The 115,343-nt window shown below is 72.8% G+C and carries 98 protein-coding genes, 1 pseudogene and 1 riboswitch (1 of these 100 running past the window's edge); of the genes and pseudogenes, 70 read left to right on the top strand and 29 right to left on the bottom strand.

What is annotated here, in order from left to right:
- Positions 1-18 precede the first annotated feature (18 nt).
- The 10 genes from O7542_RS18935 to O7542_RS18890 all read left to right on the top strand — a co-directional run bounded on the left by O7542_RS18935 (position 19) and on the right by O7542_RS18890 (position 20,532).
- Positions 19-3,546, top strand: a complete 3,528-nt coding sequence (locus O7542_RS18935; protein WP_166455529.1) for a LamG domain-containing protein — start codon at positions 19-21, stop codon at positions 3,544-3,546.
- A 161-nt stretch (positions 3,547-3,707) separates the two neighbouring features.
- Positions 3,708-10,631, top strand: a complete 6,924-nt coding sequence (locus O7542_RS18930; RefSeq protein WP_166455528.1) for an RHS repeat-associated core domain-containing protein — start codon at positions 3,708-3,710, stop codon at positions 10,629-10,631.
- A 1,079-nt stretch (positions 10,632-11,710) separates the two neighbouring features.
- Positions 11,711-12,766 (top strand): hypothetical protein, encoded by a 1,056-nt coding sequence (locus O7542_RS18925; RefSeq protein ID WP_247659786.1) that lies wholly within the window; start codon positions 11,711-11,713, stop codon positions 12,764-12,766.
- A gap of 330 nt (positions 12,767-13,096) precedes the next feature.
- Entirely contained in the window at positions 13,097-13,948 is an 852-nt protein-coding gene (gene rpsB, locus O7542_RS18920; RefSeq protein WP_043325892.1) for a 30S ribosomal protein S2, read from the top strand.
- A gap of 130 nt (positions 13,949-14,078) precedes the next feature.
- Positions 14,079-14,906, top strand: coding sequence for a translation elongation factor Ts (tsf, locus tag O7542_RS18915; protein ID WP_064447054.1), 828 nt, complete (start codon positions 14,079-14,081; stop codon positions 14,904-14,906).
- A gap of 158 nt (positions 14,907-15,064) precedes the next feature.
- On the top strand, positions 15,065-15,832 hold the full coding sequence (pyrH, locus tag O7542_RS18910) for a UMP kinase (RefSeq protein WP_043325891.1): 768 nt from the start codon (positions 15,065-15,067) through the stop codon (positions 15,830-15,832).
- A gap of 87 nt (positions 15,833-15,919) precedes the next feature.
- Positions 15,920-16,477, top strand: coding sequence for a ribosome recycling factor (gene frr / locus O7542_RS18905; protein ID WP_043325889.1), 558 nt, complete (start codon positions 15,920-15,922; stop codon positions 16,475-16,477).
- A gap of 251 nt (positions 16,478-16,728) precedes the next feature.
- A complete protein-coding gene (locus tag O7542_RS18900) occupies positions 16,729-18,069 on the top strand; it encodes a phosphatidate cytidylyltransferase (RefSeq protein WP_281604972.1) in 1,341 nt (446 codons plus the stop codon).
- A gap of 104 nt (positions 18,070-18,173) precedes the next feature.
- Positions 18,174-19,319: a 23S rRNA (adenine(2503)-C(2))-methyltransferase RlmN gene (rlmN, locus tag O7542_RS18895; RefSeq protein WP_104113933.1), complete on the top strand. Its 1,146-nt coding sequence runs from the start codon at positions 18,174-18,176 to the stop codon at positions 19,317-19,319.
- A gap of 22 nt (positions 19,320-19,341) precedes the next feature.
- Positions 19,342-20,532, top strand: coding sequence for a DivIVA domain-containing protein (locus O7542_RS18890; RefSeq protein ID WP_281604971.1), 1,191 nt, complete (start codon positions 19,342-19,344; stop codon positions 20,530-20,532).
- 69 nt (positions 20,533-20,601) lie between these two features.
- Here the strand turns inward: O7542_RS18890 and O7542_RS18885 are convergent, their stop codons facing one another.
- Positions 20,602-20,826, bottom strand: a complete 225-nt coding sequence (locus tag O7542_RS18885; RefSeq protein WP_082931019.1) for a hypothetical protein — start codon at positions 20,824-20,826, stop codon at positions 20,602-20,604.
- 247 nt (positions 20,827-21,073) lie between these two features.
- Here O7542_RS18885 and O7542_RS18880 point away from each other — a divergent pair, with 247 nt between their 5' ends.
- Positions 21,074-22,642, top strand: coding sequence for a Rieske 2Fe-2S domain-containing protein (locus O7542_RS18880; protein ID WP_281604970.1), 1,569 nt, complete (start codon positions 21,074-21,076; stop codon positions 22,640-22,642).
- A 107-nt stretch (positions 22,643-22,749) separates the two neighbouring features.
- Positions 22,750-23,388 (top strand): TMEM175 family protein, encoded by a 639-nt coding sequence (locus O7542_RS18875; protein ID WP_051611534.1) that lies wholly within the window; start codon positions 22,750-22,752, stop codon positions 23,386-23,388.
- Positions 23,389-23,444: 56 nt separating this feature from the next.
- Here O7542_RS18875 and O7542_RS18870 read toward each other — a convergent pair whose 3' ends face one another.
- The gene (locus tag O7542_RS18870; RefSeq protein WP_281604969.1) at positions 23,445-25,055 is read right to left on the bottom strand and encodes an NAD(P)/FAD-dependent oxidoreductase; all 1,611 of its coding nucleotides are present in this window, start codon (positions 25,053-25,055) and stop codon (positions 23,445-23,447) included.
- Between the two features lie 66 nt (positions 25,056-25,121).
- Here O7542_RS18870 and O7542_RS18865 point away from each other — a divergent pair, with 66 nt between their 5' ends.
- A complete protein-coding gene (locus O7542_RS18865) occupies positions 25,122-25,541 on the top strand; it encodes a 50S ribosomal protein L7/L12 (RefSeq protein WP_043325875.1) in 420 nt (139 codons plus the stop codon).
- A gap of 104 nt (positions 25,542-25,645) precedes the next feature.
- Positions 25,646-26,815 (top strand): alkaline phosphatase PhoX, encoded by a 1,170-nt coding sequence (locus O7542_RS18860; protein WP_274477598.1) that lies wholly within the window; start codon positions 25,646-25,648, stop codon positions 26,813-26,815.
- Positions 26,816-26,825: 10 nt separating this feature from the next.
- Here the strand turns inward: O7542_RS18860 and O7542_RS18855 are convergent, their stop codons facing one another.
- On the bottom strand, positions 26,826-27,668 hold the full coding sequence (locus O7542_RS18855; protein ID WP_274477599.1) for a YhjD/YihY/BrkB family envelope integrity protein: 843 nt from the start codon (positions 27,666-27,668) through the stop codon (positions 26,826-26,828).
- Positions 27,669-27,719: 51 nt separating this feature from the next.
- Here O7542_RS18855 and O7542_RS18850 point away from each other — a divergent pair, with 51 nt between their 5' ends.
- The 5 genes from O7542_RS18850 to ispG all read left to right on the top strand — a co-directional run bounded on the left by O7542_RS18850 (position 27,720) and on the right by ispG (position 33,355).
- On the top strand, positions 27,720-28,265 hold the full coding sequence (locus tag O7542_RS18850) for a GNAT family N-acetyltransferase (protein WP_043325869.1): 546 nt from the start codon (positions 27,720-27,722) through the stop codon (positions 28,263-28,265).
- 62 nt (positions 28,266-28,327) lie between these two features.
- Positions 28,328-29,557 carry a PP2C family protein-serine/threonine phosphatase gene (locus O7542_RS18845; RefSeq protein WP_281604968.1) on the top strand — a complete coding sequence of 410 codons (1,230 nt, stop codon included), beginning with the start codon at positions 28,328-28,330 and terminating at the stop codon, positions 29,555-29,557.
- Between the two features lie 154 nt (positions 29,558-29,711).
- Complete coding sequence (gene dxr / locus O7542_RS18840; RefSeq protein ID WP_210883387.1) at positions 29,712-30,926, top strand: 1-deoxy-D-xylulose-5-phosphate reductoisomerase; 1,215 nt, start codon at positions 29,712-29,714, stop codon at positions 30,924-30,926.
- Positions 30,923-32,170 carry a site-2 protease family protein gene (locus O7542_RS18835; RefSeq protein WP_030504229.1) on the top strand — a complete coding sequence of 416 codons (1,248 nt, stop codon included), beginning with the start codon at positions 30,923-30,925 and terminating at the stop codon, positions 32,168-32,170. Before dxr ends, O7542_RS18835 begins: the two co-directional genes overlap by 4 nt.
- Before the next feature lie 9 nt (positions 32,171-32,179).
- Complete coding sequence (gene ispG / locus O7542_RS18830) at positions 32,180-33,355, top strand: flavodoxin-dependent (E)-4-hydroxy-3-methylbut-2-enyl-diphosphate synthase (protein ID WP_030504228.1); 1,176 nt, start codon at positions 32,180-32,182, stop codon at positions 33,353-33,355.
- Between the two features lie 57 nt (positions 33,356-33,412).
- Here ispG and O7542_RS18825 read toward each other — a convergent pair whose 3' ends face one another.
- Positions 33,413-34,087, bottom strand: a complete 675-nt coding sequence (locus tag O7542_RS18825) for a helix-turn-helix domain-containing protein (RefSeq protein ID WP_043325864.1) — start codon at positions 34,085-34,087, stop codon at positions 33,413-33,415.
- Positions 34,088-34,216: 129 nt separating this feature from the next.
- Between O7542_RS18825 and O7542_RS18820 the strand changes: the two genes are divergently transcribed.
- A complete protein-coding gene (locus O7542_RS18820) occupies positions 34,217-35,035 on the top strand; it encodes a class I SAM-dependent methyltransferase (RefSeq protein ID WP_209960388.1) in 819 nt (272 codons plus the stop codon).
- Between the two features lie 48 nt (positions 35,036-35,083).
- On the opposite strand, the gene O7542_RS18815 is transcribed toward O7542_RS18820, so the two are convergent.
- Entirely contained in the window at positions 35,084-35,671 is a 588-nt protein-coding gene (locus O7542_RS18815; RefSeq protein WP_030504225.1) for a helix-turn-helix transcriptional regulator, read from the bottom strand.
- Between the two features lie 121 nt (positions 35,672-35,792).
- Between O7542_RS18815 and O7542_RS18810 the strand changes: the two genes are divergently transcribed.
- From O7542_RS18810 to O7542_RS18785, 6 genes are all read left to right on the top strand, one after another.
- Positions 35,793-37,019 (top strand): MFS transporter, encoded by a 1,227-nt coding sequence (locus O7542_RS18810; protein WP_064447064.1) that lies wholly within the window; start codon positions 35,793-35,795, stop codon positions 37,017-37,019.
- A 76-nt stretch (positions 37,020-37,095) separates the two neighbouring features.
- Complete coding sequence (locus tag O7542_RS18805; RefSeq protein WP_043325861.1) at positions 37,096-37,935, top strand: DUF4081 domain-containing GNAT family N-acetyltransferase; 840 nt, start codon at positions 37,096-37,098, stop codon at positions 37,933-37,935.
- A 93-nt stretch (positions 37,936-38,028) separates the two neighbouring features.
- Entirely contained in the window at positions 38,029-38,745 is a 717-nt protein-coding gene (locus O7542_RS18800; protein ID WP_281604967.1) for an ATP-binding cassette domain-containing protein, read from the top strand.
- Complete coding sequence (locus O7542_RS18795; RefSeq protein WP_281604966.1) at positions 38,742-40,892, top strand: YhgE/Pip domain-containing protein; 2,151 nt, start codon at positions 38,742-38,744, stop codon at positions 40,890-40,892. Before O7542_RS18800 ends, O7542_RS18795 begins: the two co-directional genes overlap by 4 nt.
- Positions 40,893-40,902: 10 nt before the next feature.
- Complete coding sequence (locus O7542_RS18790; RefSeq protein ID WP_030504220.1) at positions 40,903-41,496, top strand: TetR/AcrR family transcriptional regulator; 594 nt, start codon at positions 40,903-40,905, stop codon at positions 41,494-41,496.
- Between the two features lie 90 nt (positions 41,497-41,586).
- Entirely contained in the window at positions 41,587-45,072 is a 3,486-nt protein-coding gene (locus tag O7542_RS18785; protein WP_281604965.1) for an ABC transporter ATP-binding protein, read from the top strand.
- Positions 45,073-45,154: 82 nt separating this feature from the next.
- On the opposite strand, the gene O7542_RS18780 is transcribed toward O7542_RS18785, so the two are convergent.
- From O7542_RS18780 to O7542_RS18765, 4 genes are all read right to left on the bottom strand, one after another.
- Positions 45,155-46,222, bottom strand: a complete 1,068-nt coding sequence (locus tag O7542_RS18780; protein ID WP_187693657.1) for an NADH:flavin oxidoreductase/NADH oxidase — start codon at positions 46,220-46,222, stop codon at positions 45,155-45,157.
- A 72-nt stretch (positions 46,223-46,294) separates the two neighbouring features.
- A complete protein-coding gene (locus O7542_RS18775; RefSeq protein WP_181373726.1) occupies positions 46,295-47,575 on the bottom strand; it encodes a dicarboxylate/amino acid:cation symporter in 1,281 nt (426 codons plus the stop codon).
- Positions 47,576-47,711: 136 nt separating this feature from the next.
- Complete coding sequence (locus O7542_RS18770) at positions 47,712-48,380, bottom strand: DUF998 domain-containing protein (protein WP_043325855.1); 669 nt, start codon at positions 48,378-48,380, stop codon at positions 47,712-47,714.
- Positions 48,373-49,338 carry a glutathione S-transferase C-terminal domain-containing protein gene (locus O7542_RS18765; RefSeq protein WP_043325853.1) on the bottom strand — a complete coding sequence of 322 codons (966 nt, stop codon included), beginning with the start codon at positions 49,336-49,338 and terminating at the stop codon, positions 48,373-48,375. The genes O7542_RS18770 and O7542_RS18765 overlap by 8 nt, the downstream gene beginning before the upstream one ends.
- A gap of 87 nt (positions 49,339-49,425) precedes the next feature.
- Between O7542_RS18765 and pcaF the strand changes: the two genes are divergently transcribed.
- From pcaF to O7542_RS18735, 6 genes are all read left to right on the top strand, one after another.
- The gene (gene pcaF, locus O7542_RS18760; RefSeq protein WP_166455515.1) at positions 49,426-50,631 is read left to right on the top strand and encodes a 3-oxoadipyl-CoA thiolase; all 1,206 of its coding nucleotides are present in this window, start codon (positions 49,426-49,428) and stop codon (positions 50,629-50,631) included.
- Positions 50,632-50,746: 115 nt separating this feature from the next.
- On the top strand, positions 50,747-51,565 hold the full coding sequence (locus tag O7542_RS18755) for an SAM-dependent methyltransferase (protein WP_064447258.1): 819 nt from the start codon (positions 50,747-50,749) through the stop codon (positions 51,563-51,565).
- Positions 51,566-51,569: 4 nt separating this feature from the next.
- Positions 51,570-53,720 (top strand): EAL domain-containing protein, encoded by a 2,151-nt coding sequence (locus O7542_RS18750; protein WP_043325850.1) that lies wholly within the window; start codon positions 51,570-51,572, stop codon positions 53,718-53,720.
- A 90-nt stretch (positions 53,721-53,810) separates the two neighbouring features.
- On the top strand, positions 53,811-54,311 hold the full coding sequence (locus O7542_RS18745; protein WP_043325848.1) for a DUF456 domain-containing protein: 501 nt from the start codon (positions 53,811-53,813) through the stop codon (positions 54,309-54,311).
- 262 nt (positions 54,312-54,573) lie between these two features.
- Complete coding sequence (locus O7542_RS18740; protein ID WP_043325847.1) at positions 54,574-56,148, top strand: amino acid permease; 1,575 nt, start codon at positions 54,574-54,576, stop codon at positions 56,146-56,148.
- A gap of 30 nt (positions 56,149-56,178) precedes the next feature.
- Positions 56,179-56,556 (top strand): nuclear transport factor 2 family protein, encoded by a 378-nt coding sequence (locus tag O7542_RS18735; protein WP_043325845.1) that lies wholly within the window; start codon positions 56,179-56,181, stop codon positions 56,554-56,556.
- A gap of 13 nt (positions 56,557-56,569) precedes the next feature.
- Here O7542_RS18735 and O7542_RS18730 read toward each other — a convergent pair whose 3' ends face one another.
- On the bottom strand, positions 56,570-56,770 hold the full coding sequence (locus O7542_RS18730) for a DUF397 domain-containing protein (protein ID WP_043325844.1): 201 nt from the start codon (positions 56,768-56,770) through the stop codon (positions 56,570-56,572).
- Positions 56,757-57,506, bottom strand: a complete 750-nt coding sequence (locus tag O7542_RS18725; RefSeq protein WP_281606485.1) for a helix-turn-helix transcriptional regulator — start codon at positions 57,504-57,506, stop codon at positions 56,757-56,759. The genes O7542_RS18730 and O7542_RS18725 overlap by 14 nt, the downstream gene beginning before the upstream one ends.
- 452 nt (positions 57,507-57,958) lie before the next feature.
- Here O7542_RS18725 and O7542_RS18720 point away from each other — a divergent pair, with 452 nt between their 5' ends.
- Positions 57,959-58,252: a hypothetical protein gene (locus tag O7542_RS18720; protein ID WP_223201207.1), complete on the top strand. Its 294-nt coding sequence runs from the start codon at positions 57,959-57,961 to the stop codon at positions 58,250-58,252.
- The gene (locus O7542_RS18715; RefSeq protein ID WP_043325839.1) at positions 58,252-58,500 is read left to right on the top strand and encodes a hypothetical protein; all 249 of its coding nucleotides are present in this window, start codon (positions 58,252-58,254) and stop codon (positions 58,498-58,500) included. Before O7542_RS18720 ends, O7542_RS18715 begins: the two co-directional genes overlap by 1 nt.
- Positions 58,501-58,531: 31 nt before the next feature.
- On the opposite strand, the gene O7542_RS18710 is transcribed toward O7542_RS18715, so the two are convergent.
- Positions 58,532-59,704: a PQQ-dependent sugar dehydrogenase gene (locus tag O7542_RS18710; protein WP_281604964.1), complete on the bottom strand. Its 1,173-nt coding sequence runs from the start codon at positions 59,702-59,704 to the stop codon at positions 58,532-58,534.
- A gap of 86 nt (positions 59,705-59,790) precedes the next feature.
- Here O7542_RS18710 and O7542_RS18705 point away from each other — a divergent pair, with 86 nt between their 5' ends.
- The 6 genes from O7542_RS18705 to O7542_RS18680 all read left to right on the top strand — a co-directional run bounded on the left by O7542_RS18705 (position 59,791) and on the right by O7542_RS18680 (position 69,312).
- Positions 59,791-61,155: a glutamine synthetase family protein gene (locus tag O7542_RS18705; RefSeq protein ID WP_166455512.1), complete on the top strand. Its 1,365-nt coding sequence runs from the start codon at positions 59,791-59,793 to the stop codon at positions 61,153-61,155.
- A 146-nt stretch (positions 61,156-61,301) separates the two neighbouring features.
- Positions 61,302-62,657, top strand: coding sequence for an aldehyde dehydrogenase family protein (locus tag O7542_RS18700; protein WP_281604963.1), 1,356 nt, complete (start codon positions 61,302-61,304; stop codon positions 62,655-62,657).
- 5 nt (positions 62,658-62,662) lie between these two features.
- Positions 62,663-63,430: a 3-oxoacyl-ACP reductase gene (locus tag O7542_RS18695; RefSeq protein ID WP_281604962.1), complete on the top strand. Its 768-nt coding sequence runs from the start codon at positions 62,663-62,665 to the stop codon at positions 63,428-63,430.
- Positions 63,427-64,137, top strand: a complete 711-nt coding sequence (locus tag O7542_RS18690) for a gamma-glutamyl-gamma-aminobutyrate hydrolase family protein (RefSeq protein WP_043325834.1) — start codon at positions 63,427-63,429, stop codon at positions 64,135-64,137. Before O7542_RS18695 ends, O7542_RS18690 begins: the two co-directional genes overlap by 4 nt.
- Positions 64,138-64,341: 204 nt before the next feature.
- On the top strand, positions 64,342-68,010 hold the full coding sequence (locus O7542_RS18685) for a SpoIIE family protein phosphatase (protein ID WP_281604961.1): 3,669 nt from the start codon (positions 64,342-64,344) through the stop codon (positions 68,008-68,010).
- A gap of 54 nt (positions 68,011-68,064) precedes the next feature.
- Positions 68,065-69,312 (top strand): FUSC family protein, encoded by a 1,248-nt coding sequence (locus O7542_RS18680; protein WP_281604960.1) that lies wholly within the window; start codon positions 68,065-68,067, stop codon positions 69,310-69,312.
- A gap of 22 nt (positions 69,313-69,334) precedes the next feature.
- Here O7542_RS18680 and O7542_RS18675 read toward each other — a convergent pair whose 3' ends face one another.
- Positions 69,335-69,649 (bottom strand): STAS domain-containing protein, encoded by a 315-nt coding sequence (locus tag O7542_RS18675; RefSeq protein ID WP_281604959.1) that lies wholly within the window; start codon positions 69,647-69,649, stop codon positions 69,335-69,337.
- Positions 69,650-69,743: 94 nt separating this feature from the next.
- On the opposite strand from O7542_RS18675, the gene map reads away from it, so the two are divergent.
- Positions 69,744-70,601: a type I methionyl aminopeptidase gene (gene map, locus O7542_RS18670; protein ID WP_043325831.1), complete on the top strand. Its 858-nt coding sequence runs from the start codon at positions 69,744-69,746 to the stop codon at positions 70,599-70,601.
- Positions 70,598-71,314: a VIT1/CCC1 transporter family protein gene (locus tag O7542_RS18665; RefSeq protein WP_030503432.1), complete on the top strand. Its 717-nt coding sequence runs from the start codon at positions 70,598-70,600 to the stop codon at positions 71,312-71,314. Before map ends, O7542_RS18665 begins: the two co-directional genes overlap by 4 nt.
- A 13-nt stretch (positions 71,315-71,327) precedes the next feature.
- Here O7542_RS18665 and O7542_RS18660 read toward each other — a convergent pair whose 3' ends face one another.
- The 7 genes from O7542_RS18660 to O7542_RS18630 all read right to left on the bottom strand — a co-directional run bounded on the left by O7542_RS18660 (position 71,328) and on the right by O7542_RS18630 (position 77,748).
- Positions 71,328-72,056 (bottom strand): nucleotidyltransferase domain-containing protein, encoded by a 729-nt coding sequence (locus O7542_RS18660; RefSeq protein WP_281604958.1) that lies wholly within the window; start codon positions 72,054-72,056, stop codon positions 71,328-71,330.
- 105 nt (positions 72,057-72,161) lie between these two features.
- Entirely contained in the window at positions 72,162-72,629 is a 468-nt protein-coding gene (locus O7542_RS18655) for a nitroreductase family deazaflavin-dependent oxidoreductase (protein WP_043325828.1), read from the bottom strand.
- Between the two features lie 152 nt (positions 72,630-72,781).
- Positions 72,782-75,460 (bottom strand): ABC transporter permease, encoded by a 2,679-nt coding sequence (locus O7542_RS18650; protein WP_281604957.1) that lies wholly within the window; start codon positions 75,458-75,460, stop codon positions 72,782-72,784.
- Complete coding sequence (locus tag O7542_RS18645) at positions 75,457-76,188, bottom strand: ABC transporter ATP-binding protein (protein ID WP_069089326.1); 732 nt, start codon at positions 76,186-76,188, stop codon at positions 75,457-75,459. Before O7542_RS18645 ends, O7542_RS18650 begins: the two co-directional genes overlap by 4 nt.
- A gap of 19 nt (positions 76,189-76,207) precedes the next feature.
- Positions 76,208-76,789 (bottom strand): PadR family transcriptional regulator, encoded by a 582-nt coding sequence (locus O7542_RS18640; RefSeq protein WP_030503427.1) that lies wholly within the window; start codon positions 76,787-76,789, stop codon positions 76,208-76,210.
- Positions 76,790-76,858: 69 nt separating this feature from the next.
- The gene (locus O7542_RS18635; RefSeq protein ID WP_281604956.1) at positions 76,859-77,302 is read right to left on the bottom strand and encodes a ferritin-like domain-containing protein; all 444 of its coding nucleotides are present in this window, start codon (positions 77,300-77,302) and stop codon (positions 76,859-76,861) included.
- A complete protein-coding gene (locus O7542_RS18630) occupies positions 77,299-77,748 on the bottom strand; it encodes a hypothetical protein (protein ID WP_187693834.1) in 450 nt (149 codons plus the stop codon). The genes O7542_RS18635 and O7542_RS18630 overlap by 4 nt, the downstream gene beginning before the upstream one ends.
- Before the next feature lie 263 nt (positions 77,749-78,011).
- Here O7542_RS18630 and rimP point away from each other — a divergent pair, with 263 nt between their 5' ends.
- The 12 genes and pseudogenes from rimP (at position 78,012) to O7542_RS18570 (ending at position 89,435) form a co-directional block, all read left to right on the top strand.
- On the top strand, positions 78,012-78,668 hold the full coding sequence (gene rimP, locus O7542_RS18625) for a ribosome maturation factor RimP (protein WP_069089328.1): 657 nt from the start codon (positions 78,012-78,014) through the stop codon (positions 78,666-78,668).
- Positions 78,665-79,708: a transcription termination factor NusA gene (gene nusA / locus O7542_RS18620; protein ID WP_030503423.1), complete on the top strand. Its 1,044-nt coding sequence runs from the start codon at positions 78,665-78,667 to the stop codon at positions 79,706-79,708. The genes rimP and nusA overlap by 4 nt, the downstream gene beginning before the upstream one ends.
- A 15-nt stretch (positions 79,709-79,723) precedes the next feature.
- Positions 79,724-80,060: pseudogene (locus O7542_RS18615) on the top strand (YlxR family protein).
- A 93-nt stretch (positions 80,061-80,153) separates the two neighbouring features.
- On the top strand, positions 80,154-83,159 hold the full coding sequence (gene infB / locus O7542_RS18610) for a translation initiation factor IF-2 (RefSeq protein WP_069089329.1): 3,006 nt from the start codon (positions 80,154-80,156) through the stop codon (positions 83,157-83,159).
- 82 nt (positions 83,160-83,241) lie between these two features.
- Positions 83,242-84,285: a DNA modification methylase gene (locus tag O7542_RS18605; RefSeq protein WP_064447082.1), complete on the top strand. Its 1,044-nt coding sequence runs from the start codon at positions 83,242-83,244 to the stop codon at positions 84,283-84,285.
- A 41-nt stretch (positions 84,286-84,326) separates the two neighbouring features.
- Positions 84,327-84,620, top strand: a complete 294-nt coding sequence (locus O7542_RS18600) for a DUF503 domain-containing protein (RefSeq protein ID WP_043325814.1) — start codon at positions 84,327-84,329, stop codon at positions 84,618-84,620.
- A gap of 181 nt (positions 84,621-84,801) precedes the next feature.
- Positions 84,802-85,284 carry a 30S ribosome-binding factor RbfA gene (rbfA, locus tag O7542_RS18595; RefSeq protein ID WP_043330546.1) on the top strand — a complete coding sequence of 161 codons (483 nt, stop codon included), beginning with the start codon at positions 84,802-84,804 and terminating at the stop codon, positions 85,282-85,284.
- Positions 85,281-86,327 carry a bifunctional oligoribonuclease/PAP phosphatase NrnA gene (locus tag O7542_RS18590; RefSeq protein WP_064447083.1) on the top strand — a complete coding sequence of 349 codons (1,047 nt, stop codon included), beginning with the start codon at positions 85,281-85,283 and terminating at the stop codon, positions 86,325-86,327. Before rbfA ends, O7542_RS18590 begins: the two co-directional genes overlap by 4 nt.
- Before the next feature lie 136 nt (positions 86,328-86,463).
- The gene (locus tag O7542_RS18585) at positions 86,464-86,871 is read left to right on the top strand and encodes a hypothetical protein (protein ID WP_043325811.1); all 408 of its coding nucleotides are present in this window, start codon (positions 86,464-86,466) and stop codon (positions 86,869-86,871) included.
- Entirely contained in the window at positions 86,871-87,080 is a 210-nt protein-coding gene (locus O7542_RS18580; protein WP_176722875.1) for a DUF6186 family protein, read from the top strand. The genes O7542_RS18585 and O7542_RS18580 overlap by 1 nt, the downstream gene beginning before the upstream one ends.
- Before the next feature lie 475 nt (positions 87,081-87,555).
- On the top strand, positions 87,556-88,065 hold the full coding sequence (locus O7542_RS18575; protein WP_064447084.1) for an adenylate kinase: 510 nt from the start codon (positions 87,556-87,558) through the stop codon (positions 88,063-88,065).
- Between the two features lie 47 nt (positions 88,066-88,112).
- A complete protein-coding gene (locus tag O7542_RS18570; RefSeq protein ID WP_069089330.1) occupies positions 88,113-89,435 on the top strand; it encodes an MATE family efflux transporter in 1,323 nt (440 codons plus the stop codon).
- 6 nt (positions 89,436-89,441) lie between these two features.
- Here the strand turns inward: O7542_RS18570 and O7542_RS18565 are convergent, their stop codons facing one another.
- The 3 genes from O7542_RS18565 to O7542_RS18555 all read right to left on the bottom strand — a co-directional run bounded on the left by O7542_RS18565 (position 89,442) and on the right by O7542_RS18555 (position 91,798).
- Positions 89,442-90,383 carry a hypothetical protein gene (locus O7542_RS18565; RefSeq protein WP_281604955.1) on the bottom strand — a complete coding sequence of 314 codons (942 nt, stop codon included), beginning with the start codon at positions 90,381-90,383 and terminating at the stop codon, positions 89,442-89,444.
- Between the two features lie 84 nt (positions 90,384-90,467).
- Positions 90,468-90,761, bottom strand: coding sequence for a hypothetical protein (locus O7542_RS18560; RefSeq protein ID WP_274477627.1), 294 nt, complete (start codon positions 90,759-90,761; stop codon positions 90,468-90,470).
- Between the two features lie 41 nt (positions 90,762-90,802).
- Entirely contained in the window at positions 90,803-91,798 is a 996-nt protein-coding gene (locus tag O7542_RS18555) for a hypothetical protein (protein WP_043325802.1), read from the bottom strand.
- A 108-nt stretch (positions 91,799-91,906) separates the two neighbouring features.
- On the opposite strand from O7542_RS18555, the gene truB reads away from it, so the two are divergent.
- The 7 genes from truB (at position 91,907) to O7542_RS18520 (ending at position 99,631) form a co-directional block, all read left to right on the top strand.
- The gene (gene truB, locus O7542_RS18550; protein ID WP_274477628.1) at positions 91,907-92,791 is read left to right on the top strand and encodes a tRNA pseudouridine(55) synthase TruB; all 885 of its coding nucleotides are present in this window, start codon (positions 91,907-91,909) and stop codon (positions 92,789-92,791) included.
- 29 nt (positions 92,792-92,820) lie between these two features.
- Positions 92,821-93,747, top strand: coding sequence for a bifunctional riboflavin kinase/FAD synthetase (locus O7542_RS18545; protein ID WP_030503409.1), 927 nt, complete (start codon positions 92,821-92,823; stop codon positions 93,745-93,747).
- Between the two features lie 181 nt (positions 93,748-93,928).
- Positions 93,929-94,198, top strand: a complete 270-nt coding sequence (gene rpsO, locus O7542_RS18540; RefSeq protein WP_013284678.1) for a 30S ribosomal protein S15 — start codon at positions 93,929-93,931, stop codon at positions 94,196-94,198.
- Between the two features lie 220 nt (positions 94,199-94,418).
- Positions 94,419-96,776 carry a polyribonucleotide nucleotidyltransferase gene (locus O7542_RS18535; RefSeq protein ID WP_043325800.1) on the top strand — a complete coding sequence of 786 codons (2,358 nt, stop codon included), beginning with the start codon at positions 94,419-94,421 and terminating at the stop codon, positions 96,774-96,776.
- A gap of 153 nt (positions 96,777-96,929) precedes the next feature.
- The gene (locus O7542_RS18530; RefSeq protein ID WP_199495900.1) at positions 96,930-98,270 is read left to right on the top strand and encodes a pitrilysin family protein; all 1,341 of its coding nucleotides are present in this window, start codon (positions 96,930-96,932) and stop codon (positions 98,268-98,270) included.
- Between the two features lie 108 nt (positions 98,271-98,378).
- Positions 98,379-99,140, top strand: a complete 762-nt coding sequence (gene dapB, locus O7542_RS18525) for a 4-hydroxy-tetrahydrodipicolinate reductase (RefSeq protein WP_064447088.1) — start codon at positions 98,379-98,381, stop codon at positions 99,138-99,140.
- Positions 99,141-99,160: 20 nt separating this feature from the next.
- Entirely contained in the window at positions 99,161-99,631 is a 471-nt protein-coding gene (locus O7542_RS18520) for a GNAT family N-acetyltransferase (RefSeq protein ID WP_281604954.1), read from the top strand.
- 191 nt (positions 99,632-99,822) lie between these two features.
- Here the strand turns inward: O7542_RS18520 and O7542_RS18515 are convergent, their stop codons facing one another.
- Positions 99,823-100,416 carry a GNAT family N-acetyltransferase gene (locus tag O7542_RS18515; RefSeq protein ID WP_064447090.1) on the bottom strand — a complete coding sequence of 198 codons (594 nt, stop codon included), beginning with the start codon at positions 100,414-100,416 and terminating at the stop codon, positions 99,823-99,825.
- A 35-nt stretch (positions 100,417-100,451) separates the two neighbouring features.
- On the opposite strand from O7542_RS18515, the gene O7542_RS18510 reads away from it, so the two are divergent.
- On the top strand, positions 100,452-101,756 hold the full coding sequence (locus tag O7542_RS18510; protein ID WP_281604953.1) for a glycosyltransferase family 87 protein: 1,305 nt from the start codon (positions 100,452-100,454) through the stop codon (positions 101,754-101,756).
- Here O7542_RS18510 and O7542_RS18505 read toward each other — a convergent pair.
- Complete coding sequence (locus tag O7542_RS18505) at positions 101,661-102,206, bottom strand: GNAT family N-acetyltransferase (RefSeq protein WP_281604952.1); 546 nt, start codon at positions 102,204-102,206, stop codon at positions 101,661-101,663. The genes O7542_RS18510 and O7542_RS18505 overlap by 96 nt on opposite strands.
- A 79-nt stretch (positions 102,207-102,285) precedes the next feature.
- Between O7542_RS18505 and O7542_RS18500 the strand changes: the two genes are divergently transcribed.
- From O7542_RS18500 to O7542_RS18475, 6 genes are all read left to right on the top strand, one after another.
- A complete protein-coding gene (locus O7542_RS18500; protein ID WP_043325793.1) occupies positions 102,286-103,515 on the top strand; it encodes a crosslink repair DNA glycosylase YcaQ family protein in 1,230 nt (409 codons plus the stop codon).
- A complete protein-coding gene (locus tag O7542_RS18495) occupies positions 103,505-104,098 on the top strand; it encodes a DUF2752 domain-containing protein (RefSeq protein ID WP_064447092.1) in 594 nt (197 codons plus the stop codon). The genes O7542_RS18500 and O7542_RS18495 overlap by 11 nt, the downstream gene beginning before the upstream one ends.
- A gap of 133 nt (positions 104,099-104,231) precedes the next feature.
- Positions 104,232-104,969 carry an FAD-dependent thymidylate synthase gene (thyX, locus tag O7542_RS18490; RefSeq protein WP_043330542.1) on the top strand — a complete coding sequence of 246 codons (738 nt, stop codon included), beginning with the start codon at positions 104,232-104,234 and terminating at the stop codon, positions 104,967-104,969.
- Positions 104,970-105,021: 52 nt separating this feature from the next.
- The gene (dapA, locus tag O7542_RS18485; RefSeq protein WP_043325790.1) at positions 105,022-105,948 is read left to right on the top strand and encodes a 4-hydroxy-tetrahydrodipicolinate synthase; all 927 of its coding nucleotides are present in this window, start codon (positions 105,022-105,024) and stop codon (positions 105,946-105,948) included.
- Between the two features lie 51 nt (positions 105,949-105,999).
- Complete coding sequence (locus O7542_RS18480) at positions 106,000-107,688, top strand: ribonuclease J (RefSeq protein ID WP_043325788.1); 1,689 nt, start codon at positions 106,000-106,002, stop codon at positions 107,686-107,688.
- A 174-nt stretch (positions 107,689-107,862) separates the two neighbouring features.
- Positions 107,863-109,413, top strand: coding sequence for a S1 family peptidase (locus O7542_RS18475; RefSeq protein WP_064447093.1), 1,551 nt, complete (start codon positions 107,863-107,865; stop codon positions 109,411-109,413).
- An 87-nt stretch (positions 109,414-109,500) separates the two neighbouring features.
- Here the strand turns inward: O7542_RS18475 and O7542_RS18470 are convergent, their stop codons facing one another.
- Both O7542_RS18470 and O7542_RS18465 read right to left on the bottom strand, forming a co-directional pair.
- Positions 109,501-111,147, bottom strand: a complete 1,647-nt coding sequence (locus O7542_RS18470) for a YbjN domain-containing protein (RefSeq protein ID WP_124779015.1) — start codon at positions 111,145-111,147, stop codon at positions 109,501-109,503.
- Positions 111,144-111,623, bottom strand: coding sequence for a YbjN domain-containing protein (locus tag O7542_RS18465; RefSeq protein WP_043325784.1), 480 nt, complete (start codon positions 111,621-111,623; stop codon positions 111,144-111,146). Before O7542_RS18465 ends, O7542_RS18470 begins: the two co-directional genes overlap by 4 nt.
- 113 nt (positions 111,624-111,736) lie before the next feature.
- Between O7542_RS18465 and O7542_RS18460 the strand changes: the two genes are divergently transcribed.
- Positions 111,737-114,193: a DNA translocase FtsK gene (locus O7542_RS18460; RefSeq protein ID WP_043325782.1), complete on the top strand. Its 2,457-nt coding sequence runs from the start codon at positions 111,737-111,739 to the stop codon at positions 114,191-114,193.
- Between the two features lie 64 nt (positions 114,194-114,257).
- On the opposite strand, the gene O7542_RS18455 is transcribed toward O7542_RS18460, so the two are convergent.
- Positions 114,258-114,500 carry a hypothetical protein gene (locus tag O7542_RS18455; RefSeq protein ID WP_043325780.1) on the bottom strand — a complete coding sequence of 81 codons (243 nt, stop codon included), beginning with the start codon at positions 114,498-114,500 and terminating at the stop codon, positions 114,258-114,260.
- Positions 114,501-114,588: 88 nt separating this feature from the next.
- Positions 114,589-114,903, bottom strand: a complete 315-nt coding sequence (locus O7542_RS18450) for a multidrug efflux SMR transporter (RefSeq protein WP_043325778.1) — start codon at positions 114,901-114,903, stop codon at positions 114,589-114,591.
- 57 nt (positions 114,904-114,960) lie between these two features.
- Positions 114,961-115,026, bottom strand: a riboswitch (guanidine-III (ykkC-III) riboswitch).
- A 96-nt stretch (positions 115,027-115,122) separates the two neighbouring features.
- Here O7542_RS18450 and O7542_RS18445 point away from each other — a divergent pair.
- Positions 115,123-115,343: the 5' portion of an ornithine cyclodeaminase family protein gene (locus O7542_RS18445; RefSeq protein ID WP_281604951.1), read on the top strand. The gene runs 703 nt beyond the window's last position; 221 of the gene's 924 nt are visible here — the first part of the coding sequence; it begins with the start codon at positions 115,123-115,125; its stop codon lies beyond the right edge, outside the window.

Here is a 115,343-nt window from a genome sequence, read left to right as displayed (position 1 = left end):
GCAATGAGGAGTGTCTAGGTGAGAGCACCTGGATCGGTTTTCGCGTGGCGTCGTCGCGGTTTCGCCGCCGCAGTCGTCACGCTGGCCCTGATCGCGGTCGGCAGCCCGACCCTGCTGCCGTCGCCAGCGGTGGCCGAACCGCCGGCGTCCCCGGACGCACCCGTGCTGGGCGAGGTCGACGCGCTGGCGCAGGCCAGGAAGCTCAAGATGCAGGTCGAGGTCACCAGCCTCAAGAGCGAGAACTCACGTGTGCTCGCCACGCCCCAGGGCAACCTGGTGCTGGAGTCATACGTGGAGCCGCAGTGGACGAAGACTCGCAACAACAACTCGTGGCAACGGATCGATACCCGGCTCGAACGGCGAGCCGACGGTTCGCTGGGGCCCGTGGCGACGCTGGCCGACGTGACGTTCAGCCAGGGCGGAAGCGCACCGGCAATTCGGCTGCCGGTGGCCGACGGGCAGGTGTCGTTGTCCTGGCCGGGGGAGCTCCCGGCCCCCTCGCTCGACGGCGACACCGCCGTCTACGCCTCGGTGCTGCCGGACGTGGACCTGCGGCTGCGGGCCTTGCGCGACGGGTTCACCTGGGCGCTCGTGGTGAAGTCCGCGCAGGCCGCGGCGAACCCGATGTTGAACGAGTTGCGCTTCTCGCTGCGGACGACGGGGTCGCTGACCAAGCGGTCCAAGGCCGGCGGCGGATTCGAGGTGGTCGACCCGACCGGTAGCCCGATGCTGTCCGCGGGCGGTGCGCTGATGTGGGATTCGGCCGGGGTGGCGCCGAAGGCGCGTGCGGGGACGAGCCGGGCGGCAGCCGACTTCGCCGCCTGGGACCGGCGCGAGTCGTTGCGGGTCGCGCCGGACCACGCGCGCAAGGCGGAAATTCCGACCCGGGTGCAGGGCGACGACCTGGTCATCGTGCCGGACCAGGCGCTGCTGCGGGGCAAGAACACGGTCTACCCAGTGGTCATCGATCCGTGGAGCACAATCGAGAAGACCCGGTGGGGTTACTCGAGCACCAACAACGCGACCCGCAACGACGGTGTGGCCCGCGTCGGCCGGGACCCCGAGGGGTCCGGCACCTACCGGTCGTACTTCTCGTTCAAGCTCACGTCGCTGTCCGGCAAGACCATCCGCAGCGCCAAGTTCCTGACGGAGATGACGCACTCGTGGGACTGCGGCAACACCCCAGTGAACCTCTGGCGGACGGCCGACATGGCGACCACGGGCAAGCAGACCTGGTCCGGGCCGAGCTTCTCCAAGTGGTTGGAGAAGCGGTCCGGGCACGCGCACAAGCCATCCACCGGTGAGGGCTGCCCCGACGACCCCCAGCCGGACCAGCCGATGGAGTTCGCCAGCCCGAACGTCACCGCCGACATCAGCGCCAACCGGGGCCAGGAGATCTACACGCTGGCGCTGTCGACCCGCGAGTCCGACGGCACATCGGAGTCGACGAGCAACTGGTGGAAGAAGTTCGACCCTGTGCAGACCAAGCTGACGGTGGAGTACAACACCAACCCCAACACCCCGACGGCTGCACAACTGTCGACCCACGCCGGCTACACCGCTCCGGGGCAGGCGTGTGTGACCGGTACGTCACGGCCGGCAGTGCGCTCGGACTTCCCGTGGCTGAAGGCGACGGTCAGTGACCCGGACGGCAGCGGTGGTGGCAGCCTCTCCGGCGTCTTCACCCTCCAGAAGCTGGTGGGTGGCACCTGGACGAACGTGTCCGGCTGGCCCAAGACCGATTCCGGGGTCGCGCCCGGAGCCAAGGCCGAGTTGCAGCTGTCCGCGAAGACGGTCAACGGCGAGATCTACCGGTGGCAGGTGCAGACCAAGGACACCCTCGGCGGTTCCTCCACGGCGTCCCCGTGGTGCGAGTTCTCCGTCGACTACTCCGCACCCGAGGCGACCCCCGGGGTTGTCGCCGCCGACGGCCTCTACCTGGAGTCGCCGCCCCGGGGCACGAACCAGGACCTGCGGGGATCGGTCGGTTACACCGGGCGCTTCACCTTCTCGGCCAACGGCGCCGCCGACGTATACGACTACGTCTACCAGATGAACGGTGGTCCGGAGATGGTCGTCCGTGCCAGCAGTCTCGGCGGCACCGCCACCACGGTGGCGACGCCCACGCTGCGGCATGAGAACGTGCTGACCGTCCGCAGCCGCGACCAGGCCGGGAACTCGTCCGCCCCCTACGACTACGCCTTCCTGGCAGGCGACCCGTCCGGTCCGGTCGCGCACTGGGCGATGGATGAGGGAACCGGTCTGATCCTGAACAACAAGGTCGAGGGCGCTCCGGTGGCGACCATGAGCCCGTCCCCGGCCTGGGCGGACTCGCGTGTGCTGGGTACGAGCCGGCGAAGCGGCAAGGACTGGGCGGTCAAGTTCGACGGCGACGATCAGGCCGCGACCACAGGCCCGGTCATCGACACCACCCGCAGCTTCTCCTTCGCTGCCTGGGTCCGCGCCGATGTGGTCGGTGGGGTGGTCATGGCGCAGGTCGGCACGAACAAGAGCCCGTTCGAACTCCAGTACCATCCGGCGAAGCAGCGATGGTGCTGGGTCAGCTACGCATCGGACACGGTGAACGCTCTGGCGACCCCGTCACCCGCGTGCGGTACCGAGCCGGTGCAACCGGGCGTGTGGGTACACCTCGCCGGTGTCTACGATGCCGGCTCGACCAACCAGCTCTCGTTGTACGTGAACGGGGTCCGCAAGGGCGTGGGCATGGCCAACGCCTCCGTGTGGTCCGCGTCCGGGCCGCTGATGATCGGTGCTGCGCGCAACGGGGCACCGACCGGTTGGATCAACGGCGCCATCAGCGAGGCCCGGGTCTGGGACCGGGTCATCGACCCGGAGACGGACCTGTCCGAGATCGTGGCCCCTGTGCGGGTCGGCCAGTGGGACATGGACAGTGACGACCAGGACGAGCCGAGGGAATCGGGAGACTCCTCCGACTACCGGACGCCACTGACTCTCGGTCCGGCACCGGCCGCGAACTGGACCACGGAGGGCTTCAACGGATCGACTGCCCTGCGCTTCGACGGAATCTCGGGTGCCGCACAGACCAGCGGTCCGGTGCTGCGCACCGACCAGTCGTACACCGTCTCGGCGTGGGTGCGGTTCGCAGGCGGCGCGGGCGCCCGCACGGTGATCGCCCAGGACGGTGTGAACATCTCCAGTTCGTTCCTGAGCTGTCGTACCGACGCGAACGGGTCGAAGTGGTCGATCATGCTCCGCTCCGGCGACTTGACCTCCGCGCCTGGGTTCTACGTGACCGGCAGCACCTGCCTCGTCAACCAGTGGACGCACCTCACGGCCGTGCAGGATGCCACGAGCCGGACGATGAGCCTCTACGTGGACGGCAATTTGTTCAGTCAGCTCACCCCCACCTTCAACCCGTGGCACGGAACAGGCGGGCTGGCGGTCGGCCGAGGCAGGTGGGGGGCGCCCACCGACTACTTCAACGGTGACATCGACCGTGTCCAGGTATGGCAGGGCGCGCTGAGCGCCGCAGAGGTCCAGGCGGCGTTCGCCGCAACCGACTGACCCGGGTCTCCGGTCCCGTCCGCAACGCAGGTGCGGCAACCTCTCGTTCTTGAAGGGCAGAAATGAGAATCGATCGATCCGGCCGGCCGCAACCAGGCGGTGGGGGGATGCGGGTCAGCGTCGCGGTGCGACGGGGCGCCCGTCGTACCCTCGTCGCGGGGTTGGCCACGGTCCTCGCCGCCACGCTCGGTGGCCAGTTGCCGGCCCGCGCGGAGCGGCCGGAGCAGGCCTACCACCTAGACCCGCAGCGGTACTCCTCCGCCCCGCTGCACAAGGCCGCGTCCAGCAAGCGGATTCCCGACAAGGACGCCGCGGCGGCCAAGGTGCGGCGCCCCGCACCGGTCTGGCCAACGGCGGGCTCCGCCGAGGTGTCACTGGCGGCGACCGCCGGCGCAGCGGCAACACCGAGCCGGGCCGGGTCGCTGCCGGTCACGGTCCGGCCGGCTACCGCGTCCTCGGCCAACCGAAGCGCGGTGGCCGCGCCCGCCAAGGTCCGGGTCGAGGTCCTGCCGAAGGCCCAGGCCGAAGCGGCCGGCATCAACGGCCTACTGGTACGCCTCGGACGCACTGACGGGGTGCGGGCGGCCGGCCCGGTCGAGGTGGGTATCGACTACGCCGCCTTCGCGACCGCGTACGGCGGTGACTGGGCGTCGAGACTGCGGCTGGCGCAGCTGCCCGACTGTGCCCTGAGCACCCCCGCCGCAGCGGACTGCCGCAGCACGCCGTTGAACTCGCGTAACGACGTGCGGACCCGGACGGTCACCACGACCGTGTCGGTGCCCGAGGCCCAGGCCGCCGCGGTCTTCGCCCTGACCGCCGGCCCGTCCGGTGGAGCCGGCGACTTCGCCGCTTCCAGCCTCGCCTCCACGTCGTCGTGGAGCCACAGCGGTGCCACCGGCAGCTTCCAGTGGTCGTACCCGATGCGTGTCCCGCCGGGCCCCGGCGGACCGGAACCGACCCTCGGCCTCGGCTACTCGTCGCAGTCGGTGGACGGTCGGCACGCGGCGACCAACAACCAGCCGAGCCTGTTCGGGGAGGGCTTCGAGTTCTCCCCCGGCTTCGTCGAGCGGCGCTACAAGGCGTGCGCCGACGACATGGGTGGCAACGCGAACAACACGGTCAAGACCGGTGACCTGTGCTGGGGCCCGGAGAACGCCGTCATGTCGCTCAACGGCAGCACCGTCGAACTGCTCAAGGGCAGCGACGGCACCTGGCACCCCCGCAGCGAGAACGGAACCAAGGTCGAGCTGCTCACCGCGTCGGCGTACGCCAACGGCGACAACGACAACGAATACTGGAAGGTCACCGGCACCGACGGCACCCAGTACTGGTTCGGACGTCACCGGCTTCCCGGCTGGGCCACCGGCCGTCCGACGACCAACTCCGTGCTGACCGTCCCGGTGTACGGCAACAACCCGGGCGAACCCTGCAACGCCGGCACCTTCGCCGCCTCCGACTGCAACGGGAAGCCGCAGGCCTGGCGGTGGAATCTCGACTACGTCCAGGACATCCACGGCAACACCATGTCCTACTGGTGGGCCAAGGAGACCAACTACTACGCCAAGAACCTGACGGGCACGACGCCCGTCGTCTACGACCGGGCCGGCTACCTGACCCGCATCGATTACGGCAGCGACAACCGGGACGATAACGAGTACGCCGCCACGTCGCCGTACATCGAGAACGTGCCGGGACGTATCGAGTTCACGAACGTGGACCGGTGTCTGCAGAACTGCACCACGAAGAATGCGACGAACTGGCCGGACACTCCCTGGGACCAGAGTTGCACCGCCTCGACCAACCCGTGCACCAACGGCTCTCCCACGTTCTGGTCCGCAAAGCGCACCACGGAGATCACCACCAAGGCGTGGAAGGCGTCCGCCTCGGCCTACCAGAAGGCGGACTCGTGGACCTTCCGCCACGCGTTCCTCGACCCCGGTGACGGCACGAGGGCCGGTCTCTGGCTCGAAGGCATCACCCACAAGGGTCTCAACGGTGGCACGATCACGACGCCGGAGGTGACCTTCTCCGGCATCCAGATGCCGAACCGGGTGGACGCCGGCGGCAGCGACTGGGCCCTGGCGATGAACTGGCACCGGGTCAACCTGATCACCCTGGAGACCGGCGGGCAGATCTTCGTCACCTACAAGCAGCCGCAATGCGTCCGCGGCAGCGTGATGCCCTCGAAGGACGCGCTGGACAAGAACAAACTGCTCTGTTATCCGGTCGAGTGGGCACCCAACGGCAGGGACAAGGTCACCGACTTCTTCCACAAGTACGTCGTGGAGGAGGTCCAGCAGATCGACCCCACCGGAGGGTCGAGGCCGCTGCGCACCGCGTACGAGTACCTCAACACCAACAACGAGGCGTTGTGGCACCACGACGACGACACCGGCATCACTCCGAACGACCGCCGTACCTGGTCGCAGTGGCGTGGCTTCCCCCGCGTGGTGACCTACGTCGGTGAGGGCCCCGCGCGGACCAAGACCGAAACCCTCTACTACCGAGGGATGTACGGCGACAAGCTCGCCAACGGCAGCACCCGCACGACGCAAGTCCAGGGTCTGGAAGGCGGGGCGGTAAACGACTACGACCACTTCAGCGGCTCGCCCCGCGAGACGATCACCTGGCTGGACGGAAACGTCCTGTCCGCGACCGTATACACGATGTGGCGCTCCGAGGCGACGGCCACCCGGGCGGGAAGCCCAGTCGCCGAATCCCGGTACACCCGGGTACGCACGGTGAGTTCCCGCACCGCCACGGACTCCGGTTGGCGGCGCAGCACGTCGACCACCGACTTCGACGCCTACGGCATGCCGACCACCCAGGAGGACAGCCCCGACGGCGGCGCCACCGGGGACAAGCGGTGCAGCAAGACCGAGTACATCCGCAACGCCAACCGGTGGTTGCTCACGCCGGTCAAGCGAATCCACGGCTGGGTCGGGGCGTGCTCCACCACGCCCACCGACACCAACCAGATCCTCGGTGACGTCCGGTTCAGCTACGACGGGCAGGCGTACGGCACGGCGCCGGACAAGGGGCTGCTCACCGCGAGCGAGAAGATCGTCGACTTTGCCGGCGGCAACCGCACCTACCAGCAGGTGGGGACAGCCAAGTACGACCTTCGGGGCCGCACGACCGAGGTCACCGACATCGCCGGGAAGAAGACGACGACCGCGTACGTCCCGGCCACCGGTGGGCCGGTCACCCAGCGGACGACCACCAACCCGTTGCAGTGGACCACGACGGTGGACCTCGACCCGGCCACCGGCCTCGCGCTCAAGAGCACCGACGTCAACAACTACGTCACCGAGTACACCTACGATGCCCTGGGCCGCGCCCTCCAGGTGTGGTTGCCCAACCGGCAGCGGGCGAACAACCCCACCACGCCGTCGACCAGCTATGCCTACACGCTGTCGAAGACGGCGCCGTCGTACGTGGTGACCACCGCGGTGAACGCTCTCGGTGGTAGCGACACCTCGTACATGATCTTCGACGCGCTGGGCCGCCAGCGGCAGACGCAGGAACCGGCCCATCGCAGCGGCCGGATCATGACCGAGACGTTCTACGACGCGGCCGGTCGCATCTACAAGTCCAACTCGGCCTACTACGACTCCGGCGCGATCGACACCTCGACCATCAGATCGCGGCTCGACCAGGACGTGCCGAGCCAGACCCAGGCGATCTACGACAACGCCGGCCGACAGACTCACTCCCTGCTTCTCGGCTCGGTCGCGAGCGTCCAGGTCGAGAAGGCCAGAACCTCGACCACGTATCACGGTGACCACGTCACCGTGGAGCCTCCGGTCGGGCAGGCCGCCACCACGGTATGGACCGACCCGTACGGCCGGACGGAGAAGCTCTGGCAGTACCACGGGCGGACCGCCACCGGGACCTACGACGAGACCATGTACACCTACCACCCGGTGGGGCAGTTGGCCACCGTCAAGGACCCGTCCGGCAACACCTGGTCCTACGCCTACGACATCCAGGGCCGGTTGATCTCGTCGAGCGACCCGGACGCCGGCACGTCCACCAGGAAGTACAACACCCTCGGGGAGTTGGAGAGGACTACCGACTCCCGCCCCGACACGCCTGACCTCTGGTACGCCTACGACGAGGTCGGACGGCTACGCACCACCCACGAGGGCAGCCTGACGGGGCAGAAGCGCACGGAGTTGACCTACGACTCGCCGGTCAAGGGCATCGCCACGTCGTCGTCGCGGTGGATCGGGTCCGAGGAGTACCGCTCCGAGGTCGTGACTGTCGACAAGATGTACAACACGACGCAGACCAAGCTCACCCTCCCGGCGTCGCAGGCCGGCTTCTGCGGTATCGGCAAGGTCACCTGTAGCTTCACGTCCAAGGCGACCTTCCTGGGCGATGGCTCACCCAACACGCTCACCATTCCGGCCGCGGGTGGCCTCGACCAGGAGGTGCTGAACTACAAGTACGACACCACGTACGCGATGCTGGACCGGTTGGCGACCGACTACATCGACGCCACCTACTACGTGGTCGACGCCGGCTACAGCGACCTGCACGAACTGAACACCATCACCCGCGCCACCGCGCTGACGGGTGCGAAGTCGGTCCAGAGCAAGAACTCGTACGACGAGACCACGGGCCGGGTCAGCAGCAGTTCGGTGACCCGCTCAGTCGCCCCCTCGTATGTGCTGAACACGTTCTACGACTACGACGCCAGCGGCAACATCACCAAGATCGATGACAACACGGGTGCCCGCCCCCGCGACACCCAGTGCTTCACCTACGACCACCAGCGCCGGCTCACCGAGGCGTGGACTCCGGCTTCCTTCGACTGCACGGCGAAACCGCAGACCGAGACACAACTGGGCGGCCCGGCACCGTACTGGCAGCAGTGGTCGTTCGGCGCGCCGAACGACCCGGAGGGCCGCATCGGCAACCGTCGCACCCAGATCGAGCGCGGGACCCCGACGGGGACGGTGACGACGTCCTACTCCTACCCGACGGCGGGCACGCCGCAGTCGCACCGGCTCAACGGGTGGAGCCGGACCGACAACACCGGCACCACCACCGGCTCGTACACCTACGACGAGGCCGGCAACACGAAGAGCCGGCCCGGCAAGTCCGGGCAGCAAGCCCTCACCTGGGACGTCGAGGGGCACCTGGCCTCGGTGACCGACAGCACCGGCACCAGCTCCTACATCTACGACGCGGGCGGCAACCGGCTCATCGCCACCGATCCCACCGGAAGCACCCTGTTCCTCGGGGATCAGGAAATCCGCAAGAACGGCACCACGGGGCAGGTGACGGCCACCCGCTACTACTCGTTCGGCGGGGAGGTGGTCGCGCAGCGCACCGTCACCGGCATCACCTGGCTGGCCAGTGACCACCAGGGGACCTCGCAGGTCAGCGTCGCCAACGACACGAACCAGACCATCACCCAGCGCCGTCAGACGCCGTACGGGTCGCCCCGGGGTGCGGCGGTTACCTGGCCCAACCAACAGGGGTTCCTCGGTGGTTATCAGGATCCCACCGGCCTGACCCATCTCGGAGCCCGTGAATACGACCCGACCATCGGCCGGTTCATCTCGGTCGACCCGATCAACGACCCGGGCAACCCACAGCAGCTGTCCGCCTACGCCTACGCGTCGAACAACCCGGTTACGTTCAGCGACCCGAGCGGTCTGATCATCCCCGAGTACCTCAACCCGACGGCCAACAACATTGTTGTTTGCAGCGGCCTCGGGGGCTATGCGTGCCAGAACTACGCGGAGGGCAAGACCGGCCAGGGCCATGGTCCCAGTCGCAACGACGGCAGTGGGGGGCCGACGAAGAAGACCGGCCGACAGAAGACGCACGAGTCCCTTGAGGCGTGTGGCCTTTTCCTCATCGGTCTGGGCGCGGGATGTGACGGCGTCAACGCGGTCATTTACGCCACCGAAGGAAACTGGCGGGAGGCCGCGCTGTCCGGCGTCTCGGTCGTGCCCGGACTCGACTGGGCCTGCAAGCTCGGCAGGTGGTGCAAGAAGGTCATCGACTGGGGAGCCGACAAGGCCGGCGCAGTCGTGGCGCGCATCAGGTGGGGCAAGCCCCCGTCGATCAACCCGGCGGCCGAGGCCAAAGAGATGGCCTTGCTGAAGAAGGAGATCCGGGAGACTCCGCGGCCACCGGCACCGAAGACGCCCGAACCTCCGAAAAAGGAGCCCGTCGCGCCGGCCAAGGGCAAGACCGGCGGAAACAACGGCGGAGGCGCACCCAGCTCCAAGGGCGGCTGCCCGACACACAGTTTCTCGCCGGACACCCCGGTCCTCATGGCCGACGGGACGACGCAGCCGATCGCCGAGGTGCGTGAGGGCGACCAGGTCCTCGCCCACGACCCCGAGCGCGGGGCCACCAGTGCCCAGACGGTGGAAAAGCTGCACATCAACCGGGACGACGCCCTGACCGACCTGGTCGTCCGCGACGGCAAGGGCGCTGTGTCGACGATCGACACCACGCAGCACCACCCGTTCTGGAGCGTCACCCGCGAGCAGTGGGTCGGCGCGGGTGAGCTTAAGGCCGCCGAAGGGCTGCTCGCGGCGGACGGGTCGACGGTGAACGTCGTCAAGGTCCGCAACTTCAGCGGCAGCGAGGTGATGCGCGACCTGACGGTCTCCGTCGTCCACACGTACTATGTGGTGGCCGGCAACACTCCGGTACTCGTGCACAACTGCGGATCTGAGGCTAGAGCCGCAGCGCGATCAGCGCCCGAAGACGCCACGATGACTGCCGCAGCCCGGTTTCGAGGGACCGACATGGTTTCGATCGGCCACTCTGGCCATTCGTCCCGTCCAGCCTATTTCGAGCCCGAGATCGATTCCGCTCTTGCGGATGGCGGGCAGATTGCGGGCCGAGGGGCCGACAACTGCGCGGAGATTCGGGCTTGCAACGCTCTTATCGCAGAGCACGGAGCGGCGTTCGAGGCTCGAGCCGGACGCTCGCTACGTTTGAGTGACATCGAGTTCTTGACTGTTCGCAATGCAACTGGTGTCTCGGAGGCGGCATGCCTATCCTGTCAAAGCGTCCTCGTGCGGCGTGGAGCGACTGACCTGTCAAGGTGAACTATGCATGAAGCAGAACTGTTCGGGTTCCTCGGCTCGTCCAATTCGAGGGCGGCTGGCGGGTTGCCTGAAATAGAAGTTGTCGCGGCGAATCTGAAGCGGGCAGGATTTGAGTGTCACGAGGAGGGTCACGCATTCTTGGGTCAATACATCGGCCTGACGGTTGAGCATCCTCCAACCCTCCTCATCGCTGGGGAAAGGATTGCCAGCTGGACTCGGTTTGAACCGTCGGCCGTATGTACAGTGCGGGACGCGAGGATATCCCGGCGCTGTGCGACAGTGGCTGGCGTCGCTCTCATGCCAGTTGGAGTCGACAGCTTTCATTTGACCATATATTCAGGGAGTGATGGCAGGTTTTACGCGGGATTCGATTCCTCGGTCTACCGATATGGGAATAGTCGGAACGACATGTTCTCGATGATGAAGAATGGAGTCCGCCCATCCTTCTTGGGCGACTGGGCGGCTCAGTGAGCCTGTGGCGGCGGGGCTTATTGAGCTTTCCCGCTCAGGATGCCCGGAGTGGTTGGATGCGTCCAAGCCGCCACCGCCACAACTCACAGCTATGCTATTGCTGCGCAACGTGAGTGGGCGTGGAGACGAATGCCTCCGGTTGTGGAGTGGGCTGCCCCAGTTAGCTACTCCGCGGGCAGGAGGCGTTCGGCTTCCCATGCCAACGCTGCCCTGAGTGCCGGCGCGTCTTCGGTTGTGTCTCATCGGGGTGAGGGTGACATGCTGAGTAGTGCCCTGGCTTCCGCTGGCTGCCACGAAGAGGTGGGTCGCTGAGGGGGCGGCGTTACGGGGGCATGTCCGTCGTGGCCGAAGATTTGCCCCGTTCGGCCCTACGTGGCCTCTTGGTGCACCCGTTGGTCGGCGGCCTGCGGATCGGTCAAGTGGTGCACCTCAGCGGGGCGGGTTCGACGGTAGCGAGTGCCAGCAGGCGTCGAGCCTCACTAGGCGACCGTCGCGCCCAACTCACGAGATGCGACGATCCGATGACGCGAGATAGTCCGTGCGAGCTGGGACGATGTCCCACCAGACCCGAATGGCGCGGCTGGAGCCGGTCGCATACCGTGCCGGTCGTGGACGGACGACGGAGCTATCCCGAGGATGAGCAGGGGTCGCGATGGGGCGACCGCGGATACGAGTCGGACTGGCGCGCCGCGGGTGAGCCCCGCTACCGCGACGACGACTACCGCACGCCGGAGCAGCGGGCCGGTGAGAGCCGGTACGCCGAGCCGGGCCGGTACTCCGCCGCCGACCCGCTGGTGGACGACACGAGCAGTTGGCGGTCGCAGCGGCCGGACGACCCGGAGGTCTCCGGTGAGCTGCCCGGGTCACGTGCCGGGCGGCGGGCGGCCCGCGAGTCCGCGGACGATTCGCTCGCCGCGGTGTCCCGCAGCGGTGTGGACGCGCTCGGCACCGCCGCACACGGCAACCCGCTGAGCGCGGTGCCGGCGAGCCCGCTCGGCACCCCGGCCTCCGACGGCGCGTCCCGTACCGGCGGCGACCCGTACGGCCTGGCCGCTCACAACGCCGATCCCCGCGGTGGCGGTAACGCGCTGGCCCTCGGCGGCGCTGCCGGCCAGGCCGGTCCGGGGCCGCTCGGCGGCTACCCGATCGTGGACACCGGCCGGTCGGCCGAGCCGCCGGTGACCGGTGGGACGGACCCGTCGGCCGCGGCGCGGCTCAACCCCGGCGAGGCGACTCCGCTGCGGATCGGTGAGCGCCCGGCCGGTCCGGCCGAGCCGGCGGCGACCCCGAATCCGCTGGAGATGCCGACCGGCCCGATGCCGGCACTCATGCCACGACCGGACGGTCCGCCGCCCGGTGACGGCGTCTACCGGACCCGGCGTCCGGCGCTCGCGGTGCTGCTGGCGGTGATGGTGCTGGTGCTGGAGGTGCCGGCGGTACGGGTGTTGCTGCACGGCCTGTTCGGCGACCCGGTGTCGACGTCGCACGTGGTGGTGGGCATGTTCCTGACCGTCGGGCTGCCGATCTTCGGAACCGGCCTGTACGGGCTGCGTACCGGCGGGCTGGCGCTCGCCGACGGCAGCCGGGGCTGGCTGCGCCCGCCGACGGCGTACCTGACGGTCGGGCTGGTCCTCTTCCTCGCCGCAGCCCTCGCGGCGGGCTGAGCGGGTGGACGACCGCTGAACCAGTACGCCGAAGTGGCGGTGTCACAGGCAGGTTGACACCGCCACTTCGCCGTACCGGAGTCGATCAAGGTTTGAGCAAGGCCGCCTCCCGCACCCGAGGGCCGTGCGGCGGACAGGGCGCGTACACTGGTCGACTGGCGACCGCCTCGTGCGGTCGACCTCGCGTGCCCTCTCCACGGTCTCCTCCGTGGGGCGACGGCCTCCCTGGTCCCGGTTCTTCACCCGGGCCCACCCCGGCCGCCGACCGGGCGCCAGGCGTCCGGCCGCCGGCCGGACGGACAACCAGGGACACAGTAGGAGTAACCCACCATGGCCGTCGTGACCATGCGTCAGCTGCTGGAAAGCGGTGTGCACTTCGGGCACCAGACCCGGCGCTGGAACCCGAAGATGAAGCGCTTCATCTTCACCGAGCGCAACGGTATCTACATCATCGACCTGCGCCAGACGCTCGACTACATCGAGAAGGCGTACGAGTTCGTCCGCACCACCGTCGCCGGTGGCGGCAGCATCCTGTTCGTCGGCACCAAGAAGCAGGCCCAGGAGGCCATCGCCGAGCAGGCGACCCGGGTCGGCCAGCCGTACGTCAACCACCGCTGGCTCGGTGGCATGCTGACCAACTTCCAGACCGTGTACAAGCGGCTGCAGCGGATGAAGGAGCTGGAGGCCCTGGGTGACCTGAGCGGCACCGCCGCCGGTTACACCAAGAAGGAGACGCTCCAGCTCTCCCGCGAGAAGATCAAGCTCACCAAGACCCTCGGTGGTCTGCGGGACATGCAGAAGCTCCCGGCCGCGGTCTGGATCGTCGACACCAAGAAGGAGCACATCGCCGTCGACGAGGCCCGCAAGCTGGGCATCCCGGTGATCGCGGTGCTCGACACCAACTGCGACCCGGACGAGGTCGACTTCCCGATCCCGGGCAACGACGACGCCATCCGCTCGGCCGAGCTGCTGACCAAGGTCGTCGCCGCCGCCGTCGCCGACGGTCTGATCGCCCGCTCCGGCCGTAACCGGGGCGCGGACGAGAAGCCCGAGGCCGGCCAGGTCGCCGCCGACGAGCCGCTGGCCGAGTGGGAGCGTGAGCTGCTCGAGGAGCCGAAGAAGGCCGACGAGCAGCCCGCCGCCGCCGCTGCCGAGCAGCCGGCGACCGCCGCCGCCGAGTGATCTCGCCGTCGCGTGCCCACCGTCGGCGATTCCCGGCGGTGGGGCGCGACGGGTACGCCGGGCGGCAGCACCGGCCCGGAACCGGGTAACCAGCACCCCAGACCACCTCACTGACACCGAAGAGAGAGTCATGTCCAACTTCACCGCCGCGGACGTCAAGAAGCTCCGCGACCTCACCGGCGCCGGCATGATGGACTCCAAGAAGGCGCTGACGGAGGCCGAGGGCGACTTCGACAAGGCCGTCGAGATCCTGCGCGTCAAGGGCGCCAAGGACGTCGGCAAGCGGGCCGGCCGCACCGCCGCCAACGGGCTCGTCGCCCACTCCGGCCAGGCGCTGCTCGAGCTCAACTGCGAGACGGACTTCGTCGCCAAGAACGACGCCTTCATCGCGCTGGCCCAGCAGCTCGTCGAGCACGGCGTGGCCAGCGGCGCCACCAACGCCGAGGAGCTGCTCGCCAGCAGCATCGACGGCAAGAGCGTGGCCGACCTGATCCAGGAGCAGTCCGCCAAGATCGGCGAGAAGCTGGTGCTCAACCGCTTCGCCAAGCTGGACGGCACCACCGCGGTCTACCTGCACCGCAAGAGCCAGGACCTGCCCCCGGCGGTCGGCGTGCTCGTGGAGTTCACCGGCAAGAACGACGAGGCGGCGGACGCCGACGCGCGCGCCGTGGCCATGCAGATCGCCGCGATGCGGCCGAAGTACCTCACCCGCGACGAGGTGCCGGCCGAGACCGTCGAGTCGGAGCGGCGCATCGCCGAGCAGACCGCCCGCGAGGAGAACAAGCCCGAGGCGGCGCTGCCGAAGATCGTCGAGGGCCGGGTGAACGCCTTCTTCAAGGACTTCGTCCTGCTGGAGCAGGCGTCGGTCGCCGACAACAAGAAGACCGTCAAGCAGGTGCTGGCCGACGCCGGCATCGAGGTGACCCGCTTCCTGCGGTTCGAGGTCGGCCAGGCCTGAGCCGCCGCGCCGGGCCTTCCGGGCCCGGGCACAGGGGAGAACGTCGACGAGGAGGCCGCCGGTGTACGCGACAGGCACCGCGGCCTCCTCGTCACATAGGGTCGGCAAGGGCACGTACGCGACGCCCGCGCTATGCGCGGGGAGAAGGGGCGGGGCGGATGACGCAGGTTGTGAGTGACCGGAGCCTGGCGATGGAGGATCCGACCGCGCCTCCTCCCGGTCGGTCCCGCCGGGTGGTGCTGAAGCTCTCCGGTGAGGTCTTCGGCGGCGGCGCGATCGGTGTCGACCCCGACGTCGTGCAGGGCATCGCCCGGCAGATCGCCACCGTCGTACGCCGTGGTGTGCAGGTCTCCGTGGTGGTCGGCGGCGGCAACTTCTTCCGCGGCGCCGAGCTGCAGAAGCGGGGCATGGACCGGGCCCGCGCGGACTACATGGGCATGCTCGGCACGGTCATGAACTGCCTGGCCCTCCAGGACTTCCTGGAGAAGGAGGGCATCGAGACCCGGGTGCAGACCGCGATCACCATGGCCCAGGTCGCCGAGCCGTACATCCCGCTGCGGGCGATCCGGCACCTGGAGAAGGGCCGCGTGGTCATCTTCGGCGCGGGCGCCGGCATGCCGTACTTCTCCACCGACACCGTGGCCGCCCAGCGGGCGCTGGAGATCCGCGCGGACGTGGTGCTGATGAGCAAGAACGGCGTGGACGCGGTGTACACCGCCGACCCCCGGATCGACCCGACCGCGAGCAAGCTCGACTCGATCACTTTCTCCGAGGTGCTGCGCCGTAACCTGCGGGTGGCCGACGCCGCCGCGTTCAGCCTCTGCATGGAGAACGGCCTGCCGATGCTGGTCTTCGGCGCCCAGGGCGACGACACCATCGTCCGGGCCGTCGCCGGTGAGAAGATCGGCACCCTGATCACCGCCTGACCGGCCCGCCGGATCGACAAGCGGTCCCTCTGCCACGGCGGCACCCGCACTACCCACGACGAGCGACAGAAGGAGGCGAGGAGACCGGTGATCGACGACACCCTCCTCGAGGCGGAGGAGAAGATGGAGCGTGCCATCGAGCACGCCAAGGAGGAGTTCGGCGGGATCCGTACCGGTCGCGCCAACGCCGCCATGTTCTCCCGGATCGTCATCGACTACTACGGCAGCCCGACCCCGCTGCCGCAGATGGCCTCCATCGCGGTGCCCGAGCCCCGCATGGTGATCATCAAGCCGTACGACAACTCGCAGCTGGGCGCCATGGAGAAGGCGATCCGCGACTCGGACCTCGGGGCCAACCCGAACAACGAGGGCAACCAGCTCCGCATCGTCCTGCCGCAGATGACCGAGGAGCGGCGCCGGGAGATGATCAAGGTCGCCCGGCAGAAGGGCGAGGAGGCCAAGGTCGCCGTCCGCAACATCCGCCGCAAGGCCAAGGAGGAGCTGGACCGCCTGGTCAAGGACGGCGAGGTCGGCGAGGACGAGGGCCGGCGCGCGGAGAAGGAGCTGGACGACCTGACCCAGCGTTTCGTCGCTACCGTCGACGAGCTGGTCAAGCACAAGGAGAACGAGCTGCTCGAGGTCTGAGCGCGCGCGTACCCCGCACGGCACCGCCGCCGTCGCCCGCACGGGCGGCGGCCCGGTGCCGTCGTCGTGCCCGGCGGCGCAGACCCTCGGGGCTCCGGCGGGTGCAGTAGGCTCGGCACGATTCCCGGCCACCACGGGGTGAACGGCGGGGGTCGCCCGGCCGTCGGTCGGTCAACAGAAGTCTCACGCCGGTAGGGGATGGTTTTGGTCTTGCGTCATGTGGTGGCTCTCGTACCGGCTGCCGGTGCGTGATGTCCCACCCCGACCCCTACGGCAGCACCGAGCCGCGTGGCTGGGACCGTCCGGCCCCCGCTCTGCCCTGGCCGGACACCGATCTGGAGCCGGGCCCCTGGCGGCCCGCTCCGGCGGCGCCCACCCACCCGACCGAGCCGGGCGGCTACGCCCGCCCCGGCGCCGCCCCGGACACGTACGCCGCCCCGGACACGTACGCCGCCCCGGACACGTACGCCGCCCCGGACACGTACGCCGGGCCGTACCCGAACAGCGGTCGGCGCCACGACGGACCGGGCCGGTACGACGGACCGCCGGCCGGCGACCGCGGCCGGCCCGACGGGCCGGAGCGCCGCGGCCCGTGGGGTGCGCCGGCCCGCGACGACGAGTACCCGACCGCGCAGATCGCGCCGGTGCGCGACGAGCCCACCGACCAGATCCCGGCGGTACGCGACGAGCCCGAGCCCGAGCCGCCGCCCGGTCGCCGGGGTCGGGGGCGACGGCGGGCGAGCGCCGAGCGTCCGCCGACCACCACGCCGACGACGTCCCGGGCGGGGCGCAACCTGCCGGCCGCGATCGGCGTCGGGGTGGCCCTCGGCGCCGCGGTGGTGGTGCCGCTGTTCTTCTTCATGCCGGCGTTCCTGGCCGTGCTGGCGACCGCGGTCGGGATCGGCATCTGGGAGATGGCCCGCGCGGTACGCCGCAGCGGCGCCCACCCGCCGCTGGCGCCGCTGGTCGCCGGTGGCGTGATCACGGTGGGCCTGGCGTGGTTCGCCGGCCCGGACGCGCTCTGCCTCGGCCTGCTGGTCACGGTGCTCGGCACGATGATCTGGCGGCTGGGCGACGGGCCGGGCAACTACCAGCGCGACCTCACTGCGGCCACCCTGATCGCGGTGTACGTGCCGTTCCTCGCCGGGTTCGCGGCCATGCTCGCGGCGGCGCCGGGCGACGGGCACCTGCGGGTCCTGGTGACGCTCGTCGCGGTGGTGCTCTCCGACACCGGCGGGTACGCGGCCGGCGTGTCGTTCGGCAAGCACCCGATGGCGCCCACGATCAGCCCGAAGAAGTCCTGGGAGGGCTTCGCCGGCTCGGTGACCGCCGCGGCGGCGGGCAGCGCGGTGCTGCTGTGGGTGTTGTTCGACGTGGCGCCCTGGTGGGGCGCGCTGTTCGGGATGGCGATCTCGGTCTCCGCGGTGCTCGGCGACCTCGCCGAGTCGATGATCAAGCGGGATCTCGGCGTCAAGGACATGAGCAACCTGCTGCCCGGGCACGGCGGTCTGATGGACCGGCTCGACTCGATCCTGTTCGCGGTGCCGGTGGCCTACCTTCTGCTCGCCGTGTTCGTCCCGGTGGTGAGCTGAGGTATGCGTCACGGCGGAGACCCGCGGCGGGCCGGGCGGCCGGGGGCGATTCGACACGTACGGACGGGTGCGTCCGGGCGGGAGCGTGTCAGACTGGACGCGCCATGACGAGTCTCCCGCTGATCTCCGTAGACCCCGACGCCCGCGGCCGCCGACCCTCGATGCCTCCGCGCCACCTCGCCGACCTGGACCTGTCCGGCCGGCAGGCGCTCGTCACCGAGCTGGGCGAGCCGGCGTTCCGCGCCAAGCAGGTCTCCAACCACTACTTCGGCCGCCTGGTGCGCGACCCGGAGCGGATGACCGACCTGCCGGCGGCGACCCGGGAGCGGCTGGCGGGTGAGCTGCTGCCCACCCTGCTCACCCCGGTACGCGAGCTGGCCTGCGACGACGGCGCGACCCGTAAGGCGCTCTGGCGGCTGCACGACGGCTCGCTCGTGGAGAGCGTGCTGATGGGCTACCCGGACCGGGTGACCGTCTGCATCTCCAGCCAGGCCGGGTGCGGCATGGCCTGCCCGTTCTGCGCGACCGGCCAGGCCGGCCTGACCCGCAACCTGTCCACCGCCGAGATCGTCGACCAGGCGGTCTACCTGGCCGGGGTGGCCGCCTCCGGCGCGGTGTCCGGCTCGCCGCCGCGGCTGTCGCACGTGGTGTTCATGGGCATGGGCGAGCCGCTGGCCAACTACTCGCGGGTGGTGGCGGCGATCCGCCGGCTGGTCGCTCCGGCGCCGGAGGGCCTGGGCCTGTCGCAGCGGCACATCACCGTCTCCACGGTCGGGCTGGTCCCGGCGATCCGGCGACTGGCCAGCGAAGACCTCTCCGTGACCCTTGCGTTGTCGCTGCATGCCCCCGATGATGAGCTGCGCGACGAACTCGTCCCGGTCAACCAGCGCTGGAAGGTGTCCGAGGTGCTGGACGCGGCGTGGGACTACGCGGCCACGACGGGGCGTCGCGTGTCCATCGAATACGCGATGATCAAGGACGTGAACGACCAGCCGTGGAGAGCAGATCTGCTCGGGCGGCTGTTGGCCGGCAAGCTGGCCCACGTGAACCTGATCCCGCTCAACCCGACTCCGGGCAGCCGCTGGGACGCCAGCCCGAAGCCGGTCGAGCGGGAGTTCGTCCGGCGGTTGCGCGACGCCGGGGTGTCGACCACCGTGCGGGACACCCGGGGACGCGAGATCGACGGGGCGTGTGGCCAGCTCGCCGCCGCCGGGGACACGGACGGCGACTCACGCGCGGCAACGGCGTAGCGGTACGAGACCAGGAGACATAGTGGCGAGTCAGGGTCAGCGTTTCCGGCGTAAGGCGCTCCGCCGGGGATACAAGGTCGACGAGGTCGACGCCTTCCTGGACCGAGTCGAGGCGACACTCGCCGGTCAGCCGGTCGGCGCGCCCGTGGCCTCCCAGGAGGTCCACGACGTCGTCTTCCGGGTCCGCTTCAACGGCTACGACGAGTGGCAGGTGGACCTGCACCTCGACCGGGTCGAGCGGCAGCTCGCCGAGCTGGAGGAGCGCGGTGGCGCCCCCGCCGGGCGCGGTGGCGACCCCCGGATTCCCGACCGGCTCGGCCCGCCGATGCGCGACGACAGGGGCATGTCGCCGGTGCCGCAGCCGCCGATGCCGCCCCGGCAGATGCCGGCCCAGCCCGGCCCGCCCGCCGACCGCTACGGCAGCCGCTACGACGAGCCGACCGGCGCGTTCGCCGGCGGGTACGACGGCCCGCGCGGTGGCTACGACGGCCCGCGTGGCCCGGGCGGCCCAGGCCCGATGGGCCCGGGCGCGCCGATCGGGCACGGCGGCCCGCCGCCGCGTGGCCTGCCGCCCGGCCCCGGCGGCTACGGCCAGGACACCGGTCCGGGCGGCTACGGCCAGGACACCGGTCCGGGCGGCTACGGCCAGGACAGCGGCGGGTACGGCCAGGACAGCGGCCCCGGCGGGTACGGCCAGGAGGAGCGCTTCGACGGCTTCGAGGCCGGCCGGCGCGGGCGTGCCGACATGACCGCCGAGATCCGCATGCCCGAGCGTGAGCTGCGTGGTCGTGGCCCGGGTGGCCCGCCCGCGCTGCCGCAGCAGGGCTACGGCGCGCCGGAGCCCGGTTACGGGCCGCCGGACCAGGGTTACGGCCCCGGCCCTTCGATGACCGGCCCGCCGCTGGTGACCCCGCCGGTCGCCGGTCCGCCGATGGTGGGCCCGCCGATGGCCGGCCCGCCCGGCAGCGACCTCTACCGGGTCGACCAGATCCGGCGCAGCTTCCAGGTCCGCCGGTTCGGCAGCGGGTACGACCCGGACCAGGTCGACCGGTTCTTCGACACGCTGCTCGGCGGCATGCAGGGCCGCAACCCGATGCCGGTGAACCCGAAGGACCTCGACACGCTGCGTTTCGGGCTGGTGCCCGGCGGCTACTTCGAGGCCGAGGTCGACGCCGCGCTCAAGGACGTGCAGGACATCCTGCTCGGCCGCTGACCCGCACCCGACGACGAAGGGCCCACCCCGCGAGGGGTGGGCCCTTCCGCGTACCGTTTGCGCCGCTCGTCAGGACCGCAGGCCGTTGCGGCGCAGCACGGCGTCGCCGATGACGATGGCGACCAGCAGCCCGGCGATCCCGAACAGCCAGATGTGCTCCACCCGGCCCTCCTCGATCCCGCAGAGCGCCATCAGAACCAAGACCAGCGCCGACAGCAACGCGCCGATCCGTCCGGACTTGCGGTGCCCGGGCTTGTGCTGATCTGGCGCGGTTACCGGCTCGTCTCCTGCCACTGTCGGTCCTTCCCTCGCGATCGGATCTCCGATCAGTCTGGCACGCCCTCAACCGGCCCCGGCGCAGGGTCCGGCCTCCGGTGCGCTTGATGACCCGGGCGGGCGACAGCGTGGTTGTCGCATGACCCGGGCCGTAGGTCCCGTCCGGGTCGGGGCGGTTGGGCACTACCGGCGTCGCGGGACGGCGAGCACACTGCCTCCGGTAGCGTCTTGACGTACACCTGATGCCTTTTTGAGGGGGACTGCGGTGCGAGTGACCGGTACGGGCCATGCCAGCATGCGGATCGACACGGCCGCGGGCAGCATCCTGTGCGACCCGTGGGTCAATCCCGCCTACTTCGCCTCGTGGTTCCCCTTCCCGGACAATTCCCTGCTCGACTGGGAGACCCTCGGCCAGGTCGACTACCTGTACGTGTCGCACCTGCACCGGGACCACTTCGACGCCAAGCACCTGCGCGACTTCGTGTCCAAGGACGCCACCGTCCTGCTCCCCGAGTTCCCCACCTCGGAGATGGAGGACGAGTTCCGGGAGCTGGGCTTCACCAAGTTCCTCAAGGCCCCGAACGAGCAGGTCGTGGAGTTGCCCGGCGGCCTGAAGATCATGATCCAGGCGCTGACCAGCCCGACCGACGGCCCGATCGGCGACTCCTCGCTCTGGGTCGAGTACGACGGCGTCCGGCTGCTCAACCAGAACGACGCCCGCCCGACCGACCTGAGCGTCTTCGCCGAGCTGGGCCACGTGCACGCGCACATGCTGCAGTTCTCCGGCGCGATCTGGTACCCGATGGTCTACGAGCTGCCGCAGGCGGCGAAGACCGCGTTCGGCAAGCAGAAGCGGGACCGGCAGTTCGACCGCACGTGGCGCTACATCGACGACCTGAAGGCCGACCACGTCTTCCCGATCGCCGGCCCGCCGTGCTTCCTCGACGACGAGCTGTGGCAGTTCAACGACATCTTCGGCGACGAGGGCAACATCTTCCCCGACCAGTCGGTGTTCCTGTCCGAGTACGCCAAGGTCGGCGGCATCAACGGCATCGTGCTGCTGCCGGGCAGCGTCTCGGAGATCACCACCGAGGGCGCGACCACCACGCACCCGGTGCCGGTGGAGGAGTTCTTCGCGAACAAGGTCGCCCACCTGGAGGAGATGCGGGAGCGCAAGCGCGGCGTCATCGAGGCCGAGAAGGCGTCCTGGCGGCACCCCGAGGTCGACGTGCTGGGTGAGATGAAGCGCCGGATCGAGCCGCTGCTGGACGAGTCGATCTACCTGGCCAAGGGCGTCGGCGGGCCGGTCCGCTTCGACCTGGTCGGCTACGACGGCTCCGAGGTCGAGTCGATCGTGGTGGACTTCCCGGGCAAGGAGGTCCGGCCGTACGCGGACGAGAAGGTCCGCTACCGCTTCCGTACCGAGCGGGCGCTGATCGAGCACCTGCTGCACATCGGCGAGGTCGACTGGGTCAACTCGCTGTTCCTGTCGTGCCGCTTCTCGGCGGCCCGCATCGGCCAGTACAACGAGTTCGTCTACGCCTTCTTCAAGTGCCTCTCCGAGGAGCGCCTCCAGTACGCCGAGGGCTGGTACGACGAGCACGAGCGGGCCGTCGACGCCGAGGACATCACGCTCGACGGCTGGGTGGTGCAGCGGCGCTGCCCGCACCTGAAGGCGGACCTGAGCCGGTTCGGCATCGTCGACGGCGACCAGCTGACCTGCCAGCTGCACGGCTGGAAGTTCGACCTGGCCAGCGGCCGCTGCCTGACCAGCGTCGGGCACAAGATCCGGGCGCACCGCGCGGACGCGGAGACCTCGGCGCCGGCCGTCTGACGGTTTCGCCCCGCACGCCGCCCCCGGCACGCGACCATCGGTCGTGAGGGGGCGGCGTGACGGGTGCGGACAGGGAACCGGTGTACCGGTTCGGGCGCGGCAGCGAGATGGCGCGGGACGCCTCGCGGGTGGAGGCGTTCAGCGACGCGGTGATCGCCATCGTGCTCACCCTGATGGCCGTCGAACTGCTGGCGTTCGACCCGGACCTGCCGCAGGACGACGGGCTGGCCGCGGTGCTCGTGCAGGAGTGGCGGGCCTACCTGGCGTACGTGATCACCTTCGCCATCGTCGGCCAGGTCTGGCTGACCCACCACAACATGTGGCGCTACGTCCGCCGGGTCGACCAGATGCTGCTGGTGCTGAACCTGCTGCTGCTGATGTTCGTGGCGGCGATCCCGTTCACCGCCGACCTGCTCGCGGACAACCTGCGCGGCACCGTACGCGACCAGCGGCTGACCGCCGCGCTGTACGTGGGCGTGGTGCTCGGCGAGGCGCTCTTCTTCAACCTGAGCTGGTGGTGGGCGCGCCGCCGCGGGCTGCTGCACGCGGATCTGGACCCGAGGCTGGCGAGCGCGGTGGCCCGCCGGTTCCGGCTCGGCCCGCTGCTCTACCTGGTCGCGTTCGCCATCGTGTTCATCGACCCGCTGCTGAGCCTGCTGGCGTACCTGCTGCTGGTCGGCGTCTACCTGGTGCGCGGTCCGGGCGATCTCCCGCCCGCCGGCCAGGAGGCGCCCGACACGCCGTGAGCGGTTGTTAAGAAGGGGCCCTTCCTCTACCGGAGGCGTTAATAAGGGGCCCTTCCTTACATCTCGGCGAGGATGCGGCGGGCCGCGTTGTGCCCGGCCGCGCCGATCACGCTGCCCGCCGGGTGGCAGCCGGCGCTGCCCGCGTACACGCCGTCCACACCCGTCGCGTACGGCATCCGGTCGGTGAACGACACCGTGTTGTCGACGTGGTGGATGTGCCCGCCGGTGATGCCGAAGTGCGCCTCGATGCCGGGCGGCGGCAGCGGCACCGCGTCCGCGACCAGGTCACCGGCACCCGGGGCGTACCGTTCGCAGATCGCGAGCAGCCGCTCCACGTAGCCGGGCAGCGCCGCGTCCCAGGTGGTGCCGGCCAGCTCGTAGGGGACCGACTGGACGAACAGCGCCGACGAGTGGTGCCCCGCGTCGTCGGACAGCGACGGGTCGACTGTGGTGTGCAGGTACCACTCGATCGTCGGCTCGTCCGGCAGCCGCCCGGCCCGCACGTCCGCCCACATGCCGCGCAGCGCCGCCATCGGCGACTCGCCGCCGTCGCCGACGAGCGAGGCCGAGCCGGGCAGCAGGTGGATGGTCGACCCGAACGGGCTCGGCGCGTCCGCCGGCAGGCAGGAGAAGCGGGGCAGCCCGGTCAGCGCCAGGTTGAGCTTGAGCGTGGTGCCGGGGCGGCGGACCGCCGCCATCCGCGTGCTCAGCTCCGCCGGGAGCGCGCCGTCGGGCAGCAGCTCCATCAGCCGGTACGGGTCACAGCCGCCGAGCACCACCGGGGCGTCCACCTCCCGCCCGTCGGCGAGTGTCACTCCGGCGGCGGCGCCCCCGGTCAGCCGGATGGCGGTGACCGGCGCGTCGGCCACGATCCGCGCGCCCGCGCGCACGGCGGCCTCGGCGAACGTGCGGGACACGGTGCCCATGCCGCCCCGGGTGATCATCCAGGTGCCGTCCGCGCCGGGCAGCCGGCACATGTTGTGCACCAGGAAGTTGTGCCCGGTGCCCGGGTCGTCCGGGCCGGCGTTGAGCCCGGACAGGCCGTCGGTGACCGCGTACATGCTGACCAGCAGCTCGGAGCGGAAGTCGAAGCGGGCCAGGTGGTCGGCCACCGAGCCGCGTACCAGGTCGACGAAGACCTGCCGCAGCGCGGGCCGCACGTAGCGTTCGGCGGTCTCCTCGACCGGCAGCGGCTCGGCCAGCCACGCCGGGGCGAGATCCTCCCGCAGCTGGGCCAGCTCGGCGTGCAGCGCGTCGTCGGCTGCCACGTCGGCGGGGGAGAACATCTCCGCGAGCTGCCGCCGGCTCGCCGCCACGTCGCTGCCCGCCAGCAGGTACGGCGAGCCGAGCCCGCCCGGCGTGGGCAGGAAGTAGTGCGGGTCGCGGCGCAGTACCGGGATGGTCACGTCGAGCGTGGCCAGCAGCTCCGGGGGCATCAGCCCGAGCAGGTACGACCCGGTGGAGTGACGCAGCCCCGGCACCTTCGGGAACGGGTTCTCGGTGCGGGTCGCGCCGCCGATCACCCCGGACGCCTCCAGCACCAGCACGTCCAGGCCGGCGCGGGCCAGCAGGATCGCCGAGACCAGGCCGTTGTGCCCGGCGCCGACCACCACGACGTCGGCGCGGGACGGCAGCTCACTCGCGTCGCTCCCGGTGCGTTCGCTCATGCCGCGACCCTAGCGGCGGCCGGGCACGGGCGGGAAGGTTCGCAGCGGGGCGCTACCGTTCCCGGCATGTCTCCGGCTGTCCAGATCGCGCTCGCGGTGGCGCTCGTCGTGGTGGTGTTCCTGCTCCTGCTCGTGCTGCGGCGCGACCGCCCCCGGGACCTGGTCGCCCCGGATCGCCCGGCCGGCGGCGGGCAGGCCGAGGTGCTCCGCCTGATCCACGCGGGGCGCCGGGTCGAGGCGGTCAAGGTGCTGCGTGAGCAGACCGGCCTGTCGCTGCTGGAGGCGAAGCAGGCGGTGGACGCGCTGGCGGCCGGCGGGTCCTGGTCGCCCGGCCCTCCGGCGCCCGGAAAGGGCGTCGACGACGCGGTGCGGGCCGAGGCCGCGCGGCTGCTGCACCGGGGCGAGAAGATCCAGGCGATCAAGGTGGTACGCGAGCACACGCACATGTCGCTCGCCGACGCGAAGCGGTACGTCGAGGGCCTCTGACGCCGGACGGCCGTCACCGGGCGTTCACCCTATAGTGGCAGTTGTCGATGCATTTCCGTCCTACCGTCGACGGGACACCCACCGCCTCCGGGAGGTAACCCCCGATGGATCGTCGTACCGTCCTGCGTGCCACAGCCGTCGGCGGCGCCGCCGCTTTCGCCGGTGGTCTCTGGGCCGCCGCGGCCGCACCGGCCCAGCCCGCCCAGCCCGGCCCCGGCCCGTACGGCGACCTGCTGTCCGCCGACGTCAACGGTCTCCAGTTGCCGGCCGGCTTCACCAGCCGGGTGATCGCGCGTTCCGGGCAGCGGGTCGCCGGCACCTCGTACACCTGGCACCCGTCGCCGGACGGCGGCGCCTGCTTCCCGTCCGGCGACGGCTGGATCTACGTCTCCAACTCGGAGGTGCCGCTCGTCGGCGGCGCGTCGGCGGTACGGTTCGCCGCCGACGGCGCGATCGCCGCCGCTTACCGGATCCTCGGCGGCACGAACGTCAACTGCGCCGGTGGGCCGACCCCGTGGGGGACGTGGCTGTCCTGCGAGGAAGTGCCGCTGGGCCGGGTCTTCGAGACCTGGCCCGAGGGCGGCCGGGCCGGCGAGGAGCGGACCCGGATGGGCCGCTTCAAGCACGAGGCGGCGGCCTGCGACCCCCGGCGGCGGGTGGTCTACCTGACCGAGGACGAGTCGGACGGCTGCTTCTACCGGTTCGTGCCGGACAGCTGGGGTGACCTGCGCACCGGCCGGGTGCAGGTGCTCTGCGCCCCGGACGGCCAGGTCACCGGGCCGGTGACCTGGCGGGACCTGCCGGACCGGGACGGGTTCCCGGTGCCCACCCGCCACCAGGTGGGTGCCGCGCAGACGTTCGACGGCGGCGAGGGCTGCTGGTACGCCGACGACACCTGCTGGTTCACCACCAAGGGCGACAACCGGGTGTGGGCGTACGACGCGGTGAACCAGCGGCTCGACCTCGCGTACGACGACTCGCTGGTGCCGGCCGGCGCCGCGCCGCTGACCGGCGTCGACAACATCACCGGCACCGCCGGCGGCGACCTCTACGTGGCCGAGGACGGCGGCAACATGGAGATCAACGTGATCACGCCCGCCGGTGTGGTGACCCCGTTCGTGCGGCTGCTCGGGCAGTCCGAGTCGGAGGTCACCGGGCCGGCGTTCTCGCCGGACGGCAGCCGCCTCTACTTCTCCTCCCAGCGCGGCACCAGCGGCGCCCGGGCCGGCACCGGCGGCATCACGTACGAGGTGCGCGGCCCGTTCCGGCGCTGACCCGCAGCCGTCAGGCGCGGGCCGCCTCCCGGGCGGCCCGCCACCGGCTCGCCGCCAGCGTCGCGGAATAGCCGGACAGCACGATCACGTGGAACAGGTACAGCCACAGCAGCACCGCCACGCCGCCGCCGATTTCGTCGAAGCCGCCGAACGGCACGCCCAGGTCCAGCGGCAGCGAGCAGAACAGCACGAAACCGTGCAGGAAACCGGACAGGTTCGCTGCCGTGAACGAGCCCAGGACGACGGTGGCGAGCCAGTCCGGGGAGGCCGGGCCGACCACCCGGAACACCCAGATCAGCACCGGCGTGAGCACCAGCCACACCGCCAGGAACGACAGCACCACGCCGAGCGCGCCGATCCAGCCGCCCTGGCGTACCAGCCGGGTGGTCAGCGGCAGCCCCAGCAGGATCGACAGCAGCAGCGCCGGGGCGGGCGCCAGCAGCGGGAGCAGCAGCAGCCGGCCCCGCCAGCCGACCAGCGCACCGGACTCGGCGCGCGGCTCGGCCACCGAGACGAACGCGCGGCGCAGACCTTCGCCGTACAGCGAGGCCGGCAGCAGCGAGGCCAGCGCCAGCAGCGGAGTCAGCCCCAGCCCGGCGTCGACGAGCGCGGCCGCCGCCCGGTGCGCGCCGATCTCGGTGGGCAGCGTCTCGATCGCGTACCCGGTCAGCCGCCGCACCCGGTCCGCCCCGGCGAGCAGCCCGGTCAGCCAGATCGCCAGCAGCGCCACCGGCACCACGGCGATCGCGCCGTAGAACGTGATCGCGGCGGCGTGCAGGGAGAGATCCCGGCCGCGGACCGGCCGGAACGCCGCAGCCGTGATCCGCTTCGCCCGATCCCACCCGTCGCCCATCGCCCTCTCGTTCCCCGTACGGCCCCGCGCCACGCATTACGATCCGGCGGCATGACGATCGCCACGACCGACCGGCTGGTGCTCCGGGACTGGACCGAGTCCCCGGACGACCTGGCCCGGATCTACGACATCTACTCCCGGGACGAGGTGATGCGCTGGCTGGGCGGCGGCAAGGGCCGGATGACCGACCCGTCCGAGGCGCGCGAGCGGGTCCGGTCCTGGCACGAACGCTGGGCGCCGTACGGCGGCCGCTGGGGCCTGTGGGCGATCGAGCCGCGCGCCGGCGGGCCGGTGGCCGGGAGCATCCTGCTCAAGCCGCTGCCGGGACGCGACGGCGTCACGCTGACCGACGACATCGAGGTCGGCTGGCACCTGCACCCCGACGCCCAGGGCAACGGCTACGCCACCGAGGCGGCCCGCGCGGTGCTGGAGCGCGAGTTCGCCACCGGCACCCCGAGGGTGTACGCGGTGGTGATGGCCGGGAACGACCCTTCGATGGCGGTGGCCCGGCGCCTCGGCATGACGCACGTGGGCGTGCGCACCGACTGGTACGGCGGTGCCGAGGTTGAAACGTTCGTCCTGGAACGTCCGGCCTGAGCCGTGCCGTTGGCAGTTCGCCCTCGGCCTCCTACGGTGGTGGGGATACGGGGGAGGCACTGATGGTCGACGGTGGCGACGCAGCGCGTTGGCTGCACCTCCACGCCGCCCGGGGCGGCCCGGACGACCTGTCGCTCCTGGTGAACCGGGTCGCGCCCGCCATCGGGGCCACCGACATCGTGATCTACCTGGCCGACTACACGCAGTCCTCGCTCGTACCCCTGGTCGGCGCGGGCGCGCCTCGGGACGAACTCACGATCGAGACGACGCTGGCCGGCCGGGCGTTCACCTGCCTCCAGGTGCAGCGCGCTCCCGACCGCCCGGACCGGCTCTGGGTGCCCCTGCTGCTCGGCTGCGAACGGCTGGGGGCACTGGAGATCGTGTCGTCGCGCGCCGGCGACCCCGCGCTGGACCGGCCGGCCTGGGAGGTTGCGGTCGCCGTCGCTCAGGTCCTGGTGAACCGCCGGCTCTACGGCGACGTCGTGGAACGGATTCGCCGCCGCCTGCCGATGCAGGTCGCCGCCGAGACCGTGTGGGGGCTGCTGCCGCCGCTGACCTTCGCAACGGACGAGCTGGTGATCACCGCCATCCTCGAACCGTGTTACGACGTCGGCGGGGACATCTTCGACTACGCGCTCAACGGTGACGTGCTCAGCGTCGGGCTCTTCGACACCTGCGGGCACGGGATCAAGGCGAGCGCGATGGCCTCGCTCGTGGTCAGCGCGTACCGCAACGCCCGGCGTACCGGTCTCGACCTGGTCGACACGGCGATCAGCATCGACAGGTGGGTCCGCTCCGAACACCCCGGCCTGTTCGCGACCGCGCTGCTCGCCGAACTCGACCGGCGGACCGGCGTGCTGCGGATCATCAACGCCGGCCACCCCGGCGCCATGCTGCTGCGGGACGGCAAGGCTGTCCGGGCACTGCCCGGACCGACCGCGCTGCCGCTCGGGCTGGGCAACCTGTCGACGCGGCGCCCGCGGGCGCACGAGGAGGCGCTGCACCCGGGCGACCGCATCCTCGCGTACACCGACGGCATCACCGACGCCCGGGGCGACGACGGGGAACGGTTCGGGCTGGACCGGCTCGTCGACTTCGTCGAGCGTGCCCTCAACGACCGGCTGCCCAGCCCCGAGACGATGCGCCGGCTGGTGCGCGCCGTCCTCGCCTACCAGCAGGACCAGCTCGACGACGACGCCACCGCGATGTTCCTGGAGTGGCAGCCTCCGCACCTGCCGTTGGGGCACCTGGAGCACCTCACCGCGCCAGACGGGACGATCGCGTCCCCGTAGCGTCGAGGAGGCGATCGAGGCGTGATCGACACCAGTTCGCCGAAGTGGTGGCATCGCGGCGCGTGGGATGCCACCACCTCGGCGAAGTGGAGTCGATCATGCCGCCGGGCACTCCGGGACGAACCGGGGTGAGGCGCTGGGGAACAATGGTCCGGTGACCACTCCCCGAGATCTCGTGCTGCTCGGTTCGACCGGCTCGATCGGCACCCAGGCCATCGACATCGTCAAGCGCAACCCGGACCGCTTCCGGGTGGTGGCCCTCGGCGCGGGTGGCGGCAACGTGGAGTTGCTCGCCGCGCAGGCGCTGGAGCTGGGCGTGGAGGCGGTCGGCGTGGCCCGCGCATCCGCCGCGCAGGACCTTCAGCTCGCGTTCTACGCCGAGGCGAGCAAGCGCGGCTGGGCCACCGGCGACTTCAAACTGCCCAAGATCGTGGCCGGGCCGGACGCGATGACCGAGCTGGCGCAGTGGCCGTGCGACGTGGTGCTCAACGGGGTGGTCGGCTCGCTGGGCCTGCCGCCGACGCTGGCCGCGCTGCACGCCGGGCGTACCCTCGCCCTGGCCAACAAGGAGTCCCTCGTCGCCGGCGGCCCGCTGGTCAAGGCCGCCGTCTCGCGACCGGGGCAGATCGTCCCGGTCGATTCCGAGCACTCCGCGCTGGCGCAGTGCCTGCGCGGCGGCGCCCGGGGTGAGGTGCGGCGGCTGGTGGTCACCGCCAGCGGCGGCCCGTTCCGGGGGCGGGGGCGCGACGAGCTGACCGCCGTCACGCCGGAGCAGGCGCTGGCGCACCCGACCTGGAACATGGGCCCGGTCGTCACGATCAACTCCGCCACGATGGTCAACAAGGCGCTGGAGGTGATCGAGGCGCACGAGCTGTTCGACGTGCCGTACGCCGACATCGAGGTGATGGTCCACCCGCAGTCGGTGATCCACTCGATGGTCGAGTTCACCGACGGGTCCACGCTCGCCCAGGCCAGCCCGCCGGACATGCGGCTGCCCATCGCGCTGGGCATCGGCTGGCCGGACCGGGTGCCCGAGGCGGCCGCTGCGGTCGATTGGACCACTGCCCACACCTGGGAGTTCTTCCCGCTGGACGACGCGGCGTTCCCGGCGGTCGCGCTGGCCAAGGCGGCGGGTGAGGCGGGACACTGCCGCCCGGCGATCTACAACGCGGCGAACGAGGAGTGCGTGGCCGCGTTCGTCGCGGGCCGGCTGCCGTTCCTCGGCATCGTCGACACCCTCCAGCGGGTGTTGGAGGACGCACCCGATTTCGACGAACCAGGTACCGTCGAGGACGTGCTCGCCGCCGAGTCGTGGGCACGGGCGCACGCCCAGGAGATCATCGTCGGGTCGGTGGAAGGAGCTCGATGAGCTATCTGCTCGGGGTGGTGCTGTTCGCCCTGGCGATTCTCATCTCGGTGAGCCTGCACGAGGCGGGGCACATGCTGACCGCCAAGGCGTTCGGGATGAAGGTCACCCGCTACTTCGTCGGCTTCGGCCCGACGCTGTGGTCGTTCAAGCGGGGCGAGACCGAGTACGGCATCAAGGGCATTCCGCTCGGCGGGTTCTGCAAGATCGTCGGCATGACGCCGCAGGACGACGACGTCGAGCCCGGGGACGAGAAGCGCGCGATGTGGCGCTACCCGGTCTGGAAGCGGACGATCGTGATGTCCGCCGGCTCGATCACCCATTTCGCACTGGCCCTGATCGCGCTCTGGATCATCGCGATCACCGCCGGCCTGCCGAACCCGAAGTTCCCCTCCACCGAGGACGGCTTCAAGGCGGAGCCGGCCGTGATCGCGCTGGCCCCCTGCGTCGTGGTGGAGAACGCGGCCCGCGCCTGCCAGGCCGACGACCCGGCCAGCCCGGCCGAGAAGGCCCAGCTCAAGGACGGCGACCGGATCACCGCGGTGAACGGCCGGCCGGTCTCCACCTGGGGCGACATGCTCGACGTGGTCCGGGCCACCCCGCCCGGCGCGGCCACCGTCACCTTCGAGCGCGACGGCCGGTCGCAGGAGGCCCGGGTCGACCTGGCCGCGGTGCAGCGCCCGCCGCTGGACGACCCGAAGGGCGCCACCTCGTCGGTCTCGGCGCTCGGCGTGGCCCTGCGGCCGAGCACCCCGCCGCGGGTCGAGTACGGCCCGATCGCCGCGTTCGGCGCCACCGCCGACTTCACCGGCACCATGGCGGTGCAGACCGCGCACGCCATGCAGCGCATCCCGCAGAAGGTGCCCGCGCTGTGGAGCGCGATCACCGGCAGCGAGCGCGACATGGACACCCCGATCAGCGTGGTCGGCGCCACCCGGCTCGGCGGCGAGGCCGTGGAGAACAACGCCTGGCTGGTGTTCTTCATGCTCTTCGTGTCGCTGAACTTCTTCATCGGCGTGTTCAACCTGCTGCCGTTGCTCCCGCTGGACGGCGGGCACATCGCCATCGCCTGGTTCGAACGGGCGCGCTCCTGGCTGTACGCGCGCATCGGCCGCCGGGATCCCGGCCGGGTCGACTACCTCAAACTCATGCCGTTCACGTACGCGGTGATCCTGATCGGTGGCGCGTTCACGCTGCTGACAGTCACCGCCGATGTCATCAACCCCATCACGCTCTTCTCAAGGTGAGTGCCTGAAGTGACCGCTGTCAGTCTCGGTATGCCCCCCGTACCGCCGCCGCCGCTGGCCCCGCGCCGGGCCAGCCGCCAGATCATGGTCGGTTCGGTGCCGGTCGGCGGCGGCGCGCCGGTCTCGGTGCAGTCCATGACCACCACCCTCACCGCCGACGTCAACGCCACGCTCCAGCAGATCGCCGAGCTGACCGCGTCCGGCTGCCAGATCGTCCGGGTCGCCGTGCCGTCGCAGGACGACGTGGAGGCGCTGCCCGCGATCGCCAAGAAGTCGCAGATCCCGGTGATCGCCGACATCCACTTCCAGCCGAAGTACGTCTTCGCGGCGATCGACGCCGGCTGCGCCGCGGTGCGGGTGAACCCCGGCAACATCCGGCAGTTCGACGACAAGGTCAAGGAGATCGCGCGGGCCGCCGGCGACGCGGGTGTGCCGATCCGGATCGGCGTCAACGCGGGCTCGCTCGACAAGCGCCTGCTGGCCAAGTACGGCAAGGCCACCGCCGAGGCGCTGGTCGAGTCGGCGCTGTGGGAGTGCTCGCTGTTCGAGGAGCACGGCTTCCGGGACATCAAGATCTCGGTCAAGCACAACGACCCGGTGGTGATGATCCGCGCGTACCGGCTGCTGGCCGAGAAGTGCGACTACCCGCTGCACCTCGGCGTCACCGAGGCCGGCCCGGCGTTCCAGGGCACGATCAAGTCGGCGGTGGCGTTCGGCGCGCTGCTGGCCGAGGGGATCGGCGACACCATCCGGGTCTCGCTGTCCGCCCCGCCGGTCGAGGAGATCAAGGTCGGCGCCGCGATCCTGGAGTCGCTGGGCCTGCGCGAGCGCGGCCTGGAGATCGTCTCCTGCCCGTCCTGCGGGCGGGCGCAGGTCGACGTCTACAAGCTGGCCGAGGAGGTCACCGCCGGTCTGGAGGGCCTGCCGGTGCCGCTGCGCGTCGCGGTCATGGGCTGCGTGGTGAACGGTCCGGGTGAGGCCCGCGAGGCAGACCTGGGCGTTGCCTCGGGCAACGGCAAGGGCCAGATCTTCGTCAAGGGCAAGGTCGTCAAGACCGTGCCCGAGGCGCAGATCGTGGAGACGCTGATCGAGGAGGCGCTGCGGATCGCCGACGAGATGGGCGCCGAGATCCCCGAGGAGCTGCGCGACCTGGTGCCGGGCGGCGCCACCGTCACCGTGCACTGATCTGTTCTCCGCGTCGCCGTGCGGCCGTCCCCGTCGGGGGCGGCCGCACGCGCCGTCTCAGGGCCGGGGCACGGCGGCGAACGGGGAGAGCGTGAACCAGCCGGGCGCGGCACGCCGCAGCGCCTCCGGCCCGCTCACCTCCACCGCGCCGCCGCGCAGCGCCGCCGCCCACCCCAGGTCGCCCATCCAGACCTGCACCAGGGCACGCAGGTCCGCGGTGACGGTCACCGTCACGTCGTGCCCGGGGTCGATGTCGCAGACGTCGGCTTCGCCCGCGGCGATCACCAGCCACCAGTCGCGCTGCGCCGCCGGCACGTCCCGGAAGCGGAACCGTACGACGGTACGCCCCGGCGGGACCGCGTCGTGGTCGACGTGCCGGTGCATGTCCCACAGCAGCAGCTTCGGGTCCAGGTCGGCGTCGCCCAGCTCGCCGATCCAGCGCACGCCCCAGGCGCCGAGCGCCTCCAGCACGGGCCGCAGCTCCCGCCCGGCGGCGGTCGGGACGTAGCGCACGTCGGCGCCGTCGACCCGCCGCTCCACCACCCCGGCGCGGACGAGCTGGTGCAGCCGGCGCGACAGCAGCGTGGGCGACATCCGGGGCAGGCCCCGGCGCAGCTCGTTGAAGCGTTCCGAGCCGCTGACCAGCTCCCGGACCACGAGCAGCGTCCACCGCTCGTCGAGCAGTTCCATGGCCTTCGCCACGGGGCAGAACTGGTGGTAGGAGGCCCCCATGGCGGGCACGCTACGCCCGGCCCGGCGGCCCGGCCAGGCGCCTGTCGGGAGCGGTACAGATCTCGTACTGGGGGCCGTGTCGTCCGCTGCCTAGCGTCCTGTGCAGGGACGACAGCTGAGGAGCGACAGATGATCGAGGAACGGGAACAGGACGCGGCGGTGAAGGCCCGGCACCGCGCGATGTGGGCGCTGGGCGACTACTCCGCAGTGGCCGCGCAGGTGATCCCGCAGTTGGGGGCGACGCTGGTCCGGGCCGCCGGAGTGGGACCGGGCATGCGGGTGCTGGACGTGGCGGCCGGGACCGGCAACGCGGCTCTGCCGGCGGCCCGGACCGGCGCGCAGGTGGTGGCCGGGGACCTCACCCCGGAGTTGCTGGCGATCGGGCGGGCGGCGGCCGAGCGGGAGGGCGTGACGCTGATCTGGGAGGAGGCGGACGCGGAGGCGCTGCCGTACGCCGACGGCGCGTTCGACGCGGTGCTGTCCTGTGTGGGCGTGATGTTCGCGCCACGGCACCGGGTCGCCGCCGACGAGTTGCTGCGGGTGTGCCGGCCGGGCGGGACGATCGGCCTGGTCAACTGGACCCCGGAGGGCTTCGTGGGCCAGTTGTTCGCGGCCATGCGGCCGTTCGCGCCGCCACCGCCGCCGGGCGCGCAGCCGCCCCCGCTCTGGGGCGACGAGAACCACGTCCGGGAGTTGTTCGGCGACCGGGTCGACGCGCTCACGCTGGGGCGCGACGCCGTGGTGGTGGACCGGTTCGCCACGCCGGAACAGTTCCGGGACTTCTTCGCGACCCACTACGGACCGACTGTGGCGGCCTACCGCGCGAACGCGGGCGACCCGGAGCGTACGGCCGGGCTCGACCGCGCGCTGACCGACCTGGCCGCCCGGCACCTGGACGGCGGCGTGATGCGCTGGGAGTACCTGCTCGTCACCGCGCGCCGGGCCTGACGGCACGCCGGTCGTGGTCCGGCCGGCGTGCCGTCGCGGCGGCGGCGCTCACTCGGACTCGGCGAGGATGGCGTAGAGCTTGCGCCGCGTCTCGTCGAGTACCTGCGCGGCGCGGGCGCGCTGGTCGTCGGTGCCGGTGGTCATCACCTGCCGCAGCGCCTGCATGGCCTGCGCGCCGGCGTCGCGGATGTCGTGCCAGCTGTTTACCGTCTGCTCGGCGAACTCCGCCCAGGGCGGGGTCTGCGCAGCGGCGGTCGCCTCGGCCTGGCCCTGTTCGGTGAGCGCGAAGCGTTTGCGCCCGCCCTCGGAGTCCGCGGCGGTCGCGATGACGCCCTCGTCCTCCAGCAGTTGCAGCGTCGGGTAGATCGAGCCGGGGCTGGGCCGCCAGGCCCCGCCGGTGCGGGAGTCGATCTCCTGGATCATCTCGTAGCCGTGCATCGGACGTTCGGTGAGCAGGGCCAGCACGGCGCCGCGCACGTTGGGCCGCCGGCCTCGTCCGCGCCCGCCGCGGCCCCGCCCGTGGCCGTGCGGTCCGGGCGGGAAGGGCGGCGGACCGGGGGGTACGGGCGGGAAGCCGAAGCCGCCCCGGCGGCGCATCTCGTCGTGCATGGCGTGCATGCGTCGATGGAAACCCATCAGGGCTCTCCTTCTGTCGTCGTATCACTGATGCATCAACGATATATCGGCAATGCATCGCCGACAAGACGCGGATGGAACTCGGCTGCAAACCGTACGTTCGTACTGTTAGGCTGCCGGCGTGCGCCTGCTTCCCGAACCGGGCCCGTCCCGGACCCTCGCCCTCTCCACGCTCGTCAACACCGTCGGGCGGGGCACCTGGCTCACCGCCAGCGCGCTCTTCCTCACCCGATCGGTCGGGCTCACGGTGGCCGAGGTCGGCGTGGCGCTCACCCTCACCGCGCTGGTCAGCCTGGTGGCGAGCACGCCGATGGGCTACCTGGCCGACCGCCTCGGCCCGCGCGGGCTCCAGATGGCCGCGCTGCTCGCCTCGGCCGGGTGCACCGCCGCGCTGGTAGCGGTGCGCTCGTTCCCCGGCTTCCTGGCCGTCGGCGTGCTGATGGCGCTCGCCGACGCGGGCACCCGGGGCGCCCGGGGCGCGCTGATCGCCGGCGCCGTCCCACCCGACCAGCGGGTCCGCACCCGCGCCTACCTGCGCGCGGTCACCAACGTCGGCATCTCGGTGGGCACCGTGCTGGCCGGGTTCGCGCTCGCCGCCGACACCCGCGGCGCGTACGTCACGCTGATCCTGCTCGACGCCGCGACCTACGTGCTGGCGGCGGCGGTGCTGCTGCGGCTCCCGCCGGTCCCGCCGGTGCCCGCCCCGGCGCACGGACCGCGGCTGATCGCGCTGCGGGACCGCCCGTTCCTCGCCTTCACCGTGCTGGACGGGCTGATGTCCATGCACTTCTCGCTGATCAACATCGCCCTGCCGCTCTGGATCGCCGGGCACACCACCGCGCCCAACTGGCTGATCTCCGTCTGCCTGCTCGTCAACACGGTGGTGGTGATCCTGTTCCAGGTCCGCGCCTCGCGGGGCACCGAGGACCTGACCGGCGCGGGCCGGGCCGCCCGCCGGGCCGGCGTCCTGCTCGCCGGCGCCTGCGCGCTGTTCGCCGCCGGTGGCGGCGTACCGGTCGCGGTGGCGGTGCCGCTGCTGCTGGCCGGCGCGCTGGTGCACGTGGTGGGGGAGTTGTGGCACGCGGCGGCCGGCTGGGGCATCTCGTTCGGGCTGGCCCCGGCGCACGCGCACGGCCAGTATCAGGGGGCGTACGGGATGGGCATGCAGCTCGGCTCGATGGTCGCCCCGGTGGTGGTGACCACGCTCGCGATCGGCTGGGGCGTGCCCGGCTGGCTGGTGCTCGGCGGGGTGTTCCTGCTGCTCGGCGCACTCGTGCCGCCGGTGGTGCGGTGGGCCGCCCGGACCCGGCCGCCCGTGCCCGAACCGGCGCCCGTGACGGTCGGCTGAGCCGCCGCTCACCGGAGCGGTCCGGGGTGCCCGGTCGGCCCGCGCGCCCCGGCGCGGATCTGGCAGGCTGGTAACCGTGCTCACGATGCCGGTACGCCAACTCGGGGAGTCGGAGCGCCGCGCGGTCGAGCGGCTGCTCGACCTCGACCCGTACGCCGGCGCGCAGGTCGCCGAGCGGGTGGCGGCGCGCGGGCTGGCCTGGTGGCGGGCCGAGGCGCGGATCCTCGGCTACGGCTCCCGCCGCAACCTGGAGTCGATCTGCTGGCTGGGTGGCAACCTGACGCCGGTGCTCGCGTCCGAGCCGGCGGTGACCGCGTTCGCCGAGCAGTTGAGCGGGCAGGAGCGACTCTGTTCCTCGATCGTGGGCCGCGCCGACGCCGTACTCGGGCTCTGGGACCGCCTCTCCGCGTACTGGGGGCCGGCCCGGGACGTACGCCCGAACCAGCCCTTGCTGGCGACTGACGCGCTGCCCGCCGTGGCGCCCGACCCGGACGTGCGGCGGGTGCGCGGCAGTGAGGTCGACCGGCTGTTCCCGGCCGCGGTGGCGATGTACACCGAGGAGGTCGGGGTGTCGCCGCTGGCCGAGGACGGCGGGCGCGGCTACCGGCGCCGGGTGACCGAGTTGGTGCGCGCCGGCCGCGCCTACGCCCGTTTCGTCGACGGGCGGGTGGTCTTCAAGGCGGAGCTGGCGGTGGTGACCCGCCGGACCGCGCAGGTGCAGGGCGTCTGGGTGGCGCCCGAGTGGCGGGGCCGGGGCATCGCCACCGCCGCGATGGCCGCTGTGGTGCGCGACGCGCTGGACCGGGTCGCGCCCACCGTGAGCCTCTACGTGAACGACTTCAACCTGCCCGCCCGCCGGGTCTACGAGCGCTGCGGCTTCCGCCCGGTCGGCACGCTCGCCACAGTGCTGTTCTGAGGATCACGTCCCGCCGGAGGTCCCGAACCGGACACCCGGCGCTAGGCTGGGCATGTTTTTATACTGACTAGTCAGTTCGGAATTCGGGGTCTGATGAACATCGTCGAGACCAGCGGCCTGGGGCTGCGGACGCGCCGCGGCTGGGTCTACCGGGACGTCGACCTCACCGCCGCGAGCGGTGAGCTGGTCGCGGTCACCGGCCCGCCCGGCAGCGGACGCACCTCTCTGCTGCTCACGCTCGCCGGGCGCTTCCCGCACAGCCACGGCGAGCTGCGCCGCCGGGGCCCGGCCGCGCTCGGCCAGGTGGCCGGCGTGCACGAGCCCGACCCGACGCTCACCGTCGCCGAGCACATCACCGAACGGCTGCTGCTGCTCGGGCCGGTGCCGCGCCGCCGTCGGCGCCTGGTGCCGGTGGCCGCGGTGCGGGCCCGCCGGGCCTACCGCCGCGACGCCTACGCCGCCGCCGTCGCCGGCGCCGGCCTCACCGACGCGCCACTCGACCCCGACCGGTACGGCAGAGACCTCACCCCCGTCGAACGGCAGGTGCTCGGCCTGGTGCTGGCCAGCCTCGGCGGCCCCAGCCTGATCGTCGCCGACGACGTGGACGCCGGCGCCGACCGCCCCGAGCGGGAGTGGATGTGGGGCGCGCTGGAACGCCTCGCCGATCAGGGGTACGCGGTGGTCGCCAGCGCCCGCGCGGTCGAACCCGGCGTCGCCGCCACCGTGCACCGCATCGGCGACCCGGCAGTGCCCGCCCCCGCCCTTACCGCCGAGCCCGCTCCCGACCGTCCCGCCGAGGTGCCCGCATGAGCGTCCTGCGACTTGCCCTGTTCGAGCTGCGCCGGATGACCCGGGGCCGGCTGCCGCGCGCCGCCCTGGCCGTGCTCACCATCGTCCCGCTGCTCTACGGCGCGCTCTACCTGTACGCGTTCTGGGATCCCTACGGGAAGATGGACCGCATCCCGGTCGCCCTGGTCAACGCCGACCGCCCGGCCACCGCCGGCGACGGCAGCGAGGTGCACGCCGGGCGCGACCTCACCGAGAAGCTGCTCGACCGCAAGGTGTTCGGCTGGACCGTGACCGACCAGGCCGACGCCGCGAAGGGGCTGCGCGACGGGCGCTACCACCTGGTCTTCTCCATTCCGGAGGACTTCTCCGCCTCGCTCGCCGCCGCCCCGGAACCGGACCGTCCGGCCCGGCAGGGTGAGCTGAAGGTCGTCAACGACGACGCCACCAACTACCTCTCCGGTCTGCTCGCCCGGTCGGCGTTCAGCGAGATCCGGGCCGCCGCCGCGCAGAGCACCGCCGCCACGTACTTCGACCGGATGCTGATCGGCTTCACCGATGCCAAGGCCGAGACCGGCCGCGCCGCCGACGGCGCCGGGAAGATCGCCGACGGGCTCGGCAGCTCCCAGCGGGGGGCCGATCAGCTCGCCGACGGGCTCGGTGACGCCTCGGACGGCGCCGGGCAGCTCACCGGTGGACTGAACCAGTCCGTCCAGGGCGCGGACAAGCTCGCCAAGGGCCTCGACCAGTTGCGTACCGGCGCCGCCCAGCTCGCCGACGGCGCCGGGCGCGCCGCCACCGAGACCAAGGCCGCGGCGGCGACGGTGAACGCCGCCGCCGACAAGTACGAGCCGGTGCTGCGCCGCAACGCCGACAAGATCGAGAAGGCGGCCACGCTCGTCGCCGACGGCGCGCAGCAGCTCGCCGCCGGGCTGGACGCGCTCCCCGGCAAGGCCGCCGAGGTGGTGGCGACCGCCGAGGAGATCCGTGACCGGCTCGACGCGGTCGCGAAGGAACACCCCGAACTGGCGGACGACCCGGACTTCGCCGCCGCCCGCAAGGCCGCCGACCGGGCCGTCACGCAGGCCCGCTCCGTGGTGGCCGCGCTCGACGAGACCGACATGGCCACGCTGCGCAAGCAGATGACCGACGTGGCGAAGACCGCCCGGGAGGTCGCCGCCGCCGCGCCGCACCTGGCCGACGACGTCGCCTCCGCCCGCGCCAAGGTGAACGAGCTGGCCGGCGGGCTCGCCACGCTGGCCCAGGGCAGCGCCAAGCTCCGCGACGGCCTCGGCGACGCGTCGACCGGCGCGACCGAGCTGCGCGGCGGCCTCTACCGGCTCGCCACCGGCGCCCGCCAGCTCGACGGCGGCCTGGCCCAGCTCGGCAGCGGCAGCAACCGGCTGGTCGACGGGCTGACCCGGCTGGAGGGCGGCGCCGGCGACCTCGCCGACGGGCTCGCCGCCGGGGAGCGGAAACTACCCGGGTACGACGACGCGACCACCCGCGCCGGCGTCCTCGGCGACCCGGTCGGCCTGATCCGCGACTCGCAGAACCCGGCCGGCTCGTACGGCGTGGGCTTCGCCCCGTACTTCCTGTCGCTGGCGCTCTGGGTCGGCGCGATGATCACGTACATGCTGTTGCGGCCGGTCAACCGGCGGCACGTGATGTCCGGCGCTCCCGGCTGGCGGGTCGTGCTCGCCGGGTGGCTCCCGGCCGCGGGCATCGGCCTGGCCCAGGTCACCGTGCTCTACACGGTGGTGACGCTCGGGGTCGGGCTCGACCCGCGGCACGGGGCGGCCACGTTCGGGCTGCTCGCGCTCACCTCGCTGGCGTTCACCGCGATCATGCAACTGCTCGGCGTGGCGCTCGGCCCGGCCGGGCGGCTGGCCGCGCTGGCGCTGCTGATGCTCCAGCTCACCTCGTCCGGCGGCACCTACCCGGTGCAGACGTCGCCCGGCTTCTTCCAGGCGATCCACCCCTGGCTGCCGATGACGTACGTGGTGGACGGCCTGCGGCACACCATCAACGGCGGCACCACCGCCCCGGTGGTCACCGGCGCGCTGGTGCTGCTCGCGTTCGGGCTGGGCGCCATGGCGCTCACCGTCGGCGCAGCCCGCCGCTCCCGCCGGCTGACCCCGGCCAAGCTGCACCCCGAACTGACCATGTGAGGATGAGCCGGTGACGGACGGACGGACACGCCGGCGCGAGGACACCCGCCAGCGCCTCTTCGTGGCGGCGGTGGACCTCATCGCCGAGCAGGGCTTCTCGGCCACCACGGTGGACGACATCGCGGCCCGGGCCGGCGTGGCGAAGGGGACCGTCTACTACAACTTCGAGTCGAAGACCGTCCTGTTCGAGGAGCTGCTGCGGCACGGCATCGGTTTGCTCACCGCCGAGTTCCGGGCCGCCGTGGACGGGCTGCCGCCGCTGGAGGCGCTGGGCGCGCTGGTCCGCGCGCAACTGGAGTACATCCGCCGCTACCGCGCCTTCGCCCAGCTGCTGCTCTCGGAGATGTGGCGGACCAACCGGGAGTGGCAGCAGACGTTGCGGCTGCTGCGCGGCGAGGCCATCGCGGTGATCGCCGACACGGTGCAGGCCGGCGTGGACAGCGGCGACCTCCCGGCCGACCTGGACGTGCGTACCGCCAGCTCGGCGCTGTTCGGCGTCGGGCTGGTGGTGGCGGTGGACTGGCTCGTCTTCTCGCCGGACCGCTCGATCGACGAGGTGCAGGAGTCGCTGCTCGGCATCGTCCGGCGGGTCGCCCGGACCTGACCAGCGGTCGGTAATTCGGTTGATTCCGGGCCGCCGGAAGGGTGAGGGTGAGGTCACCGCCCCCACCGATCCGAGTCCGGAGGACCTTCCATGCGCCTGCTCCGAGATCTCTGGGCCACGGCGCCCCGGCGGATGGCGGCGGTCCTGCTGCTGATCGTGCTCGGGGCCGCTGGCCAGGCGGCCGCGTCCGCGCTGGCCGGGCCGGTGCTGGTGCACCGTTCGTCCGGCTGGTTCGTCGCGCTCGCGGTGGCGCTCGTCGCCGCTGTCGTCACCGACCTGCTGATCGGCCTGATCATGGCGCGGCTCACCGCCGACTGGTCGGCCGACGTGCGGCGGCGGCTCTGCCGGGTCGCGCTCGGCCAGGACCTGCCCACCCTGGAGACCACGCCGGTCGGCGAGTTGCTCGACCGGATCGACAACGACGTCTACCAGGTCGCCGCCGAGATGCGGAACACCGGCGTACGGCTGGCGCAGGGCCTCGCGGTCTGCGTCCTCGCGACGGTGAGCGCGCTGATCGTCTGGTGGCCCGCCGGTGTCGGCATGATCGTGCTCACCTCCCTGCTTGCGGTGACGCTGCGCCGCCCGACCGCCCGGATCGCCCCGGCCCGGATGGCCGAGGAGGAGGCGTGGTCGGACCTCGCGGCGGTGATGGAGGAGGCGGTGCACGGGCAGGACGACGTGCGCACCAGCCTCGCCCGGCCGTACGTGCTGCGCCTCTACGCCCGCCGCGCGGCCGAGGTGATCGCCCGGTGCGTCCGGGTGTTCCGGCTCTCCGCCCGGGTCACCGCGGCCGCCGCCGGCGCGGTCCGGGTCGGCATCGCCGGTGTGGTGCTGGGCGGCGCGTGGGCGCTCGCCACCGGCCGCGTCGACGCCGCCCGGCTGACCGGGATCTGGCTGCTGGCCATCGCGTTCGGCGCGACTGTCGAGCACATCGCCCGCTGGGTGCCGCACCTGCAGCAGGCGTTCGGCGCGTGGGGCCGGGTGCAACTGCTCGCCGGGTCGCCGCAGGAGCCGGAAGGCGGGGCCACCCCCGTCGACGGCGACCTGACCGTGCGCGGGCTCACCTACCGCTACCCGGCCGGCGGGGACGAGCGCGGGCCGGCGCTGCGCGACGTGCGCCTCGACTTCGTCCGGGGCCGCTCGTACGCGCTCGTCGGGCGTACCGGCTCGGGCAAGTCGACGCTGGCAAAGGTGCTCACCCGGGCGGTGGACGTGCCCCGCGGCACGGTGTTCCTCGGCGACACCGACCTGGTCGACCTGGACGTCGAGGAACTGCGCCGGTGGATCGCCGTGGTGCCGCAGCGCACCGAGATCCTGGCCGGGACGCTCGCCGAGAACGTGGCGCTGTTCGACCCGGAGCTGCTGGACGCCGCCGAGCGGGCGCTGGCCGAGCTGGGCCTGTCCGGCTGGATCGCCGAGCTGCCCGACGGCGTGCACACCCGGCTCGGCGACGGCGGCTACGTGCTCTCCGCCGGGCAGGAGCAGCTCGTCGCGTTCGCCCGCATCCTGGTCCGCGACCCGCACGTGGTGATCCTCGACGAGGCCACCGCGCGGCTCGACCCGGTCACCGAGAACCGGGTACGCGAGGCCACCGAACGGCTGCTCACCGACCGGATCGGCATCGTCATCGCGCACCGGCTCTCCTCGGTGCGCCGCTGCGACGAGGTGGTCGTGATGGCCGACGGAGCGGTGCTGGAGGCCGGTCCGCTGCGCGAGTCGGCCCGCTTCGCCGAACTGCTCGCCACCAGCCACGCCGGGGCGTACGCCGGGGTGGGCGCCCGGCGCGGCGGCGTCGACCTGCTCGACGCGCCCGCCTGGGACGACGCGCCCGCGACGCCCACCGCGCCCGCGACGCGGCCGGCCGCCGTGCCGCGCGCCGACCCGCCACCCGCGCCGCCCGCGCCGCCCGCGCGGACCATGCGGGAGATCCTCCGGCTGGGCCTCAACGACCCGCGGTACGGCCTGATCTCGGTCGGCCTGTTCATCGTGATGACGGTGCTCGGGATGGACGGCGCGGTGCTGCCCTGGCTCTGGGCCGACCTGGTCGGCGGCGGCGACCCGTGGCTGCCGGCGCTGGGCATCGTGGCCGCGCTGCTCGTGGTGCTGCCGCTGCCGTACCTGACGAACCTGTGGTTCCCGCAGTGGTGGATCCGGCAGATGCTGCGGATCAGCGCCCGGCTGGTGCACGGGCAGACCGGCGCGCGCCGGGTCAGCGGGCACACCCCGGCCGAGGTGGTGGCCCAGGGCGGTGACACCGACCGGGTGGTGCACCTGGCCGACAACCTGATGGACCAGTTCATCTCGCTGGTCATCGTGGTCACCATGACGCTGGTGACCGGCAGCTTCGTACCGGCGTTGTTCTTCGTCGGCACGATGGTGGTCTCCGGGCTGGCGGCGACGCTGTTCGGGCCGCGGCTGGAACGCACCGCGGCCGGCACGGTGAAGGCGCGCGCCGCGTTCGCCACCGCGCTGGTCTCCGCGCTGTCCGCCGCCCGTACGGTGAAGCTGGCCGGCGCCACCCGCCCGGTGCTGCGGCACCTCGCCCGGCTCGACGAGGTACGCAGCGAGCGGCAGCGGCGCGAGATCGCCATGCAGGTGTGGGCCCGGTCCACCCCGTCGGTGGCCAGCGGCCTGCTGCCGATCGGCGCGTGGGCGCTCTACCTGGCCGGCGGGCTGTCCGCCGGCGCCACGCTGGTGGCCGTCTCCACGCTCGGCGCGGCCCGCTGGTTCGCGTGGACCACCGCGTCACTGGTCTCGCAGTACCCGTCGGCGCGGGTGTGGACGAAGCGGACGGTGGCGATGACCGGCGAGGCCGTGTACGCGGCGCCGGTGCCCGGACTGGACCTGGTCGCGGGCACCGCGCCCGCGCCCGAGCCGCCGCCCCGGCACCCGCTGCGCCGCCTGGAGCTGGCTGGCTTCGGCGCGCTGCACTCCGACGGCACGCTGGCCGTGCGCGACGTCGACCTGGTGGTCGAGCGCGGGCAGCTGGTGCTCGTCGTCGGCCCGGTCGGGTCCGGCAAGTCGTCGCTGCTGCGCGCACTCGCCGGGATCGTGCACCACGTCGGCGAGCTGCGCTGGAACGGCGACCCGGTGACCGAGCCGGAGATGTTCCTGCGCCCCAACCAGGTCGGGTACGTGGGTCAGCTGCCCCGGGTGCTCTCCGGGACGGTGGCCGACAACATCGCGCTCGGGCACCAGGTGGACGCCGCCGGTGCGGTCTCGACCGCCCAGCTCGAACACGACCTGGCCGCCGCGGGAGGCGGGCTCGGGTTGCTGATCGGGCACAAGGGCACCCGGCTCTCCGGTGGTCAGCTCCAGCGGCTGGCGCTGGCCCGGGCGCTCGCGCCGCGTACCGAGCTGCTGGTGGCCGACGACGTGTCGTCGGCGCTGGACGTGAGCACGGAGCTGGCGTTGTGGGCGGCGCTGCGCGAGCACGGGGTGACTGTGGTCGGCTCGACCGCGAAGCGGGCCGCGCTGGTCCGGGCCGACCACGTGGTGGTGCTGATCGACGGCACGGTGGCCGACCAGGGCGCCTGGACCGACCTGGAACCCCGCTGGAGCCACCTGGCCGGCTGACCGCGTTCTCCCGGTTGATCATGAAGTTGGCGGCGTCAAATCGGACGCGGAACGCCGCCAACTTCATGATCGACGCGCACGGTCAGAAGGCTCGGGCGTACTGGTTGGGCCAGGCGGGGGTGGTGCCGAGCTTGGCGGCGGCGCGGCGCGGCCAGTACGGGTCGCGCAGCAGTTCCCGGCCCAGCAGCACCAGGTCCGCCTCGCCGCCGGCCACGATCTGCTCGGCCTGCTCGGGCTCGACGATCAGGCCCACCGCGCCGGTCGGCACCCCGGCGTCGCGGCGGATCCGGGCGGCCAGCGGCACCTGGTAGCCGGGGCCGACCGGGATGGACGCCCGGACCGCCGCGCCGCCGGAGGACGTGTCGACCAGGTCCACCCCGGCGGCGGCCAGCTCCCCGGCGAGCACAACGCTGTCCTCGACGGTCCAGCCGTCGTCGGTCCAGTCGGTGGCGGAGATCCGGGTCAGCACCGGCACCGACTCGCCGACGGCGGCGCGTACCGCGCGGGCCACCTCCAGGGTGAGCCGCATCCGGGCGGCCCGGTCGCCGCCCCAGCCGTCGGTGCGCCGGTTGGTCAGCGGGGACAGGAACTCGTGCAGCAGGTAGCCGTGCGCGGCGTGGATCTCCACGGCGGCGAACCCGGCGTCGAGCGCCCGCCCGGCGGCGGTGGCGAAGGCGTCCACCACGGCGGTGATGCCCGCCTCGTCCAGCGCGGTGGGCGTGCGGTACTCCGGCACGAACGGCTGGTCGCCCGGGCCCACCGGCGTCCAGCCGCCCTCGGTGTCCGGCACGCCGCCGCGCGCCGGCGCCCACGGCCGGTACGTGGACGCCTTGAACCCGGCGTGCGCGAGCTGCACGGCCGGCACCGCGCCGTGGGCGGCGACGAACGCGGTGATCGGCCGCCAGGCGTCGACGTGCGCGCCGGACCAGAGGCCGGTGTCCTGCGGGCTGATCCGGCCCTCGGGCACCACAGCTGTCGCCTCGGTGATGACGAGCCCGGCCCCGCCGACCGCGCGGGAGCCGAGGTGGACGCGGTGCCAGTCGGTGGGCAGGCCGTCGGGCCCGGCGCTGTACTGGCACATGGGCGCCAGCGCGATCCGGTTGGGCAGCGTGACGCCGCGCAGGGCGAGCGGGGTGAACAGGGCGCTCATTGTCGAAGATCCTCCGGTCATGGCTTCGGGTGCGCCTCCCGCTTTCGGAAGACGCACCCGAAGAAGTGTGGATCAGGCGGGTACGGGGTCGAGCCGCTCGGTCTCGACCGGCTCGATCAGGTCGCGCTTGCCGGCCGAGTCGTACGCGGCCCGGTCGAGCGTGCCCTCCCGGGCGGCCACGATGGTCGGCACCACCGCTTGACCGGCCACGTTCGTGGCGGTGCGGATCATGTCCAGGATCGGGTCGATGGCCAGCAGCAGGCCGGCCCCGGCCAGCGGCAGGCCCAGCGTGCTCAGGGTCAGCGTGAGCATGACGATCGCGCCGGTCAGGCCGGCGGTGGCGGCCGAGCCGACCACCGAGACGAACGCGATCAGCAGGTAGTCGGTGACGCCCAGGTTCACGCCGAACACCTGCGCCACGAAGATCGCGGCGAGCGCCGGGTAGATGGCGGCGCAGCCGTCCATCTTCGTGGTGGCGCCGAACGGCACGGCGAAGGAGGCGTACTCGCGGGGGACGCCGAGGCGCTCCACCGAGCGCTGGGTCACCGGCATGGTGCCCACCGAGGAGCGGGACACGAACGCCAGCTCGATGGCGGGCCAGGCGCCGGCGAAGAAGCGCAGCGGGTTGAGCTTGCCGGCCACCGCGAGCAGCACCGGGTAGACCACGAACAGCACCAGCGCGCAGCCGACGTAGACGGCCGTGGTGAACTTCGCGAGCGGGGCCAGCAGGTCCCAGCCGTACGAGGCGACGGCGTTGCCGATCAGGCCGAGCGTGCCGATCGGGGCGAGCCGGATGACCCACCAGAGCGCCTTCTGCACGATCGACAGCAGCGAGCGGTTGAGCGACACGAACGGCTCGGCGGCGTCGCCGACGAGCAGCGCGGCGGCACCCACCACCAGGGCGAGGAAGACGATCTGCAGGACGTTGCCCTCGACGAACGCGCCGACCGGGTTGGTCGGGACGATGCCGGTGAGGAAGTCGATCCAGGAGCCGGTGGTCTTCGGCGCGGTGGCGCCGGCCGGGTCCAGGTTGACGCCGCGGCCGGGGTCGGTGAGCAGGCCGAGGCCGATGCCGATGCTCACCGCGATGAGCGCGGTGACGGCGAACCAGAGCAGCGTCTTGACGGCGAGCCGGGCGGCGTTGGCGACGCCGCGCAGGCTGACCACGCTGACCACGATGGCGGTGAAGACAAGCGGCGGCACGGCCAGCTTGAGCAGCTGGACGAAGAGGCCGCCGACGGTGTCGAGCGTGCTGGTCAGCCAGGCGAGGTCGGCGGCGCGGGCGAGGAAACCGAGCGCCACACCGAGCACGAGGCCCAGCAGGATCTGGACGGAGAAGGGAATTCTGCGCAGGGCGGAAGCCATGAGGACGGGTCCAAGGTCTGGAGAGGGAAGGCGGGCGTCAGGGCGTGGAGCTACGCCGGACAGACGCCGCTGGCCTGCCGTCGCAGATCGACGTACAGGCGCTCGGTGAGGCACCAGACATTGGTCATCGTCGCGACACGTTACTCCCGTCGCGGGTGGGAACGGAAGGACCGTCGCCGGTGAGGCTCCTTACAGCCAGGTATCCGGAGGTGACCAGTCCCCAGGCGGCGACCACGACCAGCAGCACCCGCTCCGACAGCCCGAGCAGCGTGCTGCGGCCGACCAGCAGCAGCGCCAGCGCGACCACGACGGCCACCGGCAGCGCCACCGCCGCGCCGACCGCGGCGATCCGCCGCAGCCCCTGGTCCGCCGCCCGGGAGAACAGCACCACGAGCATGGCGAGCACCACAGCGGCGGTCGCCGCGATGCTGGCCCCGCCGTGCACCAGGTCCGCCACCGTGGGGGCCTCGAACGGCGGCAACGGGCAGCCCTCGCTGCACGTGACAGCGCCGGACAGCACAGTCGCGACCGCGCCGATGCCGAGCAGCCCGGCCGCCGCCCGCAACCCCGGCGGCAGCGCCCCGGCGAGCAGCAGCAGCGACGCGGCCACCGAGAAGATCCCGATCCGGTACGCCCCGGCGTACCCGCTGTCCGCGATGCCCGCCTCACTCACGTACGCGACGGGTCCGGGACCGGGACCGGCGACCACCGCAACAGTCACCGCCGCCGCGCCGGCGGCCAGGCAGACGGCGGCGAACGCGGCGGAGATCCGGCGGCCGGTGTCCTCAGCCACGTCCGTGCGGGGTGGTCCAGCCGGACAGGTCGGGGCCGAGCGGCACGATCCGGGTCGGGTTGATCATGTCGTGGGTGGCGTAGTAGTGCCGCTTGATGTGGTCGAAGTCCACCGTCTCGCCGAAGCCCGGCGTCTGGAACAGGTCCCGTGCGTACGCCCAGAGCACCGGCATCTCGGTCAGCTTGCGCAGGTTGCACTTGAAGTGCCCGTGGTACGCCACGTCGAAGCGCACCAGCGTGGTGAACAGGCGCACGTCCGCCTCGGTGATCGCGTCCCCCATCAGGTAGCGCCGGCCGGCCAGCCGCTCGCTCAGCGCGTCGAGGCGGGCGAACAGCGCGGTGAACGCCTCGTCGTACGCCTCCTGGGAGGTGGCGAACCCGCATCGGTAGACGCCGTTGTTGACGTCCCGGTGGATCTCCGCCATCAGCGCGTCCATCTCCGGGCGCAGCTCGACCGGGTACAGGTCCGGCGCGTCCGGCGCGTGGAACCGCCGCCACTCGGTCGAGAAGTCGAGCGTGAGCTGCGGATAGTCGTTCGTGACCACCCGTCCGGTGAGCGTGTCCACGAGCGCCGGCACGGTCACCCGGCCGGTGTAGTCCGCGTCGGTGGACAGGTACGCCTCGGACAGGAAGCCGATGCCGAGCACCGGGTCGAAGCCGTCCGGGTCGAGCGCGAACCGCCAGCCCCGCTCGTCCCGGATCGGGTCGACGGTGCCCAGCGAGATCACCTCGTCCAGCCCGAGCAGGCCGCGCACGATCCGGGCCCGGTGCGCCCACGGGCAGGCCCGGCACCAGATCAGCCGGTAGCGGCCCGCCTCCAGCGGCCAGCGCCCCTGATCGTCCGGCCCGCCGCCCTCCGGGGAGGTGGAGTGCGGGGTGACCCGGCCGGTGAACCGGTTGGGCTGGCGGACGAACGCGCCGCCGCCACTTGTCTCTGCGCTGAACTGGGCCCCGGACATGCGGCAAACCTATCCGCTCCGGTCACGGATATCCTGGCGCCGGGTACCCCCACCGACCCCTTCCCACCCCCGAAGGACGTACGCGCGATGACAGTGGCCTATCTCGTTGCCGGAGTCCGCACCCCGATCGGCCGGTACGCCGGCGCCCTGGCCGGGGTCCGCCCCGACGACCTGGCCGCGCACGTCGTCCGCGAACTGGTGGCCCGCCACCCGTCGGTCGACTGGGCGCGTACCGACGACGTGATCCTGGGCTGCGCCAACCAGGCCGGCGAGGACAACCGCAACGTGGCCCGGATGGCCGCGCTGCTCGCCGGGTTGCCGGAGGAGGTGCCGGGCAGCACCGTCAACCGGCTCTGCGGATCCGGCCTGGACGCGCTCGCCTCCGCCGCCCGCGCGATCGTCGCCGGTGAGGCCGACCTGGTGGTGGCCGGCGGCGTGGAGAGCATGAGCCGCGCGCCGTTCGTCATGCCGAAGGCGGCCACACCGTTCGCCCGCACCGCCGAGGTGTACGACACCACCATCGGCTGGCGGCTGGTCAACCCGCTGATGCGCAAGGGCTGGGGCGTCGACTCGATGCCGGAGACGGCGGAGAACGTGGCAGCCGAGTTCGGCGTGGACCGGGCCGCGCAGGACGCCTTCGCGTACCGGTCGCAGCAGCGGGCCGCCAAGGCGCAGGCCGACGGCCGGCTGGCCGAGGAGATCGTCCCGGTGACGGTGCCCGCCGGCAAGCGCGAGACGAAGCTGGTCGAGGCCGACGAGCACCCGCGCGAGACGACGCTGGCGAAGCTCGCCTCGCTGCCCACCCCGTTCCGTGAGGGCGGCACGGTGACGGCCGGCAACTCCTCCGGCGTCAACGACGGCGCGGTCGCGCTGCTCGTCGCCTCCGCGGCCGCCGTCGAACGCTACGGCCTCACCCCGCTGGCCCGGGTACGCGGCGCGGCGGCGGCCGGCGTACCGCCGCGGATCATGGGCGTCGGCCCGGTGCCGGCCACCCGCAAGCTGCTCGACCGGACGGGCCTGTCGCTCGCCGACGTGGACGTGATCGAGCTGAACGAGGCGTTCGCCGCGCAGGCCGTGGCGGTGCTGCGCGAGCTGGGCCTGCCGGAGGACGCCGAGCATGTCAACCCGGGCGGCGGGGCGATCGCGCTGGGCCACCCGCTCGGCGCCAGCGGCGCCCGGCTGGCGCTGACCGCCGCGCTGGAACTGCGCCGCCGGGGCGGCCGCCGGGCGCTCGCCACCATGTGCGTCGGCGTCGGCCAGGGCATCTCGCTGCTGCTGGAGTCGGCCGACTGACGCGGGCAGGCAGCATCGCCCGTTGTGGATCTCCCATACCTGGCCGTACCGGCCTAGAGTGGTCTGCACCACACGACCCGCCAGCGACGGCGGCGACGACCTGGGGGACCGAGCGATGCAGACGCCGGACGGCGCGCCCACCGAGATCGACCTGAGTCGGCCGAGCGCCGCCCGGGTCTACGACTACTTCCTCGGTGGGGCCCACAACTTCGAGATCGACCGGCAGCTGGCCGAGCAGATCGCGGCCATGACACCGAACCTGGCCGCCACCATGCGCTCGGGCCGGGAGTTCCTGCGCCGGGCGGTACGGGTGCTGCTCGACGCCGGCATCGACCAGTTCCTCGACATCGGCTCCGGCATCCCCACCGTCGGCAACGTGCACGAGGTCGCCCAGGCCGCGAACCCGGACGCCCGCATCGTGTACGTCGACATCGACCCGGTCGCCGTGGCGCACAGCCACGAGCTGCTCGCCGGCAACGAGCGCGCCACCGCGGTCCTGGCCGACCTGCGTGAGCCGAAGCTGATCCTGGACCACGCCCGGTCCAGCGGGCTGATCGACTTCGACCGGCCGCTGGGCATCCTGCTCGCCGGCGTCGTGCACTTCGTCCCGGACGCCGACCGCCCGGCCGACATCCTGGCCACCCTGCGGGCGGCCGCCGCCCCGGGCAGCTACCTGGTCATCTCCCACTCCACGTTCGAGGACCAGCCGCAGGAGATGCTGGACGCGCAGCGGCTGTCCGCGCGTACCGCCACCGAGATCACGCTGCGCTCGCGGGCCGAGATCACCGGCTTCTTCGGCGACTGGACGATCCTCGAACCGGGCGTGGTGCACATGCCGCTGTGGCGGCCCGAGTCACCGTCGGACGTGGACGAGCACCCGGAGCGGTTCGGCGCCTTCGGCGGCGTCGCCCGGCACGACCGCGCCCTCGGCTGATCCCATGCGCGCCCCGGACATCGACGGGGGAGACGTCAGCCGGCCCGGCGCCGTCGCGTACGCCGCCGAGTGGGCTCGTGCGGTGCGCCGCATCGGATTCGTGCCGCTGACCGCGGCCGAGACCGAGCGCCTGCTGGTGCCGCTCACCGAGCGGCTCGGCGAGGCCCTGCTCGCCCCCACCTTCTCCGCCCGCCCGGCGGAGGAGGTGGGACGGGCCCTGGTGCAGGCGCATCTCACCGAGCCCGGCGTGCTCGACTGGTCGGTGCAGGCGCTCGGTGACCGGTTCCTGCAGTGGGTGCTGCCCGGCCGGGCGGAGTCACCCGAACTGCGCGAGCGGGTCGCGCTGCTGCAGGGCGCGTTCGCCGCCGGGTTCGCCCGCGCGTTGCGCGACCGGGTGTTCAGCCAGCAGGAGCGAATCTCCCGTTCCGCCTGGCAGGCGCGGGACACCGTCGAGCAGGCGCTGCGGGACAGCGAGGCCCGCTTCCGGGCGGTCTTCACCGGCGCCGTCATCGGCATCGGCATCGCCGGTGTGGACGGGCAGATCATCGAGGTCAACCAGTCCTTCGCGGACATGCTCGGCTACACCGTCGCGGAGATGCGGCGGATGAACGTGTCGGCGCTGGCCTACGCCGACGACGCGGCCGGCATGTGGGAGCTGTACCAGGAGCTGATCGAGGGCAAGCGGGACAGCGCGCGCGTCGAGAAGCGCTACTACCGCAAGGACGGCAGCGTCGTCTGGACCGACCTCGCGGTCTCGCTGATCCGGCACGACGACGGCCGGCCCCGGTTCACCGTCGCCATGGTCGAGGACATCACCGAGCGGTACGAGCTGCAGCAGCGGCTGCGGTTCCAGGCGCTGCACGACCCGCTGACCGGCCTGCCCAACCGGACGCTGTTCTTCGAGACGCTCGGCACCGTCTTCGACGGGGCGGGCGACGACCAGCGCGTCGGGCTCTGCTTCATCGACCTGGACGGCTTCAAGGCGATAAACGACAGCCTCGGCCACGACCTGGGCGACCGGCTGCTCAAGGTGATCGCCCGCCGGCTCAGCGACTGCGTGGCCGGGCGCGGTCACCTGGTGGCCCGCATGGGCGGCGACGAGTTCGTCATCCTGGTCGACTCCGACGGCGGCATCGACGACGCGGTGGAGGTCGCCGAACTGGCCCTGGCCGCCGTCTCCGCGCCGGTGCACGTCGCCGACCAGCAGCTCGCCGTGTCGGCGAGCATCGGCATCGTGGAGTGCCCGGCGGCGGAAACCAGCGTCGGTGACCTGATGAAGGCCGCCGACACCACGCTCTACTGGGCCAAGGCGGAGGGCCGGGGACGCTGGGCGGTGTACGACCCGGAGCGCAGCGCCGCCGACATCGCCCGCTCGGCGCTGGCCGCGAACCTGCCCGCCGCGCTGGACCGGGACGAGTTCGTGCTGCACTACCAGCCGATCGTGTCGCTGCTGGACGGCACGATGGTGGCGGTCGAGGCGCTGGTGCGCTGGCAGCACCCCGAGCTGGGCCTGATCGGGCCGGACCGGTTCATCGGGCTGGCCGAGGAGACCGGCCTGATCGTCCGGCTCGGCGCGTGGGTGCTGCGTCAGGCGTGCCGCGACGCCGAGTCGTGGCGGCGCGCGTACCCGGAGACGTCGCTGGTGGTCAGCGTCAACCTGGCCGCCCGGCAGGCGGACGACCCGGCCATCGTGGAGACGGTCGCGGAGGCGTTGCAGCACACCGGCCTGCCGGCCGAGCTGTTGCAGCTGGAGCTGACCGAGAGCGCGGTCATGGGCAGCGCGGGTGAGCCGCTGCGGACCCTGCACCAGCTCGCCGACCTGGGGCTGCGGCTGGCCATCGACGACTTCGGCACCGGGTACTCGAACCTGGCGTACCTGCGGCGGCTGCCGATCCACTGCGTGAAGCTGGCGGGCCCGTTCGTCGAGGGGATAAAGGGTGACGGCGGGGACGCGGTCGCCGACCACCGGGACGAGCGGATCGTGGACGCGCTGGTCCGGCTGGCGCACGCGCTGGAGCTGTCGGTGACGGCCGAGGCGGTGGAGACCGAGGTGCAGGCCGAGCGGCTGCGGGCGCTGCGGTGCGACACCGGTCAGGGCCGCCTGTTCGGCGCCCCGATGCCCGCCGACGGCATCCGCGCCCGCCTGGGCGGGTAAGGAAGGGCCCCCTGTTAACGCCTCCGGTAGAGCAGGGGGCCCCGCTTAACACCTCCCGCTCACGCGGCGGCAGGCGAGGAAGGGAGAACGGTGAGCCTCACCGATTCGCAGGCGGTGGTGTCGGTGGTCGCCGCGCTGGCGATCATCGCCGGGCTGGCCGGAGTGGTAGTGCCCGGGCTGCCGGCGCTGCCGCTGTGCTGGGGCGGCGTACTGGTGTGGGCGCTGTTCGGCGGCGCCGGGCCGGGCCGCTGGGCGGTGCTCGCCGCCGCCACAGTGATCGCCGCCGGCGGCACCGTGCTCAAGTACCTGTGGCCCGGGCGGAACCTGAAGCGGACCGGCGTGCCCACGTCGTCGCTGCTGGTCGGCGGGCTGCTCGGGGTGGTCGGCTTCTTCGTGATCCCGGTGGTCGGGCTGCCGATCGGCTTCGTCGGCGGGATCTTCGGCGCGGAGCGGCTGCGGCTGGGCGACACCCGGCTCGCCTGGCCGGCCACCGTGCAGGCGCTGAAGGCGGCCGGGCTGTCCATGCTGCTGGAGTTCATGGCCGGCCTGATGATCGCCGCGCTCTGGGTCGCCGGGTTGCTGTTCGTCTAGAGGTGCGGCGGCGCGGGGCGTCCGGAGGGTACGGCCGATCGCCGTACTTCAGTGAGAGAGAGGTGGACGCCGCGCGCCGCCGCGGACCGGGCGTTGCCGAGCGCCCGGCGCCGGCCCGTCGGGTCGGGCCTGGTCACGCCCACAATGATGCCCCCGGTGGGATCCGGCGACAACGCAATTACCGGGGTACGTATTGACCACCTTGATCGGCCGGGAGCACACTGCGAGCACTCGCACGAGCATCGCCTCGAGGAGGTGTGCAGTGGCCACGACGCCCGCGCCGACCGCCGAGCAGCCGATGGACGACGACGCCCGACGACTCGCCGAACTCGGCTACAAACAGGAGTTGCGCCGCAAGTGGAGCGGCTTCTCCAACTTCGCGATCTCGTTCTCCATCATCTCGATCCTGGCCGGCTGCTTCACCACGTTCGGCCAGGCGTGGAACAACGGCGGCCCGGTGGCGATCTCCTGGGGCTGGCCGCTGATCTCGCTGTTCATCCTGATCATCGGCTTCTGCCTGGCCGAGCTGGTTTCCGCGTACCCGACGGCGGGCGGGATCTACTGGTGGGCGGCGACCATGGGCCGGCCGGTGCACGGCTGGTTCACCGGCTGGCTCAACCTGATCGGGCTGGTCGCGGTGACCGCCTCTGTCGACTACGGCTGCGCCACGTTCCTCAACCTGACGCTGTCGGCGCTGTTCGACGGCTGGGCCGGCACCGGGCACCAGACGTTCGGGCTGTTCGTGGTGATCCTCGCGCTGCACGGTCTGATCAACATCTACGGGCACCGGATCATCGACGTACTCCAGAACGTCTCGGTCTGGTGGCACGTGGCCGGCGCGGCCGCCGTGGTGCTGATCCTGGTCCTGGTCCCGGACAACCACCAGAGCTTCCAGTTCGTGTTCACCGAGCGGTTCAACAACTCCGGCTTCGGTGACGGCGACACCGGCGGGCTGGCGTTCTGGTTCTATGTGCTGCCGCTGGGTTTCCTGCTCACGCAGTACACGATCACCGGCTTCGACGCCTGCGCGCACGTCTCCGAGGAGACCCGCGGCGCGTCCAAGGCCGCCGCGCAGGGGCTGTGGCGGTCGATCTTCTACTCGGCGGTGGGCGGCTGGATCCTGCTGCTGGCGTTCCTGTTCGCGGCCACCGACGTGGACGCGATAAACGAGGCGGGCGGCTTCTCCGGGGCGATCTTCGAGACCGCGCTGACGCCGTTCTTCTTCAAGGCCGTCATCATCATCTCCACCATCGGGCAGTTCTTCTGCGGCATGAGCTGCGTGACGTCGATGTCGCGGATGGCGTACGCGTTCAGCCGCGACCGGGCCGTGCCCGGCTGGCGGCTGTGGTCGACTGTCGACCGCAACGGCACGCCTGTGAACGCCATCATCGGCGCGACGCTGGCCGGGCTGGTGCTCACGCTGCCCGCGCTCTACCAGCGCGGCGGCATCCCGGTCGCGTTCTACGCGGTGGTGTCGGTGGCGGTGATCGGGCTGTACCTGTCCTTCATCATCCCGATCTTCCTGCGGCTGCGGATGGGCGACCGGTTCACCCCGGGCCCGTGGACGCTCGGCCGCCGCTACAAGCTGCTCGGCTGGATCGCGGTGGTCGAGATCGCCGTGATCTCGATCTACTTCGTGCTGCCGATCGTCCCGGCGGGTGTACCAGGCAACCCCGACTTCAGCTGGACGGCTGTGAACTACGCGCCCATCGCGATCGGTGGCGTGCTGCTCGGCGTCGCCATCTGGTGGTACGCCTCGGCCCGCAAGTGGTTCACCGGCCCGCGCCGTACCGTCGAACAGGCCGATCCGGAGCCGGAGCCCGCCGAGCCGTCGTAGCTGTCGGTGGGGCCTGCCATGATCCGGCCCATGAATGCGGAAGCGGTGGTACGCGCGCTGTGGGATCGCATGCAGGCCCGCGACTGGGCCGGCGTCGGCGAGCTGCTGGCCGACGACGTGGTGGTGGAGTGGCCGGCCAGCGCCGAGCGGATCGTGGGTCGCGACAACTACGTGAAGATCAACGCCGAGTACCCGGAGGGCTGGTCGATCCGGGTACTGCGGGTGGTGGCGTCGGGCGAGACGGTGGTGTCCGAGGTGGAGGTGCCGCACGAGGGGATGGGCGTGCACCGGGTCGCGTCGTTCTGGACCGTGCGCGACGGGCGGATCGTCGAGGGCCGGGAGTACTGGACCAGCCTCGGCCAGGACCCGTCCCCGCAGTGGCGAGCCGCCTGGGTCCAGCCGATGTGAAGTGGCCTGTTGGTCAGGCTGCGGGTCCGGTCTGCTTGGCCAGGGCGATGAATGACCGCCACGAGGACGGGGTGACGTGGAGGGTGCCGCCGTCGCGGTCCTTGCTGTCGCGTACGAGTACGACTCCCGGCAGGTTGTCGGCCACCTCCACGCAGTCACCACCGCTCGTGCCGCTGCGGGTGGACTTCTTCCAGATCGCGCTACTGAGGTCCATGCTGACTCTCTACTTCCTTTATCAGGGCGACCGACAGGGTCTGCGGCAAGGCTACGCTGCGGACGCCTTCCCACCGTGCCAGGAGCGTCGCCATCGCATCCTCGCCATCGACGACCAGACCCGCAAGCTGGTTCTCCAGGTGCCCCACCCAGCCGCCTTCCGCCGAGTGGGCCAGCGCCAGCGGCCCGGAAAGGCCGACGTGATGACCGGCATCGGCTGGAATAACGTGTAGTTGGACGTGCGGCAGTTCGGCCATGTGCAGCAGGTGCGCGAGCTGCTCGGCCATGATGGCGTCACGGCGGCGGAGCGCTGACTCATCAGTCACTGCGATGACGAGCGGGGGACGGTCGCGAAGCAAGATCTCCTGCCGCTCCGATCGTGCAGCTACCTGCTTCTCCACTTCCTCGTGGGGTCTCGTGCTGTCGAAGCGCAGCACCATCCGGGCATAGTTCGCCGTCTGAAGCAGGCCAGGGATCAGGGACGGATTGAAATACCGAAGCTGACGGGCCGAGCGCTCGGCCTCCAGCCAGGGACGGAACCACGAAGGCTGGCTCTCCCGTTCGGCCATCTTCAGCAGCGTTGTCAGCAGGTCGCCGGTCTTCAGCGCCTCATCTGCTCGCGCAAGGAACACGCGATCCAGCGGACGGGCCCCAGTCTCCACTGCCGAGACCATGGACGCGGAGTAGTGCAGAAGCCTGCCGAACTCCTCCTGACTGAGACCGGCGGCGGAGCGCATCCGGCGGAGCTGCGATCGGATGAGATCGGCTGTCGGTTCCTCCACAGTTCCTCCACAGTCCGTGCGTGAATTTCATTCGACATCCGCCGACCGGCCCGGTGCTTCACTGGTGCGCCGTGACCAGGCTCGATGCCTTCCGACCGTAGCGGTGTCCTCACCAGACTGTCACGCATGCGGATCCGCTCGTCGCAGGCGAGCACGGGCGGATTCCAGCCCGGGGCCGCCCGGTCCCGACGATGCCGGGCGGCCCCCTCCATCAACGAGGAGGCCGATGTGCGTGTCCGATGGTTCCGGTGCCGTACCCGGGAGCTGCCCACCCTGCCGAAGCGAGACCCCGGCAGCAACCTGCCGGCGTGGATGCGCGAGCCGACCCGGGTGTTTCCCACGGTTCGCCCGGGCAGCCCGGGGCGTCTGACACCGGCGCAGGAGTGGCGGGCGAACGGGGGCCGCTGGTGACGGCTCTGGTCGGTGTCCTCAGCGCCATCGGGCACGTCGGGTATCAGCCGGACTGGACATGCGAGCGCTGCCGGGAGCCGTGGCCGTGTCCCACCCTGCGTCGCATTCCCCGCGACCAGCTCGAACCGGCGGCGCTCATCCGGATGATGGCGTTCCTCGTACGCGGCGCGATCCGGGATCTGCGTGGCCGCGTCGAGGGGCCGGAACCGCCCGAGATCGTCCGGCGGTTCTTCTGGTTCCTTCCGCTCACCGACGACGAGGCGCGTGCGATCGCCCGAAGGCTGCGGTGATGGGCCGGCGCGTGGTTCCGCACCTGCCTGTGCGCCCGCTCTGGCGGTGCCGCAACTGCGGGGCGGAGTGGCCCTGCCAGCCGGCCCGGCTGTCGCTGCTCGTCGAGTACCGGGAGGACCGTACCGCGTTGCTGCTCTATCTCGGCGGGCTGATGACCGAGGCGCGGGAACAACTCGCCCAACTGAATCCCGACCACGCGCCGGACCTGCACAGCCGATTCCTGGCCTGGGCGCGGGTTCGTGGCTGACGCGGCGCGGGCTGTCCGCGTACCCCAGGGGTCAGATCGTGGGGCGGCGGTGGGTGAGCGGGAAGCGCAGGATGCGGTCGTCGCCGGCCGCCGGGGTGCCGCGGCCGTCGCGGTTGCTGGTCGCGACCCAGAGCGCGCCGTCGGGGGCCACCTCGACGGTACGCAGGCGGCCGTACGTGCCGGCCAGCTCCGCCACCGGTACGCCGACGCGGCCGGCGGCGTCGACGGGCACCGCCCACAGCCGGGCGCCGCGCAGCGCGGCGACGTAGAGCGTGCCCCTGGCGAAAGCGGCGCCGCTCGGGGACGCCTGCGCGGGCGGCCAGACGACGACCGGGTCGCGGAACCGGGGATCACCGGCGACGCCCTCGACGACCGGCCAGCCGTAATTGCCGCCGGGCACGATCCGGTTCACCTCGTCCCAGGTGCTCTGCCCGAACTCGGTGGCGAAGAGCCGGCCGTGCCGGTCCCAGGCGAGGCCCTGCACGTTGCGGTGGCCGTAGCTGTAGACGAGCGAGCCCGGGAACGGGTTGTCCGCGGGCGTCCGGCCGTCCGGGCGGAGCCGCAGGATCTTGCCGTTGCGGCTGGTCAGCTCCTGCGCGCGGGCGGCCACCCCGGCGTCGCCGATCCCGGCGTAGAGCATGCCGTCGGGGCCGAACGCGATCCGCCCGCCGGCGTGCACCGAGCTGCGGGCGATGCCGCTGACCAGCACCCGGGGCGCGCGGGACGAGCCGAGGCGGAACCGGACGATCCGCAGATCCGTGGCGGTGGTGTAGGCGGCGTAGACCCACCGGTCCCGGCGGTACGTGGGGGAGACCGCCAGCCCGAGCAGGCCCGTCTCCCCACCGGCGACCACGTCGGCGATCCGCGCCACCTCGCGGGCCGGGCGTCCGGGGCGTACGCGCAGGATCGTGCCCCGGTCCCGCTGTGCGACCAAGGCGCTGCCGTCGGGCAGGAAGCCCAGGCCCCACGGCGCCTCCAGGCCGGTGGCGACGACGTGCGGGCGGCTCAGGTCGTAGCCGGACCAGCCGGAGCGTCCGTCGAAGCCGCGCAGGTCGAGCATGACCGGTCGCGCGTCGGCGGTCGCCGGCCGGTCCGGCCCGGCAGCGGGTCGCCCCTCGGCGGGTCTGCGGTCGGCGTGCGCGTCGGTGGCGGCCAGCACGATCGCGAGGACGGCGGCGACGACCGCGACGGTACGACGGCGCATGTGCTCTCCCCGGTTTCGCACCCGGCCTCGCCGGGGCATTGACGGTGATCCGGTTTGCCAGTAGACCTTGGTGATGGAGGCCCCTGATGAAACCAACGCCGCTCTCGCTGGAACAGTTGCGGGTCGCCGTCACCGAGGGTGAGATCGACACGGTGGTGCTCGCCCTCACCGACATGCAGGGGCGCTTGCAGGGCAAGCGGTTCCACGCGCCCTACTTCCTCGACCAGGTGGTCACGCACGGCAGCGAGGGCTGCAACTACCTGCTCGCCGTGGACGTCGACATGAACACTGTCGACGGGTACGCGATGTCGAGCTGGGAACGCGGCTACGGCGACTTCGCCATGCGCCCCGACCTGGACACGTTGCGCCGGATGCCCTGGCAGCCCGGCTCCGCGCTGCTGCTGGCCGACCTGGAGTGGCTGGACGGCTCCGGCCCGGTGGTCGCCTCGCCCCGGCAGATCCTGCGCAAGCAGCTGGACCGGCTGGCCGCGCACGGGCTGACCGCGTACGCCGGCACCGAACTGGAGTTCGTGCTCTACCGCGACTCGTACGAGGAGGCGTGGCGGCGCGGCTACCGCGATCTCACGCCGGCCAACCAGTACAACGTGGACTACTCGCTGCTCGGCACCGCCCGGGTCGAGCCGCTGCTGCGCCGCATTCGCACCGAGATGGCCGGCGCCGGGCTCACCCCGGAGAGCGCGAAGGGCGAGTGCAACCTCGGCCAGCACGAGATCGCCTTCCGGTACGACGAGGCGGTGCGCTGCGCCGACCACCACGTCATCTACAAGAACGGCGCGAAGGAGATCGCCGCCCAGGAGGGCATGGCGATCACGTTCATGGCGAAGCCGAACGAGCGGGAGGGCAACTCCTGCCACATCCACTTCTCGCTGCGTGACGCCTCCGGCTCGTCGGCGATGCTGGGGGACGGGCCCGCGCACCTGAGCGTCACCGGTCAGCGGGTGCTGGCCGGGCTGCTCGCCACCATGCGCGAGTTCAGCCTGTTCTTCGCGCCCAACATCAACTCGTACAAGCGCTATCAGCCGGGCTCGTTCGCGCCGACCGCGCTGCGCTGGGGCACCGACAACCGCACCTGCGCGCTGCGGCTGGTCGGGCACGGGCAGGGGATGCGGGTGGAGAACCGGGTGCCGGGGGCCGACGTCAACCCGTACCTGGCGATCGCCGCACTGGTGGCCGGGGCGGTGCACGGCATCGAGAACGAGCTGGAGCTGGCGGACGAGTGCACCGGCAACGCGTACGACGACCCGGACGCCGAGCGGGTGCCAACCACGCTGCGTGACGCGCTGGACCTGTGGCAGCGCTCCGAGGTGGCCCGGACGGCGTTCGGCGACGAGGTGGCCGACCACTACGCCAACCAGGCGAAGGTCGAGCTGACCGCCTTCGACGCCGCGGTGACGGACTGGGAGCTGACCCGTGGCTTCGAACGCCTCTGACCCGCCGCCCTCCCTCGCCCCCGCGCCCGCCCTCGCGCCCCCGCTGTCGACGCCGATCTTGCACTTACAGCCCTCGACGCGGGCGTTGTGCGGCTTTCGCCGGGGCAGCAACTACAAGATCGCCGAGCTGAGGGGAGGGGGACCGCGTGGGTGAGGTGATCTCGCCTGTTGACGGGGCGGGGATCGGGGTCGTTCCGGGGTGCTCCGTTGAGGACGTGGATGCGGCTGTCGCGCGGGCTTCCGCGGCGTTCGAGACGTGGCGTCACGTGGCGCCGGGGGATCGGGGGCGGCTGCTGCGGCGGTTCGCGGCCCAGGTCGACGCGCACCTGGAGGAGCTGGCTCTGCTGGAGGTGCGCAACGCCGGGCACACCATCGGCAACGCGCGCTGGGAGGCGGGCAACGTCCGCGACGTGCTCGACTACTACGCGGGCGCGCCGGAACGGCTGACCGGGCACCAGATCCCGGCACCCGGCGGGCTCGACGTCACGTTCCACGAACCGCTGGGCGTGGTCGGCGTGATCGTGCCGTGGAACTTCCCGATGCCGATCGCCGGCTGGGGGTTCGCCCCGGCGCTCGCCGCCGGCAACACGGTCGTGCTGAAACCGGCCGAGCTGACCCCGCTGACCGCGCTGCGCCTGGCCGACCTGGCCCGCGACGCCGGCCTGCCCGACGGCGTGTTCACAGTGCTGCCCGGCCGGGGCAGCGTGGTCGGCGAGCGGTTCGTGACCCACCCGGCGGTCCGCAAGATCTGCTTCACCGGCTCGACCGAGGTCGGCACGCGGATCATGGCCGGCTGCGCCGCCCAGGTGAAGCGGGTGACGCTGGAGCTGGGCGGCAAGTCGGCCAACATCGTCTTCGCCGACGCCGACCTGGAGAAGGCGGCGGCCACCGCGCCGTACGCGGTCTTCGACAACGCCGGCCAGGACTGCTGCGCCCGCTCCCGCATCCTGGTCCAGCGCCGGGTGTACGACAGGTTCCTGGAACTGCTCGAACCGGCCGTACGGGCGGTGCGGGTGGAGGACCCGGCCCGGGACACGGCCGAGATGGGCCCGCTGATCTCCGCCGCGCACCGGGACCGCGTCGCCGGGTACGTCGACGGCGCGGACGTCGCGTTCACCGGCTCCTGCCCCGACGGCCCCGGCTTCTGGTACGCCCCGACGGTGCTGCTCGCCGGCTCCCCGGCCGACCGGCACTGGCGGGAGGAGGTCTTCGGCCCGGTCGTCTCGGTGCTGCCGTTCGACGACGAGGCGGACGCGATCCGGCTCGCCAACGACACCGAGTACGGCCTCTCCGGCTCGATCTGGACCCGGGACGTCGGGCGGGCGGTGCGGGTGGCCCGCGCGGTCGAGGCCGGCAACCTCAGCGTCAACTCGCACTCCTCGGTGCGCTACTGGACCCCGTTCGGCGGGATGAAGCGTTCCGGCCTGGGCCGGGAGCTGGGTCCGGACGCGCTGCACGCCTTCACCGACGTCAAGAACGTGTTCATCGGCACCGAGGAGTGATCACAGTGCAGGGACGGCTTACCGACCGGGTGGCGGTCGTGACCGGCGCGGGCAGCGGCATCGGGCTGGCCACCGTGCGGCGCTTCGCCGCCGAGGGCGCCCGGGTGGTGTGCGTGGACATCGACGCCGACGCCGGTACCCGGGCCGCGCAGGAGGTGGACGGCGAGTTCGTCGCCGCCGACGTGGCCGACGAGACGGCGGTCCGCGACCTGTTCGACGGGGTGGTGCAGCGGCACGGCCGGGTGGACGTGTCGTTCCACAACGCGGGCATCTCGCCGCCGGACGACGACTCCATCCTGGAGACCGGCCTGGACGCCTGGGAACGGGTGCTGCGGGTGAACACCACGAGCGTCTACCTGTGCTGCAAGTACGTCATCCCGCACATGCGGCGGCAGGGCAAGGGCTCGATCATCAACACCGCGTCGTTCGTGGCGCTGATGGGCGCGGCGACGTCGCAGATCGCGTACACGGCGAGCAAGGGCGGGGTGCTGGCGATGACCCGGGAGCTGGGCGTGCAGTTCGCCCGCGAGGGCATCCGGGTCAACGCGCTGTGCCCCGGTCCGGTGGCGACGCCGCTGCTGCTGGAGCTGTTCGCCAAGGACCCGGAGCGGGCGGCCCGGCGGCTGGTGCACGTGCCGATGGGCCGGTTCGGCGATCCCACCGAGATCGCCGCCGCGGTGGCGTTCCTCGCCAGCGACGACGCCTCGTTCATGACCGCCGCGCAGTTCGTCGTCGACGGCGGCATCACCGGCGCCTACGTCACACCGCTATGAGGCCGGTCATCGGCATCACCGCGTACGTCGAGCCGGCCGGCTGGGCGGTGTGGCGGGACGTGCCGGCGACGCTCGTGCCGCACGCGTACGTCCGGGCGGTCACCGCGGCGGGCGGCCGGGCCGTGGTGCTGCCCCCGGACGACGCCGACGCGGACGTGCTGGGGATGCTGGACGGGCTGCTGCTGGCCGGCGGCGCGGACGTCGGCCCGGAGCGGTACGGGCAGCCGCCCGACCCGCGCACCGAGAGCCGGCCGGAGCGCGACGCCGGGGAGACGACGCTGCTGAGCGCCGCGCTCGCCGCCGACCTGCCGGTGCTGGGCGTGTGCCGGGGGATGCAGCTGCTCGCGGTGGCGTACGGCGGCCTGCTGCACCAGCACCTGCCGGACGTGGTCGGGCACGACGGGCACCGTCCCGCGCCGGGCGTGTACGGGTCGCACCCGGTGCGCTTCGCCGCCGGCAGCCGGACCGCCGAGGTGATGGCCGGGGTGGACCGGGTCAACTCGTACCACCATCAGGCGGTGGCCGACCCCGGCGGCCTGGCGGTGACCGGCTGGGCCGACGACGGGGTGATCGAGGCGGTGGAGGATCCGGCGCGGCGCTTCGTGCTCGGGGTGCAGTGGCATCCGGAGAACGAGCCGGACCCGCGACCGGTGGCCGCGCTGGTCCGGTCCGTGGTGTCGGCCAGATCACACACTCACATTTCGTAGGTGGGGACAGCCGAATCTCCGGCCTGGTCATCCCGGCCGGACCGCCCGAGTCGCCCCGGCCCGTCTGTTACGCCAGGATGAGGCGGAGGTAACCAGCGTCGAACGGTGCGGGTGCGTTACGTTGCTCGTCCGTCGGGGTAGTAGGCGGGGACGGTCGGCGTGACAGCGCCGACCGTCGTGATCATGGCCGGAGCGGGAGGCTGCATGGGCTCGGCCCAGGGGGGCGGGGGCGACAGTCGTTCGTCCCCGGCGGCCGGCGAGGCGTCACTGTCGCCGCTGCTCGCCGCGGCGTTCGCGGCCGGCGGCGAGATGGGCGAGCGGCTGCGCGCCTTCGACTGGGCCGCCACCCCGCTCGGCAGCCCGGACCGCTGGCCCGCCGCGCTCTCCCACGCGATGAGCACCATGCTGTCGTCCCGCGCCCAGATGGTGGTGTTCTGGGGCGAGCAGCACCTGGCCTTCTACAACGACGCCTACCGGCCGACCATCGGCGACAAGCACCCCGCCGTGATCGGGCAGGCCGCGCACCGGCACTGGGCCGAGACCTGGGACGTGCTCGGCCCGCTGCTGGACGGGGTGCGCCGCACGGGCGTGCCCTACCGGGGTGAGAACCATCCCTTCGTGCTGAACCGGCACGGCTTCCTGGAGGACGTCTACTTCGACGTCTCGTACGACCCGATCCGCGACATCGACGGCACCGTCAGCGGGATCTTCTGCTTCGTCAACGAGACCACCGGGCGGGTGCTCGGCGAGCGCCGGCTGCGGGCCCTGGCCGAGCTGGGCAACGAGCTGGGCGAAGTGCCGGACATGCGGAAACTGGGCCGGGCGGTCACCCGGGTGCTCGACGCCCACCGAGCCGACGTGCCGTTCAGCGCGCTGTGGTTCCCCGACGAGCGTGGCGATCTCGTGGCGGGCGGTTGTTCGGGCGTGGACCCCGCCGTTGTCGCCGGTCCGCCGCCCGGAGTGTCCGACGGCGAGCCGCTCACCGAGCCGCGTTGGATCGCCACCGCCGAGCTGCCCGGCGCGGTGCCGCCGGACGCCGCCGGCCAGGCGCTCCTGCTGCCGCTGACCGCGACGAACGAGGCGGCCGGGGTGCTGCTGCTCGGCGTGTCCCGCCGGCTGCCGTTCAGTGACGACTACCGCGACTTCGTCGGCCTGGTCGCCGCGCAGGTCAGCCGGGCGGTGGGCAAGCAGCGGGCGTACGAGCAGGAACGCGCCCGCGCCGCCGAGCTGGCCGCGCTCGACCGCGCCAAGACCAACTTCTTCGCCAACGTCAGCCACGAGTTCCGCACCCCGCTCACGCTGGTCCTCGGGCCGCTGGAGGAGATGCTCGCCGACCGGGAACTGCCGGATCGCTACATCGACCGGCTCACCGTCATGCACCGCAACGGGTTGCGCCTGCTCAAGCTGGTCAACACGGTGCTCGACTTCTCCCGGCTGGAGTCCGGCCGGCTGGCCGCCCGCTACCAGCCCACCGACCTGTCCGACTTCACCTCCCGGCTGGCCAGCACGTTCCGCTCGGCCACCGAGCGGGCCGGGCTGCGCCTGGTGGTGGACTGCCCGCCGCTGCCCGCGCCGGTCTACGTCGACCGGGACATGTGGGAGAAGATCGTCCTCAACCTGGTGTCGAACGCGGTCAAGTTCACCTTCGACGGCGAGATCCGGGTCCGGGTACGCGCGACGGACCGGGCCGCCGTCCTGGAGGTGACCGACACCGGCGTCGGCATCGCGCCGGAGGAGCTGCCGCAGGTCTTCGAGCGTTTCCACCGGGTCGCCGGCGCCCGCTCGCGTACCCACGAGGGCACCGGCATCGGCCTGGCCCTGGTCCGCGAGCTGGTCGAGATGCACGGCGGCACCGTCACCGCGCACAGCGTCGTCGACCGGGGCACCACGTTCACCGTGACCATGCCGTTCGGGTACGCGCACCTGCCCGCCGACCGGGTGTCCGCCCTCTCGCCGGTGCCGCTGACCGAGCCGGAGCAGGCCCGCCTCTACGTCGCCGAGACGGCGCTCTGGACCGACGAGGTGGCCCGGCCCGTCGGGTTGCCCGAGCCGAACGGCACGCCGGGCGGCGCGGGCCGGATCCTGTTCGCCGACGACAACGCCGACCTGCGCGAGCACGTCGTCCGGCTGCTCTCCCCGGCGTACGAGGTGGTCGCCGTGCCGGACGGCGCGGAGGCGCTGCGGCTGGCCGTCGAGACTCCGTTCGACCTGGTGCTGACGGACGTGATGATGCCCCGGCTGGACGGCTTCGGGCTGGTCGCCGCGCTGCGCGCCAAACCGGCCACCCGGTACGTGCCGATCGTGCTGCTCTCCGCCCGGGCCGGCGCCGCCGAGGAGGTCGCCGGCCTGTCCGCGGGCGCCGACGACTACCTGACCAAGCCCTTCTCCAGCCAGGAACTGGTGGCCCGGGTCCGGGCCAACGTCGAGCTGGGCCAGTTGCGTGGGCAGATCATCCGCCGGCTGCGTGCGCTCGCCGACGCCGCCGTGGAGATCAACACCGCCCGGTCGACAGCCGAGGTGGTGCGGGTGGCCGCCCGGCACGCGCTGCGCCTGGCCGAGGCCGGACGGGTCCGCGTCACCACCACCGGGGCCCGTCACGAGGAGGACGCCGGCGGCGACCTGCCCGCCGACCCGACAGTGGTGCTGCCGCTCACCGGCACGTCCGGCGAGCAGCTCGGTGAGCTGCGGGTGTGGCGGCGCGAGGGCGGCGGCACTGAGCAGGCGGCGCTGACCGAACTGGCCCGGCTGGTCGGCGTACGGCTGGAGAACGCCCAGCTCTACGAGGCCGAGCACCACATCGCCACCACGCTCCAGCACAGCCTGCTGCCGCGTACGCTGCCGCGGCTGCCCGGCGCGGTGGTCGCCAGCCGCTACCTGCCCGGCAGCGCCGACGTGGAGGTCGGCGGCGACTGGTACGACGTGATGGCCACCGCCGACGACGACCTGGTGCTGGTCATCGGTGACGTGGTGGGCAAGGGCGTTCGGGCCGCCGCGGCGATGGGCCAGCTCCGCAACGCGCTGCGGGCGTACGTCCTGGAGGGCTACGACCCGGGCGAGGCGCTGACCCGCCTCAACCGGCTGGTCCACTCCGCCGGCAGCGGCTCCTTCGCCACCGTCGTCTGCCTCGGCTTCTCCCCGCGCACCGGCCGGATCCGGTACGCCAGCGCCGGCCATCCCTCACCCCTGCTGATCCGAGGAGACGACGTGGCGTTCCTGCACGATCGGGCCCTCGGACCGCCGATCGGGGCGATCCCCGGCACCGTCTACCCGGCCGCCGAAGGCGAACTCGCGCCGGGCAACCGGCTACTGCTCTACACCGACGGCCTGATCGAGGACCGGTCCGCGGGCATCGACGCCGGGCTGGGCCAGTTGCGGTCGGACGCGACGGCCCGCGCCGAGCACGTGGCGGACCTGGTCGACGCCGTCATGGCGCGGGTGGCCGAGCGCTCCCGGCACGACGACGTGGCCGTCCTCGCGCTGGAGGCGGCCGAGTTGAACCGCTTCGCGCTGCGTCTGCCCGCCGACCCGACCCGGCTCAGCGTGCTGCGCAAGCGGCTGGAGGACTTCCTCGTCGCCCACCAGGTCGGCGAGACCGACCTGTTCGACCTGACCGTGGCGGTCTCCGAGGCGGCGGCGAACGCGATCGAGCACCCGGTCGACCCGGTGGACCCGACGATCGAGGTCGAGGTGACGATCGCCGACCGTACGGTCACCGCGACCGTCCGGGACACCGGGCGCTGGCGGGAGTCGAGCGGGTCGAGCTTCCGGGGGCGCGGGCTGGCGCTGATCCAGGCGCTGGGGGAGATGAACGTGACCCGTACCGAGGAGGGCACCGAGCTGACGCTGCGCCGCCGGCTGGCCGACCGGGACTGAGGGCTGTTGCCGAGTAAAGCGGATCAAATGCGGCGAAGTCCCTAGGATCGCCTCATGGGGCGTGAGCCGTTCCGTCTTTCGCGGGACAGCGGGAACGACCCGGTTGGCGCGGCGTGGACGGCGATTCGCCGCACCGGCCGGGCGACCGTGGGAGAGCGACTGCGGCGGGTGCGGTTGAGCCTGCTCGTGGCGGTGCAGTGCGGGGTGGCCGCCGCAGTCGCGTGGTGGGTCGCGAAGGATCTGATCCACAACCCGCAACCGCTGTTCGCGCCCGCCGTCGCGGTCGGCACCATCGCCAGTTCGGTGAGTCAGCGCTTCCGCCGTACGCTGCTGCTCATCGCCGGCGTGGCGGTGGGCATCGCGCTGGGCGACCTGCTGGTCTCCTGGGTCGGGCAGGGATACGTACAGATCGGCGTCATCGTCGCCGCCGCGATCCTCGTCGCCGTCCTGCTCAGCGACGAGGGCGCGTTCGTCACCCAGGTCGGCGGCAGCGCGTTGGTGATCGCCGTGCTCTTCCCGGCCCGGACCGACATCGCGCTGCCCCGCTTCCTCGACGGCGTCGTCGGTGGAGTGGTCGGCATCCTGGTCGCGGTCGTGGTGCTGCCCCTGCACCCGATCCACCGGATCCGGCGGGCCGGCCGGCCACTGCTCGACCAGATGGCCGCCGAGCTGGACCGCCTCGCCGACGCGGCCCTGGCCCGGGACGCCGAGCTGGCCCGTCAGGGTCTCGACAGGCTGCGCCGGCTCGACACCTCGGAGGTGGAGGCCGCAATGTCGGGCGCCGACGAGGTCGTCCGCATCTCGCCGCTGCGGTGGCACAACCAGAGCGCGTTGCAGGGATGGCGGCACGGCGCCATCCTCATGATCCGCTCCCTGCTGCACAGCCGCGACGTCGCGCTCAACCTCGAACGCGCGATCCGTGACGACGAGCCCGTTCCGCCGTCGCTCGCCGAGGCCGCGCGGTGCCTGGCCGAGGCCGCGCGCACCGTCGGTAAGGGCTGGTCCCCGTCCGCCAGCCGGCCCTCCCGTTCCCAGCGGGCCGCGATGTCGGCCCTCCGCCTGGTTCAGGAGGGGTTGCGCAGCGGCCCGCGCGTCAGCGGCATCAACGTGGCGAACGAACTCACCATCATCGCGGTGAACACGATCCGGGCGAGCGGGGTGCGCAAGCGCGACGCCGAGTCGCTGCGTCGTGATCTCGCCCCGGACACCGCCGGGGAGTCGGGAAAGCGGCACCCCGCGTCGGATCAGGGGCAGCCGAGACCGGACCTGCCCCTGCCGCCGGCGATGGGAGACGCCTTCTAGACCCGAAGAGCACCCGAGTCGGTCAGGTGGGGACGAGCCAGTCCTGGTCGCCCAGGCCGGAGATGTCCAGCACGCGTCGGACCTGCGGGGACGGCAGCACGGTGAGCGCGTTCGGGAACCGCTGGGCGAGCCGGACCACCGCGTGGATGGCGGCCGAGTCGAAGAAGGTCACCGCCCGCAGGTCGAGCGTGAGCTGCTTGGCAGGCTCGCGGAGCACGGTCTGGAACATGGTGTCGGCGGTCGCCATGTCGACCTCGCCGGTCACCTGGACGCGCACTTGGTCGCCGTCGACCTGCGCCGTCACGGAGAAGACGGGCGCCGCGCCCCCTTGATCCACGGAGCAACAATGGCACAGCGTTTGCGGTACGGCAACAACCTGCCCGGCCGGGCTGTGGCGGGGGGCACACCACCCCCGGCGATAGGCTTGGGCCATGACCGTCCGTGCGCCGCTGACCCCCGGCACGCTCTCCCCGTGGCGAGCGGTTCCCGCCCACATCCCGCGCCCGGAGTACGTGGGTAAGAAGCGCCCGCAGGAGTGGCGCGGCTCGCACGTGCAGACGCCGGAGACCATCGAGAAGATGCGCGTGGCCGGGCGCCTCGCCGCGCAGGCCACCCAGCTCGCCGGTGAGCACTGCAAGCCGGGGGTGACCACCGACGAGATCGACAGGGTGGTGCACGAGTTCCTCTGCGACCACGGCGCCTACCCGTCGACGCTCGGCTACCGGGGTTTCCCGAAGTCGTGCTGCACCAGCCTCAACGAGGTGATCTGCCACGGCATCCCCGACTCGACGGTGCTCCAGGACGGCGACATCATCAACGTCGACGTCACCGCGTACCTGAACGGCGTGCACGGCGACACCGACGCCACGTTCTGCGTGGGCGAGGTGAGCGAGGAGGCCCGCCTGCTTGTCGAGCGGACCCACACGGCGATGATGCGCGGCATCAAGGCCATCGCGCCGGGCCGGCAGATCAACGTCATCGGCCGGGTGATCGAGTCGTACGCGAAGCGTTTCGGCTACGGCGTGGTCCGCGACTTCACCGGGCACGGCATCGGCGAGGCGTTCCACAGTGGCCTCTACGTGCCGCACTACGACAGCCCGCGCCCCACCGACGTGATGGAGCCCGGCATGACGTTCACCGTCGAGCCGATGATCACGCTCGGCACCTACCAGTACGACATGTGGGACGACGGCTGGACCGTGGTCACCAAGGACCGCCGGTGGACGGCCCAGTTCGAACACACCATCGTCGTCACCGACGACGGCTACGAGATCCTGACGCTGCCGTGACCGACACCCCGGCGGCGCTGCGCGAGGCGCACCACGCGGACGTCTCCGGCGGCTGGCTGCGGCCGGCCGTCTTCGGCGCGATGGACGGACTGGTCACCAACATCGCGCTGATCGCCGGTGTGGGCGGCGGCGGGGTGTCCCCGCGCAACGTGGTGCTCACCGGCGCGGCCGGCCTGGTGGCGGGCGCCATCTCGATGGGTCTCGGCGAGTACACGAGCGTCCGGTCCGCGAACGAGCAGGTCGCCGCCGAGGTGGCCAAGGAGCGGCGCGAGCTGGAACGCCACCCCGAGGCCGAGGCCCGGGAGCTGGCCGACGCCTGGGTCGCCCGTGGACTGCCCCGCGAGCTGGCGACGCAGGTCGCCGAGGCGGTACGCGCCAACCCGGAGGAGGCGCTGCGGGTGCACGTGCGGGAGGAGTTGGGCGTCGACCCCGACGACCAGCCGAGCCCGTGGGCCGCCGCGATCTCGTCGTTCGTCTGCTTCTCGATCGGCGCGCTGGTGCCGCTGCTGCCGTACCTGCTCGGTTTCACCAGCCTCTGGCTGGCGCTCGCCGTCGGCGGCGTCGGCCTCTTCGTCGCCGGTGCGATCGTGGCCCGGTTCACCAACCGTGCCTGGTGGCGTGCCGGTCTGCGGCAGCTGCTGCTCGGCGCGCTGGCTGCCGGCGCCACCTACCTGATCGGCGCGCTGATCGGCGTCGGCGGCGGCATCGGCTGAGGCGGAGCCGTCCTCAGCCGGACAACAGGTCGTCGATCGTGCCGTCGACCGGCCGGCCCCGGGCGGCCAGCTCCTCGGCCTGGCGGGTCAGCGCCGCGCCCACCTCGGTCATGTCCGCGCCGGCCAGCCCGATACGCCGCACCGCGTCCCCGGCGTCGCGGAAGTAGGTGCGGCTGAACAGCCCCTGCACCGTCGCCGCGGCCAGCCGCGCCTCGCCGAGCATGAGCAGCGCCTGGTCCGTCTCGTACCACTCGGCCAGCCGCAACGCCCGGGCGTGCGCCGCGCTGCCCCGGTACCACGCCTGCCGCGCGGCGCCGGTGAACTCCGCCGGCCGGGCCCGCGCCAGTCGCGCCAGGTGCTCGTCGCGCAGCTTCGGCAGCCAGCCGGTCGGGTCGTGCAGGGCACGGGTGGTGACGTACCGATCAGCGGCCAGCGGCCACCGGGACGTGATCGTCGTCGCCCGGCGCAGGTAGTCGTCCGCCCCGGCCACTGTCAGGTCGACGAGCACCCCGTCGACCCGGCGGGTGGCCGGCGGCGGCCCGGCGCCGGGCCGGTAGGTGACGACCAGCAACCCGACCTCGCGGTCCCCGCCGCCGTCGTCGTCGCCGTGCGCGAGCGGACCGTGTACGGCGACCGCCAGCACGTCGGCCGGGAACCGCCGCAGGACGGCGTCACCGACGCGCTCGGCCACCTGCCACCGCGGGTCGTCCAGACGCCGCTCGGCGTTCACGTCGACAGCCACGGTCCACCTCCGTCCGAGCGCTCGCCTGCGGCAACCCTAGCCAGATCGGGCCGGGCGGCCCCGGGGGCGCGGATGTCGGATTGTGCGCGTCTGCGGCAAGGGCGCTCAGGCGTTCGGGACCAGGCGGAAGACGCGGATCTCGCGGTTACCGGCGCGCTCGACGTACGTGCGGTACGCGGGCCACTCCTGCACCAGCCGCTGGAACAGCCGTTCCCGTTCCTCGCCGGTGACCTGCTCGGCGGTGACCGGGATCCGGCGGCCCTTGACGTCCACCTCGGCGGCCGGATTAGCCATCAGGTTGAACGTCCAGGACGGCTGGTGCTGCTGCCCCCAGTTCGAGCCGATCACCACGTAGGCGTCGCCGTCGGGGACGTACACCAGGGGGTTGCTGCGGGGCTTGCCGGAGCGGCGGCCGGTGGAGGTGAGCACCAGCGTGGGCACGAGCCCGAAGGCGACCACTCGGCCCTTCGTCATCCGACCGACCAGCCGGTCGGCCGGGACGAGCAGGCGCATGGTGGCGCCGAACCAACGCTGGTGACCGAGACGGCGGGTGAGGGTTCCCAGGGCTGACATCCGACAAGTGTGCCGCCCGCACCGCGCCCCGTCACCCCCTCGGACGGTCAGTCCGCCCCAAGGTCGACTCCATTTCCCCGAAGTGGTGGCATCCACCCCGCCGCGATGCCGCCACTCCGGCGAAATGGTGTGATCATGCATGGGTGGCCGGCTCAGTCGAGCCGGCGTTCGATCGGCAGGCGGGACCTGGTGAACAGCGCCGCGCCGCCCATCGCCACCAGCGGCACCACGACCAGCGCGGCGAGTGTCACGCCGGGCACCGTCACCGGGTACGGCGGCTGCACCGGCCAGGAGTCCGCGTACCGCTGGTTGAGCGCGGCCAGGACGACCACGGCGGAGCCGAGCCCGGCGACGATGCCCAGCGCGGAGCCGAGCACCGCGATGACCCCGGCCTGGCAGAGCGACAGCAGGCGGCGTACCCGGGGATCGGCGCCCACCGCCGCGAGCGTGGACAGGTCCCGGCGGCCCTCGGCCGCGGCGAGGCCGGTGGCGACAGCGGCGGCGCCCAGCGTGATCACCCCCGAGGCCACCGCCAGCAGGAGCAGCATCGGGCGCTGGTCCGACGGCGGGTCGGCGGTCGCCACCTGCGCCGACATGGGCCCGATGTCGTACAGCTCGTCGGTCAGCATCTCCATCTGCCGATCGGTGGGCGAGCCGGCGGTGTCCAGCAGGTAGCCAAGCGGTACGGCGGACAGGCCGAGCGCGTCCGCGGCGGCGGGGGAGAGCACCAACCGGTCGACGCTGAGACCGCCGCGCAGCGCGTACGCGGGCAGGAGACGCCCGGTGGGCGGGCCGCCGGAGTTGTAGTTGACCTCCACCCGGACCTGCCCGTCCACCACCCGCCGGGCGTCGGTGACCACCACGCCGCCGGTGGCGAGCGTCCGGCGCGCGGCGGCCAGCTCGTCGGCGGGCGCGCCGGTGAGCGCGGCCAGCGCGGCGCCGTCGTCCACGAGCGCCGGCAGGTAGACGTCGACCGGCTCCTGGAAGGGGCTCACGCAGCGCGGATCGCGCCGGGCCGAGTCGGGAACCGGGTCGGAGGAGGTGTACGGGCAGCGCCGCTCCGGCGGAACGAGCGCGTACGCCGCGCAGTCGTTCTTGTCCCGGACGTCGCCGGCGCACCCGGGGGTCGCGACGGACACCACTGTGGCGTCGGGCAGGACCGTGCGGGCCCGGGCGGCGACGGCCTCGGCCGACGGCGGGCCCGCCGGGATCTCGCCGGAGTGGGTGAGCAGCACGTTGCCCGGCGGCAGGCCGGGCTGCCAGAGTTCCCGGGAGCGGGTCTCGTCACTCGCCACGTAGACGCCGAGCGCGACGCTTCCGGCGACGGCGGCCATCACCGCCGAGATGGCCGGCGCGGCCGACGACCGGTTGCGGCTGGCGTCGCGCAACGCGAGGCGGGGGGTGAGCGGCAGCAGCCGGCCGGCCCGGCCCAGCACGCCCACGAGCGTCGGGGTGCAGAACACCAGCCCCAGCTCGCCCAGGGCGACACCGGCCAGCACGCCGGTCTGCGAGGTGCGGCCGGCGGCGAACGCGGCGATCGCGGTCCCGGCGACGGTGAGCGCCACCCCGATCAGCAGCCAGCGGCGGCGGGGCCGGGACCCGTCGCGCCGGCCGGCCAGGCCGGTCGCCACGTCCTGCCGGGCCGCCGTCCAGGCCGGCGCCATCGCCGCCAGCACCCCGGCCAGCACCGCCGTCGCGGCGATCGCCACCAGCGCGGCCGGGAAGATCCGGTACGCCCCGAGGCGCTCCCCGAGCAGGTACTGCTCGACGAGCGGCCGGCCGGCGAACGCGGCGCCGATGCCGAGCAGCAGCCCGAGGGCGGCCCCGCCGGCGCCGAGCACCACCCCGTCGGCGAGCACGATCCGGCGCAGGTGGGAGGCGTCGCCACCGGCCACCGCGACGAGCGCGAGGTCGCGCCGCCGACGGCGGACGCTCACCGCGAAGGCCGGGCCGACCAGCAGCACCACCTCCAGCAGGCCCAGCCCGCCGACCACGCCGACGACGCCGGCCTCGTCGGCGTCCGGCACGCGCATACCGCGGGTGAGCTCCTCCCGCCCGGGCAGCGGGTCGCGGACGACGATCTGGATGCCCTGCGCGTTCAGCCGGTCGGCGAGCCCCGGGTCGAGCGGGCCGGGCAGGTCCACCAGCCAGGTGTCGCTGCCGGCCGCGGTCTCCGGGGTCACCCCGGCCAGCGTGATCACCTCCCGGAGGTTGTCCGGGTACTCCACCACCCCGACCACCCGGTACGTGGCGCCGTCGATGGTGCGTACCGGGTTGCCGATGCGGGTGTCGAGCCGGCGCAGCGCCGCGGGGCTGACCGCGATCTCGTCCGGGCGCACCGGCGGCCGGCCGTCGAGGACCCGGGCCAGCGGCCGGGTGAGCGGGTCGGTCAGGTCCAGGGCGCGCGCGTCGAGCGACTCGACGTGCCGGCCGATCCGCGTCGAGAACGTCATCCACCAGCGCGTGCGGGCGACCCGGCTGCCCTCGGGCAGCAGCGCGCGCACCTCCTCGGCGGTCGCCGGACGGGTCCGGCCGACCCATTCGCCCTCGACCGGCCAGGCCGACTCGCCCCAGGCGTCCTGCCTCACCGCCGTCAGGCTGTCCCAGCGCAGCGCGACGTCGGCGCCGCCGAGCTGGCGCTCGATCCGTTCGGCGCGGTTCAGATCGGCCATGTCGTAGCTGACCGCGGCGAAGCTGAGGCCGAGCACCGGCAGCGCGATCATCACCAGCACCAGCAGCGTGCGCCGCCGGGACCGCCGGGCCTCCCGGCGGGCGATCCGCAGCGCGGTCCGCCACGATCCGCGTACGGCGGCGAGGCGGCCGCCGGTCACCGGATGCTGCCGCTGAGCAGGTGGTCGACGCCGATCAGCGGGGCGGTCGAGTCGACCATCACCCCGTCGCGCAGGAAGACCACCCGGTCCGCCCAGCCCGCGTGCCGGGCCTCGTGGGTGACCAGCACCCCGGCCGCCCCGGCGTCCACCCGGCGGCGCAGCAGGTGCAGCACCGCCTCACCGGTCTGCGAGTCCAGCGCGCCGGTCGGCTCGTCGGCGAGGACCAGGCGGCGTTCGCCGACGAGGGCCCGGGCGATCGCCACCCGCTGCTGCTGGCCGCCGGACATCTGGTCCGGGAAGCGGTCGGCCAGGTCCTCCAGGTCGACCTCGCGCAGCGCGTCGAGGGCCGACTGGCGGGCCGCCCGTACGCCGGCGCCGTCCAGTTCCAGGGGAAGCGCCACGTTCTCCACCGCGGTCAGGCTGCCGAGCAGGTTCAGATCCTGGAAGACGTACCCGATCCGGCGGCGGCGCAGCCGGGCCAGCTCCCGGGCGGACAGCCCGACCAGCGCCTCGCCCTCGACCACCACCTCGCCGCCGGTGGGCCGGTCCAGGCCGCCGGCGAGCGCCAGCAGCGTGGACTTGCCGGACCCGGAGGGGCCCATCACCGCCACCAGTTCCCCGGCCCGCACGGTCAGGCTCACGCCGCGCAGCGCGTGCACGGCGGCCTCACCGGTGCCGTGCGTACGGCGTACGTCCCGCAGTTCCAGCACCCCGTCGATCGGGTCCATCAGCGCCTCCCGTGCCGGTTCACCGGCGGGCTTCGTCGCCGGCCCGGTCCACCGCCTCGGGGTGGTCGACCGCCCGGATCGGCGCCGGGCGGTGCCGGACCAGGCTGGTCTCGCAGTGGTCGAGCCACCGCACCTCGGCCTCGGTCTGGAAGATCATCGCGTCCAGCACCAGCCGCCAGGGTAGATCCTCCGGCTTGTCGCTCGTGTACTTCAACCGGGTGAACTCCTGAAGCGCGCGCATGGTGGCGGTGCGCTGGGTCTGCACCACCGCCCGCACGTCGACGCCCGGCGTGGTCAACGCCAGCGCCAGCTTGATCGACAACTCGTCGCGGGGACGGTCGGCGCGGCTGATCGGGGTGGCGAACCACATCGCCAGGTCCGCCCGTCCGGCGTCGGTGATCTCGTACGGCCGCTGCCCGCTCTCGTTCTCCGGCAGCGGGCGCACCAGTCCGTCGCGTTCCAGCCGGGCCAGCGTGGTGTAGACCTGCCCGATGTTCAGCGGCCAGGTCGACCCGGTGGACTCCTCGAACGCGGCACGGAGCTGATAGCCGTACATCTGGCCGCGTTCGAGAAGGGCGAGCAGGCCGTGACGGATGGACATGACCGCGAGTATGCATACCTGGTATGCGCAGCGCAACCGGGAAGCTTCGCCGGGTGACCGGCGTCGCGCTCAGGCGGGGCGGCCCGGGAACGGAACGGTGACCGGTGTCACGCCCGCCGTACGCCGCCAGCGGGTGGCCCGCAGCGCGCAGTCGGTGAGCGCGGCGAGCGCCCTGTTCCGCTCCACGCCGCTGGTGTGCGCGAGCGCGGCCCGCCAGTGCCCGGCGGTCCGCTCCTCGATCTCCACCGCCAGCCGCAGCGCTCCCGCCCGGTCGGTGACCGGATAGGGCAGCGCGTACCCGGCCCGGTCCGCGGGTACCTGCCCGGAGCCCTCGGCGAGCTGCAGGAGCAGCGCGTCGCGGCGGGACCGGTGCGCCGCCTCGGCGGCCCGGGCCGCCGTCCGCGCCGCGCCGGTGAGGTGCACGCCGATCACCCCGTACGCCCAGATCGCCGCGTACTCGGCGGCGAGCGCGTCGGCGAGGGCGGAGGCCGGGCCGGTCGTCGGGTTGTTCACTTCAGGGCCTCCACGTGGGTCGCCCGCGCGGCGGCGATCGAGCCGAGCAGCGCGGCCCGCTCGGCCGGCGCCTCGGCGCAGGCCTTCGCCGCGTTGGTCCGGCCCTCCTGCTCGGCCTGACGCAGCTCGGTGAGCACGGCGTCGGGCGCGGGCGCGCTCGCCGAGCCGGCGGCCGCCGGCGTGCCGGAGGGAGCCGGCCGGCCGATGACCCGGCGTAGCTCCTCGGCGTGTGCCTTGTGCGCGTCGGCGATCGGGGTGAGCCGTCCGGCGAGCGCCGGGGCGGCGGTGGCGGCGGCCCGGTAGCGGGCCTCCAGCGCCAGCGCCTCGGCGGCCAGCGGCTCCAGCGCATCAGGCGCCGGTGGCTGCCGGTCGCGGTCGAAAAGATCACAACCGGTCAGCGGCGCGGCCGCGCCGCCGAGCGCCACGAGCCCTCCGGCGCGCAGCAGCCAGCGCCGGGAATGCCCCGCTCTGACCTGGTCGGATGGTGTTCTGCCGGTCCCCACCTGACAGAGTCAACACCATTCGCGCCGCCTCATGGGTCAGGGTCTCGGTGCGCCGCCGGGTCCGTCCGCGGCCGTTAGCGTTACGCTCTGCGCAACCACCGGGCGCGGACGCCCCGGTGGCGTGCCGGTATGGCGGGCCGACCGCCCGCACCGGCCCGGGACAACACGGCCCGCGGGTCGTGGCAACAGCAGGAGAGGTGCGCGGAATGACGCAGCGTGGCCGTGCCACCCGGCCGACGGGGCCCGCCGGGCGGCCCCGCCGGTCCGACGGCCCCCGCGGCGCGGAGCGCAGCGGCGCACCCCGTGGCGATCTGAACGCGCGCCGCAACCGGCTGCGCGAGGTGATCGAACCGGTCGTCGCCGCGGCCGGCTACGACCTGGAGGACCTTTCCGTCTCCCGCGCTGGACGGCGGCACGTGGTCCGGGTGATCGTGGACGCCGACGGCGGGATCAACCTGGACGCCGTGGCGGACGTCTCCCGCGCGGTGTCGGCGGCCCTGGACGCGGCGGAGGAGTCCGGCGGCGACATCGTGGCCGGCGAGTACCAGCTGGAGGTCAGCTCGCCCGGCGTGGACCGCCCGCTCACCCTGCCCCGGCACTGGCGGCGCAACGTGGGCCGGCTGGTCAAGGTCACCGTCCGCGGCGACGCCGGGGACCGCCAGCTCACCGGCCGGATCACGGCCGCCGACGACGAGCGCGTGGAGCTGGAGACCGACGCCGGCCCCGTGGCACACCCGTACGCCGAACTCGGGCCCGGCCGGGTCCAGGTGGAGTTCAGCCGCCTGGACGACCTGGCCGACGAGGACCTCGGCGACGACACAGACACCGACGACGACGAAGATCTGGAGGACGAGGAGAGGTGAACATCGACCTCGCGGCGCTGCGCGCCCTGGAGCGCGAGCGGGAGATCCCGTTCGACACGATCCTCGCGGCGATCGAGACCGCGCTGCTGACCGCCTACCGGCACACCGACGGCGCCGAGTCGCACGCCCGGGTGGAGATCGACCGCAAGAGCGGGGCCGCCTCGGTCTTCGCGCAGGAGCTCGACGCCGACGGCACCGTCACCCGGGAGTGGGACGACACCCCGCACGACTTCGGGCGGATCGCCGCCATGACCGCCAAGCAGGTGATCCTCCAACGGCTGCGGGAGGCCACCGACGAGGTGCACTTCGGCGAGTACGTGGGCCGCGACGGTGACCTGGTCACCGGCGTGGTGCAGGCGCACGAGACGCGCCGGGAGAAGGGCATCGTCAGCGTCGACCTGGGCAAGCTGGAGGGCGTCCTGCCGCAGTCCGAGCAGGTCCCCGGCGAGCGGTACGAGCACGGCGAGCGGATCCGCTGCGTGGTCGTGCACGTCGCCAAGGGCATGCGCGGCCCGCAGATCACGCTGTCCCGGTCGCATCCGGCGCTCGTGAAGAAGCTGTTCGCGCTGGAGGTGCCGGAGATCGCCGACGGCACCGTGGAGATCGGCGCGATCGCCCGTGAGGCAGGTCACCGTACGAAGATCGCGGTCCGCTCGACCGCGTCCGGCGTCAACGCCAAGGGCGCCTGCATCGGCCCGATGGGGCAGCGGGTCCGCGCGGTGATGAGCGAGCTGCACGGCGAGAAGATCGACATCATCGACTGGTCGGACGACCCCGCGACGTTCGTCGGCAACGCGTTGTCGCCGGCCAAGGCGCTGCGGGTCGAGGTGGTCGACCTGGCCTCCCGTACCGCCCGGGTGACGGTCCCGGACTTCCAGCTCTCGCTCGCGATCGGCCGGGAAGGGCAGAACGCCCGCCTGGCGGCCCGCCTGACCGGTTGGCGCATCGACATCCGGTCCGACGCGGAGACCGCGGCCCCGCAGAGCCGGGGCGGAGCTGATCACGTCCCGGAGCCGGGCGGCGCGATCTCCGGCGGCTAGGGGTAGACTTACTCAGTGGCACGACGCGCGATTCCGGAGCGCACCTGTGTGGGCTGCCGGAAACGGGCGCCGGCCAGCGAGTTGTTGCGGGTTGTCGCGATCGGTGACGAGGCTGGTCACATCAGTCTCAGGCCCGATCCGGCCCGCAGACTGCCGGGTCGGGGAGCGAACATGCACCCTGATCCGGCCTGCTTCGCGCAGGCGGTGCGGCGTCGCGCCTTCGGGCGGGCACTGCGCCTCACCGGGGTTCCTGACCACGGTGCGCTTGCGGAGCACGTCGACGCGCAACCCCCGACGACCGGTCAAGCCCGACCGGTCGAGGGTCGCTAGCAAGGTAGGACGACCGACATGAGCACACGATGAAGTCCCTGAAATGACCAGGCTTCAAGTGCACGAGTGAGGTCGCTGCGGGTGCTGCCCGCACGACCTCGGAGTGAGGAGTGCAGTGGCAGGAAAGGCCCGCGTACACGAGCTTGCCAAGGAGCTCGGGGTCGAAAGCAAGACCGTTCTCGCCAAGCTCAAGGAAATGGGCGAGTTCGTGAAGTCCGCGTCCAGCACCGTCGAGGCGCCTGTCGCCCGGCGGCTGCGTAGCGCCTTCGTAGCCGGTTCGTCGGCGCCCGCCGGCCCGCCGGCTGCCGCGCCCAGCGGTCCGGCACCGACCCCGACGCCCACCCCGACCCCGGGTGCCCCCCGGGTCTCGGCCAAGCCGATGCCGCCCCGGCGTCCGGCTGCGCCGACCCCTGGACCGAAGCCCAAGGGCCCGGTCCCCGGCCCGCCGCAGCCGGCGACTCCGGTCGCCAAGCCGGCGAGCGCGCACGACATCGAAGTGGCGGCCGCCGAAGCGCGTGCCGCCGCGCTGAAGGCTGAGCAGGAGGCCGCGGTCAAGGCCGCGCAGGCCGCCCGCCAGCAGCAGCGCGAGACCGTACGCCGGGAGCCTCCGGCCGAGGGCGGTCCCCGTCCCGGCCCGCGTCCCGGCCCGAACGCCATGCCGCCGCGTCCGGGTTCCCCGGCCGCCGGTCGCCCCGGCGGTCCGGGCCAGGGTCAGGGCCCCGGTGCCCGGCCGGGCGGTCGTCCGCCGGCGCGCGGCGCCGGTAACAACCCGTTCGGCATCCAGGGCGGCCAGCAGCAGCGGCCCCCGGCCGCCGGTGCGGGCGGTCCCCGTCCCAGCCCGGCCGGCATGCCGCCGCGGCCCAGCCCGGCGTCGATGCCGCCGCGGCCGAGCCCGGCCTCGATGCCGAGCCAGCGTCCGACCACCGGCCGTCCCGGCGGCCCCGGTGGCGGTCGTGGCGGACCCGGTGGTGGCGCCGGTCGTCCCGGCGGCGGTGGCGGTGGCTACCGCGGTGGACCCGGTGGTGGCGGCGGTGGCGGTGGCTACCGCGGCGGTCCCGGTGGTGGCGGCGGTGGCGGTGGCTACCGCGGCGGTCCCGGCGGCGGTGGCGGTGCTCCCGGCGGTGGTTTCCGTCCGGGTGGTCCGGTCGGCGGCGGTGGCCGTCCCGGTGGCGGCGGTCGTGGCCGTGGCGGTGGCGCTGCGGGTGCCTTCGGGCGTCCGGGTGGTCGCCCGACCCGCGGTCGCAAGTCCAAGAAGCAGCGCAGACAGGAGTTCGACAACCTGTCGGCCCCGACCATGTCCTCGGGCGCGCCCCGCGGTCAGGGTCAGGTCGTCCGGTTGTCCCGTGGCGCCTCGCTGTCGGACTTCGCCGACAAGATCAACGCCAACCCGGGTTCGCTGGTCCAGGAGATGTTCAACCTGGGCGAGATGGTGACGGCGACCCAGTCGTGCTCCGACGAGACCCTGCAGTTGCTGGGTGAGCACCTCGGCTTCGACGTGCAGATCGTCAGCCCGGAGGACGAGGACCGCGAGCTGCTCGCGCAGTTCAACATCGACCTCGACGCCGAGGTCGCGGCGGACCGCCTGGTCAGCCGTGCGCCGGTCGTGACCGTCATGGGTCACGTCGACCACGGTAAGACCAAGCTGCTCGACGCGATCCGCAAGGCGAACGTGGTGGCCGGCGAGGCGGGTGGCATCACCCAGCACATCGGCGCCTACCAGGTCCACGTCCCGCACGAGGGCGAGGACCGCGCGGTGACGTTCATCGACACCCCGGGTCACGAGGCGTTCACCGCCATGCGTGCCCGTGGCGCCCAGGTCACGGACATCGTGATCCTGGTGGTGGCGGCGGACGACGGCGTGATGCCGCAGACCATCGAGGCGCTCAACCACGCCAAGGCGGCGGACGTGCCGATCGTGGTCGCGGTTAACAAGGTCGACAAGCCCGAGGCGAACCCGGACAAGGTCCGCCAGCAGCTGACCGAGTACGGCCTGGTCGCCGAGGAGTACGGCGGCGACACCATGTTCGTCAACGTGGCGGCCAAGCCCGGCATCGGCATCGAGGAACTGCTCGAGGCCGTGCTGCTGACCGCCGACGCGTCGCTGGAGCTGACCGCTCCGATCGACGGGCCGGCGCAGGGTGTCGCGATCGAGGCGCACCTGGACAAGGGCCGTGGCGCGGTGGCGACCGTGCTGGTGCAGAAGGGCACCCTGCGTGCCGGTGACTCGATCGTCGCCGGTGGGGCGCACGGCCGCGTGCGGGCCATGCTGGACGAGAACGGCAAGCCGGTCGACGAGGCCGGTCCGGCGCGTCCGGTCATGGTGCTGGGTCTGACCACGGTGCCGGGTGCGGGTGACACCTTCCTGGCCGCCGAGGACGACCGCACCGTGCGGCAGATCGCCGAGCAGCGGCAGGCGCGGAGGCGGGCGGCGTCGTTCGCCAACTCCCGTGGCCGGGCCACCCTCGAGACGCTCATGGAGCAGCTCAAGGAGGGCGAGAAGACCTCGCTCAACCTGGTGCTCAAGGGCGACGTCTCCGGTTCCGTGGAGGCGCTCGAGGACGCGCTGTTCAACCTCGACATCCCGGAGGAGGTCCAGCTTCGGATCATCCACCGGGGCGTGGGCGCGATCACCGAGAGCGACGTCATGCTCGCGAGCGCCTCGTCCGAGGCGGTCACGATCATCGGCTTCAACGTGCGGGCCTCGAACAAGGTCCGCGAGATGGCCGACCGCGAGGGCGTGGAGATCCGGTACTACACGGTCATCTACCAGGCCATCGAGGAGATCGACGCCGCGCTCAAGGGTCTGCTCAAGCCGGAGTACGAGGAGGTCGAGCTGGGCACCGCGGAGATCCGCGACGTCTTCCGCTCGTCCAAGATCGGCAACATCTCCGGCTGTATCGTCCGGTCCGGCCTCATCCGCCGCAACGCCAAGGCGCGGCTGCTGCGGGACGGTGCGGTCGTGGCGGACAACCTCACGATCAGCTCCTTGAAGCGGTTCAAGGACGACGCGACCGAGGTCCGCGAGGGCTTCGAGTGTGGTCTGACGCTGGGCGGCTACAACAACGTCCAGGTCGGCGACGTCATCGAGACGTTCGAGATGCGCGAGAAGCCGCGCGCCTGAGTTCCACACGTACGACCGGTCGGCGGCCGGGGCCTTCGGGCCCCGGCCGTCGCCGTTTCCGCAGGCTGCGACAATCTGCGGCGTGATCCGGTACGCGCTGCTCCTCGCCCCCTCCGCCAACCGCGTCTACGCCGACGCGGCGGCCCGGCTGGCCCGCGCCGAACTGGCCGTGTTCGCCGGCTCCGGCGTGCTCGACGTGGTGCCGGGCGACGCCGAGGTCACCCGGATCGGCGGGGTGGAGTACCTGACGTTCACCGCCCCCGAACCCGGACTCGGCGAGCGGGACCTGGCCCACCTGGCGAACCTGTCGGCGGCGTACGCGCTGTTCGAGCGGGTCGGTGACGACCTGCTGCGGCCGGTGCCGCTGAGCCCGCTGGCCCGGTACGACTCCGACCTGATCACCATCCCCAAGTACGCCGGCAAGACCAACGAGCAGTTCACCCGGCTGCTGCTCAACGTCACAGTGCTCGCCTCCGCCGCCGCGCCCCGGATGCTGGACGGGCCGGTGGTGGTGCTGGATCCGCTCTGCGGCCGGGGCACCACGCTCAACCAGGCGCTGATGTACGGCTACGACGGCATCGGGGTCGAGCGCGACAGCAAGGACGTCGACGCGTACGCGACGTTCCTGCGTACCTGGCTGCGCCGAAAGCGGCTCAAGCACACCACCGAGTCGACGTCGGTGCGCCGGGACCGCAAGCTGGTGGCCCGCCGGTTCGAGGCGGTGCTCGCGCCGTCGCGGGACGAGCACCGGGCCGGGGCCACCCAGCGGGTCACCGTGCTGAACACCGACACCACCCGGGCCCGCGAGGCGCTGCGCCCCCGCTGCGCCGACGTGATCGTGACCGACGCGCCGTACGGGGTGGCGCACGGCAGCCGTACCGATCAGGGGTTGTCCCGCAGCCCGCTGGAGCTGCTCACCGCGGCCGTGCCGGTGTGGCGGGAGCTGCTGCGCCCCGGTGGCGCGCTCGGGCTGTCCTGGAACACCCACGTGGCGCCGCGGGCGCAGGCGGAGGCGGTGCTGGCCGACGCCGGGCTGCGCGTGCTCGACGGCCCCGGCTTCGGTGACTTCGCCCACCGGGTCGACCAGGCGATCGAGCGGGACGTGCTGGTGGCGGTCGCGCCTTAATCGCGTGCCGGGGTGCGCCACCCGGCGTACCGTTGCTCGCCGTGTATACCGGAACCGCACTGTTCGACCTGTTGCTCCCGGGTGACTCCCGGTCCCTGAAGGCCAAGCGGTCCTACGTCCGGCCGATCGTCGCCGCGCTGCGGAAGTTCGAGGTCTCCGCCGCCGAGGTGGGGGCGCTGGACCTGCACGGCCGGGCCGAGATCGGGGTGGCGGTGGTGGCCGCCGAGCCGGCCCACGTCCGCGAGGTGCTCGACTCCTGTGAGCGGCTGGTCGCCGCCCGCCCGGAGACCGAACTGCTGTCGGTGCGCCGTCGCCTGCACGGCGAGGACGACTGACGGCGCGTCGCGCGGTACTCCGCCCGTGCCGCGTGAGGTCCGGTGGGACGCGGGTAGTGTTCTTCAGCGTTGGGCGGTCGGACCCGGCGGCGCCCACGCGCCCGCCGTCTCCGGCCGACGGCCCGGGTCGCACGGTGACCCGGCGCCGTCATCGGTACAGGTGATCCCGGAGGTGGGGGACATGACGGATCAGGCAAAGGTTCGCCGGCACGCGGAGCGTATCCGGGAACTCGTCGCGTCGGTGGTGCGCAGCCAGATCAAGGACCCCCGGCTCGGCATGATCACGATCACCGACGCCCGGATCACCGCCGACCTGCGCGACGCCACCGTCTTCTACACGGTGCTCGGTGACGCGGCGGCCCAGGCGAGCACCGCCGCCGCGCTGGAGAGCGCCAAGGGCATGCTGCGCAGCACCGTCGGCAAGGCGCTCGGGCTGCGGCACTCGCCGACGCTGACCTTCGTCCTCGACGACGTGCAGGACCAGGTCAAGCACATCGACGACCTGCTCGCCGCAGCGCGTACCGCCGACGCCGAGGTGCAGCGGCTGGCCGCCAAGTCCTCGTACGCGGGCGACGCCCAGCCGTACCGGGTCGAGGACGACGAGGACGCCGCGGACGACGAGCCGGCCGCCGACGACGAGCCGCGCGAGGGCGACCGCCGGTGACCGAGGTCGCCGTCGCGGGTGGCCTGCCGGCCGGCCCGGCCGAATCGGAGTGGGCGGCGGCCGTCGCGGCGGTACGCGACCTTCCCGCCGACGCGCGGGTGCTGCTGATCTGCCACGTGAACCCGGACGGGGACGCGCTGGGCAGCATGCTCGGCTTCGGGCTGGGTCTGCGGCGGCTCGGCGTACGCGATCTCCAGGCGACCTTCCCCGGCCCGCCGGAGGTGCCCGAGCCGTTCCGCTGGATGCCCGGCGTGGAGCTGCTGGTGCCGCAGGACGACACGTACCCCGATCCGGATCTGGTGATCTGCTTCGACGCGGCGAGCGAGTCGCGGCTGGGTGACCTGGTGGGCCGGCTGGACACGGCGGGCACGTCGCTGGTGCTCGACCACCACGCCTCGAACACCGGCTTCGGCCGGATCAACCTGGTCGACCCGCACGCCGCCGCCACCTCGGTGGTCGCGCTGGAGTTGCTGGACCGGCTCGGGGCGACGCTCGACGCGGAGGTGGCGACCGGGCTCTACGTCGCGCTGACCACCGACACCGGCTCGTTCCGCTTCGAGGCGACCACGCCTGCCGTGCACCGGATGGCGGCGCGTCTGCTGGCCACCGGCATCCGGCCCGGCGACATCTCCCGGCGGGTGTTCGACACCCGCCCGTTCGGCGCCGTCCGCCTGTTCGGCGAGGTGCTCGGCCGGGCCACGCTGGAACCGGCGGCCGCCGCCGGGCACGGGCTCGTCTGGACGTACGCGACCCGCGAGGACCTGGTCCGGCACGACCAGCCGGCGTACGTGCTGGAGGCGCTCATCGACTCGGTGCGGTGCACCGAGGAGGCGGACGTGAGCTGCGTGATCAAGCAGGCGGGCGAGGCCGAGTGGGCGGTGTCGCTGCGCAGCAAGGGCGCGGTGGACGTGAGCGCGGTGGCGGTGGCGCTGGGCGGTGGCGGGCACCGGTTCGCGGCCGGCTTCACCGGGCGGGGCGCGCTCGACGAGCTGGTCGGACGGATCCGGGCCGAACTCGCTACCGCAACGCTGGTAGCCCCCTAAAAGCGGAATTGTGCCGATATTTCTGCCGGGCCGAGGCGCGGCGATGATCGGAAGTGTGAGCTGATCGGCGGCTTTTCCAGGGATTACGAGGCGTGCCAGCCTTTCCGCCGTGCGTGACGCTGGGGACAATCGGGTGATGGATCATCCCCGTGAGCTCACCGTCGAGGCGCCCCGGGCCTGGGACCGGCCGGTCGTCTCCGTGCCGGTGCTGATCTGCTTGTCCCTGGTCGGCGGTCAACTTCCGTCCTTCTCGACCGCGGCCAACCTCTACATCCTCACCACCGGCGGAGGGTTGATCTGGGTCGGCCTGAGCAACCGGGTGCCCCGGCGCCCGGCGCCCCGCCGGCTGCCGTCGGTCGCGCTCTGGTGGCTGGTGCCGGTGACCGTCTTCGGGGTCTTCGAGGGGGCGACGTTCATGGCGGCGGCGGGTGACGACTTCCCCACCCTCTCCCGGCTGGCCGATCCGCTGCTGGAGGACAGTGTGATCCGTTCGGCGGCCTGGTTCGCGTGGCTGTCCACGTTCTGGGGACTGGTGCGCCGATGATGCGGGCACTGGCGATCGGCGGGTTTCTGGTCTCGCTCGTGCTGTTCGCGGTCGTCGAATGGGTGGCGCGCCGGGAGGGCTCGCGGGTCCCGTCGCTGGCCGACGTCTGCGCCTTCGTGATGCGGTACGAGGTGGGCCCGGTGCCGGTCGGGCGGATCGGCCTGTTCGGTTTCTGGTGGTGGCTGGGCTGGCACTTCCTGGCCCGCTGACACGGCCGGCCGAGCCGGACGACGAGGTTGATCTTTCCGCATTTCGGGAACTGTGGGCAGCATCTGGAAAGTGAACGTTAATTTGGGTGAGGGCCGGCGCTTCGCGGCGCTGGTCACGGGCGGTGCTGCCGCACCCGGCCTCGCCTCCCTCCAGGGTCAGACCGACCCGGGCTCACGCTGCCAGGCGAGCCGCTCCGGTGATCCCGGACCGCAGCCGGGCGCCCGTAGGGCCGCCGTGTCCGGCGGACCGCACCCTGGAAGGACCTCAGATGCCCAGCAAGCGCAAGCCGCAGACCGAGACCACCACCGACGAGGCGCGCGAGCAGATGCGCCGCGCGCTGCAGACCTCGATGGACACCCGTCAGTGACGTACGCCGTCCGGCGGTGACGCCGGCCGGGCCGCACCCGTGGCCCGACGCCGACGTCACCGCCGCTCGGGACCGACCGCCGTGCCGGACGGCGCTACCGTCACCCGGTGCGACGCATCCTGGTCGTCGGCGCCTCCGGCGCCGGCAAGAGCACGCTCGCCGGTGAACTGGCCCGGCGACTCGACCTTCCGCTGATCCACCTCGACCGGCACTACTGGCGCCCCGGCTGGACCGCACCGGCCCCGGCGGATTTCCGCGCCGAGGTGGCAGCGCTCGCCGCCCGCCCGGCCTGGGTGATGGACGGCAACTACGCGAGCACGCTCGACCTCCGGCTGCCCCGCGCCGACCTGCTGGTGCTCTGCGACACCTCCCGGCTGCGCTGCCTGGTCCGGATCGTCCGCCGCCGGTGGGCACATCGCGCCGCGCCCCGCGCCGACCTGCCCGAGGGCTGCCCGGAGCGGCTCGATCTCGACTTCCTGCCCTACGTCTGGCGTTACCCCCGCGACTCCCGGCCCCGGGTGCTGGCCGCGCTGGTCGAGCACGCCCCCGGGCTGCCGGTGCGCCGTCTGCGCGGGCGCCGTGACACGGCCCGGTTCCTGGCCGACGCAAGTAAGTAGCCCCCCGCCTTGCGGACCTTACCGGGAGCGTGCCAGGATCGGCGTCGATGAGCACGACTGCCGCCCCCGCCACCGCCGCCACACCCCGGCGGATCGCCACGCTCGCGCTGCCCGCCCTCGTGGTGCTGGCCGCCGAGCCGCTCTACGTCCTGGTCGACACCGCAGTGGTGGGTCACCTCGGGCGGGTGCCGCTGGCCGCGCTCGCCGTCGGCGGCACCGTCATGACGCTCACCGCCTGGGTCGGCACCGTCGTCGCGTACGGCACCACCGGGCGCTCGGCCCGCCGCTTCGGGGCGGGGGACCGGGCCGCCGCGGTGGCCGAGGGCGTGCAGGCGTCCTGGCTCGCGCTGGCCACCGGTGTGCTGGTGGCGGTCGCCATCGGCATCGGCGGGGGCGCGCTGGCGCGTACCCTCGTCGGCGGCCCCGGCGAGGTGGCCGACGCCGCCGCCGGATGGCTGCGGGTCGCGGCGCTCGGCGCGCCCGGTCTGCTGCTCGCCGCCGCCGGCAACGGCTGGCTGCGCGGCATCCAGGACACCCGCCGGCCGCTGCTGTTCGTGCTCGGCCCCAACCTGCTCTCCGCGGTGCTCTGCCCGCTGCTGGTCTATCCGGCCGGGCTCGGGCTGGTCGGCTCGGCGGTGGCGAACGCGATCGCGCAGACGCTCTCCGGCGTCCTGTTCGCGGCCGCGCTGGTGCGCGAGCGGGTCTCGCTGCGGCCCCGGCCCCGGGTGATCGGTCAGCAGCTCGTGCTCAGCCGGGACCTGCTGGTGCGCGGTGTCGCGTTCCAGGCCAGCTTCCTGTCCGCGACCGCTGTCGCGGCCCGCTTCGGCGCCGCCGCGGTGGGCGCGCACCAGATCGCCCTGCAACTGTGGTTCTTCACCGTGCTGGTGCTCGACGCGCTGGCCATCGCCGCGCAGTCGCTGGTCGGCGCCGCGCTGGGCGGCGGCGACGCAGCCGGCGCGCGGTTCCTGGCCCGCCGCGTCGCGCTGCTCGGCGGGCTGTGCGGCGTGGCCTTCGCGGTGCTGATCGCCGCCGGCGCCGGCGTCGTGCCGTCGTGGTTCAGCTCCGATCCGCAGGTACGCGAGCAGGCCATGACGGCCTGGCCCTGGTTCGTCGCGCTCCAGCCGATCGGTGGCGTGGTGTTCGCGCTCGACGGGGTGCTGATCGGCGCGGGCGACGTGCGCTACTTGCGCAACCTCACCATCGTGTGCGCGTTCGGCGGATTCCTGCCGGCGATCTGGCTGGCGTACGGGCTGGAACTCGGGCTGGGCGGGATCTGGGCCGGGCTGACGCTGTTCGTGGTGCTGCGGCTGGCCGGCCTGCTGCTGCGGATGCGCTCGGGCGCGTGGGCGGTGGTCGGCGCGGTCCGCTGACGCCGGTCAGCAGGGCTGGAACGAACCGGGGCCGCCCATCCACGGCTCGACCACGAAGAAGCCCTCGTCCAGCCGGGCGCAGTCGACGTTGTTCGTGCTCGCCTGCGCGGAGACGAGCCAGAGCCCGCGCTTCGCCGCCGGCAACCCTTCGGGGTGGGGGACCTCCCAGGCGACCCGGTCACGGATGGCGGCGATCCCGGCCCGGCCCGGTGTCGTCCGCGGCACGTCGAACGCGTACATCCAGACGTACTCTGTGGTGATCCGCAGGATCGGCCGGCCGTCGTCGCCGGTGACGGCCCGGTAGCGCATCTCACCCCGGACCCGGATCTCGTCCGCGCTGTCCTGCGAGCCGATCCGGGTGGCGTAGTTCACGAACGACAAGTCCTCGAAGTCGGTACGCAGCTGAGCGCGCGCGGCCGGCGCCAGCAGCGCCAGGAACGGCTCCGTGTCGCCGAGGATCATGGACAGGTCGAGCCGGGCCTGGACCAGCGCGGCCCGGACCTGGGTCAGCGCCGCGGCCACCTCGCGGGCGGTGAACGGGGGCCGCGCCGTGGCCTCCGGCAGGACGATCCCGGCCTCACCCACCGCGAAGTCCGCGCCGATGGTCCCCGCGAACAGGTCGCGCGGCTCGCCCACCCGGCTGAGCGGCACCGGCGACGGGCTGGCTTCGGCCGACGCCGCGGCGGCGGTGCCGGACCGTACCCGGTCGACGGTGACCCGGCCGAGCACGGCCGTGCCGCCGATCAGCGCCAGCGCCAGCACCACCACGAAGGCGACGCGGCGCTTGCCGCGCTGCCGCGACCAGACCATGCGGAAGCGCTCGCCGCGGGTCAGCGGGACGTCCGCGTCCGCGCCGGTCATCCAGCTCGGCAGCTGGATCTCCGCGCCCCGGGAGGCGACGGCGTAGGGATCCGGCTCGGGCGGTGTGGTCCCGTCTTCGGTGCTCATGCGGCGTTCCAGAGGGGTGCAGGGGCAGGGGGCGCATGATCATCGCACCCGGCCGCCGATCCCGCTGTCCCGTTTCCGTGCCGGTCAGATCCGCCCCTGCCGGATCGCCCACGCGAGGTAGAGCGTGCCGACGACCAGCAGCGTCGCGGTCACCAGGACGAAGACGAACGCCCCGATCGCGGCCACCGTGGGATGCCGCTCGCCGAACCGGGTCCGGCCCTGCCAGGCCCACATCCGGCGGCGCGCCGCCGCCAGCGCCGGTACGCCGTCGACCAGGTCGGACAGGCGGCGGCCGAGCGTACGGCGGGGCGGCTCCGGATTGCGCATCCAGTCCGGCAGGTCGACCCGGGCGCGGTGCGGTGGCGGGGCGTCGCTCATCGGGGGCTCCTGCCGCGGGGTGGCGTGGTGAGGTGGGCGGGTCAGCAGGTGTCCGGCAGGTCGACCGTCTTGTCCGGGTCGAAGACCGCGTCCGGGTCCGGGTCGGCCGGACCGGCGAGCGAGGGCCGGCCCAGCGCGAGCAGCCCCTTGTCCAGCGCGACGCAGTCGATGTTGGAGGCGTACGAGTCGGCCCGCTCGATCCACAGCCCGGCGGAGGCGGTGGTCACGTCGGCCGGGTGCGGCATGCTCCACTTCACCGTGTCGTGGACCACCACCACGCCGGCGCCCGGGGCGGGGCGGGTGGTGGAGAACGCGTACGCCCAGACGAAGTTCGTGGTCACCTCCAGGATGCGGATGCCGTCCCGGTCCTTCGTCGCCCGGTAGCTGATCCGGCCCTTGACCCGGGGCTCGTCGTCGGTGAGCCGGGCGCCGGGGGCGAGCCGGGTCGAGTAGGTGCCCGCCTCGCCGGTGGGGAAGTCGTCCCGTACGCCGGCCCGCGCGTCCGGTGCGAACTGGCGGACCAGCCGCTCCGGGTCCTTCGCGGTGAAGAACGTGCGGTCCAGCCGGGCGGTGATCAGCGCCTTGCGTACCTTGGCCAGCGTGTCTGCCACCTGCTTCTCGGTGAACGCGCCGGTCCGCTTGGCCCGGGGCAGCGCGATCCCGGCCGTGCCCTCGGGGAAGCCGGCTGCCGGGGTGCCGTCGAAGGGGCCGGCGGCCGGTGGCGGCGAGGCCGACGAGGACGCCTGCTCACCGACCGGCAGGCTCACCGTGGGGTGTTCGGCGGGCGGCTCCCGCCAGCGCTGGAAGCCCTGGTAGCCGAGGCCGCCGACGAGCCCGAAGAACGCGAGCAGCGCCAGCACGACCACGCCGCCGAGCAGCTTGCCGGAGTGCCCGCCGAGCGCGATCCGCAGGCGGTCGCCGCGGCCCGGCTCGACCTCGGGCGCGGGCTGGCGCAGCCACTCGGGTACCCGTCCCAGCGTGTCCTCCGACGGGCGATCGGTGGCGTGGGGATCGGGGACGGAACGGTGATCGGTCATCGGACTTCCCGGGCAGACGGGGCGGGGGCGCACGATCTTGACACCCCGCCGAAGCAGGGCGGTATCCCCCGCAGGGAGGATCGGCGCCGTCTGGCAGGCTTGGCGGTCGTGAGCACAGACGGTCTGATCGTGGTCGACAAGCCCGGCGGCATGACGTCGCACGACGTCGTGGCCCGGATCCGCCGGCTGGCCCGTACCCGCCGGGTGGGGCACGGCGGCACGCTGGACCCGATGGCCACCGGCGTGCTGGTGATCGGGGTGGGCCGGGCGACCCGGCTGCTCACGTACGTGATCGGCGCCGGCAAGAGCTACGCCGCGACGATCCGGCTGGGGCAGGCCACCGTCACCGACGACGCCGAGGGCGAGGTGGTCGCGACCACCCCGGCCGGCGCGGTCACCGACGACGGGGTACGCGCCGCGCTGGCCGCCCTCACCGGCGAGATCGACCAGGTGCCCAGCGCGGTCAGCGCCATCAAGATCAACGGCCAGCGGGCGTACAAGCGGGTCCGTGACGGCGAGACGGTCGAGCTGCCCGCCCGCCGGGTCACCGTCTCCCGGCTGGACGTGCGGGCGATCCGCCGGGACGTCCCGGACGTGGTGGACGTGGACGTGGAGGTGACCTGCTCGTCCGGGACGTACATCAGGGCGCTGGCCCGTGACGCGGGCGCCGCGCTCGGCGTCGGCGGCCACCTCACCGCGCTGCGCCGCACCGCGGTGGGCGGGTTCACGCTCGCCGAGGCGGCCACGCTCGACGAGCTGGAGCAGCGCGCGCCCGACGTGGTGAACCTGCCGCTGGACGCCGCCGCCGCGCGGTTCTTCCCGCGCCGGGACGCCACCGCCGACGAGACCCGGGTGCTCTCCCACGGCGGGCCGCTGACCCCGGCCGGGATCACCGGGCCGTACGCGGTCTTCGACCCGGCGGGCGGGCTGATCGCTATCGTCAGCGAGCGGGACGGTCGGGCCCGCGCGGAGATCGTGCTGGCCCCGGCCTGAACGGCGCGGGCGGACAGGGGAGGAACGGCATGCAGCGGTGGCGGGGGTACGAGGCGGCGCCCGGCGGCTGGGGACGCTCGGTGGTCACCATCGGCGTCTTCGACGGCGTGCACCGGGGGCACCAGGCCACCATCGGGCACACCGTGGCGCGCGCCCGGGAGCTGGGCGTCAAGTCGGTGGTGGTGACGTTCGACCCGCACCCGGCCGAGGTGGTGCGCCCGGGCTCGCACCCGGCGGTGCTCACCGAGCCGGCGCGCAAGGCCGAGCTGATCGAGGCGCTCGGCGTGGACGTGCTCTGCGTGGTGCCGTTCACGGTCGAGTTCTCCCGGCTGCCACCCGAGGCGTTCGTGCACGACGTCCTGGTCGAGCACCTGCACGCCGCGCTCGTGGTGGTCGGCGACAACTTCCGGTTCGGGCACCGGGCGGCCGGGGACGTGCCGCTGCTGGAACGGCTCGGCCGCACCTTCGGCTTCGCCGTCGAGGGGGCGCCGCTGGTCGCCGAGGCGGGGACGGTCTTCTCCTCCACGTACATCAGGTCCTGCGTCGACGCGGGCGACGTGGGCGCGGCGGCGGCGGCGCTCGGCCGCCCGCACCGGGTCGAGGGCGTGGTGGTCCGCGGCGACCAGCGCGGACGTGAGCTGGGTTACCCCACCGCCAACCTGCTGACCCACAGGTACGCGGCGGTGCCCGCCGACGGCGTGTACGCGGCCCGCCTGGTGCGCCGCGACGGCGAACCGCTCGCGGCGGCCGTGTCGATCGGCACCAACCCGACGTTCTCCGGCCGGGAACGGCGGGTGGAGGCGTACGCGCTGGACTTCACCGGCGACCTGTACGGCGAGCGGCTGGCCCTGGACTTCGTGGCGCACCTGCGCGAGCAGCGGACGTACGACGCGATCGAGCCGCTGGTGGCCCAGATCGCCGAGGACGTGGAGCGCACCCGCCGGGCGGTGTCCTGACCCGCTCGGGCGACCTTGACCGGCCGTCCGGCCCGGGGGCTGGTAGGCTGGCGGAGACGTCGGCTGACCGACGGGGGCCTCGCGTGCCTGCACGACGCCGCGGGTGCGAGGAACCGGTCCGTTGCACCGGTCACCACGACCGCTCCGGACCTCATCGAATGACCCACGAAACAGGGAGAACATGGCGCTCGACCAGGAAGCCAAGGCCAAGATCCGCCAGGAGTACGCGACCGCCGAGGGCGACACCGGCTCGCCCGAGGTGCAGGTCGCGGTCCTGACCAAGCGGATCGCTGAGCTCACCGAGCACCTGAAGGTGCACAAGCACGACCACCACAGCCGCCGTGGGCTGCTGCTGCTGGTCGGCCGGCGCCGCCGGCTGCTGAACTACGTCCAGAAGAAGGACATCAACCGCTACCGGTCGCTCATCGAGCGGCTCGGCCTGCGCCGATGACCTGACGGGGGAGTGGCCGCCTGGCCGCTCCCCCGTTGCAGTACCACCGAAGAACCCGGCCGCGCGACACCCGAAGAGGGAGCCGGTCAGCACCGGTCTCCGGTAGTGGCCCCCGGGCATCCCGGCACGACGCCGGCCCACCCGGGCGCTTCGATCGAAGACCGGCCGCCTGAGCAGTTCCCGTGTCGTCGGCCGACGACGCGAAGGAGCACCACAGCACATGACCGAGACCAACCTCGGCACCGAATCCCGCACCGCGGTGATCGACAACGGGTCCTTCGGCACCCGTGAGATCACCTTCTCCACCGGCCGCCTGGCCCGCCAGGCCGCCGGCTCCGTCGTCGCCCAGCTCGGCGAGACGGTCGTCCTCTCCGCCACCACGGCCGGCAAGCAGCCGCGCGAGTCGTTCGACTTCTTCCCGCTGACCGTGGACGTCGAGGAGCGGATGTACGCCGCGGGCCGGATCCCCGGCTCGTTCTTCCGCCGTGAGGGCCGGCCCAGCGAGGACGCCATCCTCACCTGCCGGCTGATCGACCGGCCGCTGCGCCCGTCGTTCGTCAAGGGCCTGCGCAACGAGGTCCAGGTCGTCGAGACGGTGCTGGCGCTCGACCCGCAGCACCCGTACGACGTGGTGGCGATCAACGCCGCCTCGATGTCGACCAAGCTGTCCGGCCTGCCGTTCTCCGGCCCGATCGGCGCGACCCGGGTCGCGCACGTCGACGGCCAGTGGGTCGCCTTCCCGACCCTGGAGGAGCTGGAGCGGGCCACGTTCGACATGGTCGTGGCCGGCCGCACCCTGGCCGACGGCGAGGTCGCGATCATGATGGTCGAGGCCGAGGCCACCCCGAACGCGGTGACCCTGATCTCGGGCGGCGCCACCGCGCCGACCGAGGAGATCGTGGCCAGCGGCCTGGAGGCCGCCAAGCCGGCCATCCGCGAGCTGTGCCGGGCGCAGAGCGAGCTGGCCGAGGTGGCCGCCAAGCCGGTCGCCGAGTTCCCGATCTTCCTGGACTACCAGGACGACGCGTACGACGCGGTGGCCGAGGTGGCCCGCGCCGAGGTCGCCGAGGCGCTGAAGATCGCCGGCAAGGCCGACCGCGAGGAGGCCCTGGACCGGATCAAGGCCAAGGTCGCCGAGGAGCTGACCGGCCGCTTCGAGGGCCGCGAGAAGGAGCTGTCCGCCGCGTTCCGTTCGCTGACCAAGTCCGAGGTCCGCAACCGGGTGCTGCGCGAGCAGGTCCGCATCGACGGCCGCGGCCCGCGTGACATCCGCCCGCTGACCGCCGAGGTCGGCGTGCTGCCGCGGGTGCACGGCTCGGCGCTGTTCGAGCGCGGCGAGACCCAGATCCTGGGCGTCACCACGCTGAACATGCTGCGCATGGAGCAGATGGTGGACACGCTGTCCCCGGAGAACCGCAAGCGCTACATGCACAACTACAACTTCCCGCCGTACTCGACCGGTGAGACCGGCCGGGTCGGCTCGCCGAAGCGGCGCGAGATCGGCCACGGCGCGCTCGCCGAGCGGGCGCTGATCCCGGTGCTGCCCTCGCGCGAGGAGTTCCCGTACGCCATCCGGCAGGTCTCCGAGGCGCTCGGCTCCAACGGCTCCACCTCGATGGGTTCGGTCTGCGCCTCGACGCTGGGCCTGCTCTCCGCCGGTGTGCCGCTGAAGGCGCCGGTCGCCGGCATCGCCATGGGCCTCATCTCCGACGAGGTCGACGGCAAGACCCAGTACGTGACGCTGACCGACATCCTCGGCGCCGAGGACGCGTTCGGCGACATGGACTTCAAGGTCGCCGGCACCCGTGACTTCGTCACCGCGCTCCAGCTCGACACCAAGCTCGACGGCATCCCGTCGGACGTGCTGGCCGCCGCGCTGCAGCAGGCGCACGAGGCCCGGCAGACCATCCTCGACGTGATGCAGCGGGCCATCGAGGCGCCGGCCGAGATGTCGGACTACGCGCCGCGGGTCACCACCGTGAAGATCCCGGTCGACAAGATCGGCATGGTGATCGGCCCGAAGGGCCAGACCATCAACGCGATCCAGGACGAGACCGGCGCCGAGATCTCCATCGAGGACGACGGCACGATCTACGTCGGCGCCACAAACGGGCCGGCGGCCCAGGCCGCGGTGGACCGGATCAACGGCATCGCCAACCCGACGCTGCCCAAGGTCGGCGAGCGGTTCCTCGGCACCGTGGTGAAGACCGCCGCGTTCGGCGCCTTCATCTCGCTGCTGCCGGGCCGCGACGGCCTGCTGCACATCTCCAAGGTGGGCGACGGCAAGCGGGTCGAGAAGGTCGAGGACTTCCTCAACGTCGGCGACAAGGTCGAGGTGGAGATCGCGGACATCGACGCCCGCGGCAAGATCTACCTGGACAAGATCCGCCCGGAGGGCGCCGAGGCGCCGGCCGCCGCCGAGGGTGGCGACCGTCCGTCGGGCCGGGACCGCGGCGGCGACCGCGGCCCGCGTGACCGGGGTGACCGGGGTGGCGACCGGGAGCGCGGCGAGCGCCGCTCCGAGGGCGGCGAGGGCGGCGGCGAGTCCCGTCCGCGTCGCCGGACCCGGCACAGCTGATCCACCGCCGGCCCGGGTGACGTCCGCGTCACCCGGGCCGGACCACGGCTCCAGGTCGCCTGCGCGAGCTGGAGCCGTCGTACGTCCCGCCGTCCCTCGTCATCCGGAGAGCAGGTGCTCGTGAGTTCGTCAGCCGCCTCGACGGGACGGGGGGTGACGTCGACCGGGCCGGGTTCGGCCGCCCGCGCGGTCACCCGGACGCTCAGCGACGACCCGCTCGGCGGCACCGTCCGCCGTACCGTGCTGCCCAGCGGGCTGCGGGTGCTGACCGAGGCGATCCCGGCCATGCGCAGCGTGTCGTTCGGCATCTGGGTGGCGGTCGGTTCGCGCGACGAGACCGGCCCGCAGGCCGGCGCCGCGCACTTCCTGGAACACCTGCTGTTCAAGGGCACCAACAAGCGCAGCGCGCTGGAGATCTCGTCCCAGATCGAGGCGGTGGGCGGCGAGACCAACGCCTTCACCACGAAGGAATACACCTGCTACTACGCGCGGGTGCTGGACGAGGACCTGCCGCTGGCCATCGACGTCATGTGCGACCTGGTCGCCGACTCGGTGCTGACCCCGTCCGACGTGGAGACCGAGCGCGGCGTCATCCTCGAAGAGATCGCCATGCACGACGACGAGCCCGGCGACGAGGTGCACGACCTGTTCACCCGCGCCGTCTACGGCGACCACCCGCTGGGCCGCCTCATCTCCGGCACCGAGGAGACCGTCACGCCGATGAGCCGGCGGCAGATCCAGGGCTTCTACCGCCGCCGCTACACCCCGCCGCGGATCGTGATCGCCGCCGCCGGCAACCTCGACCACGCCGCGGTGGTCAAGCTGGTCCGGCAGGCGCTGCGCGGCACCCCGCTGGACACCGACCCGGCGGCGCCGGCGTCGCACCGCCCGTCCACCCCGGGGGTACGCACCAAGCCGGCCACCACGCTCGTCGAGCCGAAGGAGACCGAGCAGGCGCACGTCGTCCTCGGCTGCCCGGCCATCGACCGCACCGATGAGCGGCGCTTCGCCCTCGGCGTGCTCAACAACGTGCTCGGCGGCGGTATGTCCAGCCGGCTGTTCCAGGAGATCCGGGAACAGCGCGGCCTCGCGTACTCGGTCTACTCCTACGCCAGCCAGTACGCCGACAGCGGCGTGTTCGCCGTCTACGCCGGTTGCGCTCCGGGCAAGGTGGACGAGGTGCTGCACCTGACCCGCGCCGAGCTGGCCCGGGTCGCCGCCGAGGGGATCACCGAGGCGGAACTGGCCCGGGGCAAGGGGATGAGCAAGGGCTCGTTCGTGCTCGGGCTGGAGGACACCGGCTCGCGGATGAGCCGGCTCGCCAAGGGCGAGCTGCTCTACGGCAACCTGATGCCGGTGGACGACCTGCTGGCCCGGGTGGACGCGGTGACCCTCGACGACGTGAACACGCTCGCCGCCGAGCTGCTCGGCCGGCCGATGTCGCTGGCCGTGGTGGGCCCGTTCGACTCCGGCAGCTTCACCGTCGACCGCTGAGCGGCGGCGGTCCGGTCGGCCGGGCGTCGGCCGCGCCGGTTTGCCGGATGCCGGGCGTCGGTGCGGTCCGCCGGACCGCGCCGTGCGGGCTGGGATAGGTTGTGGCCCGTGACTGAGCAGCAGAACACGGTGGCCCGGGTCGGTGTGCTGGGCGCCCGGGGCCGGATGGGCATGGAGGTCTGCAAGGCGGTCGACTCCGCCGCCGACCTGGAGCTGGTCGCGGCCGTCGACCAGGGCGACGATCTGGCCACTGTGGCGCAGGCGGGCGCCGGGGTGGTCGTCGACTTCACCACTCCCGACGCGGTCATGGACAACCTGCGCTGGTGCGTCGAGAACGGCGTGCACGCGGTGGTCGGCACCACCGGCTTCACCGAGCAGCGGCTCGACCAGGTACGCGAGTGGCTGGCCGGCCGTCCCGGTGTGGGCGTGGTGATCGCCCCCAACTTCGGCATCGGCGCGGTGCTGATGATGCAGTTCGCCGCGCGCGCGGCCCGGCACTTCGAGTCGGTCGAGATCATCGAGCAGCACCACCCGCGCAAGCTGGACGCGCCGAGCGGCACCGCCACCCACACGGCTCGGCTGATCGCCGCGGCCCGCGCCGACGCCGGGCTCGGGCCGGTGCCGGACGCCACCCGCGACGAGGTGGCCGGCGCCCGCGGCGCCGACATCGACGGGGTACGCGTGCACGCGGTACGCGCCACCGGCCTGGTCGCCCACCAGGAGGTGCTGTTCGGCACCACTGGTGAGACGCTCACCATCCGGCACGACTCGTACGACCGGGTGTCGTTCATGCCCGGCGTGCTGCTCGCGGTCCGCGAGGTGGGCCGCCGGCCCGGTCTCACGGTCGGCCTGGACGCCCTGCTCGACTGACCTGGGCGTACCCTCTGCTCATGATCGATTCCGGACAATCCGACCGCACCGGCCGCCGGGTGACGCTGCGCCCGGTGGACGACGACAACTGGCGGGCCGTGGCGGACGTCGCGCCGCACGACGACCAGCGCGCCTTCGTGTTCGCGCTGGCCGCCCGCTATCTGCTGCTCACCGAGCGCTCGGACGTCTGGAACTCGCTGGCGGTCTACGCCGACGAGACGGTCGTCGGCCACGTCATGTGGGGCGTGGACGACGACGGGTCGCGCTGGATCGGTGGCATGGTGATCGACGCCGCCGAGCAGGGCCGGGGTCTGGGCCGAGCGACGGTGCGGACGCTCGCCGACTGGCTGGCCGAGGCGGGCCGGCCGATCCGCTTGAGCTACCACCCCGACAACAAGCCCGCCGCCGCCCTCTACACGTCCCTGGGCTTCCACCCCACAGGCGCGTTCGAGGACGACGAACTGGTAGCCGAGCTCCTCCCCCCAGCCTGACCCTCACCCCCGAGCTTGCCCCCGGTCGATCATGAGGTTGGCGGCCTTTTCGATCTCCCCGACTGCCGCCAACTTCATGATCGACGCGGTGGGGGTGGGGTGGTGCGGTGAGGGGGTGGGGTGGCGGTCCTGCCCCGTGCCGGGACCGCCGGCCCACCCACGTGAGGGTGGACCGGCGGCCGGGCGGGAACTCATCGGTCGGCTGAAGGATTTTCGTCAGCGGATTCCGGGACCGCCACGTGGAAGCGGAGCTGGGGGACGAGCATGTCGTCCACGTCCAGCGCGCGGGTCGCGCCGTCCGGCTCCCAGCCGGTCGAGCCGAGGAAGTTGCGGGTCGCCGCGTCGGCGTCGAACGCCCACGCCACCGCCCGGGTCAGCCCGTCGGCGCGCCAGTGCTCGACCGCCGCGGCGAGCAGCCGGCTGCCGTGCCCGCGCCGCCCCCACCGGGGCTCCACCAGCAGGTCGGTCACCGCCGCGACGCCCGACGCGAGCGCGTCGGCCGGCTCACCGGGAGCCAGCGCCTCGGCGTCGGCCGGACCGGAGGCGATGAACCCCACCAGATAGGATTGCGCCGCCTCCTCGACGGCGACCAGCACCCGGTGCGCGCCCGAGGGGGGCTCCTGCACCGCCGCGCTCCACCGCCGGGCGAGGTACGCCTCGTCCAGGTTGTCGAGCACGTGCCGGGGCAGGATCCGGCGGTACGCGACCCGCCAGGTCGCGAGCTGGACGCGTGCGATCTCGCCGGCGTCCTCGGGACGCGCGGGCCGGACGTAGCCTGCAGCCATGGCACGTGAGCCTACGCAGGGCGAGGAGGGTGACGGTGGCGCAGGGTGCCGGGCGCACGATCACGCAGGCCGTCGCCGTGGCGGCGCTCGCCGCGGCGGTCACCGTGTTCCTGTCCGTGGCGGCGGTGCGGCACGGCTTCTTCGACCTGCAGGTCTACTACGGCGCGCTCACCTACTGGGCGCGTGACGGCGGGGAGATCTACGACTTCCTGCGCCCCGGCACCCAGTACGGCTTCACCTACCCGCCGTTCGCCGCGCTGGTGATGCTGCCGATGGCGTACCTGCCGTGGAACGCCGCGATCGTGGTGAGCGTGACGCTCACGGTGCTGGCGAGCGCCGTGGTGATCTGGCGGCTGCTGGACCCGGTGGCCCGCCGCTCCGGCTGGACCCGCTGGTTCGCCCTCGCCGTCGCGCTGTGCCTGGCCGCCGCGTACGAGCCGATGCGCGAGACGGTCAACTTCGGCCAGGTCAACATGCTGCTGCTGTTCCTGGTGGCGGTGGACCTGCTGTGGCTGCTGCCGGCCCGCAGCCGCTGGGCGGGCGTGGGCATCGGCCTGGCCACCGCGATCAAGCTGACGCCCGGCATCTTCATCGTCTACCTGCTGGTCACCGGCCGCTGGCGGGCCGCCGCCACGTCGGTCGGCACGGCTGCCGTCGCCACGCTCGTGGCCGCCGGTCTCTTCCCGGACGCCTCCCGGGAGTTCTGGACCGAGGCGCTGTGGAACACCGACCGGGTCGGTGAGCTGGCGTTCGTCTCCAACCAGTCGTTGCGCGGGGTGGTCGCCCGGCTCGACCCGCAGCACCCCAGCACGATCGCCTGGCTGGCGCTCGTACTCCTGACGCTCGTGGTGTGGGCGTGGCGGTCGCGGGCGGCGGTGGCCGCCGGCGACGAGGCCACCGGCCTGGCCCTGACCGGCGCCGTGATGTGCCTGGTCAGCCCGGTCACCTGGGTGCACCACCTGGTGTGGCTGCTGCCCGGGTTGATCCTGCTCGTGGACAACGGCATGGCGGCGCCCGCGCGCAGCCGGCGGCGCCGTCTGCTGCTGGCCGCCGCGTTGGTCGGGTACGCGCTGCTGTGCAGCCGGATCGTCTGGGCCTGGGAGAAGGACTTCACCGGCGTGGACGGCTTCCTCGGCAGCAACACGTACGTGTGGATCAGCCTGGCGTTGCTGCTGGGGCTGCCGATCCGGCGCTGGCTCACCCCGGACGGCGGTGGGCGTCCCGGCGGGGAGGTCCCGGCCGGGTCAGCCTCCGGCGGTGTAGCGCAGCTCGCGGAGCAGGAGCGGGGGGAGTCCGCCGGACATCGGCACCGGATAGGTGGACTCCTCGCCGTCCGGTGAGTGCCCGGCCCGCTCGTAGAAGCGGCGCGCCCGGGCGTTGTCGGCGAGCACCCAGAGCCGGTACCCGGTCCAGCCCCGCTCGGCCAGGCCGTCCCGGGCCGCCGCGAGCAGCGTCCGGGCGACACCCGAACCCCAGTACGCGGGCTCCACGTAGATCGCCAACAGCTCACCGTGCGCCGGGTCCAGGTCGCCGCGGTCCTGGTTGTTCCGGTACGGCCCGAACGTGGTGAACCCGACGATCGTGCCGCCGTCCTCGGCGACGAGCGTGGTGAACGGGTGCTCCGGGTCGGCGGTGCCGAGGTCGCGGCGGCGCTGGGCCCAGGCGGCCGGGTTCAGCCGGGCCAGCACCTCCGTGGGCATGATCCCGGCGTAACCGGACTGCCATCCGTGGACGTGCACCCGGGCGATCGCCTCGGCGTCGTCCGGTTCCTCCCGGCGAATGGTGAGCATCTGTCCGTTCTATGCCCAGACGGGCGATCGGTCCAGCCGCCGCTCCCGGTGTCGTACCGCTGGATTAGGGTCGCCGGCGATGGCCGTACCGGAATCGCTCTCCCTCGCCCAGGCCCGCCGGATCGCCCTGGCCGCCCAGGGCTTCGCCGACCCGGCGCCTGCCGGCGTGCCCACCCGGCGGCACCTGCGCCGGGTGCTCGACCGGGTCGGGCTGATCCAGATGGACTCGGTGAACGTGCTCCAGCGGGCGCACTACCTGCCGCTCTACAGCCGGCTCGGGCCCTATCCGACCGCGCTGCTGGACACCGCCGCCTACCGCCGCCCGCGTGAGCTGTTCGAGTACTGGGCGCACGAGGCGTCGCTGGTGCCGGTCGGGCTGCACCCGGCGCTGCGCTGGCGGATGGCGAAGGCCCGCGACGAGGCGTGGGGCGGCATGCGCCGGATCGCCCAGGAGCAGCCCGGGCTGGTCGCCTGGGTCCGCGACGAGGTGGCCGCCCGGGGCCCGCTGACCGCGGCCGAGATCGAGCACGACGCGCCCCGGGAGACCGGCAACTGGGGCTGGAACTGGTCCGCCGTGAAGCGGGCGCTGGAGTTCCTGTTCTGGGCCGGCGAGGTCACCGCCGCCGAGCGCACCAACTCGTTCGCCCGCCGCTACGACCTGCCCGAGCGGGTGCTCCCGGCCGCCGTGCTGGACGCGCCCACCCCGACCGACGCCGAGGCGTACCGGACGCTCGTCTCGATCGCGGCCCGCTGCCTCGGCGTGGCCGCCGAGCCGGAGCTGCGCGACTACTTCCGGCTGCCGGTGGCCGGGGCGCGGCAGGCGGTGGCCGACCTGGTCGAGGCGGGCGAGCTGACCCCGGTCACCGTGCAGGGCTGGCGGCACCCCGCCTATCTGCACGCCGACGCCCGGATGCCCCGCTGGGTACGCGGGAACACGCTGGTCAGCCCGTTCGACCCGCTGGTCTGGGAGCGGGCGCGCACGGAGCGGCTGTTCGGCTTCACCTACCGGATCGAGATCTACGTGCCCGCGCCGCAGCGGGTGTACGGCTACTACGTGCTGCCGTTCCGCCAGGGCGAGCGCTTCACCGCCCGGGTCGACCTCAAGGCCGACCGGAAGGCCGGCGTGCTGCTGGTGCCGGCCGCCTGGGTCGAGCCGGGCGCCGACCCGGGGGAGACCGCTGTGGCGCTCGCCGCCGAGCTGTACCGGCTGGCCGGGTGGCTCGGCCTGGACGCGGTCGCCCCGCCCGCCGCAGGCGACCTCGCGGGGCCGCTGGCCGCCGCGCTGGTGGGCGTGGCCGGTGTACGGTGAGCGCGTGACGAGCGTTGACCGGCCTGCCACCGAGCCCGACCCGCACGCCCACAGTGAGCCGCACGTCCACGCTGGGCCGCACGCTCCCGACGGGCCGTGGCAGGGGCCGTACCCGGTCGCGTACCAGCCGGTCGAGACCGACCGGTTCACCCGTATGGTCCTGCGCCTGCACGCCCGCGCCCCACGCTGGGCGGTGCCGCTGGCCGCGCTCGGCTGCGTCGTCCTCGGCCTGGCGTACGCGATGATCAGCAACCCGACGCAGAGCGACCCGGACGCCCGCCCGACCTGCCTGCTCAAGCTCACCACCGGGCTCGACTGCCCGGGCTGCGGCGGCACCCGCGCGCTCTGGTACGTGCTGCACGGCGACCTGCCGGCCGCCGCCCGGCACCACTTCCTGTTCGTGTTCGCGCTGCCGTTCCTGACCTGGCTCTTCGTGACCTGGGCCGGCAACCGGGCGTTCGGCTGGAAGCTGCCCGAGCCGCGGTTCAGCCCCAAGGCGATCGGGTTGTTCCTGGCCGCCTGGGGGGTCTTCTCGGTGGCCCGCAACCTGCCGTGGGCGCCCTTCACCTCGCTCTACGTCTAGCCCCCGCCGAGGGACCGCGCTGACGCGAGGGCCGGGAGATCTTGGACACCCGGGCTGAGCTGGGCGGCAGGTCGGCCGCGCGCCCGATTTCCGCGCCGGGCGAGGGCCAACTACAGTCCCAGGAATGCCGGAGATGGTGCAGCCCCAGGTCAAGTTGATCGCGTGGACCCAGTTCCAGGCGCCCGAAGAGGTGCCCTGGTCCACCGACGCCGACGGCGGGCAGGCGCTCGCCGAGTTCGCCGGCCGGGCCTGCTACCAGAGCTGGAAGAAGCCGAACCCGGCCACCGCCACCAACGCGGGCTACCTGGCGCACATCCTGGAGGTCGGCCACCTGAGCGTGCTGGAGCACGGCTCGGTGAGCTTCTACTTCAGCGGCGTGTCGCGGTCGTTCACGCACGAGCTGATCCGGCACCGGCACTTCTCCTACTCGCAGCTCTCCCAGCGCTACGTGCCGGAGCGGGACGCGGCGATGGTCGAGCCGTCGGTGATCGCCGACGACCCGGAGCTGCACAAGAAGTTCGTCGAGGCCACCGACGCGGCGGTGCGGGCGTACACCGAGTTGCTGGAGGGGCTGGAGGCCCGCTTCACCGACGAGCCCAACCCGACGCTGCGCCGCAAGCAGGCCCGCCAGGCGGCGCGGGCGGTGCTGCCGAACGCGACCGAGACGCGGATCGTGGTGACCGGCAACTATCGCGCGTGGCGGCACTTCGTCAAGATGCGCGCCACCGAGCACGCCGACGTGGAGATCCGCGAGCTGGCGGTGGAGTGCCTGCGACAGCTCAAGAGCGTCGCGCCGAACGTGTTCGCCGACTTCGAGATCTCCACCCTGCCCGACGGCACCGAGGTGGCGGCGTCCCCGTACGCCGAGTGACCTGTCGCCCTTCGCCGCCGGGTCACCGGTGGTCGTCCGCTAGGTTGTGAGCATGACGCACGACCACTCCGCCGCCCCGAGCCGGGGCGCGTCGCGCCCGTTCGGGCGAGTGATGACGGCCATGGTGACCCCGTTCACGCCGGACGGCGGGCTCGATCTCGCCGGCGCCGCCCGGCTGGCCGAGTACCTCGTGGACGAGCAGCGCAACGACGCGCTGGTCCTCAACGGCACCACCGGTGAGTCACCGACCACCACCGACGCGGAGAAGGAGTCGCTGATCCGCGCCGTGGCCGAGGCGGTGGGCGACCGGGCCCGCATCGTCGCCGGGGTGGGCACCAACGACACCCGGCACACAGTCGAGCTGGCCACCCAGGCCGAGAAGGCCGGCGCGCACGGCCTGCTGGTGGTGACGCCCTACTACAACAAGCCGCCGCAGGCCGGGCTGCTGCGTCACTTCACCACCGTCGCGGACGCCACCGGCCTGCCGGTCATGCTCTACGACATCCCGCACCGCTCCGGCGTGGAGATCGCCACCGAGACGCTGGTGAAGCTGGCCGAGCACGGCCGCATCGTGGCCGTGAAGGACGCCAAGAGCGACCTGACCGCCACCTCCTGGGTGCTGGCCCGCAGCGACCTCGCGTTCTACAGCGGCGAGGACGCGCTCACCCTGCCGATGCTGTCGATCGGCGCGGTCGGCGTGGTCGGCACCTCCACCCACTTCACCGGCGCGCCGACCAAGCAGATGATCGAGGCGTTCGAGGCGGGCGACAACGCCCGGGCGCTCGCGCTGCACCGGCAGTTGCTGCCGCTCTACACCGGCATCTTCCGCACCCAGGGCACGATCCTGGTCAAGGCGGGTCTCGCGGCCCAGGGCCGCCCGGCCGGCCCGGTGCGACCGCCGCTGGTGGACGCCACCGGCGACGAACTGGCCCAGCTGCGCGCCGACTGTGCGGCGGCGGGCCTGCCCCTGCCCGAATGAACAAACGACACGACGGACGCCGCGCGACGGCGTCGCAGAATGAGGTGACGCGTGACCGAGGCGCACATCGAGGGTGAGCTGCCCCCGCCGCTGCCCGAGGGCGGCCTGCGGATCATCCCGCTCGGCGGACTCGGCGCCATCGGCCGGAACATGACCGTCTTCGAGTACGACGGCAAGCTGCTCATCGTCGACTGCGGGGTGCTGTTCCCCGACGTCGAGCAGCCGGGCGTGGACCTGATCCTGCCCGACTTCGGCCCGATCCTGGACCGGCTGGCCGACGTGCAGGCGATCGTGCTCACGCACGGCCACGAGGACCACATCGGCGCGGTGCCGTACCTGCTCGCGCACAAGCCGGACATCCCGCTCGTCGGCTCCCAGTTCACGCTCGCGCTGGTCGAGGCGAAACTGGCCGAGCGGCGGATCCAGCCGTACACGCTGACCGTGCGGGAGGGCGGCCGGGAACGGCTGGGCCCGTTCGAGTGCGAGTTCTTCGCGGTGAACCACTCGATCCCGGACGCGCTGGCGGTGGCCATCCGTACGCCCGCCGGCCTGGTGCTGCACACCGGCGACTTCAAGATGGACCAGCTTCCGCTGGACGGGCGGATCACCGACCTGGCCGGGTTCGCCCGGCTCGGCGCCGAGGGCGTCGACCTGCTGCTGTCGGACTCGACGAACGCGGAGATCCCCGGCTTCGTCACGCCGGAGAAGGAGATCGGCCCGGTCCTCGACTCGATCTTCGCGAAGGCCAAGGGGCGGATCATCGTCGCCTCGTTCGCCTCGCACGTGCACCGGGTGCAGCAGGTCTTCGACTCGGCGGTCGAGCACGGCCGCAAGGTGGCGCTGATCGGCCGGTCCATGGTCCGCAACATGGGCATCGCCCGCGACCTGGGCCTGCTGAACATCCCGCCCGGCCTGGTGGTCGGGATCGAGGAGGCCACGAACCTGCCGCCCGAGCAGATCGTGCTGATGTCCACCGGTTCGCAGGGCGAGCCGATGAGCGCGCTGGGCCGGATGGCCAGCGGCGACCACCGGCACATCACCATCGCGCCCGGCGACACCGTGGTGCTGGCGTCCTCGCTGGTGCCCGGTAACGAGACCTCGGTCTACCGGGTGATCAACCGGCTGGCCCGCGCCGGCGCCGTGGTGGTGCACAAGGACGTGGCGAAGGTGCACGTCTCCGGCCACGCCCCGGCCGGCGAGCTGCTCTACCTGCTCAACGTCGTCCGCCCGAGCAACCTGATGCCGGTGCACGGCGAGTGGCGGCACCTGCGGGCGCACGCCCGGCTCGGCATCGAGTCCGGCGTCGCGCCGGACCGGGTCGTGCTCTGCGAGGACGGCGACGTGGTCGACCTGGTCGAGGGCCGCGCCAGCCTGGTCGGCCGGGTCAAGAGCCGGTACGTCTACGTCGACGGTCTCGCCGTCGGCGACGTCAGCGAGTCGCTGCTCACCGAGCGGCGGATCCTCGGCGACGGCGGTTTCATCGCCGCGACGGTCGTGGTCGACTCGGTCACCGGCAAGGTGGTCGCCGGGCCGACCGTCTCGGCGAAGGGCTTCTCCGAGGACCCGGCCGCGTTCAACGCGGTGGTTCCGCTGGTCACCGAGGCGCTGAACCGGGCCGCCGCGGACGGCATCACCGACCCGCACCAGCTCCAGCAGATCGTCCGCCGCACCGTCGGACGCTGGGTCAACGACGCGTACCGCCGTCGGCCGATGATCGTCCCGACAGTCGTCGAGGTCTGACCCGACCGCGCCGCGCGCCGGTCCACCGTTCACGGTGGACCGGCGTCGTCGCTTTCCGGGTACGTCCCGACACGCCGCGTCGAAACCCTCCGCTCACCCTCATCCGATCGGCGTCCGTCTCCGTACTCCGGGACGGCCGGCGTGCCCCTGCGCCGGCCGGGAGGAGCGTGGCGGATGGACCGTAGACGGATGACAGCCATCGGCGTACTGGTGGCGGCGGCCGGGTTGACGGCGGCGGTGACCGTACCGTCGTTCGCCGGCGAGGAACCCCGGCGGGCCGCGCCGGCCACCGACGGCGTCGCCCCGGAGGTCCTGGACGCGATGGGCCGCGACCTCTCCCTCACCCGTGACCAGGCGGTGAAGCGGCTGCGCACCGAGCGGTGGGCGGCCGGCACCGTCACCCGGCTGCGTGCCGAACTCGGCGCCGGCTACGGGGGCAGCTGGCTCAGCGCGGACGGCGCGACGCTCACCGTGGCGGTGGCCGACGCGGCCGGTGAGGCGCGGGTCAAGGCCGCCGGCGCGGTCCCGAAGCGGGTCGCCCGGGGCGTCGCCGAGCTGGACGCGGTGAAGTCCCGGCTCGACGCGGCGGGCGGCGCGGCCAGCCCGGACATCGCCGGCTGGTACGTCGACGTGACCGACAACACGGTGGTGGTGGTCGCCCGTCCGGGCGCGGAGGCCGACGGCCGCCGGTTCGCCGCCGCCGCTGGGTCGAAGACCGCGATGGTCCGGGTACGCACCGCCGACGAGGCCCCGCGCCCGCTGTTCGACGTGCGGGGCGGCGACGCCTTCTTCATCAACAACGCCGGCCGCTGCTCGGTCGGCTTCTCGGTGGTGGGCGGATTCGTCACCGCCGGGCACTGCGGCCGGCCGGGGGACCGCACCACCGGATCCAACCGGGTCGCCCAGGGCACGTTCGCGGCCTCCTCGTTCCCCGGCGACGACTGGGCGTTCGTGCGGGTGAACGGCGACTGGACGCCGCAGGGCGTGGTGACCGACTTCAGCGACGGCCGCACGGTGGCGGTCAACGGCTCCACCGAGGCGCCGGTCGGGGCCTCGATCTGCCGGTCCGGCTCCACCACCGGCACCCGCTGCGGCCTGGTCCAGGCCAAGAACGCCACTGTCAACTATCCGGAGGGGACTGTCACCGGGCTGACCCGGACGAACGTCTGCGCCGAGCCGGGCGACTCCGGCGGCGCGTGGCTCTCCGGCGACCAGGCGCAGGGCGTCACCTCCGGCGGCTCCGGCGACTGCACCCGGGGCGGGGTCACGTTCTTCCAGCCGGTCAACGAGATCCTCCAGCGCAACAACCTCACGCTCGTCACCGCCGGTGGCCAGCCGGCCCCGACGCAGCCGCCCGCCGGTGGCGGGGAGACCGCCCCGCCGGCGACCGTCCCGCCGACCCCGCCGGCCGGTGACACCGAGTGCGCCGGCCAGGTGAGCCGGAGCGGCCGGATCGCCGCCGGGCGGGTCCAGGTGCAGCCGGACGGGCGCTTCTTCCGGGTGCCCGGCGGCACCCAGGAGGCGTGCCTGGCCGCGCCGGACGGCGTCCGGGTGACGCTGGAGCTGCAACGCTTCACCAACGGCGCGTTCCGTACCGTGGCCCGCGCCACCAGCGCCGACGGTGTGGCCCGGCTGACCGTCGAGGGCCCGGCCGGCGCCTACCGGTACCGGGTGGCCGGACTGTCCGGCTCCGGCGAGTACACGCTGGCGTTCTCCGCCCGCTGACCGCCGCACCGACCGCGGCCCCCGACCACCACCGCCTTGTGGTCGGGGGCCGCGTCGCGTAGCGGGCCGGCCGGTCGGCTCGGCGGCTCAGGCCAGGGCGGCGACCGCTTCGGCGTACGCCGCGCCGGTGCGTACCGCCGCGGCCACCAGTACCTCCAGCTGCGCCGGGGCGACCCCGCAGGACAGGTCCGTGGAGACGCCGGCGGCCAGCACCAGCGTTCCGTCGCCGGGCTCGTGCACGTAGGCGGCGGGCAGCAGCCGGTCGTGGTTCCAGGCGTTGCAGAAGGCGTACGCCTCGGCGCGCCGCTCGGCCGGCAGCCGCCGCTGCGCCACCACGCGGGCGTGCAGCACGTCACCGTGGCGGCCGAGCAGGCGGAACTGGATCGTGGCCTCGCCCCACCGCCCGACGAGTGTGCCGTCCGGCTCAGGCGAGTACGGCTCGCCCCGGGCGTCGAGCGCGGCGGCGAGCAGCGCCGCGTCCAGCGGGGCGGGCTCCTCCGGGCCGGGCGGGCCGGGCTCGGCCGGGTCCGGTTCCGGCTCCTCGTCGAACTCGCTCTCGGCGGCCAGCGACACCGGCGCGGCGAGCGGCCGCTCGGCCAGCCACGAGGCGATCCGGCCGGACTGGTGCCCGGTGCCGTTGCGGGCGTCGAAGCTGCCGGCGAGCGCCGTGGCCAGCGCCTGGAGCTGCGCCCCGAGTGTCGCCACGTCCACCTCGGCGGCCGGCCGGGAACCGTGCCCGGGGCGGTGGATCCGCCGCCCGCCGAGGCCGGCCTCGGCGGCCAGCCCGCAGAGCAGCGCGCCGGCCGCGGCGAACTCCATCGCGGACAGGTCGTCGGCCGGGCGGTCCAGCCGGGGCAGCTGCTCGGTCAGCACCTCCAGCCCGCGATGCAGGTAGCCGCCCAGCGCGCAGAAGCGCAGGTGCGCGGCGAGCAGCGGAAACGCGGCCCGTTCACGGCGGTGCCGGCGGTACGCGCGTACGTGCGCCCGGGCCGCCTCGGTCACCGCGCCGGTGCGCAGCCACGGCAGCAGCCCCACGGTGAGCGCCCGTTCGGGCTGGTCGGTACAGGTCGTCGCCACTGTCGCGGCGGTCTGCCGTTCGGCCCGCCGGGTCGGTGGCCCCTGCGGCTCGACCCAGCCGGTCAGCGCCGGCGCGAGCGCCGCCAGCGCCGCCTCCGGGTCACCCCACCCGGCCAGCAGGTCGGCCCGCCGCGCCGGGGCGCACCCCGCACAGCCACCCACCGGGTCCGTCGCGTCGGCGGCCGACCAGCGTTCGTACGCCCGCCGGGCCGCCGGCTCGTCGCCGAGGTGGTCGGCGACGCGGCAGCGCAGCTCCGCGACCGGCGCGGCGTCCTCGCCCAGCTCCCCGGCGAGCGTGTCCAACAGGGACCGGGCCTGATCCAGGCCCACCCGGGGCGTGCCGAACAGCGCCTCCACCGCCTGCCGCTGGTGCCGGCGCAGCCGGGTCAGCTCGTCGGGGCGGGCGTCCAGCAGCCCGGGGTGCCGGGCCACCGTCTCCCGCATCCGCCGCACCGGCTCCACCGCGCGCCACCGCTCACCCAGGTGCAGGTACGCCTCGACCAGCGCGAACCGCGCCGACAGGGCGGTACGCGGGTCACCGGTGGCGTCCGCGCGGGAGGCGATCCGCTCCAGCTCGGCGCAGCGCTCCTCGCCGTCGGGCCGGTCCCGGGCGTCGGCGAGCGCGGCGGCCAGCCCCCGGTCGCGTGCCGTGGTCATCGGAGCGTCCCGCCGGTCAGCTCGGCGACGGCGGCGGCCAGCTGACAGCCGGTGGTGACACCGCAGTCGACCAGCCGGTCGAGCTGGTGCGGTGTGACGCCGCGCTCCAGGTCGGTGGTGACCTCGCCGCAGATCTGGGCCGACCCGTCGTCGGCCACGTGCACGTACGCCTTGGGCCAGAGCCGGTCGTGGTTCCACCTGTTGCAGAAGGCGTGCAGCTCGGGCACGTGCTCGATGCCGAAGTGCGGCGCCACGACGGTGCGTACCTGGAGCAGCTCACCTGCCGCGCCCCGGCGGTGGAACCAGATCAGGTTCCGTTCCCAGCGGCCCACGAGCGCGCCGTCGGGCTCCTCGACCACCGCGTACCCCCGGTGTGCCAGCACGGCGGCGATCAGCTCGCCGGTCAGCGGGCGCAGCGCCTGGGGGTGTCCGGTCAGCGGACCGTCCGGACCGTCCTCGATCTCCGGCGACGCCATCGGGCATCCCTTCTGAGGCGAATAACACAAACGACGGTCCGACCCGTGCTGCGACGCGCGGACACGACCCGGAAAAGCGGCGTTCCACCGGGTGCCGCCGTTACCGTGACTCTATGGCGGGCCGTACCTCTCAGGCGAGCCGGCGGCGCGGCGCGTCGCCGCGTGGCACCACGAACAACCGCGCCCGGCAACCGGCGAAGAAGGCGGCGGCGCGGAAACCGGCGCGGCGGCCGGCGCGCCGCGGGCCGGCCCCGGCCGCGTTCGTCGGCCGCGCCGCGGGCGCCGTCTGGATGGGACTGGCCCACACGGTGGGCTGGGCGTTCCGGGCCGCCGGCCGGCAGGCCGCGTCCACCCGGGAGCTGGATCCGGAGCACCGCCGCGACGGCGCCGGGCTGCTGCTGTTCGGCCTGGCCATCCTCAGCGCGGTGGGCATCTGGGGCGGCGGCGCCGGGCCCGTGGGCCGGCACCTGGCCGACACCGTACGGCTGTTCATCGGCGCCATCTCGATAATCCTTCCGGTGCTGTTCATGGTCGGCGCGTGGCGGCTGATGCGGAGCCCGGCCGACCCCGAGCACCGCGGTCGCGGCCTGGTCGGCTGGGGCTCGATGATGCTGGCGACCGCCTCGATGCTGCACATCGGGCAGAACCCGGTCGACGAGGTCCAGCGCGACTACGCCGGCGGCCTGATCGGCGCGGGCGTGGGCGACGTGCTGAAGTCGGCGGTGACCGCGTGGGTGGCGATGCCGCTGCTGCTTCTGCTGCTGGTGTTCGGCCTGCTCGTGGTCACCGCGACCCCGATCAACAAGATCCCGGAGCGGCTCGGTCTGCGCGCCGACCCGGCCGCGCCCGAGGACGATGAGGAGGAAGCCGAGGCCGAGGCGGCGGCGAAGCCGGCCCGTAAGCGGCCGGCGAAGCGGATGCCGTCGCCGCTGGAGCCGCTGGACCCGGACGACGAACTGGCCGGCGTCGACCTCCAGGAGACGCTCGTGCTGCCGCGCAAGCCGCCGCGGGTGCCGGCGAACCGCAAGCCGGTCGAGCCGCCGGAGCACTCGCCGCTGCCCACCCGCGCCGAGCAGCTCGCGCTCACCGGGCTGGCCGGCGACTACACGCTGCCGCCGGCGAACCTGCTCGGCAGCGGCGCCAAGCCGAAGAGCCGGAGCAAGGCCAACGACGAGGTGATCGCCGCGCTGACCGGCGTCTTCGAGCAGTTCGACGTGGACGCCGCGGTCACCGGGTTCACCCGCGGCCCGACGGTCACCCGGTACGAGGTGGAGCTGGGCCCGGGCGTCAAGGTCGAGCGGATCACCCAGCTGTCCCGCAACATCGCGTACGCGGTGAAGTCGCCGGACGTGCGCATCCTCAGCCCGATCCCGGGCAAGAGCGCGGTCGGCGTGGAGATCCCGAACACCGATCCGGAGAACGTGTCGCTCGGCGACGTGTTGCGCTCCCGCGAGGCGACCAGCGACCACCACCCGATGGTGGTGGCGCTCGGCAAGGACATCGAGGGCGGCTACGTGGTGGCCAACCTCGCGAAGATGCCGCACATCCTGATCGCGGGCGCCACCGGCGCGGGCAAGTCGAGTTGCCTCAACAGTCTGCTTGTGTCCATTTTGACCCGGGCCACGCCGGACGAGGTGCGGCTGCTGCTGATCGACCCGAAGCGCGTCGAGATGACCGGCTACGAGGGCATCCCGCACCTGGTCACGCCGATCGTGACCAACCCGAAGAAGGCGGCCGACTCGCTGGAGTGGGTCGTCCGCGAGATGGACATGCGTTACGACGACCTCGCCGCCAACGGGGTCCGGCACATCGACGACTTCAACCGCAAGGTGCGCAACGGCGAGATCAAGGCGCCGCCGGGCAGCGAGCGGGAGATGCGGCCGTACCCGTACCTGCTGGTGATCGTGGACGAGCTGGCCGACCTGATGATGGTCGCGCCGCGCGACGTGGAGGACTCCATCGTCCGGATCACCCAGCTCGCCCGCGCCGCCGGCATCCACCTGGTGCTGGCCACCCAGCGGCCCTCGGTGGACGTGGTCACCGGCCTGATCAAGGCGAACGTGCCGTCCCGGCTCGCGTTCGCCACCTCCTCGCTCGCCGACTCGCGGGTCATCCTGGACCAGCCCGGCGCGGAGAAGCTGCTGGGCCGCGGCGACGGCCTGTTCCTGCCGATGGGCGCGTCGAAGCCGCAGCGCATCCAGGGCGCCTGGGTCACCGAGCGCGAGATCGCCGACGTGGTCAAGTTCTGCAAGGACCAGCGGGAGCCGGAGTTCCGCCCGGACGTGCTCGCCCCGGCGCAGGACAGCAAGAAGAAGATCGACGAGGACATCGGCGACGACCTGGACCTGCTCGTGCAGGCGGTCGAGCTGGTGGTCACCTCGCAGTTCGGGTCGACCTCGATGCTCCAGCGCAAGCTGCGTGTCGGCTTCGCCAAGGCGGGCCGGTTGATGGACCTGATGGAGACCCGCGGCGTGGTCGGGCCGTCCGAGGGCTCCAAGGCCCGCGACGTGCTGGTCAAGCCGGACGAGCTGGAGGAGGTCCTGGCCGGCCTGCGCGGCGGCGAGGACTGACGACCCACGACGGACGACGGCGGCCCCCACCGTCAGGTGGGAGCCGCCGTCGGCGGTTTCCGGCTCAGTTGAGCAGCGCGGCGACGAGCACGGCGCCGATGATCGCGCCGACCACGCTCGCGGCGGCGGCGTACCAGCCCAGCGGCTTGTCGCCGAGGACGGCGCCGACGATGCCGAGGATCAGGCCGAGGACGCCGAAGATCAGCGGGGACAGGAAGATCGCGAGAGCCGCGAAGACGAACGCGATGATCGTGCAGATCCGGGCGGCGTTGGTACGCGGACGGGCGCTGGCGTGGATGTCGGCCATGGGGTTCCTCCGTGAGTGATCTCGCTACCGGTCAACGAAAGATCCGGTACCCCGGCCGCCGCGTCGTCCAAACCGGATGCGGCATCGATCAGGCGAACAACTTCAATCCGATCACGCCGGCGACCACCAGCAGCAGGCAGGCCACGCGCGGCAGGTTGACCGGCTCGCCGAGCGCGAGCATGCCCACCAGCGCGGTCCCCACCGCGCCGATGCCGACCCACACCGCGTAGCCGGTGCCGACCGGGATGTCGCGCAGCGCGTACGCCAGGCCGGCCATGCTGCCGACGAGCGTGACGCCGAAGACGGCGGAGGGGAGGGGACGGGTGAAGCCGGCGCTGCGATCGAGCGCGATCGCCCACGCGGTCTCCAGGAGTCCGGAGAGCACCAGTACGAGCCAGGCCATGAGATCACCTCTGACGGGCGGGCCCGGCGTGGAGCGGGCCGGGCGACGGTCGGGTCACGCGGGGCGTCTTGGCCTGACCGGGTACGCCCACCACTCGTCCGGGACGGCCCGCGGGCCGTCGTGGCCGACGGTAGCACCGGCCGGGCGGAACGGGCGGCGGGGTGAGAAAGCCCACCATGGGTGGAGTTGACGTCAACTTCAGGTTGCACGATGGAAGGCATGACCGTGCTCTTCTCCGACGACGACGTCGCGGCCGCCGTGGACGCCCCGCTCACCGTCGCGGCCATGCGGGACGCGCTGCTGGCCGCATACGCCGGGCGGCTCATCGCCCCGCCCCGGGCGTCCGCGCCGCTGGGCGGGGGCCGGATGGTGCTCACCGCCGGTCACCTCATCGGGCAGTGGTACGGCTTCCGCTCCTACGACACGTTCGGCCACCCGGA

It is taken from the genome of Micromonospora sp. WMMC264, from assembly GCF_027497275.1.
GTDB lineage: Bacteria > Actinomycetota > Actinomycetes > Mycobacteriales > Micromonosporaceae > Micromonospora > Micromonospora chalcea.
Note: the sequence above shows the minus strand (reverse complement) of the source record. Positions and strands in the feature narration are given on the sequence as shown.

Coding starts and splice junctions, on each gene's coding strand:
- rpsB (WP_043325892.1), top strand. CDS start 13,097: ATGGCCGTCGTGACCATGCGTCAGCTGCTGGAAAGCGGTGTGCACTTC.
- tsf (WP_064447054.1), top strand. CDS start 14,079: ATGTCCAACTTCACCGCCGCGGACGTCAAGAAGCTCCGCGACCTCACC.
- pyrH (WP_043325891.1), top strand. CDS start 15,065: ATGACGCAGGTTGTGAGTGACCGGAGCCTGGCGATGGAGGATCCGACC.
- O7542_RS18900 (WP_281604972.1), top strand. CDS start 16,729: ATGTCCCACCCCGACCCCTACGGCAGCACCGAGCCGCGTGGCTGGGAC.
- rlmN (WP_104113933.1), top strand. CDS start 18,174: ATGACGAGTCTCCCGCTGATCTCCGTAGACCCCGACGCCCGCGGCCGC.
- O7542_RS18875 (WP_051611534.1), top strand. CDS start 22,750: ATGGCGCGGGACGCCTCGCGGGTGGAGGCGTTCAGCGACGCGGTGATC.
- O7542_RS18870 (WP_281604969.1), bottom strand. CDS start 25,055: ATGAGCGAACGCACCGGGAGCGACGCGAGTGAGCTGCCGTCCCGCGCC.
- O7542_RS18865 (WP_043325875.1), top strand. CDS start 25,122: ATGTCTCCGGCTGTCCAGATCGCGCTCGCGGTGGCGCTCGTCGTGGTG.
- O7542_RS18860 (WP_274477598.1), top strand. CDS start 25,646: ATGGATCGTCGTACCGTCCTGCGTGCCACAGCCGTCGGCGGCGCCGCC.
- O7542_RS18855 (WP_274477599.1), bottom strand. CDS start 27,668: ATGGGCGACGGGTGGGATCGGGCGAAGCGGATCACGGCTGCGGCGTTC.
- O7542_RS18850 (WP_043325869.1), top strand. CDS start 27,720: ATGACGATCGCCACGACCGACCGGCTGGTGCTCCGGGACTGGACCGAG.
- O7542_RS18845 (WP_281604968.1), top strand. CDS start 28,328: ATGGTCGACGGTGGCGACGCAGCGCGTTGGCTGCACCTCCACGCCGCC.
- O7542_RS18835 (WP_030504229.1), top strand. CDS start 30,923: ATGAGCTATCTGCTCGGGGTGGTGCTGTTCGCCCTGGCGATTCTCATC.
- O7542_RS18825 (WP_043325864.1), bottom strand. CDS start 34,087: ATGGGGGCCTCCTACCACCAGTTCTGCCCCGTGGCGAAGGCCATGGAA.
- O7542_RS18820 (WP_209960388.1), top strand. CDS start 34,217: ATGATCGAGGAACGGGAACAGGACGCGGCGGTGAAGGCCCGGCACCGC.
- O7542_RS18815 (WP_030504225.1), bottom strand. CDS start 35,671: ATGGGTTTCCATCGACGCATGCACGCCATGCACGACGAGATGCGCCGC.
- O7542_RS18800 (WP_281604967.1), top strand. CDS start 38,029: ATGAACATCGTCGAGACCAGCGGCCTGGGGCTGCGGACGCGCCGCGGC.
- O7542_RS18795 (WP_281604966.1), top strand. CDS start 38,742: ATGAGCGTCCTGCGACTTGCCCTGTTCGAGCTGCGCCGGATGACCCGG.
- O7542_RS18785 (WP_281604965.1), top strand. CDS start 41,587: ATGCGCCTGCTCCGAGATCTCTGGGCCACGGCGCCCCGGCGGATGGCG.
- O7542_RS18780 (WP_187693657.1), bottom strand. CDS start 46,222: ATGAGCGCCCTGTTCACCCCGCTCGCCCTGCGCGGCGTCACGCTGCCC.
- O7542_RS18765 (WP_043325853.1), bottom strand. CDS start 49,338: ATGTCCGGGGCCCAGTTCAGCGCAGAGACAAGTGGCGGCGGCGCGTTC.
- pcaF (WP_166455515.1), top strand. CDS start 49,426: ATGACAGTGGCCTATCTCGTTGCCGGAGTCCGCACCCCGATCGGCCGG.
- O7542_RS18755 (WP_064447258.1), top strand. CDS start 50,747: ATGCAGACGCCGGACGGCGCGCCCACCGAGATCGACCTGAGTCGGCCG.
- O7542_RS18750 (WP_043325850.1), top strand. CDS start 51,570: ATGCGCGCCCCGGACATCGACGGGGGAGACGTCAGCCGGCCCGGCGCC.
- O7542_RS18735 (WP_043325845.1), top strand. CDS start 56,179: ATGAATGCGGAAGCGGTGGTACGCGCGCTGTGGGATCGCATGCAGGCC.
- O7542_RS18730 (WP_043325844.1), bottom strand. CDS start 56,770: ATGGACCTCAGTAGCGCGATCTGGAAGAAGTCCACCCGCAGCGGCACG.
- O7542_RS18725 (WP_281606485.1), bottom strand. CDS start 57,506: ATGCGCTCCGCCGCCGGTCTCAGTCAGGAGGAGTTCGGCAGGCTTCTG.
- O7542_RS18715 (WP_043325839.1), top strand. CDS start 58,252: ATGGGCCGGCGCGTGGTTCCGCACCTGCCTGTGCGCCCGCTCTGGCGG.
- O7542_RS18710 (WP_281604964.1), bottom strand. CDS start 59,704: ATGCGCCGTCGTACCGTCGCGGTCGTCGCCGCCGTCCTCGCGATCGTG.
- O7542_RS18705 (WP_166455512.1), top strand. CDS start 59,791: ATGAAACCAACGCCGCTCTCGCTGGAACAGTTGCGGGTCGCCGTCACC.
- O7542_RS18690 (WP_043325834.1), top strand. CDS start 63,427: ATGAGGCCGGTCATCGGCATCACCGCGTACGTCGAGCCGGCCGGCTGG.
- O7542_RS18685 (WP_281604961.1), top strand. CDS start 64,342: ATGGGCTCGGCCCAGGGGGGCGGGGGCGACAGTCGTTCGTCCCCGGCG.
- O7542_RS18680 (WP_281604960.1), top strand. CDS start 68,065: ATGGGGCGTGAGCCGTTCCGTCTTTCGCGGGACAGCGGGAACGACCCG.
- map (WP_043325831.1), top strand. CDS start 69,744: ATGACCGTCCGTGCGCCGCTGACCCCCGGCACGCTCTCCCCGTGGCGA.
- O7542_RS18655 (WP_043325828.1), bottom strand. CDS start 72,629: ATGTCAGCCCTGGGAACCCTCACCCGCCGTCTCGGTCACCAGCGTTGG.
- O7542_RS18645 (WP_069089326.1), bottom strand. CDS start 76,188: ATGGACCCGATCGACGGGGTGCTGGAACTGCGGGACGTACGCCGTACG.
- O7542_RS18640 (WP_030503427.1), bottom strand. CDS start 76,789: ATGTCCATCCGTCACGGCCTGCTCGCCCTTCTCGAACGCGGCCAGATG.
- rimP (WP_069089328.1), top strand. CDS start 78,012: ATGACGCAGCGTGGCCGTGCCACCCGGCCGACGGGGCCCGCCGGGCGG.
- rbfA (WP_043330546.1), top strand. CDS start 84,802: ATGACGGATCAGGCAAAGGTTCGCCGGCACGCGGAGCGTATCCGGGAA.
- O7542_RS18585 (WP_043325811.1), top strand. CDS start 86,464: ATGGATCATCCCCGTGAGCTCACCGTCGAGGCGCCCCGGGCCTGGGAC.
- O7542_RS18580 (WP_176722875.1), top strand. CDS start 86,871: ATGCGGGCACTGGCGATCGGCGGGTTTCTGGTCTCGCTCGTGCTGTTC.
- O7542_RS18570 (WP_069089330.1), top strand. CDS start 88,113: ATGAGCACGACTGCCGCCCCCGCCACCGCCGCCACACCCCGGCGGATC.
- O7542_RS18565 (WP_281604955.1), bottom strand. CDS start 90,383: ATGAGCACCGAAGACGGGACCACACCGCCCGAGCCGGATCCCTACGCC.
- O7542_RS18560 (WP_274477627.1), bottom strand. CDS start 90,761: ATGAGCGACGCCCCGCCACCGCACCGCGCCCGGGTCGACCTGCCGGAC.
- O7542_RS18555 (WP_043325802.1), bottom strand. CDS start 91,798: ATGACCGATCACCGTTCCGTCCCCGATCCCCACGCCACCGATCGCCCG.
- O7542_RS18545 (WP_030503409.1), top strand. CDS start 92,821: ATGCAGCGGTGGCGGGGGTACGAGGCGGCGCCCGGCGGCTGGGGACGC.
- rpsO (WP_013284678.1), top strand. CDS start 93,929: ATGGCGCTCGACCAGGAAGCCAAGGCCAAGATCCGCCAGGAGTACGCG.
- O7542_RS18535 (WP_043325800.1), top strand. CDS start 94,419: ATGACCGAGACCAACCTCGGCACCGAATCCCGCACCGCGGTGATCGAC.
- O7542_RS18520 (WP_281604954.1), top strand. CDS start 99,161: ATGATCGATTCCGGACAATCCGACCGCACCGGCCGCCGGGTGACGCTG.
- O7542_RS18515 (WP_064447090.1), bottom strand. CDS start 100,416: ATGGCTGCAGGCTACGTCCGGCCCGCGCGTCCCGAGGACGCCGGCGAG.
- O7542_RS18505 (WP_281604952.1), bottom strand. CDS start 102,206: ATGCTCACCATTCGCCGGGAGGAACCGGACGACGCCGAGGCGATCGCC.
- O7542_RS18500 (WP_043325793.1), top strand. CDS start 102,286: ATGGCCGTACCGGAATCGCTCTCCCTCGCCCAGGCCCGCCGGATCGCC.
- thyX (WP_043330542.1), top strand. CDS start 104,232: ATGGTGCAGCCCCAGGTCAAGTTGATCGCGTGGACCCAGTTCCAGGCG.
- dapA (WP_043325790.1), top strand. CDS start 105,022: ATGACGCACGACCACTCCGCCGCCCCGAGCCGGGGCGCGTCGCGCCCG.
- O7542_RS18475 (WP_064447093.1), top strand. CDS start 107,863: ATGGACCGTAGACGGATGACAGCCATCGGCGTACTGGTGGCGGCGGCC.
- O7542_RS18470 (WP_124779015.1), bottom strand. CDS start 111,147: ATGACCACGGCACGCGACCGGGGGCTGGCCGCCGCGCTCGCCGACGCC.
- O7542_RS18465 (WP_043325784.1), bottom strand. CDS start 111,623: ATGGCGTCGCCGGAGATCGAGGACGGTCCGGACGGTCCGCTGACCGGA.
- O7542_RS18460 (WP_043325782.1), top strand. CDS start 111,737: ATGGCGGGCCGTACCTCTCAGGCGAGCCGGCGGCGCGGCGCGTCGCCG.
- O7542_RS18455 (WP_043325780.1), bottom strand. CDS start 114,500: ATGGCCGACATCCACGCCAGCGCCCGTCCGCGTACCAACGCCGCCCGG.
- O7542_RS18450 (WP_043325778.1), bottom strand. CDS start 114,903: ATGGCCTGGCTCGTACTGGTGCTCTCCGGACTCCTGGAGACCGCGTGG.